At 64.6% G+C, this 115,062-nt stretch carries 103 protein-coding genes, 2 tRNA genes, 1 other RNA gene and 1 pseudogene (2 of these 107 only partly in view); 62 read left to right on the top strand and 45 right to left on the bottom strand.

Features of this window, described 5'->3' with window-relative positions; genetic code table 11:
• Both DOM56_RS01310 and trmB read left to right on the top strand, forming a co-directional pair.
• A protein-coding gene (locus DOM56_RS01310; RefSeq protein ID WP_110597795.1) for a thiazole synthase crosses the window boundary here: on the top strand, nt 1–316 show its end. It extends 482 nt beyond the left edge of the window; the window shows 316 of its 798 coding nt (coding positions 483–798); its start codon lies off the left edge, out of view; the stop codon is at nt 314–316.
• A gap of 77 nt (nt 317–393) precedes the next feature.
• Entirely contained in the window at nt 394–1,119 is a 726-nt protein-coding gene (gene trmB / locus DOM56_RS01305) for a tRNA (guanosine(46)-N7)-methyltransferase TrmB (RefSeq protein WP_110707150.1), read from the top strand.
• A gap of 27 nt (nt 1,120–1,146) precedes the next feature.
• Here trmB and DOM56_RS01300 read toward each other — a convergent pair whose 3' ends face one another.
• A complete protein-coding gene (locus DOM56_RS01300) occupies nt 1,147–2,055 on the bottom strand; it encodes a DMT family transporter (RefSeq protein WP_110707149.1) in 909 nt (302 codons plus the stop codon).
• A gap of 92 nt (nt 2,056–2,147) precedes the next feature.
• On the opposite strand from DOM56_RS01300, the gene DOM56_RS01295 reads away from it, so the two are divergent.
• The gene (locus tag DOM56_RS01295) at nt 2,148–3,077 is read left to right on the top strand and encodes a LysR family transcriptional regulator (protein ID WP_110707148.1); all 930 of its coding nucleotides are present in this window, start codon (nt 2,148–2,150) and stop codon (nt 3,075–3,077) included.
• Nucleotides 3,078–3,263: 186 nt separating this feature from the next.
• Here DOM56_RS01295 and DOM56_RS01290 read toward each other — a convergent pair whose 3' ends face one another.
• Nucleotides 3,264–4,184, bottom strand: coding sequence for an AEC family transporter (locus tag DOM56_RS01290; protein ID WP_110707147.1), 921 nt, complete (start codon nt 4,182–4,184; stop codon nt 3,264–3,266).
• Nucleotides 4,185–4,276: 92 nt separating this feature from the next.
• On the opposite strand from DOM56_RS01290, the gene DOM56_RS01285 reads away from it, so the two are divergent.
• The gene (locus tag DOM56_RS01285; RefSeq protein ID WP_157958132.1) at nt 4,277–4,813 is read left to right on the top strand and encodes a hypothetical protein; all 537 of its coding nucleotides are present in this window, start codon (nt 4,277–4,279) and stop codon (nt 4,811–4,813) included.
• A gap of 57 nt (nt 4,814–4,870) precedes the next feature.
• Here the strand turns inward: DOM56_RS01285 and DOM56_RS01280 are convergent, their stop codons facing one another.
• Entirely contained in the window at nt 4,871–5,620 is a 750-nt protein-coding gene (locus tag DOM56_RS01280; protein WP_110707145.1) for an FKBP-type peptidyl-prolyl cis-trans isomerase, read from the bottom strand.
• Between the two features lie 86 nt (nt 5,621–5,706).
• The gene (locus DOM56_RS01275; protein ID WP_157958131.1) at nt 5,707–6,219 is read right to left on the bottom strand and encodes a TIGR02444 family protein; all 513 of its coding nucleotides are present in this window, start codon (nt 6,217–6,219) and stop codon (nt 5,707–5,709) included.
• Nucleotides 6,220–6,286: 67 nt separating this feature from the next.
• Here DOM56_RS01275 and DOM56_RS01270 point away from each other — a divergent pair, with 67 nt between their 5' ends.
• Together DOM56_RS01270 and DOM56_RS01265 are read left to right on the top strand one after the other, a co-directional pair.
• Nucleotides 6,287–8,215 (top strand): ATP-binding cassette domain-containing protein, encoded by a 1,929-nt coding sequence (locus DOM56_RS01270; protein WP_110707144.1) that lies wholly within the window; start codon nt 6,287–6,289, stop codon nt 8,213–8,215.
• A gap of 66 nt (nt 8,216–8,281) precedes the next feature.
• A complete protein-coding gene (locus DOM56_RS01265; RefSeq protein ID WP_110707143.1) occupies nt 8,282–8,605 on the top strand; it encodes a ChaB family protein in 324 nt (107 codons plus the stop codon).
• Here DOM56_RS01265 and DOM56_RS01260 read toward each other — a convergent pair.
• Both DOM56_RS01260 and dtd read right to left on the bottom strand, forming a co-directional pair.
• Nucleotides 8,559–9,335 (bottom strand): SDR family oxidoreductase, encoded by a 777-nt coding sequence (locus DOM56_RS01260; RefSeq protein ID WP_110707142.1) that lies wholly within the window; start codon nt 9,333–9,335, stop codon nt 8,559–8,561. The two genes, DOM56_RS01265 and DOM56_RS01260, sit on opposite strands and share 47 nt — an antisense overlap.
• Nucleotides 9,336–9,442: 107 nt before the next feature.
• Entirely contained in the window at nt 9,443–9,880 is a 438-nt protein-coding gene (gene dtd, locus DOM56_RS01255) for a D-aminoacyl-tRNA deacylase (RefSeq protein ID WP_110707141.1), read from the bottom strand.
• A 489-nt stretch (nt 9,881–10,369) separates the two neighbouring features.
• Between dtd and ehuB the strand changes: the two genes are divergently transcribed.
• From ehuB to ehuA, 4 genes are all read left to right on the top strand, one after another.
• Entirely contained in the window at nt 10,370–11,239 is an 870-nt protein-coding gene (gene ehuB / locus DOM56_RS01250) for an ectoine/hydroxyectoine ABC transporter substrate-binding protein EhuB (RefSeq protein WP_110707140.1), read from the top strand.
• Nucleotides 11,240–11,369: 130 nt separating this feature from the next.
• Nucleotides 11,370–12,041 carry an ectoine/hydroxyectoine ABC transporter permease subunit EhuC gene (ehuC, locus tag DOM56_RS01245; protein ID WP_110597783.1) on the top strand — a complete coding sequence of 224 codons (672 nt, stop codon included), beginning with the start codon at nt 11,370–11,372 and terminating at the stop codon, nt 12,039–12,041.
• A 3-nt stretch (nt 12,042–12,044) separates the two neighbouring features.
• A complete protein-coding gene (ehuD, locus tag DOM56_RS01240; protein ID WP_110597782.1) occupies nt 12,045–12,737 on the top strand; it encodes an ectoine/hydroxyectoine ABC transporter permease subunit EhuD in 693 nt (230 codons plus the stop codon).
• Complete coding sequence (gene ehuA, locus DOM56_RS01235) at nt 12,734–13,531, top strand: ectoine/hydroxyectoine ABC transporter ATP-binding protein EhuA (RefSeq protein WP_110707139.1); 798 nt, start codon at nt 12,734–12,736, stop codon at nt 13,529–13,531. Before ehuD ends, ehuA begins: the two co-directional genes overlap by 4 nt.
• A gap of 124 nt (nt 13,532–13,655) precedes the next feature.
• On the opposite strand, the gene thiD is transcribed toward ehuA, so the two are convergent.
• Entirely contained in the window at nt 13,656–14,477 is an 822-nt protein-coding gene (thiD, locus tag DOM56_RS01230) for a bifunctional hydroxymethylpyrimidine kinase/phosphomethylpyrimidine kinase (RefSeq protein ID WP_110707138.1), read from the bottom strand.
• Nucleotides 14,478–14,739: 262 nt separating this feature from the next.
• On the opposite strand from thiD, the gene ndhC reads away from it, so the two are divergent.
• The 13 genes from ndhC to nuoN all read left to right on the top strand — a co-directional run bounded on the left by ndhC (nt 14,740) and on the right by nuoN (nt 30,063).
• Nucleotides 14,740–15,195 carry an NADH-quinone oxidoreductase subunit A gene (ndhC, locus tag DOM56_RS01225; RefSeq protein WP_110707137.1) on the top strand — a complete coding sequence of 152 codons (456 nt, stop codon included), beginning with the start codon at nt 14,740–14,742 and terminating at the stop codon, nt 15,193–15,195.
• A 140-nt stretch (nt 15,196–15,335) separates the two neighbouring features.
• Nucleotides 15,336–16,013, top strand: a complete 678-nt coding sequence (locus DOM56_RS01220; protein ID WP_110597778.1) for an NADH-quinone oxidoreductase subunit B — start codon at nt 15,336–15,338, stop codon at nt 16,011–16,013.
• Nucleotides 16,014–16,098: 85 nt separating this feature from the next.
• Nucleotides 16,099–17,901, top strand: coding sequence for an NADH-quinone oxidoreductase subunit C/D (gene nuoC, locus DOM56_RS01215; protein ID WP_110707136.1), 1,803 nt, complete (start codon nt 16,099–16,101; stop codon nt 17,899–17,901).
• Between the two features lie 10 nt (nt 17,902–17,911).
• Nucleotides 17,912–18,424 carry an NADH-quinone oxidoreductase subunit NuoE gene (nuoE, locus tag DOM56_RS01210; RefSeq protein WP_110707135.1) on the top strand — a complete coding sequence of 171 codons (513 nt, stop codon included), beginning with the start codon at nt 17,912–17,914 and terminating at the stop codon, nt 18,422–18,424.
• 31 nt (nt 18,425–18,455) lie between these two features.
• A complete protein-coding gene (gene nuoF / locus DOM56_RS01205) occupies nt 18,456–19,796 on the top strand; it encodes an NADH-quinone oxidoreductase subunit NuoF (RefSeq protein ID WP_110707134.1) in 1,341 nt (446 codons plus the stop codon).
• A 15-nt stretch (nt 19,797–19,811) separates the two neighbouring features.
• The gene (gene nuoG / locus DOM56_RS01200) at nt 19,812–22,586 is read left to right on the top strand and encodes an NADH-quinone oxidoreductase subunit NuoG (RefSeq protein ID WP_110707133.1); all 2,775 of its coding nucleotides are present in this window, start codon (nt 19,812–19,814) and stop codon (nt 22,584–22,586) included.
• Nucleotides 22,583–23,566 carry an NADH-quinone oxidoreductase subunit NuoH gene (gene nuoH, locus DOM56_RS01195; RefSeq protein ID WP_110707132.1) on the top strand — a complete coding sequence of 328 codons (984 nt, stop codon included), beginning with the start codon at nt 22,583–22,585 and terminating at the stop codon, nt 23,564–23,566. Before nuoG ends, nuoH begins: the two co-directional genes overlap by 4 nt.
• 12 nt (nt 23,567–23,578) lie before the next feature.
• Nucleotides 23,579–24,127 (top strand): NADH-quinone oxidoreductase subunit NuoI, encoded by a 549-nt coding sequence (nuoI, locus tag DOM56_RS01190; RefSeq protein ID WP_110707131.1) that lies wholly within the window; start codon nt 23,579–23,581, stop codon nt 24,125–24,127.
• Nucleotides 24,128–24,198: 71 nt separating this feature from the next.
• Nucleotides 24,199–24,810: an NADH-quinone oxidoreductase subunit J gene (gene nuoJ / locus DOM56_RS01185; protein ID WP_110707130.1), complete on the top strand. Its 612-nt coding sequence runs from the start codon at nt 24,199–24,201 to the stop codon at nt 24,808–24,810.
• Nucleotides 24,807–25,115 (top strand): NADH-quinone oxidoreductase subunit NuoK, encoded by a 309-nt coding sequence (gene nuoK, locus DOM56_RS01180; RefSeq protein WP_110597770.1) that lies wholly within the window; start codon nt 24,807–24,809, stop codon nt 25,113–25,115. The genes nuoJ and nuoK overlap by 4 nt, the downstream gene beginning before the upstream one ends.
• Nucleotides 25,112–26,977, top strand: a complete 1,866-nt coding sequence (gene nuoL, locus DOM56_RS01175) for an NADH-quinone oxidoreductase subunit L (RefSeq protein ID WP_110707129.1) — start codon at nt 25,112–25,114, stop codon at nt 26,975–26,977. Before nuoK ends, nuoL begins: the two co-directional genes overlap by 4 nt.
• A 93-nt stretch (nt 26,978–27,070) precedes the next feature.
• Nucleotides 27,071–28,597 carry an NADH-quinone oxidoreductase subunit M gene (nuoM, locus tag DOM56_RS01170; protein ID WP_110707128.1) on the top strand — a complete coding sequence of 509 codons (1,527 nt, stop codon included), beginning with the start codon at nt 27,071–27,073 and terminating at the stop codon, nt 28,595–28,597.
• Nucleotides 28,594–30,063 (top strand): NADH-quinone oxidoreductase subunit NuoN, encoded by a 1,470-nt coding sequence (gene nuoN / locus DOM56_RS01165; protein ID WP_110597767.1) that lies wholly within the window; start codon nt 28,594–28,596, stop codon nt 30,061–30,063. The genes nuoM and nuoN overlap by 4 nt, the downstream gene beginning before the upstream one ends.
• A gap of 75 nt (nt 30,064–30,138) precedes the next feature.
• Here the strand turns inward: nuoN and DOM56_RS01160 are convergent, their stop codons facing one another.
• Entirely contained in the window at nt 30,139–30,948 is an 810-nt protein-coding gene (locus DOM56_RS01160) for an endonuclease/exonuclease/phosphatase family protein (RefSeq protein ID WP_110597766.1), read from the bottom strand.
• A 4-nt stretch (nt 30,949–30,952) separates the two neighbouring features.
• Nucleotides 30,953–31,591 carry a thiol:disulfide interchange protein DsbA/DsbL gene (locus DOM56_RS01155; RefSeq protein ID WP_110597765.1) on the bottom strand — a complete coding sequence of 213 codons (639 nt, stop codon included), beginning with the start codon at nt 31,589–31,591 and terminating at the stop codon, nt 30,953–30,955.
• A gap of 318 nt (nt 31,592–31,909) precedes the next feature.
• Between DOM56_RS01155 and yihA the strand changes: the two genes are divergently transcribed.
• Nucleotides 31,910–32,530: a ribosome biogenesis GTP-binding protein YihA/YsxC gene (yihA, locus tag DOM56_RS01150; RefSeq protein ID WP_232822125.1), complete on the top strand. Its 621-nt coding sequence runs from the start codon at nt 31,910–31,912 to the stop codon at nt 32,528–32,530.
• Between the two features lie 367 nt (nt 32,531–32,897).
• Here the strand turns inward: yihA and DOM56_RS01145 are convergent, their stop codons facing one another.
• The 7 genes and pseudogenes from DOM56_RS01145 to argH all read right to left on the bottom strand — a co-directional run bounded on the left by DOM56_RS01145 (nt 32,898) and on the right by argH (nt 39,105).
• The gene (locus DOM56_RS01145) at nt 32,898–33,632 is read right to left on the bottom strand and encodes an HAD family hydrolase (protein ID WP_110707126.1); all 735 of its coding nucleotides are present in this window, start codon (nt 33,630–33,632) and stop codon (nt 32,898–32,900) included.
• A gap of 11 nt (nt 33,633–33,643) precedes the next feature.
• Entirely contained in the window at nt 33,644–34,558 is a 915-nt protein-coding gene (locus DOM56_RS01140; RefSeq protein WP_232822124.1) for a tyrosine recombinase XerC, read from the bottom strand.
• Nucleotides 34,542–35,282, bottom strand: coding sequence for a DUF484 family protein (locus tag DOM56_RS01135; RefSeq protein WP_110707124.1), 741 nt, complete (start codon nt 35,280–35,282; stop codon nt 34,542–34,544). Before DOM56_RS01135 ends, DOM56_RS01140 begins: the two co-directional genes overlap by 17 nt.
• A gap of 59 nt (nt 35,283–35,341) precedes the next feature.
• Nucleotides 35,342–36,175, bottom strand: coding sequence for a diaminopimelate epimerase (dapF, locus tag DOM56_RS01130; RefSeq protein WP_110707123.1), 834 nt, complete (start codon nt 36,173–36,175; stop codon nt 35,342–35,344).
• Nucleotides 36,175–37,437, bottom strand: a complete 1,263-nt coding sequence (gene lysA, locus DOM56_RS01125; protein WP_110707122.1) for a diaminopimelate decarboxylase — start codon at nt 37,435–37,437, stop codon at nt 36,175–36,177. The genes dapF and lysA overlap by 1 nt, the downstream gene beginning before the upstream one ends.
• A 155-nt stretch (nt 37,438–37,592) precedes the next feature.
• Nucleotides 37,593–37,703, bottom strand: a pseudogene (locus tag DOM56_RS20075) (lipoprotein); the annotation flags it as partial.
• The gene (gene argH / locus DOM56_RS01115; protein ID WP_110707120.1) at nt 37,693–39,105 is read right to left on the bottom strand and encodes an argininosuccinate lyase; all 1,413 of its coding nucleotides are present in this window, start codon (nt 39,103–39,105) and stop codon (nt 37,693–37,695) included. The gene argH and the pseudogene DOM56_RS20075, both read right to left, overlap by 11 nt.
• A 270-nt stretch (nt 39,106–39,375) precedes the next feature.
• Here argH and hemC point away from each other — a divergent pair, with 270 nt between their 5' ends.
• From hemC to DOM56_RS01090, 5 genes are all read left to right on the top strand, one after another.
• Nucleotides 39,376–40,326 (top strand): hydroxymethylbilane synthase, encoded by a 951-nt coding sequence (hemC, locus tag DOM56_RS01110; RefSeq protein WP_110707119.1) that lies wholly within the window; start codon nt 39,376–39,378, stop codon nt 40,324–40,326.
• On the top strand, nt 40,326–41,114 hold the full coding sequence (locus tag DOM56_RS01105) for a uroporphyrinogen-III synthase (protein ID WP_110707118.1): 789 nt from the start codon (nt 40,326–40,328) through the stop codon (nt 41,112–41,114). The genes hemC and DOM56_RS01105 overlap by 1 nt, the downstream gene beginning before the upstream one ends.
• Nucleotides 41,115–41,120: 6 nt before the next feature.
• Nucleotides 41,121–42,731: a uroporphyrinogen-III C-methyltransferase gene (locus DOM56_RS01100; protein ID WP_110707117.1), complete on the top strand. Its 1,611-nt coding sequence runs from the start codon at nt 41,121–41,123 to the stop codon at nt 42,729–42,731.
• Nucleotides 42,728–43,951 carry a heme biosynthesis HemY N-terminal domain-containing protein gene (locus DOM56_RS01095; RefSeq protein ID WP_110707116.1) on the top strand — a complete coding sequence of 408 codons (1,224 nt, stop codon included), beginning with the start codon at nt 42,728–42,730 and terminating at the stop codon, nt 43,949–43,951. The genes DOM56_RS01100 and DOM56_RS01095 overlap by 4 nt, the downstream gene beginning before the upstream one ends.
• Before the next feature lie 121 nt (nt 43,952–44,072).
• Complete coding sequence (locus DOM56_RS01090) at nt 44,073–45,005, top strand: ROK family protein (RefSeq protein WP_110707115.1); 933 nt, start codon at nt 44,073–44,075, stop codon at nt 45,003–45,005.
• Between the two features lie 46 nt (nt 45,006–45,051).
• Here the strand turns inward: DOM56_RS01090 and DOM56_RS01085 are convergent, their stop codons facing one another.
• Entirely contained in the window at nt 45,052–47,565 is a 2,514-nt protein-coding gene (locus DOM56_RS01085) for a mechanosensitive ion channel domain-containing protein (protein ID WP_110707114.1), read from the bottom strand.
• Nucleotides 47,566–48,011: 446 nt separating this feature from the next.
• Between DOM56_RS01085 and DOM56_RS01080 the strand changes: the two genes are divergently transcribed.
• Nucleotides 48,012–49,778: a tetratricopeptide repeat protein gene (locus DOM56_RS01080; RefSeq protein WP_110707113.1), complete on the top strand. Its 1,767-nt coding sequence runs from the start codon at nt 48,012–48,014 to the stop codon at nt 49,776–49,778.
• Nucleotides 49,779–49,859: 81 nt separating this feature from the next.
• Here the strand turns inward: DOM56_RS01080 and ssrA are convergent.
• Both ssrA and smpB read right to left on the bottom strand, forming a co-directional pair.
• Nucleotides 49,860–50,239: a transfer-messenger RNA gene (ssrA, locus tag DOM56_RS01075) on the bottom strand.
• A gap of 76 nt (nt 50,240–50,315) precedes the next feature.
• Nucleotides 50,316–50,795, bottom strand: a complete 480-nt coding sequence (smpB, locus tag DOM56_RS01070) for an SsrA-binding protein SmpB (protein WP_110597749.1) — start codon at nt 50,793–50,795, stop codon at nt 50,316–50,318.
• 224 nt (nt 50,796–51,019) lie between these two features.
• Between smpB and DOM56_RS01065 the strand changes: the two genes are divergently transcribed.
• Together DOM56_RS01065 and DOM56_RS01060 are read left to right on the top strand one after the other, a co-directional pair.
• Nucleotides 51,020–51,454 carry a type II toxin-antitoxin system RatA family toxin gene (locus DOM56_RS01065; RefSeq protein WP_110597748.1) on the top strand — a complete coding sequence of 145 codons (435 nt, stop codon included), beginning with the start codon at nt 51,020–51,022 and terminating at the stop codon, nt 51,452–51,454.
• A gap of 5 nt (nt 51,455–51,459) precedes the next feature.
• Entirely contained in the window at nt 51,460–51,759 is a 300-nt protein-coding gene (locus tag DOM56_RS01060) for an RnfH family protein (RefSeq protein WP_110707112.1), read from the top strand.
• 31 nt (nt 51,760–51,790) lie between these two features.
• On the opposite strand, the gene DOM56_RS01055 is transcribed toward DOM56_RS01060, so the two are convergent.
• Complete coding sequence (locus DOM56_RS01055) at nt 51,791–52,213, bottom strand: outer membrane protein assembly factor BamE (protein WP_110707111.1); 423 nt, start codon at nt 52,211–52,213, stop codon at nt 51,791–51,793.
• 72 nt (nt 52,214–52,285) lie between these two features.
• Here DOM56_RS01055 and fur point away from each other — a divergent pair, with 72 nt between their 5' ends.
• Nucleotides 52,286–52,735, top strand: a complete 450-nt coding sequence (gene fur, locus DOM56_RS01050) for a ferric iron uptake transcriptional regulator (RefSeq protein WP_110597745.1) — start codon at nt 52,286–52,288, stop codon at nt 52,733–52,735.
• An 82-nt stretch (nt 52,736–52,817) separates the two neighbouring features.
• On the opposite strand, the gene recN is transcribed toward fur, so the two are convergent.
• Nucleotides 52,818–54,491, bottom strand: a complete 1,674-nt coding sequence (recN, locus tag DOM56_RS01045) for a DNA repair protein RecN (protein WP_110707110.1) — start codon at nt 54,489–54,491, stop codon at nt 52,818–52,820.
• Between the two features lie 221 nt (nt 54,492–54,712).
• Between recN and grpE the strand changes: the two genes are divergently transcribed.
• The 3 genes from grpE (at nt 54,713) to dnaJ (ending at nt 58,683) form a co-directional block, all read left to right on the top strand.
• Nucleotides 54,713–55,345 carry a nucleotide exchange factor GrpE gene (grpE, locus tag DOM56_RS01040; RefSeq protein WP_110707109.1) on the top strand — a complete coding sequence of 211 codons (633 nt, stop codon included), beginning with the start codon at nt 54,713–54,715 and terminating at the stop codon, nt 55,343–55,345.
• 153 nt (nt 55,346–55,498) lie between these two features.
• Entirely contained in the window at nt 55,499–57,439 is a 1,941-nt protein-coding gene (gene dnaK / locus DOM56_RS01035; RefSeq protein WP_110707108.1) for a molecular chaperone DnaK, read from the top strand.
• Nucleotides 57,440–57,537: 98 nt separating this feature from the next.
• A complete protein-coding gene (gene dnaJ, locus DOM56_RS01030) occupies nt 57,538–58,683 on the top strand; it encodes a molecular chaperone DnaJ (RefSeq protein ID WP_110597741.1) in 1,146 nt (381 codons plus the stop codon).
• A gap of 146 nt (nt 58,684–58,829) precedes the next feature.
• On the opposite strand, the gene DOM56_RS01025 is transcribed toward dnaJ, so the two are convergent.
• From DOM56_RS01025 to DOM56_RS01010, 4 genes are read right to left on the bottom strand one after another with little or no spacing between them, the layout of a single operon-like run.
• On the bottom strand, nt 58,830–59,123 hold the full coding sequence (locus DOM56_RS01025; RefSeq protein WP_232822123.1) for a formate dehydrogenase subunit delta: 294 nt from the start codon (nt 59,121–59,123) through the stop codon (nt 58,830–58,832).
• Nucleotides 59,124–59,163: 40 nt separating this feature from the next.
• Entirely contained in the window at nt 59,164–62,043 is a 2,880-nt protein-coding gene (gene fdhF / locus DOM56_RS01020; protein ID WP_110707107.1) for a formate dehydrogenase subunit alpha, read from the bottom strand.
• Between the two features lie 2 nt (nt 62,044–62,045).
• On the bottom strand, nt 62,046–63,602 hold the full coding sequence (locus DOM56_RS01015) for a formate dehydrogenase beta subunit (protein ID WP_110707106.1): 1,557 nt from the start codon (nt 63,600–63,602) through the stop codon (nt 62,046–62,048).
• A complete protein-coding gene (locus DOM56_RS01010) occupies nt 63,602–64,108 on the bottom strand; it encodes a formate dehydrogenase subunit gamma (RefSeq protein WP_110707105.1) in 507 nt (168 codons plus the stop codon). Before DOM56_RS01010 ends, DOM56_RS01015 begins: the two co-directional genes overlap by 1 nt.
• Before the next feature lie 182 nt (nt 64,109–64,290).
• On the opposite strand from DOM56_RS01010, the gene DOM56_RS01005 reads away from it, so the two are divergent.
• Complete coding sequence (locus tag DOM56_RS01005) at nt 64,291–65,349, top strand: substrate-binding domain-containing protein (protein ID WP_232822122.1); 1,059 nt, start codon at nt 64,291–64,293, stop codon at nt 65,347–65,349.
• A 51-nt stretch (nt 65,350–65,400) separates the two neighbouring features.
• Here the strand turns inward: DOM56_RS01005 and DOM56_RS01000 are convergent, their stop codons facing one another.
• The 6 genes from DOM56_RS01000 to DOM56_RS00975 form a co-directional block, all read right to left on the bottom strand.
• Nucleotides 65,401–67,056: an OFA family MFS transporter gene (locus DOM56_RS01000; protein WP_110707103.1), complete on the bottom strand. Its 1,656-nt coding sequence runs from the start codon at nt 67,054–67,056 to the stop codon at nt 65,401–65,403.
• Nucleotides 67,057–67,360: 304 nt separating this feature from the next.
• On the bottom strand, nt 67,361–68,362 hold the full coding sequence (locus tag DOM56_RS00995) for an esterase-like activity of phytase family protein (protein WP_110707102.1): 1,002 nt from the start codon (nt 68,360–68,362) through the stop codon (nt 67,361–67,363).
• Between the two features lie 125 nt (nt 68,363–68,487).
• Nucleotides 68,488–70,353, bottom strand: coding sequence for a TRAP transporter large permease subunit (locus DOM56_RS00990; RefSeq protein ID WP_110707101.1), 1,866 nt, complete (start codon nt 70,351–70,353; stop codon nt 68,488–68,490).
• 75 nt (nt 70,354–70,428) lie between these two features.
• The gene (locus DOM56_RS00985; protein WP_110707100.1) at nt 70,429–71,430 is read right to left on the bottom strand and encodes a TRAP transporter substrate-binding protein; all 1,002 of its coding nucleotides are present in this window, start codon (nt 71,428–71,430) and stop codon (nt 70,429–70,431) included.
• 152 nt (nt 71,431–71,582) lie between these two features.
• A complete protein-coding gene (locus tag DOM56_RS00980) occupies nt 71,583–72,326 on the bottom strand; it encodes a GntR family transcriptional regulator (protein WP_110707099.1) in 744 nt (247 codons plus the stop codon).
• A gap of 85 nt (nt 72,327–72,411) precedes the next feature.
• Entirely contained in the window at nt 72,412–73,179 is a 768-nt protein-coding gene (locus DOM56_RS00975) for an SDR family oxidoreductase (RefSeq protein ID WP_110707098.1), read from the bottom strand.
• An 893-nt stretch (nt 73,180–74,072) separates the two neighbouring features.
• Between DOM56_RS00975 and DOM56_RS00970 the strand changes: the two genes are divergently transcribed.
• Nucleotides 74,073–74,984, top strand: coding sequence for a DMT family transporter (locus DOM56_RS00970; RefSeq protein WP_110707097.1), 912 nt, complete (start codon nt 74,073–74,075; stop codon nt 74,982–74,984).
• Between the two features lie 47 nt (nt 74,985–75,031).
• Here DOM56_RS00970 and DOM56_RS00965 read toward each other — a convergent pair whose 3' ends face one another.
• From DOM56_RS00965 to DOM56_RS00955, 3 genes are read right to left on the bottom strand one after another with little or no spacing between them, the layout of a single operon-like run.
• Nucleotides 75,032–75,781, bottom strand: a complete 750-nt coding sequence (locus DOM56_RS00965) for an ABC transporter ATP-binding protein (RefSeq protein WP_110707096.1) — start codon at nt 75,779–75,781, stop codon at nt 75,032–75,034.
• The gene (locus tag DOM56_RS00960) at nt 75,775–76,878 is read right to left on the bottom strand and encodes an iron ABC transporter permease (RefSeq protein ID WP_110707095.1); all 1,104 of its coding nucleotides are present in this window, start codon (nt 76,876–76,878) and stop codon (nt 75,775–75,777) included. Before DOM56_RS00960 ends, DOM56_RS00965 begins: the two co-directional genes overlap by 7 nt.
• Nucleotides 76,868–77,965, bottom strand: coding sequence for an ABC transporter substrate-binding protein (locus DOM56_RS00955; protein WP_110707562.1), 1,098 nt, complete (start codon nt 77,963–77,965; stop codon nt 76,868–76,870). The genes DOM56_RS00960 and DOM56_RS00955 overlap by 11 nt, the downstream gene beginning before the upstream one ends.
• Before the next feature lie 252 nt (nt 77,966–78,217).
• Here DOM56_RS00955 and dapB point away from each other — a divergent pair, with 252 nt between their 5' ends.
• From dapB to greA, 5 genes are all read left to right on the top strand, one after another.
• Complete coding sequence (gene dapB, locus DOM56_RS00950) at nt 78,218–79,039, top strand: 4-hydroxy-tetrahydrodipicolinate reductase (RefSeq protein ID WP_110707094.1); 822 nt, start codon at nt 78,218–78,220, stop codon at nt 79,037–79,039.
• Between the two features lie 16 nt (nt 79,040–79,055).
• Nucleotides 79,056–79,337 carry a hypothetical protein gene (locus tag DOM56_RS19625; RefSeq protein ID WP_157958130.1) on the top strand — a complete coding sequence of 94 codons (282 nt, stop codon included), beginning with the start codon at nt 79,056–79,058 and terminating at the stop codon, nt 79,335–79,337.
• Between the two features lie 13 nt (nt 79,338–79,350).
• Entirely contained in the window at nt 79,351–80,508 is a 1,158-nt protein-coding gene (carA, locus tag DOM56_RS00945) for a glutamine-hydrolyzing carbamoyl-phosphate synthase small subunit (protein ID WP_110707093.1), read from the top strand.
• A gap of 99 nt (nt 80,509–80,607) precedes the next feature.
• Complete coding sequence (gene carB, locus DOM56_RS00940) at nt 80,608–83,841, top strand: carbamoyl-phosphate synthase large subunit (protein ID WP_110707092.1); 3,234 nt, start codon at nt 80,608–80,610, stop codon at nt 83,839–83,841.
• Nucleotides 83,834–84,310 (top strand): transcription elongation factor GreA, encoded by a 477-nt coding sequence (greA, locus tag DOM56_RS00935; RefSeq protein ID WP_110707091.1) that lies wholly within the window; start codon nt 83,834–83,836, stop codon nt 84,308–84,310. Before carB ends, greA begins: the two co-directional genes overlap by 8 nt.
• 115 nt (nt 84,311–84,425) lie before the next feature.
• Here greA and DOM56_RS00930 read toward each other — a convergent pair whose 3' ends face one another.
• Nucleotides 84,426–84,752 (bottom strand): YhbY family RNA-binding protein, encoded by a 327-nt coding sequence (locus DOM56_RS00930; RefSeq protein WP_110707090.1) that lies wholly within the window; start codon nt 84,750–84,752, stop codon nt 84,426–84,428.
• Nucleotides 84,753–84,983: 231 nt separating this feature from the next.
• On the opposite strand from DOM56_RS00930, the gene rlmE reads away from it, so the two are divergent.
• The 17 genes from rlmE to eutC all read left to right on the top strand — a co-directional run bounded on the left by rlmE (nt 84,984) and on the right by eutC (nt 101,969).
• On the top strand, nt 84,984–85,649 hold the full coding sequence (gene rlmE, locus DOM56_RS00925) for a 23S rRNA (uridine(2552)-2'-O)-methyltransferase RlmE (protein ID WP_110597722.1): 666 nt from the start codon (nt 84,984–84,986) through the stop codon (nt 85,647–85,649).
• 90 nt (nt 85,650–85,739) lie between these two features.
• Entirely contained in the window at nt 85,740–87,707 is a 1,968-nt protein-coding gene (ftsH, locus tag DOM56_RS00920; protein ID WP_110597721.1) for an ATP-dependent zinc metalloprotease FtsH, read from the top strand.
• Between the two features lie 150 nt (nt 87,708–87,857).
• Entirely contained in the window at nt 87,858–88,727 is an 870-nt protein-coding gene (gene folP / locus DOM56_RS00915) for a dihydropteroate synthase (protein WP_232822121.1), read from the top strand.
• Nucleotides 88,720–90,105, top strand: coding sequence for a phosphoglucosamine mutase (gene glmM, locus DOM56_RS00910; RefSeq protein WP_110707089.1), 1,386 nt, complete (start codon nt 88,720–88,722; stop codon nt 90,103–90,105). The genes folP and glmM overlap by 8 nt, the downstream gene beginning before the upstream one ends.
• Before the next feature lie 79 nt (nt 90,106–90,184).
• Nucleotides 90,185–90,934 (top strand): triose-phosphate isomerase, encoded by a 750-nt coding sequence (gene tpiA, locus DOM56_RS00905; RefSeq protein WP_110707088.1) that lies wholly within the window; start codon nt 90,185–90,187, stop codon nt 90,932–90,934.
• 4 nt (nt 90,935–90,938) lie between these two features.
• Complete coding sequence (gene secG, locus DOM56_RS00900; protein WP_110707087.1) at nt 90,939–91,319, top strand: preprotein translocase subunit SecG; 381 nt, start codon at nt 90,939–90,941, stop codon at nt 91,317–91,319.
• An 84-nt stretch (nt 91,320–91,403) separates the two neighbouring features.
• A tRNA-Leu gene (locus DOM56_RS00895) sits at nt 91,404–91,490 on the top strand.
• A 134-nt stretch (nt 91,491–91,624) separates the two neighbouring features.
• Nucleotides 91,625–91,701 (top strand) — tRNA-Met (locus DOM56_RS00890).
• A gap of 167 nt (nt 91,702–91,868) precedes the next feature.
• A complete protein-coding gene (gene rimP, locus DOM56_RS00885) occupies nt 91,869–92,330 on the top strand; it encodes a ribosome maturation factor RimP (protein ID WP_110597717.1) in 462 nt (153 codons plus the stop codon).
• An 84-nt stretch (nt 92,331–92,414) separates the two neighbouring features.
• On the top strand, nt 92,415–93,908 hold the full coding sequence (gene nusA, locus DOM56_RS00880; RefSeq protein ID WP_110597716.1) for a transcription termination factor NusA: 1,494 nt from the start codon (nt 92,415–92,417) through the stop codon (nt 93,906–93,908).
• A 27-nt stretch (nt 93,909–93,935) separates the two neighbouring features.
• Nucleotides 93,936–96,464 carry a translation initiation factor IF-2 gene (infB, locus tag DOM56_RS00875; RefSeq protein ID WP_110707086.1) on the top strand — a complete coding sequence of 843 codons (2,529 nt, stop codon included), beginning with the start codon at nt 93,936–93,938 and terminating at the stop codon, nt 96,462–96,464.
• Between the two features lie 67 nt (nt 96,465–96,531).
• Complete coding sequence (rbfA, locus tag DOM56_RS00870) at nt 96,532–96,987, top strand: 30S ribosome-binding factor RbfA (RefSeq protein WP_110707085.1); 456 nt, start codon at nt 96,532–96,534, stop codon at nt 96,985–96,987.
• Complete coding sequence (gene truB / locus DOM56_RS00865) at nt 96,987–97,946, top strand: tRNA pseudouridine(55) synthase TruB (RefSeq protein ID WP_110707084.1); 960 nt, start codon at nt 96,987–96,989, stop codon at nt 97,944–97,946. Before rbfA ends, truB begins: the two co-directional genes overlap by 1 nt.
• Nucleotides 97,947–98,066: 120 nt before the next feature.
• On the top strand, nt 98,067–98,336 hold the full coding sequence (gene rpsO, locus DOM56_RS00860; RefSeq protein WP_071230933.1) for a 30S ribosomal protein S15: 270 nt from the start codon (nt 98,067–98,069) through the stop codon (nt 98,334–98,336).
• A 285-nt stretch (nt 98,337–98,621) separates the two neighbouring features.
• On the top strand, nt 98,622–99,632 hold the full coding sequence (gene yiaK / locus DOM56_RS00855) for a 3-dehydro-L-gulonate 2-dehydrogenase (protein WP_110707083.1): 1,011 nt from the start codon (nt 98,622–98,624) through the stop codon (nt 99,630–99,632).
• A gap of 109 nt (nt 99,633–99,741) precedes the next feature.
• Nucleotides 99,742–101,151 (top strand): ethanolamine ammonia-lyase subunit EutB, encoded by a 1,410-nt coding sequence (locus DOM56_RS00850; protein ID WP_110707082.1) that lies wholly within the window; start codon nt 99,742–99,744, stop codon nt 101,149–101,151.
• Nucleotides 101,148–101,969: an ethanolamine ammonia-lyase subunit EutC gene (eutC, locus tag DOM56_RS00845; protein ID WP_110707081.1), complete on the top strand. Its 822-nt coding sequence runs from the start codon at nt 101,148–101,150 to the stop codon at nt 101,967–101,969. Before DOM56_RS00850 ends, eutC begins: the two co-directional genes overlap by 4 nt.
• 29 nt (nt 101,970–101,998) lie before the next feature.
• Here eutC and DOM56_RS00840 read toward each other — a convergent pair whose 3' ends face one another.
• The 10 genes from DOM56_RS00840 to DOM56_RS00795 all read right to left on the bottom strand — a co-directional run bounded on the left by DOM56_RS00840 (nt 101,999) and on the right by DOM56_RS00795 (nt 112,484).
• Entirely contained in the window at nt 101,999–102,586 is a 588-nt protein-coding gene (locus tag DOM56_RS00840; protein WP_110707080.1) for an AraC family transcriptional regulator, read from the bottom strand.
• A 147-nt stretch (nt 102,587–102,733) separates the two neighbouring features.
• Nucleotides 102,734–103,369, bottom strand: a complete 636-nt coding sequence (locus DOM56_RS00835; protein ID WP_110707560.1) for a response regulator transcription factor — start codon at nt 103,367–103,369, stop codon at nt 102,734–102,736.
• 2 nt (nt 103,370–103,371) lie between these two features.
• On the bottom strand, nt 103,372–106,470 hold the full coding sequence (locus DOM56_RS00830) for a sensor histidine kinase (RefSeq protein ID WP_198655631.1): 3,099 nt from the start codon (nt 106,468–106,470) through the stop codon (nt 103,372–103,374).
• 98 nt (nt 106,471–106,568) lie between these two features.
• Entirely contained in the window at nt 106,569–107,246 is a 678-nt protein-coding gene (locus DOM56_RS00825; protein ID WP_110707078.1) for an alpha/beta fold hydrolase, read from the bottom strand.
• A gap of 125 nt (nt 107,247–107,371) precedes the next feature.
• Nucleotides 107,372–108,193: an alpha/beta hydrolase gene (locus tag DOM56_RS00820; protein ID WP_110707077.1), complete on the bottom strand. Its 822-nt coding sequence runs from the start codon at nt 108,191–108,193 to the stop codon at nt 107,372–107,374.
• 114 nt (nt 108,194–108,307) lie between these two features.
• Nucleotides 108,308–109,012, bottom strand: a complete 705-nt coding sequence (locus tag DOM56_RS00815; RefSeq protein ID WP_110597705.1) for a YoaK family protein — start codon at nt 109,010–109,012, stop codon at nt 108,308–108,310.
• On the bottom strand, nt 109,009–109,473 hold the full coding sequence (locus DOM56_RS00810; RefSeq protein WP_110707076.1) for a DoxX family protein: 465 nt from the start codon (nt 109,471–109,473) through the stop codon (nt 109,009–109,011). Before DOM56_RS00810 ends, DOM56_RS00815 begins: the two co-directional genes overlap by 4 nt.
• 1 nt (nt 109,474) lies before the next feature.
• Nucleotides 109,475–111,370 carry an amidohydrolase gene (locus tag DOM56_RS00805; protein WP_110707075.1) on the bottom strand — a complete coding sequence of 632 codons (1,896 nt, stop codon included), beginning with the start codon at nt 111,368–111,370 and terminating at the stop codon, nt 109,475–109,477.
• On the bottom strand, nt 111,367–111,693 hold the full coding sequence (locus DOM56_RS00800; protein ID WP_110707074.1) for a XapX domain-containing protein: 327 nt from the start codon (nt 111,691–111,693) through the stop codon (nt 111,367–111,369). The genes DOM56_RS00805 and DOM56_RS00800 overlap by 4 nt, the downstream gene beginning before the upstream one ends.
• A 110-nt stretch (nt 111,694–111,803) precedes the next feature.
• Nucleotides 111,804–112,484 carry a hydrolase gene (locus DOM56_RS00795; protein WP_198655630.1) on the bottom strand — a complete coding sequence of 227 codons (681 nt, stop codon included), beginning with the start codon at nt 112,482–112,484 and terminating at the stop codon, nt 111,804–111,806.
• A gap of 371 nt (nt 112,485–112,855) precedes the next feature.
• Here DOM56_RS00795 and betC point away from each other — a divergent pair, with 371 nt between their 5' ends.
• Together betC and DOM56_RS00785 are read left to right on the top strand one after the other, a co-directional pair.
• Nucleotides 112,856–114,370 (top strand): choline-sulfatase, encoded by a 1,515-nt coding sequence (betC, locus tag DOM56_RS00790; RefSeq protein WP_110707073.1) that lies wholly within the window; start codon nt 112,856–112,858, stop codon nt 114,368–114,370.
• A 180-nt stretch (nt 114,371–114,550) separates the two neighbouring features.
• Nucleotides 114,551–115,062, top strand: partial view of an ABC-F family ATPase gene (locus tag DOM56_RS00785; RefSeq protein WP_110707072.1) — the start only. It continues 1,078 nt past the right edge of the window; only the first 512 of its 1,590 coding nucleotides appear in the window; it begins with the start codon at nt 114,551–114,553; the stop codon falls past the right edge of the window.

Genomic DNA, 115,062 nt, shown 5'->3' with positions numbered 1-115,062 from the left:
GCTGGGGTCGCTGATCGGCTCCGGCAACGGCCTGCTCAATCCGGCGACATTGGCGCTCATCCTCGAGCACGCCGAGGTGCCGGTGCTGGTCGATGCGGGTATCGGTACGGCGTCCGATGCGGCGCTGGCGATGGAGATGGGCTGCGATGGCGTACTGATGAACTCCGCCATCGCCCACGCCAGGCATCCGGTGATGATGGCCCATGCCATGCGCAAGGCGGTCGAAGCCGGACGCGAGGCGTTTCTCGCCGAGCGCATGCCACGTCGCCAGAGCGCCAGCCCCTCTTCGCCGTTCGCCGGACGGATCAACGGCTGAGCCTTCCCGTCGACGCCCATGGGGCCGCCGCTCGATCGGCGGCCATTTCCCTTTCCCCTGCCTGTTGATTCCCCTGCATGACTGACAATACGACGCCCGACAACGAATCCGTCACCGACACGCCCGCGCGCCGGGGCATCAAGAGCTACGTGCTGCGGGCCGGCCGCATGACGGCGGCGCAAGAGCGCGGCCTGAAAGACGTATGGCCCAGGTGGGGGCTGACGCTGGCCGATGGTCGCCAGGATCTCGAGCAACTGTTCGGCCGCAAGGCACCCTGCGTGGTGGAGATCGGTTTCGGCATGGGCAAGTCGCTGGTCGAGCAGGCGGAGAGTCATCCCGAGACCGACTTCATCGGCATCGAGGTTCACGCGCCCGGCGTGGGCAAGCTGCTCGACGAGGCCGACAAGCGCGGGCTCACCAACCTGCGGGTCTATCGTGAGGATGCGCTGGCCGTACTGGCGGACTGCCTGCCGGAGGCGAGCATCGATACGCTGCAGCTCTTTTTCCCCGATCCTTGGCCCAAGAAGAAGCATCACAAGCGGCGCATCGTGCAGTTGCCGTTCGTCGAGCTGGTGCGTTCCCGCCTCGAGCCGGGCGGCAAGCTGCACATGGCGACCGACTGGCAGGCCTACGCCGAGTTCATGGCAGAGGTCATGGCCGAGGCGCCGGGGTTCGTCAACACCGCGCCGGCCGAGACCGCGCCCTTCGTCGAGCGTCCCGCTTTTCGGCCGCTGACCAAGTTCGAACAGCGCGGCGAGCGGCTGGGGCACGGCGTCTGGGATCTCATCTATCGCCGGGATTGATCATCCGGCGTCCCGCCTGGCAACGCTTCAATGCGCGCAGCCATCGAGCGGCCGCAAGCGGTGCTGGGCGATCAGCGCGACCGCCACGCCCAGCAGCGCCAGGGCCATCCCGCCGAGCTGGAGCGTCTCGACGCGCTCGCCGAACATCCCCGCACTCCACGCCAGGGTCACCGGCGGCGTCAGGTAGATGGCGCTGGAGACCGCATTGACGCCGAGACGTCGCAGACAGACGGTGAAGAAGCCGTAACCGCCGAAGCTCGACAGCAGCACCAGCCAGCCCAGCGTCTGCCAGGTCAGCAGCGCGTTGCCCGGCAGCGCCAGGCCGCCCGTGCTCGCCGCGGCCAGGCCGAAAATCAGGGCCGCCGCGCTCAATTGCGCAGTCAGCGAGGCCGCCAGCCCCAGCCCCGACGGACGCTGGGCGGCGAGCAGACTACCCGCGGTCACGCTGATCACCGCGAGAATCGGTAGCGCATAGGCCCAGCCGCCGGCGCTGCCCGCCCCCTGCCAGTCACCCGCGATGCAGAGCACCACGCCGCTGCCGGCCAAGCCGAGGCCGAGCCAGGCGACCGCCGGCAACTGCTCGCGCAGCCACAGCGTGGCGATCGCCGCCGCCAGTAGCGGTTGCTGGGCGGTGATCAGCGCGGTGACGCTGGCGCTGACACCCTCGCCGATGGCGAGCATCACGCACAGCAGATAGCCCCCCATGGTGAGGGCGCCGACAGCCATCTCGCGCAGCCAGCCTGACAGTGCCAGCGGGCGCCGGTCGTGAAGGCGCCACCAGAGCGCAGCCAGCACGGCGGCGATGACGAAGCGCCAGGCGAACAGGTCCAGTGCGTTCAGGGGGGCACGGCTGGCCAACTCGCTGCCGATGAAACCGGAACTCCAGCAGATGACGAATCCTGTCATCAACATCACGTTCAGCGATAGCTCGCGCATGTCAGGCCCCCTTGCCGGTCTGTTCGAAGTGGCTTGAGTCTGCGCGCGCTTGAGGATTCAATGAATCGAATAAAAATCTATTGGGGTTCAATATGATTGAAGTCAGCTCCACGCTCGATCTCGAACTGCTTCGAACCTTCCAGGTCGTCGCCCGGACGGGCTCACTGGCGGCGACGGCGGAGATCCGCCACCGCACGCTCAGTGCCATCAGCATGCAGATGAAGCGACTGGAGACCGAGCTGGACGTGCGGCTGCTCGAGCGCGGTTCGAGAGGCGTATCGCTGACCTCGAGTGGCGAGGTGCTGCTGCAGGAAGCCCGCGAACTGCTGCGCGTTCACGACACCCTGGTCAGCCGGTTCAGCGGCGAGCGCCTGAGTGGCCGCGTTCGACTGGGAATCCCCGAGGACTATGCCCGCGAGCTGCTCGACGATACCTTGCCCCAGTTCATGGCGCGCTACCCGGGCATTCTGCTGGACGTCAACACCGATACCAGTGGCCGGCTGGCGCGGGCACTCCGGAAGCGTCAGCTCGACCTGGGCATCGTGCTCGATCATGCCTCGGGACTGGAGGGCGGCGAAACGCTATGGCATCCCACGCCGGTATGGGCGGCACCGATTCAGGGTGCCATCCATCGGGAGGCGGTCGTGCCCCTGGCGGTGCATCCCGAGCAGTGCCCCTATCGTCATCTGGCGATCGAGGGGCTGGATTCGATCCGGCGACCGTGGCGGACCGTCTTCACCAGCACCAGCATCCACGCGGTGGAGAAGGCCATCGAGACCGGCATGGCGATCGGTGTGCTCGATCGCGAACGGGTTACCACAGCGATGCGGGCGCTGGACGAGAGCGACGGCCTGCCGCCGATCCGGCGGTGTGTTGCTCGGCTGCACTTCGCCCGGGGAATCGATGATGCATCTCAGCCCGCTGTCGAGGCGCTGGCCCAGCTGCTCCGGGAGCGACTGCGTGGTCGCGGGCCCTGGCAGCGGGATGCCTTGAGTGGACGCGATGGCGGACAGCGGCCCTGAGCATAAAAAAGCCGCCCCTGGCGGGGCGGCACTAAGGACCGTGACTAGCTTGATGAGGAGATAACCATGGCAGGAACCTGACATTCGCTGCTGTGGTCAGTGGCGTTTGGCGACGCCACGAGAGAAAGGTTAATCATTCTCATTTGTGATTGCAAGCGTAACGAGAATCTTTTTTATTTGCAGCCGTCAACTCACGCCGAAGGTGTGTAGCAGCAAGGGCAGGGTCGCCATCGCCAGTAGCGTCTGCCCGGTGATCACGGCGGCCATCAGCTCGGCGTCGCCGCCCAACTGACGAGCCAGAATGTAGGCAGAGGTGGCGGTCGGCAGCGCGGCGAACAGTAGTGCCACGTCGCGATCCGCGCCATGGAGACCGACGGCCCAGGCCAGTGCCGCCACGACCAGTGGCGTCACGATCAGCTTGAGCCCGCTCGACAGCCAGAATGCCTTGCCGCTGCGCCAGAGCGCTTGAGGCCGCAGGGCAACGCCTACCGCAACCAGCCCCAGCGGTAGTGCGGCATTGCCGAGAAGACCGATGGCCTCGGAGCTCCAGCCGGGCAGACCGATGCCGCCGAGGTTCAGGGCGATGCCCAGCAGGCAGGCGAGAATCAACGGATTGCGCAGCAACGCCATGGCGCTGCGGCCCAGGCTGGCGCTACCCAGCGTGCCGGAAGCGATGAACGCCAGTACGCAGAGGATGTTGGCCGCGGGAACCATCAGCGCGACCGCGACGGCCGCTACCGTGGTGCCGGCGGCGCCATGCAGGGCCGTGGCACCGGCGACGCCGACATAGGTGTTGAAGCGCACCACGCCCTGGAAGGCGGAGGTGAAGGCGGCAGGCGCCAGTTGGAGGCGATGCCGCATCAGCCACAGCCCCGCGCCCATCAGCGTCATCGTGCCGAGTAGCGTCACTCCGAGTCGAATGACCGGTACCTGGCTGACGTCGGCGGTGGCCAGCGTCGCCACCAGCATGGCCGGAAACAGCAGGTAGTAGATGAAGCGTTCGAGCCGTGGCCAGAAATCGCCGCCCGGAAAACGTGCCCATCCCAGCCCCGCACCGAGTAAAATCAACAGAAATAGCGGGCCCAGGGCGTTCGCGATGTCGCTCATGTGTCATCCTTGTCGAGCGCTTCGGTGATGTGTAGCGCCGGTGACGGCCAGTCTATCGACTAATGCCCAACGCTTGGAGTCTCTGAAAGTCCATGGCTGCCTACGAAGAGGAAACTGCCCGACCTCGCATGCTCAATCTGCTGATCGGGGTCACCCTGATGACGATCGTCATCGCGCTCTGGTATCTGCTCGATTATTACTATCTGCGGGAGTCTACCCGGGACGTGACCTGGTATCCGCCGGCACAGGGCTGCGTATTGCTGAAGGGCGGGTGTCACGCCAGCCTGGGGGTCGATTCGTCGGTGGCGTTCGCGCTGCAGGAAGCGCACGACGACAGCGGCACGCTGACGTTCGAGGCGCGTGTCCAGGGCCGGTCGCCGCAGTCGGTGACGGTCCAGTTCATCGGCCGCGACATGAACGTGCAGTCACGCCGTCTCACGTTGCAGTCGAAAGGGGATGGACTGTTCGTCGGAGAGGGTAATCTGGGGCTCTGCAGCGCGCATGTGGATGCCTGGCGGGCTCAGGTGGTCGTGCTCAGCGATCACGGCCTCAAAGGAAGCTGGTTCGATTTCGACAGCCAGCAGCCGGGGGGCGGGACGATGGGGCGGGAAGACCAGCGCTGCCTGTAAACACCGACGCCGGCCCGCAGGGGCCGGCGTCGATGAAGAAGACATACGGGGCAGCGTTTAGCTGTCGTCGTTGTCCCCGTCGTCGCTGCTGCCAGCGTCGGCGGTATCGTCGGGATTGACCGCGAGCAGTTCGACCTTGAACTGCAGCGCCTGGTTGGGGCCGATGGGGCCGCCGGTGCCGGCCGGGCCGTAGGCCAGGTCGGAGGGGACGGTGATTTCCCAGGTATCGCCGACGTGCATCATCGTCAGCGCTTCCTGCCAGCCCGGGATGACCTGGTCGACCTTGAACGAGATCGGCTCGCCGCGCTTGTAGGAGCTGTCGAAGACGGTGCCGTCGGGCAGGGTGCCCTCGTAGTTGACGCGCACGGTGTCGTCGGCGCTCGGAGATTCGCCGTCACCGGATTCGAGAACCTGGTACTGCAAGCCGGAATCGGTGGTCTTCACGCCATCCTTCTTGGCGTTCTCCGCGAGGAAGGCTTCGCTCTTCTTGCGATTCTCGTCGGCGACTTTCTTCTGCTCGGCCTTCTGTTCGGCCACTTTCTTCTGCTGATACTGGGTCAGGGTGGTGCTGATCTCGTCCTGGCTCATCTGCAGGTCGTCATCGCCATAGACATCCTTGATCGCTGCCGCGAACGCATCGACGTCGAGATCCTTGATGTCCTTGGACAGGCCCTGACCGAGTGTGGCGCCGATGCTGTAGCTGAGCTTCGCCTGATCGCTGTCGAGGTCGACCTTGTCCTGGGCGAGGGCCGTCAACGGCATGACCATGATGCTGCCGAGGGCGACGGCGGTTACCAAACGTTTCATGCAAACTCCTTGGGTCAGGAATGAAACCGATGCTGGCCAGTATGCGAAAGAAGCCTCAAACACCGGTGGATAGTCGTGATGTGACTCTAACAGGTGGCTTTTGGTTCCGCATCCGGGGCATCGATTATCCAACGCGCCAGCAGATGGCGTAACGGTGGGTAAGCCTCGGGGGGGATCTCGCGCAGCGTTCGGCAACTGTCCATTGCCTGTTCGAGGGCCGTGTCCGTGGTGGTGGCGAGTGCAGGCAGGGCGGCCAGTCGCGCCAGCATTTCTCGCTCGGCCTGCAGCTCCGCCTGCTTGAGGGTCTGGCGCAGTGGCTCCAGTCGGGGGTGGCGCGAAACCCCGGCCTTCAATTCCCGGCGGCGACTACGCAATGGCATGGTCATGGCGTGTTGCCAGTGTCTCGCCGCGGCCAGGGCCTGGCCGGCTGCGGGATCGGGGCGCAGCCGGCGCTCGCTCAGCCAGGCGACCCACAGCAGTTCGCAGATATCCCAGCCATGCTCATCCTGAAGCCTCAGGCATTCGGCTTCGACGCCGGGGCGGGCGTAGCGGTCCAGGGCGTAGGCCCAGAGCGAATCGGATAGATCGTCGACGGGCATGGCACTCCATACCGGTGGCGGATGGCTGGTAGAATGAGCGCCCATTCGACGCGCCCTGGAGCCCGGCATGATCGCATTTCGCCAACTCGCCCTGCAACGCGGCACCCGACGGCTGTTCGAGGGTGCCGACCTGGTGCTGCACGAAGGCCAGAAGGTCGGCATCGTCGGTGCCAACGGCGCCGGCAAATCGAGCCTGTTCGCGCTGATCCGGGGGGAACTGGGCGCGGATGCCGGCAGCGTCGAGATTGCCGGTGGCAAACGCATCGCCCATATGGCGCAGGAAGTCTCGGCGATCGAGCGGCCGCTGGTGGAGTTCGTGCTCGACGGCGACGTGACCCTGCGCGAGACGGAAGCGGCGCTGGCCGAGGCGCAGGCCAGTGGCGACGCGCAGCGCGAGGCGTCGCTGCATGGCCAGATCGAGGCGCTCGACGGCTATACCGCCCGGTCACGAGCCGAGCAGCTGCTGGCCGGCCTGGGGTTCGCGCAAACGGACCTCTATCGTCCGCTGGCGGCGTTCTCCGGTGGCTGGCGGATGCGCGTGGGGCTGGCCCGGACCCTGTTCACCCCCTCCGAGATCCTGCTGCTGGACGAGCCGACCAACCACCTGGACCTGGATGCACTGCTGTGGCTCGAGCAGTGGCTGACCCGTTATCCCGGCACACTGATGCTGATCTCCCACGACCGCGATTTTCTCGACGCGGTCTGCGATCACATCCTGCATATCGACCAGGCGCAACTGATGCTCTATCGCGGCCATTACAGCGCCTTCGAACGCGCCCGCGCCGAACGGCTGGCCCAGCAGCAGGCGGCATTCGAGAAACAGCAGGCCCGGCGCGCCGAGATCGAGGGCTTCGTCGAGCGCTTCCGGGCCAAGGCGACCAAGGCGCGCCAGGCCCAGAGCCGTCTGAAAATGCTCGAGCGGATGGAGAACATCGCTGCCGCCCGCGCCGACTCCCCGTTTCGCTTTCGACTGCCCTGTGCGGACAAGACCTCCACGCCACTGCTGTCGCTGGACCAGGCGGCGCTGGGCTATCCCGACCGCACGATCCTCGATGAGGTGAAGGTCTCGATCCTGCCCGGTGAGCGCATCGGTCTGCTGGGTCCCAATGGGGCGGGCAAGTCGACGCTGATCAAGACCCTGATCGGTGACCTGCCGCCGCTCGCCGGCTCGCGCGTGCCGGGTGACAACCTGGTGGTGGGCTACTACGCCCAGCATCAGCTCGAGCATCTGGATGTGACCGCCACGCCGTTCATGCATGTGCAGCGGCTGTCGCCGGCGGCCAGCGATCTCTCGATACGCAACTTCCTGGGTGGTTTCGGTTTCCGTGGCGATGACGTGTTCGGAGACGTCTCGCGCTTCTCCGGCGGGGAGAAGGCGCGGCTGGCGCTGTCGCTGGTGGCGTGGGAAAAGCCCAACCTGCTGCTGCTGGACGAGCCGACCAACCATCTCGACCTGGACATGCGCGAGGCGTTGGCCGAGGCGCTGGCGGAGTACGAAGGCGCGGTGATCATCGTCTCCCACGATCGTCATCTGCTGCGGGCCAGCGTCGATACCTTCTGGCGTGTGGTGGACGGTCGGGTCGACCCCTTCGACGGCGATCTCGACGATTACCATCAGTGGCTCAAGTCCCGCGAGACGGAGCGCCGACGCGATCTGAAGCAGGAGGCGCGTCAGGAGAAACGGCCGTCGGAGGGTGGCGATCGCAAGGCGGTGCGACGGGCGGCCGCCGAACGACGCGAACAGATGAAGCCGCTGCGCAAGCAGCGCGACGCGGCGGAGAAGCGGCTCGACAAGGCGCAGGCGGCGCTGTCGGCACTGGATGCGCGGCTGGCTGACCCGGACATCTACGACGCCGGGCGCAAGGAGGAGCTGGCAAAGCTGGTGCGTGAACAGGGCGAACGTCAGGCCGAGGTCGAGGCGCTCGAGAGCGAATGGATGGCGGCGGAAGAGGCGTTGGAAGCGCTGGAGGCGGAACTGATGCAGGCGGAATCCTGAGCCGTCCTCGACGTCTGTTCCGAGCGTCTACACTGAGCAGGAACGTCGTACTCAAGGAGAGAGTCCATGCCTTACGATTCCCGCGATGATATCCCTGACAGCGCGCGCAAGGTGCTGCCGCCGCACGCCCGCACGATCTACAAGGAGGCGTTCAACAACGCCTGGGAAGAGTACAAGAATCCCGAGGACCGGCGGGGCGACAGCTCCCGGGAAGAGGTCGCCCACGCCGTGGCCTGGAAGGCCGTCGAAGCGAAGTACGCGAAGGGCGACGACGGCAACTGGCANNAAGGGCCAGCGACTGACATCGCTGGCCCTTCTCGTAATGCCGTGTTGGCTTTCGCGGTTAGTCGGCGTAGATCATCTTCTTGGTCATCCCGCCATCGACGCTGATGTGCTGGCCGGTGATGAAGCCCGCCTTGTCGCTGGCGAGAAAAGCCACCGTGGCGGCGACATCGGCCGGTTCGCCGACGCGACCCACCGGATGCTGTTCGCGATCGATATCGCGGTGGTCCGCCTGCGTCTGGCGACCGCTTTTCTGCCACGGCCCGGTCTCGATCCAGCCCGGGCAGATCGCGTTGACGCGGATATCCGGGCCCAGGCTGACGGCCAATGCGTGGGTCATGGAGAGCAGCCCGCCCTTGGCGGCTGCGTAGGATTCGCAATGGGGCTCCGACTGCAGCGCTCGGGTCGAGGCGATATTGACGATGGCGCCATGGCGCTGGCGCAGGCCGGGGACGGCGGCGCGAGTGCACAGGAAGGCGCCGGTCAAATGGCTCTCCTGCCATAACCGCCAGTCCGCCAGCGACAGCGCTTCGATCGGCCCGCAGACCGGGTCGGCCAGCCCGGCATTGTTGACCAGCAGATCCACTCCCGTGGACTGGTCGTTCTCCTGCTGCCAATGGGTGAGGTGGTGAAACGCTTCCTTGACCTGCAGCTCGTCACCGACATCGACGACCATCGACAGAAGCGTCGACGCGGGATGTGCCTCGTCGAGTTCCGCCACGGCCTCGGCGTCGCGATCCAGGGCGGCGACCCGCCAGCCTTCGGTCAGCAGCAGTTCCACCGTGGCGCGTCCGATGCCCTGGGCGCCGCCGGTGATGATGGCAAGGGGAATGGTCATGGGTCAGGTTCCTTCCTTTCTCGCTTACGGCGTGTGCCGCGTTTCCCTGTCGTATGAGGCGGCGCCGAGTCTGGCGGTCGCCATGGTCAGCCGAATCGCCGAAGCCACTATGTCTCCAGCATGAATGTCACTGGGCCGTCGTTGATCAGCGCCACCTGCATCTCGGCGCCGAACCGGCCTGTCTCGACTCGCGGCCACGCCTGGAGGGCCTGGGCCACCAGGTAGTCGAACATCGCCTGCCCGTGTGCCGGCGGGGCGGCACTGGAGAAGCTCGGGCGCAGGCCCTTGTCGGTCGCCGCCACCAGCGTGAACTGGGACACCAACAGCAAGCCTCCGTCGATCTGCTGCAGGTTGCGGTTCATGCGGCCAGTGTCGTCGGCGAACACGCGATAGTGCAGCAGCTTGTGCAGCAGGCGGTCGGCTCGGGCTCGGTCATCGGTCGCCGTGACCCCGACGAGTGCCAGCAACCCCGTACCGATACCTCCCACGGTCTCGCCTTCGACGCTTACCGACGCCTGGCTGACCCGTTGAATCAGAGCTCGCATCGCAGCTTGGCATCCCTTTGAAAATCGGGGTGGAAAGTTGGACGAAAGGTTAGCACGCCGGAGCGACATTGGAATGATCGAGATCAATAGCAAGCAAAGCGTTATTGAAAACAGACGCTACTAGAACGTATGTTTATGTTACTGGCGTCTCGAGGAAGAGGTGATGGCCTGGAACGGGCGAAATCCGGTTCTCTGACCATTGCCGGTAGCGAAAAAACGGGGGCGAATCCCCGGTCCGGGAAGCTACTGGATCGCCATTGTCATGAGTCAATAAAGGCTTTGACGCCCGCCGCTGGGGTGGTGCTACTATCCAAGCGGACCAAACTTTTGCGAATTGTCCTGGTTTGTGGTTCGCAGATCATGACAATTATGCCAAGGCCACGTCGGCCTGGGCGTGATGACAAGCGATCAAGCGCCCATCATCGAGAACTCGAGTCGAGGGTGGCCCGCCAACGCGGGTCTGAATCTTGCAGACGGAGAATCTGAACGATGCGATACAACATCAATAAAGGCGTCACGACACTGATTGCCGGTTCCGTGCTTTCCTGCCTGGCCGTCGGGGTCGCGCAGGCCGCTTCACTCCAGGAGATCAAGGACTCCGGCTCGGTCAAGATCGCCGTGGCCAACGAAATTCCCTACGGCTACATGGACATGAGCGGGGAGGCCAAGGGCGCGGGGCCCGACGTCATCCGCCATATCATGAACGAGATGGGTGTCGACGACATCGAGTGGGTCACCACCAACTTCAGCTCGCTGATCCCTGGCCTGCAGGCCAATCGCTTCGACATCGCCGCGGCCGAGATGGCGGTGCTGCCGGATCGCTGCCAGCAGGTGATCTACTCCGAGCCGAACTCATCCTACGGGGAGGGGCTGCTGGTCAAGGAGGGCAATCCAAAGGATCTGCACGCCTTCAGCGACTTCGTCGACGGTGATGCCAAGGTCGCCATCATGGCGGGTGCCGACCAGCTCGACATGCTGCAGGCGCTCGGCGTGCCGCAGGACAACATGGTCACCATCTCCAGCAACGCCGATGCGATCTCGACCGTATCGACCGGCCGCGCGGATGCCTACGCCGCCACCAGCCTGACGGTCAGCGAGCTGGCCGACAAGAGCGGCGACGTCGAGTCCGCCGGTGATTTCAAGGATCCGGTCATCGATGGCGAAGAGGTGCGAAGCTGGGGCGCGTTCGCGTTCAACAGCGACAACACCGAGTTGCGCGACGCGGTCAACCAGGCGCTGGAGAAGTACAAGCAGACGGACGCATGGCGTGAAACCCTGATGGGCTACGGTTTCAGCCAGGCCGATGTCGATGGTTCGAGCCATCACACCACGGAAGAGCTCTGCACCGCGGATTCGTGAATTCAGCCCGTTTCTGAACGCGATATGACTGCGCATGTCCGCTGAGGTCGTCCTCGAGGGGGCATGCGTGCCGTGATTGATGGTCCCGGTTCGGCCGGGACCCTTCGTCAGCGACTGCGGGGTCTTCCCGATGGAATGGACGAGCTATCTCGCCCCCCTCTCCCAGGGCGCGTGGGTGACCGTACAGCTCACGGTCTACTCGACGATTCTGGGAGCTCTCTGTGCCTTCGTGTTCGGTCTCGGCAAGCTGTCCCACAACCCCCTGGTCAAGGGGATCAGCGTTGCCTACATCGAGATCTTCCGCGGCACATCCCTGTTGGTGCAACTGTTCTGGATCTACTTCGCGCTACCCATCATGGGGCAGGCGATCGGGCTCGACCTGCGCTTTCCGCCGGTGGTGGCGGGGGTCGTCGCGCTGGCGCTGAATATCGGCGCCTATGGTGCCGAAGTGGTTCGCGGCGCCGTGCAGGCGGTACCCAAGGAGCAGTACGAAGCGGCGACCGCGCTCAATTTCACCGGGCGCAAGCGACTGTGGCGCATCACCCTGCCGCAGGCGATTCCGGAGATGATGCCGACCTTCGGCAATCTCGCGGTCCAGAACCTCAAGGACACGGCGCTGGTGTCGCTTATCTCTCTGGGCGACATGGCCTTTCGGGCCGAGCAGATCCGTAATTTCACCCAGGACAGCGTGACCGTCTACACCCTGGTCCTGTTCATGTACTTCGGCATGGCGCTGGTGCTCACGGCCTGCATGAAGCTGCTGGAACGCTACGTTGGCCGCTGGCGCGCGGCGGGGAGATAACGCATGTTTTTCGGCATCGAATGGGATACCAGCAGCCAGTGGGCCTTTGCGGTCTCGATCTTCCCGATTCTGCTGCACGGTCTGGTGGTGACACTGCAGGCCACCGTGGTCGGCTTCTTCATCGCCCTGATCCTGGGCCTGGTGCTGGCGGCGCTGAAAAGCGCGCCGACCCGCTTCATCCGCTGGCCAGCCAAGCTGGTGACCGAGTTCATTCGGGATACCCCGCTGTTGATCCAGCTATTCTTCCTGTTCTACGTGCTACCCGAATTCGGGTTGACGCTGCCGGCATTTCTGACCGGTGCGCTGGCGCTGGGCGTGCAGTACAGCGCCTATACCTCCGAGGTCTACCGCGCCGGCCTGGAGGCGGTGGCCAAGGGGCAGCGCGAGGCGGCTCGCGCACTCAACCTGGCGTCCGCCAGGACCTTTACCCATATCATCCTGCCGCAGGCGATCCCGCGCATCATTCCCGCGCTGGGCAACTATCTGGTCTCGATCATGAAGGACGTGCCCGTGCTGTCGGTCGTGACCGTGCTGGAGATGCTCGGCGTGGCCAAGATCATCGGCGATCGCACCGGTGGCTACCTGATTCCGCTCTCCATGGTTGGCGGCCTCTATCTGGTGATGACGATCATTGCCTCCTTCGGCGTGCGCTACCTGGATACCCATCTGCCCAAGCGAGGCCTCTCTCTCAAATGAACGACGCCACCGACAATAGCGGCCCCATCATCAAATTCGACAAGGTCGTCAAGCGCTTTGGCGATCATGTGGTTCTCGACGAGCTCGATTTCGAGGTCCAGCGAGGCGAGAAAGTGACGATCATCGGCCCCTCCGGCTCGGGCAAGTCGACGGTGCTGCGCATCCTGATGACACTCGAGGAGATCAACGGCGGTGTCGTCTACGTCGGCGGCGAGCCGCTCTGGCATCAGCGCAAGGGCGAATCACTCGAACCGGCTGGCGAGCAGCACCTGCGCCAGATGCGAAGCCACCTGGGCATGGTATTCCAGCAGTTCAACCTGTTCCCGCACATGACGGTGCTGCGCAACTTGACCGAAGCGCCGGTCCAGGTGCTCGGCGTCAGCAAGGCCGAAGCGAAGCAGCGCGGCATGGAGCTGCTGGAGATGGTGGGACTGACCGACCAGGCCACCAAGTACCCCCACCAGCTCTCCGGTGGTCAGCAGCAGCGAGTGGGCATTGCCCGGGCACTGGCAATGCGGCCCAAGATCATGCTGTTCGACGAGCCGACCTCTGCGCTGGACCCGGAGCTGGTGGGGGAGGTGTTGAACGTCATCCGGACGCTGGCCGACGAGCACGACCTGACCATGCTGCTGGTGACCCACGAAATGCATTTCGCGCGCCAGGTCTCCGACCGTATCTGCTTCTTCGACAAGGGGCGGATCAAGGAGCAGGGCAAGCCGGAGGAGATCTTCACCGCCCCGAAGGAGGAGCGTACCAAGGCCTTCCTGAAAGCGGTTCTCGACCCGGACGATTGAGCCACGGGCTTCGGGCTTCGGGCGAGAAATGCCAGCGACGCTGGCATTTCTCGCTCAACGGCAACACCCTGATCTTCGCGGCTCGCGACTCGCGGCTCGCGGCTCGCGGCTCGCGGCTCGCTCTCTACCACCAGGCGTGGAAATGGTGTGGCGGCCCCTTGCCCTGGCCAACGGTGAGGCGATCGCTGGCCTCCAGGGCCTGGAGAAGCCACTGCTTGGCGCCGCCGATGGCCTGTTCGACGTCGGGGTGGGTGGGGGGCAGGTGCGCCAGGTGGGCCGCGATCGCCGATGAGAGCGCGCAGCCCGCGCCATGGAGGTTGCGTGTCCGCAGCCGTGGCGCATCCAGCCAGCGCGTGGCGTTCGGCACCCACAGCAGGTCCGGGCAGCGATCCAGCGGTAGATGGCCTCCCTTCAGCAGGCCGTGAGGGGCCCCCAATGCCGCGAGATCGCCTACCATCGCCTCCATGGCAGCGAGGTCTCGTGGCACCTCGGTCCCGAGCAGGGCCGCGGCCTCGGGGAGATTGGGCGTGATCACGTCGGCCAGCGGGACCAGGATGTCTCGCACGGCACGCAGCCCCTCGTCGTCCACCAGTCGGTCGCCGCTCTTGGCGACCATCACCGGGTCGAGCACGATCCAGCGCGGCCGGCGTCGCGCCAGCGCCGCGGCAATCGTTTGCGCCACCTCGCGGCTGGCAACCATGCCGATCTTGACCGTATCGATCTCGACGTCGTCGAGCAGGTTGTCCAGTTGGGTGCGGATCAGCCCCACCGGTACCGGCTCGACCGCCACCACGCCGCGCGTGTTCTGCGCGATTACGGCGGTAATCACGTTGGTGGCATAGACGCCGAGGGCCGAGAACGTCTTGATATCGGCCTGCAGTCCGGCGCCACCGGACGGGTCGGATCCGGCGATCGTCAAAGCATTGGGAATCGAGCGAGAAACCATGGGTGGACATTGCAAGCAGCGGGAAAGCGTCTAGCCTAAGACAAGATGCCGTCATTGCCCAACGGCAATAGGTGGATTGAAGGTCAGAGTGGCGAAGACGATGGTCCGGCAGCGGCCCGCCAGATTTACCGACAGGCTGCAATAGGACTAATTAGCAGACTTGTTACCCAGTCGTCATCGTGTAAACTCGTAAACTTACGAACCTGTCAGTTTGGTTCGATATCCATCATGTTCGGGTTCCATCACGTCTGCGAGGGAAGGCATGTCCGATCCGGTCTCCGCATGGATTGCCAGCTACTGGGCTACCGGCTTTTTCGTGGTGGCCGTGGTGGCGCTCTGTGGATTGATGATCGGCGCTGCCAGCCTGCTCGGTGGCAAGAGCCACGGACGCAGCAAGTCCCTGCCGTTCGAGTCCGGCATCGTGGGTGCCGGGTCCGCGCGCCAGCGGTTCTCGGTCAAGTTCTATCTCGTTGCCATGCTGTTCGTCATCTTCGATATCGAAGCCGTCTACCTGTTCGGCTGGGCCGTCTCCGTGCGCGAGGTGGGCTGGACGGGATTCGCCGGGGCGGCGGTATTCATCCTTATTCTACTGGCAGGCCTGGTCTACGATGCTCGCGTCGGCGCGCTCGACTGGGCGCCGCGCAAGCGCGGGCGCGAAGACGCGTCGCGTGCCCGCGAGCTGGCTGCCGTGCCAGGGGTCGAGCGTCGTGCACGCTGAAGCCGCCCGTTGCCTCGAGACGTAACGCGTAAAGCAGGATCGCGGTATCGATCGACAAGATTATAACGATGGGAGCCAGGCATCCGTGACTGATCTGCGCTTCCTCGACCGTTTTTCTATCAGGTTTGTTGAGGCCCACTATGCAGTACACCCTGACCCGTGCGGAGGGAGGCGATTCCTCGGCTGATCGTTACCCACTCGGCGAGCGCGAGATCGTCGATGATCCGATGAAACAGCAGGTTCATCGCAACGTCTTCATGGGCAAGCTCGAGGACGTGCTTCACTCGGCCGTCAACTGGGGGCGCAAGAACTCGCTGTGGCCCTACAATTTCGGGCTCTCGTGCTGCTATGTGGAGATGACCACGGCGTTCACCGCGCCCCACGACGTCGCCCGTTTCGGGGCCGAGGTCATCCGCGCCTCGCCACGCCAAGCCGATTTCATGGTCATTGCCGGCACCTGCTTCATCAAGATGGCGCCCGTCATCCAGCAGCTCTACGACCAGATGCTCGAGCCCAAGTGGGTCATCTCGATGGGTTCCTGCGCCAACTCCGGCGGCATGTACGACATCTATTCGGTGGTCCAGGGGGTCGACAAGTTCCTGCCCGTGGATGTCTACGTGCCCGGCTGCCCGCCGCGTCCCGAAGCGTTTCTCCAAGGTCTTCAGCTCCTGCAGGACTCGATTCAGGAAGAGCGTCGTCCGCTCTCCTGGGTGGTCGGGGACCAGGGCGTCTATCGTGCCGAGATGCCGTCGCAGCGTGAAAAGCATCGCGACAGACGCATTGCGGTCAAGGAGCTGCGCACCCCCGATGGCATCTAGCCCGGTCGTCCACGTCGATCGTTACTGCCATTGATCCTTGTGGTCGTTTTCGACCATTGATTCTGCACCCGGGGGCCGCCAGACCATGACCGCAGCCGATGATTCTCGAAACGAGAGCGCGACGACTTCCAGCGCCTCCCATGCCGCCGGTCAACCCGACGTCATGGCCGAACTGGCGCGCCAGTTCGGCGAGGCCGCCTTTACGCCGCAGGCGACGCTGACCGGCATGCCGGTCATCTGGGTCGCTCGCGAGCAACTCCGAGATGTGCTCGGCTTCCTGCGGCGCGTGACCGGTCCGTTCTCGATGCTCTTCGATCTGAGCGCCGTGGACGAGCGCCTGCGGACCCACCGCCGCGGCCTGCCGCCATCCGATTTCACCGTCTTCTACCAGTTGCTGTCGGTGGAGCGGAACGCTGACCTGATGATCAAGGTCGCGCTGCACGAGCGAGACCTGGCGCTGCCCTCGATCAGCGACATCTTCGTCAATGCCAACTGGTACGAGCGCGAGGTCTTCGATCTCTTCGGCATCCACTTCAGCGGTCATCCGCATCTGACCCGGATCATGATGCCGCCGACCTGGACCGGTCATCCGCTGCGCAAGGACTACTCCGCCCGCGCCACCGAATTCGACCCCTACACGCTGACGGTGAAGGGCCAGGAGGTGGAGCAGGAGGCGCTGCGTTTCGATCCCGCGGCCTGGGGCATGAAGCGCGAGGGCGAAGAGACCGAGTTCATGTTCCTGAACCTCGGGCCCAACCACCCCTCGGCCCATGGCGCCTTCCGCATCGTGCTGCAGCTCGACGGCGAGGAGGTGGTCGACTGCGTGCCGGACATCGGCTATCACCACCGCGGCGCCGAGAAGATGGCGGAGCGCCAGTCGTGGCACAGCTTCATCCCCTATACCGATCGTATCGACTACACCGGCGGGGTGATGAACAACCTGCCCTATGTGCTGGCGGTGGAGAAACTGGCCGGCATCACTGTCACCGACCGTGCCAAGACCATCCGGGTGATGATGGCGGAGATGTTCCGCATCAACAGCCACTTGCTGTTCCTGGGGACCTATCTACAGGATCTGGGCGCCATGACGCCGGTCTTCTTCACCTTCACCGACCGCCAGAAGGCCTACGAGGTGATCGAGGCGATCACCGGTTTCCGCATGCACCCGGCGTGGTATCGCATCGGCGGCACCGCCCATGATCTGCCCAAGGGCTGGGACAAGCTGGTGCAGGGCTTCGTCGACTGGATGCCCAAGCGTCTGGCCGAGTACGAGAAGGCGATGATGGACAACGCCATCGTGCGCGATCGCACCCGCTTCGTCGCCGCTTTCGATACCCGGCAGGCGCTGGAGTGGGGCGTCACCGGTCCCAACCTGCGCGCCACCGGGCTCGACTTCGACCTGCGCAAGAAGCGCCCCTATTCCGGCTACGAGAATTTCGATTTCGAGGTGCCCACCGCCGTCAACGGCGACGCCTTCGATCGCGGCATGATGCGGATCGAGGAGATGCGCCAGAGCGTGCGCATTCTCCAGCAGTGCATCGATCACATGCCGGCTGGCGACTACAAGGCTGACCATCCGCTGACCACGCCGCCGCCGCGGGAGAAGATGCTGCAGCACATCGAGACCCTGATCACCCACTTCCTGCAGGTCTCGTGGGGGCCGGTGCTGCCGGCCGCCGAGTCGATGCAGATGATCGAGGCGACCAAGGGCATCAACAGCTACTACCTGACCAGCGACGGCAGCACCATGAGCTACCGGACACGTATTCGCACGCCCAGCTTTCCGCATCTGCAGCAGATCCCCGCCGTCATGCGCGGCGGGTTCGTGCCGGATCTGATCGCGCACCTGGGCAGTATCGACTTCGTCATGGCCGACGTGGACCGATGAGGCAGCCATCATGACTACTACCGCGACCATTGGGACGACTATCGCCAGCGACGGTTTCGTCCTCGACCCCGCCGACCGCGCGGCGATTCTCGAGGAGCGGGCGCACTACCCCTATCCGCAGGCGGCGAGCATCGAGGCACTGAAGATCGTGCAGAAGCGCCACGGCCACGTGCCGGATGGCGCGATTCCGGCGATCGCCGAGACGCTGGGCATTCGCGTCGCCGACGTCGAGGGCGTGGCGACCTTCTACAGCCTGATCTTCCGGCAGCCGGTCGGCCGTCACGTGATCCTGATCTGCGACAGCAGCTCCTGTTTCCTGACCGATTACGAGGCCCTGCGCGACGCCTTCATCGATCATCTCGGTATCCAGATGGGCCAGACCACCGCAGATGGCCGCTTCACCCTGCTGCCGGTGTGCTGTCTCGGTGCCTGCGATCGCGGGCCCACGATTCTGATCGGCGAGGATCTGCACGGCCCGGTGACCCCGGACGAGATCCCCCGGCTGCTGGAGGCGTACGCATGACGATCAAGAACCTGATGCGGGAGGGCGAGTCGTGAGTCGCATTCTGCAATCCGCCGGCGAACGCCGCGCCGAGACCCATCCGCTGACCTGGCGCCTGCACGACGACCAGTCGCCGGTGCTGCTCGAGGAGTATCTCGACACCGGCGGCTATGCCGCGGTCACCAAGGCGCTGGAACAGTACACCTACGAGTCGCTGACCGAGGAGGTGAAGGGCGCCAATCTTCGCGGCCGTGGCGGCGCGGGTTTCTCCGCCGGCATGAAGTGGAGCCTGACCGCCAAGGGCGGCGATGCGCCGCGCGGCTATATCGTCTGCAACGCCGACGAGATGGAGCCGGGCACCTTCAAGGATCGCCTGCTGATGGAGCAGCAGCCGCACCTGCTGATCGAGGGCATGATCCTGGCCGGTTACGCCAACCGCTCGAAACAGGGCTATATCTTCCTGCGCGGCGAGTACCACCTGGCGGCCGCCTCGATCCAGCGTGCCCTGGCCGACGCCCGCGCCGATGGCTGGCTGGGTCCGGACGTGCGCGGCAGCGGCTGGGATTTCGATATCGCCCTGCACACCGGTGCCGGGCGCTATATCTGCGGGGAAGAGACCGCGCTGATCAACTCGCTCGAGGGCAAGCGTGCCAATCCGCGAGCCAAACCGCCGTTCCCCGGCCAGTCCGGCGCCTGGGGGCTGCCGACGGTGGTCAACAACGTCGAGACGCTGTGCAACGTGCCGGGCATCGTCAATCACGGCGCCGACTGGTTCCAGGCGCTCTCCGGCGATCTCAGCAGCGACGGCGGCACCAAGCTCTACGGGGTCTCCGGCAAGGTCAACAATCCCGGGCTGTGGGAGTTGCCCATGGGCACCACCGGCAACCGGATCCTCGAGCTCGCCGGCGGCATGCGTGACGGCCTGACCCTCAAGAGCTGGCTGCCCGGCGGTGGCAGTACCGGCTTCCTGCTGCCCGAACACCTGGAGCTGGCGCTCGATTTCGACACCATCGGCAAGACCGGCAGCCGCATGGGAACGGGGCTGCTGACCGTGGTCGCCGACAACCAGAGCATGGTCTCGCTGACCCGCAACCTTGAGGAGTTCTTCGCCCGCGAATCCTGCGGCTGGTGCACGCCGTGCCGCGACGGCCTGCCGTGGAGCGTCAAGCTGCTGCGGGCGCTGGAGGCTGGCGAGGGCCAGGCTGGCGATATCGAGCTGCTCGAGCAGATGGCCCGCGACCTGGGGCCGGGCAAGACCTTCTGCGCGCATGCGCCGGGGGCGGCGATGCCGCTGGCATCCGCGATCCACTATTTCCGTGACGAGTTCGAGCGCGGCATCACCCGACCCGAGGGTGAGGCGCACGCGGACCCGATCCCGGTCGGCAGCGTGTAGGAGGAGTTCGACGCCATGGCCACTATTCACGTCGACGGCAACGACTACGAAGTCGAAGACAGCGACAACCTGCTCCACGCCTGCCTTTCGCTGGGACTGGATATTCCCTATTTCTGCTGGCATCCGGCGATGGGCAGCGTCGGGGCGTGCCGCCAGTGCGCGGTGAAGCAGTACAAGGATGCTGACGACGACCGCGGCATGCTGGTGATGTCGTGCATGGCGCCGGTCAAGGACGATGCCTACATCTCCATCGCCGACGAGGAGGCCAAGGCCTTCCGCGAGACGGTGATCGAGTTCCTGATGGTTAACCACCCCCACGACTGCCCGGTCTGCGAGGAAGGGGGTCACTGCCATCTGCAGGACATGACGGTGATGACCGGCCATGACCGGCGTCGTTACCGCTTCCGCAAGCGCACCCATCGCAACCAGAACCTGGGGCCGTTCATCGCCCACGAGATGAACCGCTGTATCACCTGCTACCGCTGTACGCGCTTCTACCAGGACTACGCCGGTGGCGAAGACCTGGGGGCCTTCGGCGCCCACGACAACGTCTACTTCGGCCGCGTCACCGATGGCACGCTGGAGAGTGAGTTCTCCGGCAACCTCACCGAGGTCTGCCCGACCGGGGTGTTCACCGACCAGACCCACTCCGATCACTACACCCGCAAGTGGGATCTGCAGTTCGCACCGAGCATCTGCCACCAGTGCGCCAGCGGCTGCAATATCAGCCCCGGCGAGCGCTACGGCGACATTCGCCGGATCGAGAATCGCTACAACGGCGACGTCAACGGCTACTTTCTCTGCGACCGTGGCCGGTTCGGCTACGGTTACGTCAACCGCAAGGATCGGCCGACTCGCCCCGAGTGTCGGGAGAGCGGGGGTGACGCCCGGACGATGGAAGTCGACGAAGCGCTCGATCTCGCCGCGGATCGCCTGCGTGGCGCCAAGCGGGTCATCGGCATCGGCTCGCCCCGGGCCAGCCTGGAGAGCAACCATCGGCTGCGTCAGCTGGTCGGCGCGGCCAACTTCTCCACCGGTATCGAGGCCGGAGAGCTGGCGCGGATCCGGCGGATGGAAGCGCTCAACCGCGAGGCGGGGCTGGCCACGCCGAGCCTGCGCGAGATCGAGCGGTGCGATGCGATCCTGGTCCTCGGTGAAGACCTCATCCAGAGCGCCGCCCGCGTCGCGTTGTCGGTGCGCCAGGCGGTGCGCGGCAAGGGCGTCGAGCTGGGCGCCGAGCGCGGCATCCCCGAGTGGAACGCCGAAGCGGTCAAGACCATCGCCCAGGGTGCCGGCCATCCTCTGTTCCTGGCCACGCCGGACGCGACCAAGCTCGATGGCATCGCCACCCATGCCGGGCGACTCGCGCCCGATGATATCGCCCGGCTCGGGTTCGCCGTGGCGCACGCCCTCGATTCCACCGCGCCGGTCGTCGACGGTCTCGACGAAGAGACGTCGCAGCTGGCCGGGCGCATCGCCGATACCCTGCTGGCGGCGAAGAAGCCGCTGGTCATTGCCGGCGAGTCGTTGGGTTCGATGGCGATCCTGGAAGCGGCCGGCAACATCGCTCGGGCGCTCGGCCGGCGCCAGCGTTCGGATGCCGGCCTGACCCTCGTTCGCCGCGAGGCCAATAGCGTCGGGCTCGGGTTGCTGGGTGGCGAATCCCTCGACTGGGCGATGGCCCAGCTCGAGCAGGGCGACGCCGACGGCGTGGTGATCCTGGAGAACGACCTCTATGTCCGGTTGCCTACGTCACGCGTAGACAGCGCGCTCGGGCGGGCCACGGCGGTCGTCGTGGTCGACCACCAGCGGACGCCGACCTGGGAGCGCGCCGACGTCGGCTTGCCGGCGGGCACCTTCGCCGAGAGCGACGGCACCCTGGTCAGCCTGGAAGGCCGTGCCCAGCGGTTCTACCAGGTCTTCGACCCCAGCTACATGCGCCCGGACACCCGGATTCGCGAGAGCTGGCGCTGGCTGCACGCGCTTCACGCCACGCTGGAGCGCCAGCCGATGGAGACCATCCTGCTCGACGACCTGACCCAGGCCGTTGCCGAGGATGCTCCCGCCCTGGCGCCGCTGCACCAGAATACGCCGGAGGCGATGTTTCGCATCCACGGCCTGAAGCTGGCTCGCGAGCCCCACCGCTATAGTGGCCGTACTGCCATGCGTGCCAATCTCAACGTCAACGAGCCGCGGGCGCCGGTGGACCTCGATACGCCGTTCGCCTTTTCGATGGAGGGCTATGCCGGCTATCGCGAGCCGCGCCGGGAGGTCGCCTTCGCCTGGGCGCCGGGCTGGAACTCCCCGCAGGCCTGGAACAAGTTCCAGGACGAAGTCGGCGGCCACCTCCGCGCCGGCGACCCGGGCAAACGGCTGTTCACGGCCGCCGCCGTCGGTGGCGACTACTGCAGCGAGATCCCTGCCGCGTTCGAACCGCGCGAGGGCGAATGGCAGGTGATCGATCTGCCCCAGCTGTTCGGCGGTGACGACATGTCGCGCCGCGCCGAACCGATCCGCGAACGCATGGCGCCGCCCCAGGTCGCACTCAACCAGGCCGATGCCGCGGGGTTGGGTATCGGCGCCGGCGATGCGGTCTCGATCGCTGTCGATGGCACGCGCTTCAAGCTGCCGGCGAGACTCAGCGCCGGTCTGCCGCCAGGTGTCGTCGGCCTGCCCGCTGGTGCGATCCAGGAAGTCACCGGAGGTCTGACGCCAGGCGTCATGCGCTGGGGGCAGGTTGCGAAAGCGGAGCACGATAGCCAGGCGCCGGCCGGGGAGGCGCGCCCATGAGCTGGTGGACGCCGCAAGTCGAGGCGACGTTGATCGCCATGGTTCAGGCCGTGGTCATCCTGCTGGTCGTGGTCGTTTCCGGGGCGCTGCTGAGCATGATCGAGCGACGCCTGCTGGCGCTATGGCAGGATCGCTACGGCCCCAACCGGGTCGGGCCTTTCGGGCTTTTGCAGATCGCCGCCGACATGCTCAAGATCTTCTTCAAGGAGGACTGGATCCCGCCGTTCGCCGACCGTACCTTCTTCGTGCTGGCGCCGGCGATCGCCATGGCCTCGCTGCTGCTGTCGTTCATGGTGATCCCAATCACGCCCGGCTGGGGGGTGGCGGATCTCAACATCGGCATTCTGTTCTTCTTTGCCATGGCCGGCATCAACGTCTATGCGGTGCTGTTCGCCGGCTGGGCCAGCAGCAACAAGTATGCGCTGCTCGGCGCCCTGCGTGCCTCCGCCCAGACGCTCTCCTACGAGGTCTTCATGGGTCTGGCGGTCATGGGCATCGTCGCCATGACCGGCTCGTTCAACATGCGCGACATCGTCAACGCCCAGGAGAACGTCTGGTTCATCGTGCCGCAGTTCTTCGGCTTCTGTACCTTCGTCATCGCCGGTATCGCGGTGACTCACCGCCATCCGTTCGATCAGCCGGAGGCGGAGCAGGAGTTGGCCGACGGCTACCACATCGAATATTCCGGGATGAAATGGGGCATGTTCTTCGTCGGCGAGTACATCGGCATCGTGCTGATCTCGGCGCTGCTGGTGACGCTGTTCTTTGGCGGCTGGCATGGGCCGCTGCTGCCGCCGATCGTCTGGTTCCTGCTCAAGACGGTGTTCTTCGTCATCCTGTTCGTCCTGCTGCGGGCGGCGTTGCCGCGGCCGCGCTACGACAAGGTGATGAGCTTCGGCTGGAAGGTGTGTCTACCGCTGACACTCGTCAATCTATTGATCACCGGGGCGATGATTCTGCTCATCGACCCGGGCGTGTAAGGGAGAGCGACCATGCTGAGTCAGATCCGGAAGATCGTATCCGGCACCGGTACGCAACTGCGCACGCTGTGGATGGTGTTCTCGCACGCCTGGCGCAAGCGCGAGACGCTGCAGTATCCGGAGGAGCAGGTCTACCTGCCGCCGCGCTACCGCGGGCGAATCGTGCTCACCCGGGACCCGGACGGCGAGGAGCGCTGCGTGGCCTGCAACCTGTGTGCGGTGGCCTGTCCGGTGGCGTGCATCTCGTTGCAGAAGGGTGAGAAGGAGGATGGCCGCTGGTATCCGGAATTCTTTCGCATCAACTTCTCGCGCTGCATCTTCTGCGGGATGTGCGAGGAGGCGTGCCCGACCTCGGCGATCCAGTTGACGCCGGACTTCGAGATGAGCGAGTTCCGAAGACAGGAGCTCGTCTACGAGAAGCAGGACCTGCTGATCGATGGCCCGGGCAAGGACCACAACACCAACTTCTATCGCGTGGCCGGCCTGTCGATCGCCGGTAAGGACAAGGGCGAGGCGCAGAACGAGGCCGAACCCATCGACGTCAAGTCGCTGATGCCGTGAGTGGTATACGTCAGCCGGTATCGTCGAGAGATGGTAGCGGCCGGGAGCTGTTTGATGGGGGAGAGAGAAGCATGCAAATCGCGTTTTACTTGAGTGGCCTGGTCGCGATTCTCGCCACCCTCCGCGTGGTGACCGGCACCCATCCGGTCCATGCGCTGCTCTATCTGATCGTGTCGCTGATCGCGGTGGCGATGGTGTTCTTCGCCCTGGGCGCCCCCTTCGCCGGGGCGCTGGAGATCATCGTCTATGCCGGCGCGATCATGGTGCTGTTCGTGTTCGTGGTAATGATGCTCAACTTGGGCGAGTCGGCGGTGGAACAGGAGCGGGCCTGGCTCCAGCCCAGAGCGTGGATGGGCCCGGCGATCCTGACGGCGGTCCTGCTTGTCGTGATGGTGGTGACGCTGGCCAGCGGCGACTATGACGGCACCATCAGCGGCGAGACGCTGACGGCCAAGATGGTCGGCATATCGCTGTTCGGCCCCTATCTGGTGATCGTCGAACTGGCGGCAATGCTGTTGCTGGCGGCGCTGGTGGCGGCGTCTCACCTGGGGCGCAGTGAAGCGCACGATGAAGCCGACCTCGCCCGCGAGCGCCAGCGTGAGCTGAACGACCAGGCGTCGACCAGCGAGACATCGAACCCCACTCGCGAGGCGCGTCGCGATGCGCAGGAGGGCAAGGCATGACGGGCATTCCGGTAGAGCACGGCCTGTGGCTGGCGGCGATTCTGTTCGTGCTGGGGCTGGCAGGACTGATGACGCGGCGCAACATGCTGTTCGTGCTGATGAGCCTGGAGATCATGATGAACGCCGCCGGCCTGGCGTTCATTGTCGGTGGGACCCACTGGCAGCAGGCCGATGGTCAGGTCATGTTCCTGATGATCATCACCTTGGCGGCGGCAGAGGCGAGCGTGGGTCTGGCGCTGCTGATGCAGCTCTACCGGCGCTTCAAGACTCTCGATATCGATGCGGCTAGCAGGTTGCGCGGATGACCACTTTTCACGATGTCTTGCTGACACTCACGTTCGTCTTTCCTTTACTGGGATCGCTGATCCTGGCGCTGTCGTACGGGCGTCTCTCCGAGCGAGCCAGCGCGACCATCGGCGTCGCCTCCATCGGCCTGGCGGCACTGTGCACGCTGTGGGTCGGTATCGATTTCTACGACCAGGGCAAGTCGGCGCAGACGTTGACCCTGTGGCACTGGATCAGCGTGGGCGATTTCCAGCCGACCGTGGGGTTGATGCTGGATGGCCTGTCGTTGACCCTGCTCGGCGTGATTACCGGCGTCGGCTTCTTCATCCACCTGTTCGCGGCCTGGTACATGCGTGGCGAGGATGGCGTGACCCGCTTCTTCTGTCATATGAACCTGTTCGTGTTCAGCATGATCCTGCTGGTGCTGGGAGACAACCTGCTGCTGCTCTACTTCGGCTGGGAAGGGGTGGGGCTCTGCAGCTACCTGTTGATCGGCTACTACTACCGCACGCCGGCCAACGGCTGGGCGGCGTTCAAGGCTTTCGTCATCACCCGTACCGGCGATGTCTTCCTCGCCATCGGTATGTTCCTGCTCTACCTCGAGCTCGGCTCGCTCAACCTGCAGACGTTGCTGGCGCGGGCACCGGAGATCTGGACCGAGGGCGGTCTGATGCCACAGCTCGCGGCGCTGATGCTGCTCGGTGGCGCGGTGGGCAAGTCGGCACAGCTGCCGCTGCACACCTGGCTGGCGGACGCCATGGCGGGCCCGACGCCGGTGTCGGCATTGATCCACGCGGCGACCATGGTCACGGCGGGTGTCTATCTGATCGCGCGGATGAACGGCATCTTCCTGATGGCGCCGGACGTACTGCTGCTGGTCGGGGTGGTCGGCGCGCTGACCCTGCTGGTGGCAGGCTTCGCGGCGCTGGCGCAGACCGACATCAAGCGGGTGCTCGCCTACTCGACCATGAGCCAGATCGGCTACATGTTCCTGGCGCTGGGCGTCGGCGCGTTCGATGCGGCGATCTTCCATCTGATGATCCACGCCTTCTTCAAGGCGCTGCTGTTCCTCTCCGCCGGCTCGGTGATCATCTGCACCCATCACGAGCAGGACATGCGCCGTCTCGGTGGGCTGTGGCGCAAGCTGCCACTGACCTACGCCGGGTTCATCGTCGGCGGGGCGGCGCTGGCGGCCCTGCCGCTGGTGACGGCGGGCTTCTACAGCAAGGATGCCATCCTCGTCTCGGCACTCGGTTCCGGCCATGGCGTGCTGATGCTCGCCGGGCTGCTTGGCGCGCTGCTGACATCGATCTATACCGTGCGCCTGATCCTCGGCACCTTCCACGGCAAGCCCAAGAGCGACAACGCCCGCAGTGCCCACGCTGGCAAGGGGCTGGTGCATGGCATACCGCTGGTGGTGCTGATCGTGATGTCGACGGCCATCGGCGCGCAGCTGACCCCGCCGCTGGACGAAGTGCTGCCGCCCGGCCCGGTCGCCGAGGGCCTGGGAGTCCATATCCTCGAATTCACCGCCATGGTCGTGGCCGTCGGCGGCGTACTGTTCGCGGGCTGGCTGTTCAAGCGCCGGCGTGACCTGATTCGCCGTGGCATGGCGGACCCGCGCGGCGCCCGGCTGTGGACGTTCTGGCACAACGCCTGGGGCTTCGATGCGCTCTACGACTGGCTGTTCGTGCGTCCCTACCAGGGCGTGGTCCGGGTCAACCGGGGCGACTGGATCAACTCGCTGTGCAACATTCTGCCGTGGCTGGCCCGGGCTTCCCATCAGGGGCTGCGCACGACGCAGACGGGCCTGATGCGTCACTACGCCGTATCGATGGTGCTGGGAGCGACGCTGCTGCTCGTCTTCCTGCTGGTGGGCTGACGAGATGCGCGCAGACAGGTTACACGGCGTCGAGGCCCCGATGACCCCAGCTCGGGCGCCAACGGAATTCACTCTATCGCGGATGGCTGATTCATGACTCTGGTCTGGCTGATACTGATCCCCTTCATTGGCGGCCTGCTCTGTTGGCAGGCGGAACGCTTTGGCGACCAGGCGCCTCGCTGGATCGCACTGGGCACCATGCTGCTGGAATTGGTGATGGTGCTGGGGCTCTGGGTCAGCAGCGACTTTCAGCTGCCGGCGGAGGGCGCCGCCAGCGTCTGGACGCTGGAGTGGCAGGCGGACTGGATCCCGCGCTTCGGCATTCAATTGCATCTGGCGATCGACGGCCTGTCGCTGCTGATGATCGCGTTGACCGGCCTGCTCGGTGCCATGGCGGTGGTCTGCTCCTGGAAGGAGATCGTCCGTCGGGTCGGGTTCTTCCACCTCAACCTGCTGTGGATCCTGGGCGGGGTGGTCGGGGTCTTTCTCGCCATCGACCTGTTCCTGTTCTTCCTGTTCTGGGAAATGATGCTGGTGCCGATGTACTTCCTGATCGCGCTGTGGGGGCACAGCGGCTCCCAGGGCAGTTCGCGCATCGGCGCCGCGACCAAGTTCTTCATCTACACCCAGGCCAGTGGCCTGCTGATGCTGATCGCCATCCTGGGCCTGGTGTTCGCGCATCACGGGGCGACTGGCGAGTACACCTTCGCCTATGCGGATCTGTTGAACACGCCGCTATCGGAGACCACGGCCTGGTGGCTGATGCTCGGCTTCTTCGTCGCCTTCGCGGTCAAGTTGCCGGTGGTGCCGCTGCACGGCTGGCTGCCGGATGCCCACGCCCAGGCACCGACGGCCGGTAGTGTCGACCTCGCCGGCATTCTGCTCAAGACGGCGGCCTACGGGATGCTGCGTTTCGCGCTGCCGTTGTTTCCGGAGGCCTCCCAGGCGTTCGCGCCGGTGGCGATGACGCTGGGCCTGATCGGTATCTTCTACGGTGCGATCCTGGCCTGCGGCCAGCAGGATCTGAAACGCCTGATCGCCTACACCAGCATCTCCCACATGGGCTTCGTCCTGATCGGTATCTATGCCGGTACCGAACTGGCGCTGCAGGGCGTGGTGGCGCTGATGGTGGCGCACGCCTTCTCCGCCGCCGGGCTGTTCATTCTCTCCGGGCAGCTCTACGAGCGACTGCACACTCGCGACATGCGCCAGATGGGGGGGCTGTGGGGACGTATCCGCGGCCTGCCGGGGTTCGCGCTGGTGTTCGTGGCGGCGTCGCTGGGCCTGCCCGGCACCGCCAACTTCGTCGGTGAGTTCATGGTGATGTTCGGTGCCTTCGGCGTGGCACCCTGGGTGGTGGTCATCGCCAGCGCCGGCCTGATCCTGGCCGCCGTCTACTCGCTGTTCATCATGCAGCGGGTCTACTACGGGCCGCCGGTGGAGGAGACGCCGCTGGCCGGCCTCGACCGGCGCGAGACGATACTGCTGTTCGGCATCGTCGCGCTGGTGGTGTTCTTCGGTATCTATCCCCAGCCGCTGCTGGATACCTCGGCCGGGGCCATGCAGGTGGTACAGCAGAGCGTTCAGCAAGCCGCGGCGATGACGGGAGGTGCCCAATGAGCGATGTCGCCAATCATGGTGTCCTGACGACCCTGCTCGCCATTTCCCCGCTGATTCTGGTCTGCCTGACCGTGATCGTGGTGATGCTCTCGATCGCCTGGAAACGCAATCACGCCTTGAGCGCGATTCTCACCGCCGTCGGCCTCAATGCGGCACTGCTGGCGCTGCTGTTCGGCTGGACGCTGGGTTCGGTCGACGTCACTTCGGTCCTGGTGGTCGACGATCTTTCCCGCTTCGGCGGCGTGCTGGTGCTGATGTCGACGCTGGCCTGCGTCACTCTGGCCCACCACTACCTCGAAGGCTACGAAGGGCCGCGGGACGAGTTCTATCTGCTGCTGACGAGCGCCGCCGCCGGCGGCCTGGTGCTGGTCTCGGCGCGTCACATGACGACGCTGTTCTTCGGCATCGAGCTGCTGTCGATGCCGCTGTTCGGGATGCTCGCCTACACCTTCCGAGACCGTGGCGCGCTGGAGAGCGGCATCAAGTACATGGTGCTGTCGGCGGCGGCGACCGCGTTCCTGCTGTTCGGCATGGCGCTGCTCTATGCGGTGACGGGCACGCTGGACTTCGCCGAATTGGGCGCGGCGCTATCGGCTCGCGGCAGCGACCCCTGGCTGCTGGCCGGTGCCGGCCTGCTACTGGTGGGACTGGCGTTCAAGCTCTCCATCGTGCCCTTTCACCTGTGGACACCGGATGTCTACCAGGGTGGCCCCGGGCCGGCGACGACGTTTCTCGCGACCGCCAGCAAGGTGGCGGTGTTCCTGGTGCTGCTGCGACTGTTCCAGTCGACGCTGGCCTTCCACGAGAACTGGTGGCACGACCTGCTCGGCTTCATCGCCGTGATCACCATGCTGGTGGGCAATCTGCTGGCGCTGACTCAGAACGACCTCAAGCGCCTGCTGGGTTACTCGTCGATCGCCCATTTCGGCTATCTGCTGGTGGCGCTGGTGGTCAACCAGGGCCTGGCGGTCGAGACCGTCGGCATCTACCTGGTCACCTACGTTCTCACCACGCTCGGCGCGTTCGGCGTCGTCACCCTGGTGTCGAGCCCCTACATCGCCACCGGCGGCACGGCGGATGCCAGCCCGCTGCACCACTACCGTGGCCTGTTCTGGCGGCGGCCCTACCTCACGGCGGTGATGACGGTGTCGATGCTGTCGCTGGCGGGAATTCCGTTCACCGCCGGCTTCATCGGCAAGTTCTACATCATCGCGGTCGGGGTCGAGGCGCATCGCTGGTGGCTGGTCGGCAGCGTGGTGGTCGGCAGCGCCATCGGGCTCTACTACTACCTGCGGGTGATGGTGACCCTGTTCCTGCATGAGCCCGGCATGCAGCGCCGCGATGCGACCCACGACTGGGCCGAGCGCGCCGGCGGGATGGTGGTGCTGGGCGTCGCCACCCTGGTGATCCTGCTGGGGCTCTACCCGACACCGATGATCAATTGGGTCAACTGGGTCGCGGGGTGACGGTGACGATCGCCAGCCGTCGAGCGCCTCGCATCGACGCCCGAAAAAGCGCCCGCCACAGGGCGCTTTTTCGTGTCAGGCGCCGGTGGCGAGGCCGATGCTGCGGCGGCAGCCGGCCGGTAGATGGATGTCCACGGCGATGGGGAGATGATCCGAGAACATCGCTTCCAGCACGCGCGGTTGCTCGGCCTTCAGCGATGCGGAGAGCAGGATGTGGTCCAGCGCGCGGCGGGGTTGCCAGGCAGGATAGCTGAGCTGCGACTTGAGCGGATTGAGATCCAGGGCCTTGCAGAACCGTGGGTGTGCCAGTAACTGCTCCGGCGTGCAGTTGAGATCGCCCATGACCACCACATGTTGCAGCGGCTCGACGATCTCGCCGAGATAGTCCAACTGGCGCAAGCGACCACGCTGGCTGAGTGCCAGGTGAGCGACGAAGACGTGCAGCGCATCGGGCCCTTCGCCGTAGCGGGCGTGGATCGCACCGCGCCCGCGCATGCCGGGCAGGCGGTGCTCGTCCACCTGGCTGGGCGTCAGGCGCGAGAGCAGCCCGTTGCTGTGCTGGGCGACGCGACCGAGGTTGCGGTTGAGCTGCTGGAAGTGAAAATCGAACGCCGAGCGATGGGCGAGATACTCGACCTGGTTGACGTGACTGGAGCGGAAACTGCCGCCGTCGACCTCCTGCAGGCCGACGATATCGTAGGCCGACAGGGTACTGGCGACGATATCCAGTCGCGAGCTGCGTTTGGGATGGGGCAGCAGGTGCTGCCAGCTCCGCGTGAAATAGTGATGATAGGCCGAAGTGTGAATGCCGACCTGCAGGTTGCAGGTCAGCAGTTTCAACGTCGACGCGATCTCGCTGGCGGGTGTCGAGACGGCTAGAGACATGGCGTCACTCGCTCTCGGTGCGTTCCTCGCGGACTTTCTCGATCAAGGCGCTGGCAATCTTCGGCATGTTTTCCAGCGAGCCGGCTGAGTCGGGCGTGACCACATAGCGGCCGTCGACGATCAGGTCCGGCACGCCCATCAACTGGTAGCCACGCATCTTGGCCGACGCCTGCTGGATCTCGCTCTTGACGCCGAAGGAGTCGAGCGCCTTGAGGGCTTCCTCCTTGCTGACGCCATAATGGGTGAAGAATTCGGCGATGTCGTCCTTGTCGGTCAGCCGCTTGCCCTGCTTGTGGATGGCGTCCATGAAGTCCTGGCGCATCTCGTCCTCGATGCCGAGCTGACGGGCTGCGTAGAACGCGATGGCGTGCTGCTCCCAGACCCGACCCAGCGGCGCTGCCATGCGATCGAAGGTGACGTCGTCCGGCAGTTGGGCAACCCACTCGTTGAGCGGCTTCTCCAGCGCGTAGCAGTGCGGGCAGCCGTACCAGAACACTTCGGTGACTTCGATCTGGTCCGCCGGCACCTCGGTTTTCATCGGTTCGTCGACGACTTGATAGTCCTGCCCCTCGACGATGTCCGCCGCCATCACCGCGCCCGAGAACGTCAGCCCGGCCAATAGCGCCACGAAAGACTTGATCATGCGTTACTGCTCCTGAAGGTCGATAAGTTGTTGTGAAACAGGTTTCAAGGAAATCACTGCCAGGCGACGGGGCCTCGGCTCGGTTGATGACGCGCCACGGCTGTTGGAGCCTCAGAGGGCTGCGAGGTTCCCTAGCTAGCCTGCTACCGATCACTTTCCCATAGCCTGACAGAAATGGCCGGAAAAGCGTAGGGCATCCGATGCTCGACGCCGGGGGATGACGACAGCGGGCCCCGGGGCTGACGTTGGCGCTCAGTCGATGGCGAGTACGCGTGATACACTGCGCGGCGCCAACGCCTCAAGATGATCGAGCCCACCATGACCGCCACGCCCGAGCGCCGCAATTACCAGACCGCGACTTTCCTGATCAGCGCGCCGACGCTGGCCAAATGCCCGTCGGATCACGGGGTCGAGATCGCTTTCGCCGGCCGCTCCAACGCGGGCAAGTCCAGTGCGATCAATGCACTGACCCAACAGCGGGCGCTGGCACGGACCTCGAAGACGCCGGGGCGCACCCAGTTGATCAACTTCTTCACCCTGCAGAACGACGAACAGCTCAGGCTGGTCGACCTGCCGGGCTACGGTTACGCCAAGGTGCCGGAAGCGATGAAGAAGGAGTGGCAGGCCCATCTCGCCGATTATCTGCATCGCCGCCGCTCGCTGGCCGGCCTGATCCTGCTGATGGACGTGCGCCATCCGCTCAGCGATTTCGATATCCAGCTGCTGGAGATGGCGGACGACCGCGCGCTGCCGGTGCACATTCTGCTGACCAAGGCCGACAAGCTGAAACAGGGCCCGGCCAAGGCCTCGCTGCAGCAGGTCAGGCAGCGCCTGGCCGAGTGGGAGGACCTGGTCAGCGTGCAGCTGTTCTCTGCGCTCAAGCGCCAGGGGCTGGATCAGGCCTACGGTGTGATGGATCGGTGGATGACGGCCGAGTGAGAGACATCGGGTTCGGTCACTGATTGGCATCCTCTACTGAATCCACTTCCCACTGAATGTGCCACCCCGATGACACCTATTCAGGACGGCGCTGACGACGGGCTCGCTGAGCCGGGGTTGGCGACAGGGATGTCGCAAAAGGCGCGTTGGACAGGATGTCCTTTCGCGCCGACCCGAGCTCAGCGAGCCCAGAGGCAGTATTTCGCCGTTCTGGGCGTCAAAAAGGGGAGTGTGAGGGGCTTGCCCCTCACGATAACGAGCGGAACGGAGGGGAATGCTCGTTCAGTCGTGACCTGCTGGGACTCGGATCGATCTCCAAGCGATCACCCTCCCAGTCACCGCTCTCTCCAAGTGACATGTCGTGTCGCTATAACGACGCCTGATCCAGTTTCGCCACGATCCCCGGCAACTCCCGCACATGCGTCACGCGATAGACTCTCGGCGGCAGTTGGCGCTCGCCCTCGTCCTTGGCGTCGATCCAGACCGCATGCATGCCGAGGCGCTGGGCCGCCAGTACGTCCTCCTCCCAGTTGTCGCCCACATGCAGGGCGCGATAGGGCTGAGTGCCGAGGGAGGCCACGGCGGACAGGAAGGGGCGTGAGTCGGGCTTGGGAGCGTGCATCTCGCCAGCCAGAATGATCACGTCGAAATGGTGATCCAGCGCCAGTCGGCGCACGTCGACATTGCCATTGGTAATGATTCCGAGCCGATAGCGACGCGCCCAGGCGTCGAACATCGGTACGACCTCCGGGTAGAGCGAGACGTCGTGACGCAGCGTCATGAACTGCTCGAAACCCGCTCTCGCCCAGCGCTGCGCGTCCGCGGGTGGCAGACCGTGTTCGAGCAGCAGCTCGTACATGGCGCGTTCGCGAATCCAGCTATGGTCGCCACGGCTCATGGGATAGCGCTGCATGAGCGACGCGCGCAGGGACTGGTAGGCTTCAAGGGGGAAGGCTTCGGCCAGCGGTGTTGCGGTGGGGCCACGATGGGCGTCGATCTGTTCGGTGAACCATCGATAATGAGTCGGCTCGGCATGGGCCATGACCGGTCCGTTGTGCCACAGCGTGTCGTCGAGGTCGAAGGTGATGGCGTCCAGCGGCATGCGAGTGGTCCCTAGCGGTTGTCTGAACTCTCGTCCGAGGAAGCAGCCGGCCTGCGCCGGGCGCGGGGATGGGCCTTGTCGTAGACCTCGGCGAGCTGCTGCCAGTCCAGCCTGGTGTAGATCTGCGTGGTGGAGAGATTGGCGTGGCCGAGAAGCTCCTGTACCGCGCGCAGATCCTGACTCGACTCCAGCAGATGGCTGGCGAAGGAGTGGCGCAGCCGGTGCGGATGGAGGTGTTCCGGCAGACCACGCTTGCGGGCGGTGTCGGCCAGGCGGGCCTGGATCGAACGATGACCCAGGCGCCCCCCATGCTGGGCGACGAACAGCGCGGTCTCGCCTTCTCCCGCCAGTGCGCTGCGAAACCCGAGCCACGCCCGGATGGCGTCGCTCGCGCGCCTGCCCAGCGGGACCTGGCGCGGTTTGCCGCCCTTGCCGACGACCCGCACGTGACGCTCGTCGAGACTGGAGAGATCTAGCGCCGCCAGCTCGGCCAGGCGCAGCCCGCAGGAGTAGAACAGCTCCAGCATGGCCTGGTCGCGTACCTCGAGCGGATCGCCGCCGTGAGGCGTATCCAGAAACCGGCCGAGCAGGTCGATGTCCACCGGGCTCGGCAGGTGGCGCGGCTGCCGGGGCGCCTGGGTCAACTGTACCGGGTTGTGATCCAGCTCGCCTCGCCTGACCAGCTCATCGGCGAAGCGGGACAGCGCGGCGCGCCGCCTCGCCAGGGTTCTCGGCGCCATGCCTCGGGTGCGTTCGTGGGCCAGGTAGCGGCGCAGCAACGTCACGTCGAGCTCGTGCCAGGCGTGGACGTCCTGGGTTTCGAGATAACCGATCAGGCCGCCGATATCGCGGCGATAGGCATCCACCGTCGCCGGACTGGCGCGCTGCGCCAGCCGCTTCAGGAAGGCATCAAGTGCGGCCTGCACGGGGGACCTCGGCACGCCGCAGCAGTCGGCTGACCACTTCTCCCAGATACTCCGTGAACAGCGTGTCCAGGGTGGCCCGGAAGTGCTCGCCATCGTGGCTGGCCAGCAGCAGGAAGCCCAGCGACTCCCCCTGGGTCAGCCGGGTGATGGCGCAGGAGCCGGATTCCGGCGGGGCGGTGCAGTGCGGCAGCAGGGCCCCCCAGTCCTCCCGATCGAGCGTGGTGCAGCGGCTGGTCTGTTCATTGAGCAGCAGTTCCAGGCGCTGACGCGCGGCGTCGGTCAAGGCGAATCGGGGCGGCTGCCAGGCGTTGGTATCCCGGGGCGTGGCGTGGCAGGCTGGCGGCGCCTCCAGCCACAGCCCGATGCCCTGGGTACGGAAGCGCTCGGCCAGTTGCGTCGACAGCGCCTCGGCCAGGGCGTCGGCGCTCTCGGCCTCGATCAGGCCCAGCACCAGCTCGCGGGTCCGGCGATACTGCGCCTCGTTGTAGCGCGCCGACTCGAGCAGGTTCTCGAGCCGCCACTCCGCGTCCTCGGCTCGGTGGCGCAAATCGTGCACCAGCCGCTCCAGTAGTGATACGGCGCCTGGAATATGGGGGTGCGGCACCTTGAGTTGCTGTAGCAGTCCCTCTCGGCCGACGAAAAAATCGGTATGTTGCGCCAGCCATTCGGCAACCCGATCGGGATCCAGTGTCTGGCGAGGCTCGGGGACCTGGGCGCGTGACATGCGGTGGTTCTCCTGTGAATCCCTGACGAGACAGCAGCCTGTCCCGCCGTATCTTTTTATTAGTTCAAGGCGACGCGCCCTTCGAAGACGCGTTCGGCGGGGCCGGTCATGACGATGGGCGTTTCGCCGCCTTTCCACTCGAGCGTCAAGCGGCCGCCGCGAAGTTCCACGTCGACGGGGCTCTGCAGCACGCCTCGGCGAATACCGCAGGCCACCGCCGCGCAGGCACCGGTACCGCAGGCCAGCGTCTCGCCGACGCCGCGCTCGTAGACGCGCAGGCGGATGGCGTGAGGGGAGACGATCTGCATGAATCCGATATTGGCCTGGCGCGGAAAGCTGGGGTGGTGCTGCAGCTTCGGCCCCAGCTCACCGACCGGGGCGGCGTCGACGTCGTCGACCTGCAACACGGCATGCGGGTTGCCCATCGAGGCGACGCTGAACGTGACGCTCCGGCCGTCGATATCGAGATGGTGCGATGTTTCGTCGCGATCGGCGACGAACGGTATATCCGCCGGCGCGAAGCGGGGCGTGCCCATGTCGACCCGCACCCGGCCGTCGTCGTCGACCTTCAGCGACAACGGGCCGCCCAGGGTCTCGACCTGGAACTCGCGCTTGTGGGTCAGGCGCTGGTCGATGACGAAGCGGGCGAAGCAGCGGGCACCGTTACCGCAGTTCTCCACCTCGCCGCCGTCGGCGTTGAAGATCCGGTAGCGGAAATCCATGTCCGGCTTGCGCGGCGGCTCCACCAGCAGCAACTGGTCGAAACCGATGCCGAAGTGACGGTCGGCCAGTTGACGAATCTGGTCGTCCCGCAGGTAAGCCCGCTGGGTGATCAGGTCCACCACCATGAAGTCGTTGCCCAGGCCGTGCATCTTGGTGAAGTTCAGCAGCATCAGCTCTCCCCCGGCAGCCGCGACTCCAGCGCCCAGAGCGAGTCGAGGCTCTCGCGACGGCGTACCAGATGGCTTCGGTCGCCGTCGACGAGGATTTCGGCAGGGCGGCCGCGGCTGTTGTAGTTGGATGCCATGGCGAAGCCGTAGGCGCCGGCCGAGCGCACCGCCAGCAGATCCCCTTCGGCGATCGCCAGTTCGCGCTCCTGGCCGAGGAAGTCGCCGCTTTCGCAGATCGGGCCGACCACGTCGTAGACGGCGCTTGGCCGTGCAGGACGGGTATCGACGCGTTCGATGCGCTGCCACGCCTGGTACAGCGACGGCCGGATCAGATCGTTCATCCCGGCATCCACGATGGCGAAGTTCTTGGTCTCGCCGGGCTTGAGGTACTCGACTCGGGTCAACATCACGCCGGCGTTGGCGGCGATGGAGCGGCCCGGCTCGAGCAGCAAGCTCAGTTCACGGCCTCGCAGGCGTTCCCGCACCGCGTGGACGAAGTCGCCAGCTGCCGGCGGACGTTCATCCTGATAGGTGACGCCCAGGCCGCCACCGATATCCAGGTGCTCGATCACGATACCGTGATCGGCGAGCCGGTCGATCAACGCGAGCAGACGGTCCAGCGCATCGAGATAGGGCGAGAGTTCGGTCAACTGCGAGCCGATATGGCAATCGAGCCCCACGACCTTGAGGTTCGGCCGTTCGGCGGCCCAGGCGTAGAGGTCGAACACCTCTTCCGCGGCCACGCCGAACTTGTTGGCCTTGAGCCCGGTAGAAATGTAGGGATGGGTCTTGGCATCGACGTCCGGATTGACCCGGATCGAGATGTTGGCGACCTGGCCGCGCTCGGCGGCGACGCGATCGAGGCGCTCGAGTTCCGGCCGCGATTCGACGTTGAAGCACTTGATGCCGACTTCCAGGGCGCGTGCCATCTCGTCGGCCTGCTTGGCGACTCCGGAGAAGACCACCTTGGCCGGATCGCCACCGGCCGCCAGGACACGCTCCAGCTCGCCCACCGAGACGATGTCGAAGCCGGCACCGAGACGGGCGAGCACGTCGAGTACGGCAAGGTTGGAGTTGGCTTTGAGCGCGTAGCAGACCAGATGCGGCATGTCGCCCAGGGCGTCGCTGTAGGCCCGGAAGTGCCGGGTCAGGGCGGCGCGGGAGTAGACGTAGCACGGCGTGCCGTACTGCTCGGCCAGTTGATCCAGCGCAATACCCTCGGCATGCAGCACTCCGTCGCGGACGGGGAAGTTGTCAGAGGTCACGGCAGCTCCTCGGCGGTCGGTGAGGTGGCTGCCGGCGCCGGGCTTGCCTGGGGCGCTGCCGGCTGACGAGGCGCCGCGCCGGGGTTGCTCTCTGCCGGCATCTGTCTGGAGGAGGCTGGCTGAGACGGTTCGTAATCCCCCTGCGGGTCGTAGGTCTTCGAAGCCTCGCTGTCGCCGGGCAGGTAGAGCGGCCCTTTCTGGCCGCAACCGGCGAGCGCCAGCAGCATCGTGGCCAGGGCGATGGTGAGTGCGGCGTTACGCGACATGGCGGCTCTCCTGCAGCGTGGCGAGCGCATCGCGGGCGCGCTGGGCGGCGGCGCGAACCTGGTCGGGCGCGGTTCCACCGATATGGTTGCGGGCGGCGACCGACCCTTCCAGCGTCAGCACCTCGAAAACATCTTCGCCGATCACGTTGGAGAAGCGCTTGAGTTCCTCGAGCGACATCTCGGAGAGGTCCTTGCCCTGCTCGATGCCGTAGGCGACCGCCTTGCCGACGATCTCGTGGGCATCGCGAAACGCGACACCGGCCCTGACCAGATAGTCGGCGAGATCGGTGGCGGTGGAGAAACCGCGGCGCGCCGCCTCGAGCATGTTGTCCGGCTTGGCCACCAGCGCCGGCGCCATGTCGGCGAAGGCGCGCAGACACCCCTTGACCGTGTCGAGGGTGTCGAACAGCGGCTCCTTGTCCTCCTGATTGTCCTTGTTGTACGCCAGCGGTTGGGACTTCATCAGCGTCAACAGGCTCATCAGGTGGCCGTAGACCCGGCCGGTCTTGCCGCGTACCAGCTCCGGCACGTCGGGATTCTTCTTCTGCGGCATGATCGACGAGCCGGTGCAGAAGCGGTCCGGCAGATCGACGAAGTCGAACTGGGCGCTGGCCCACAGCACCATCTCCTCGCTCATCCGGGACAGGTGCATCAGCAGGATGCTGGCGAAGGCGGTGAACTCGATGGCGAAGTCGCGATCGCTCACCGCATCCAGCGAGTTCTCCGCCGGGCGGTCGAAGCCCAGCAGCTCGGCGGTGACGTGACGGTCGATGGGGTAGGTGGTGCCGGCCAGCGCCGCCGCGCCCAGCGGCAGCACGTTGACCCGCTTGCGACAGTCGAGCAGGCGCTCGTGATCCCGCGTCAGCATCTCCTGCCACGCCAGCAGGTGGTGGCCGAAGGTCACCGGCTGCGCCGTCTGCAGGTGGGTAAACCCGGGCATGATTGTATCCGCCTCGCGGTCGGCCAACTCGATCAGGCCACTGCGCAGGCGCGCGAGTTCGGCGGCCACGGCATCGATCTCGTCGCGCAGGTAGAGCCGGATATCGGTGGCGATCTGGTCGTTGCGCGAGCGTCCGGTATGCAGCTTCTTGCCGGTGATGCCGATCTTGTCGGTCAGTCGCGCTTCGATGTTCATGTGGATGTCTTCGAGGGCGATCGACCACTCGACGTCGCCGCGTTCGATCTCCGCCTCGATGGCGTTGAGGCCATCGACGATACGGTCCCGCTCGTCGTCGGTCAGGACGCCGACCCGGGCCAGCATGGTGGCGTGGGCGATCGAGCCGCGAATGTCGTGGTGATAGAGACGCTTGTCGAACGGGATCGAAGCGGTGAAGGCGGCGACGAATGCATCGGTGGGCTCGCTGAAACGTCCGCCCCAGGATTGGTTGGTTGCCTGCGTCATCGAAAATCGAGCTCTGCGTGGTCTACGGGTGAAAACTGCGAAACGATTGCCCGAGTGTATCAGAGACGGCGTCGGCATAGGACGCTGAAACTCGCGGTCGAAAAGCGGGATGCATGGTCTGTCGCGCGGCATCCGGTAGTCGTTTTTACTCGGTGGGTGACTGCTTTATCATGGGACAATGAGGTTCGCGCAGACGAACACCCACTTGATGACGAATCCCGAAGCGCCTGCCCAGGCGTTTCGGGGCGTCCATCCTACTCGGAGAATGGCGTGCTCGACGCTAACAGATTGAGAATCGCAACCCGCAAGAGCGCCCTGGCGCTATGGCAGGCCGAACACGTCAAGGTGCTGCTCGAACATCATCATCCGCACCTGACCATCGAACTGGTGCCGCTCTCCACCCGTGGCGACCAGATCCTCGATACGCCACTGGCCAAGGTCGGCGGCAAGGCGCTGTTCGTCAAGGAGCTCGAGGAGGCGATGCTCGACGGTCGGGCGGATCTGGCCGTTCACTCGATGAAAGACGTGCCGATGCAGTTCCCCGAGGGACTCGGGCTCTCGGTGATCCTGGAGAGCGGGGCACCCACCGACGCCTTCGTCTCCAACGCCTACGCCAGCGTCGATGCGCTGCCCGAGGGTGCGCGGGTGGGGACTTCCAGCCTGCGCCGCGGCCTGCAGGTCAGCGCGCGGCGGCCGGATCTCGAGGTGCTCTCGCTGCGGGGCAACGTCCAGACACGCCTGGGCAAGCTCGACGCCGGCGATTTCGAGGCGATCATCCTGGCCACGGCGGGTCTGGAACGGCTCCAGCTCGCCGACCGGATTACCGCGGAGCTCACGCCGGAGGAGAGCCTGCCAGCCTGCGGCCAGGGGGCGCTGGGTATCGAGTGCCGCCATGACGATGCCGAGCTGGTCTCTCTGCTGGCGCCGCTGGACCACACCGCGACGGCAACCCGGGTGCGTGCCGAGCGGGCGCTCAATACGCGCCTGGATGGCGGATGCCAGGTACCGATCGGCGGCTACGCCGTGCTCGAGAACGATGGCGATACGCTCTGGCTGCGTGGACTGGTGGGGCATCCGGACGGCTCGACCGTACTGCGCGCCGAGGGTCGAGGGTCGGCCATGGAGCCCGAGTCGCTGGGAATTCGGGTAGCGGAAGAGCTGCTGGCCCAGGGAGCCGGCGAGATCCTCGCCGAAGTCTACGGGGGCGCTGGCGGCGAGTGATGGCAGGCCGCGTACTGCTGACGCGCCCCGGCGAGCGCGGCGTGGCACTGGCGCGGACGCTAGAGCGAAGCGGCCTGGTGACGGCCGCGCTCGACATCCTGCGCCTGGAGCCCGTGGCGCTGTCGGACATCGGCCGGGCGGCACTGCTCGATCTCGACCAATTCCACGGCGTCATCGTGGTCAGCCCGCAGGCGGCGACGTGTCTTGCCGAGGCCATTGCGTCATACTGGCCGCAGTTGCCGCAGGGGCTGCGTTTCTACGCCGTCGGCGAAGCCACCGCGGAGCGGCTTTACATGGAGTTGGGCGTGCCGGCGGTCCTCCCCCCACGGGCGAGCGGCGAGCACAGTGAAGCGCTGCTGGAAGTGGCGTCGCTCAAGGCGGTGGCCGGCAAGCGCATGTTGCTGGCACGTGGCGAGTCGGGGCGGGAGCTGCTGCCGGAACGGCTGCGAGAGCGGGGTGCCGATGTCGAGGTCCTGGCGCTCTACCGGCGCCATTATCGAGCGCCTTCGCCGCCCGCCAAAGGGTGGCTCGAACAGGGCGATTTCGCCGCACTGGTGGTGACCAGCGGGGAAATATTGCAACATTTGGTCACGTGGTGTGGCCCGGTTGCGTTGAACCAACCGCTAATCGTCTCGAGTCCGCGGTTGGCTACACTGGCGGGGACATTGGGATTCGGCTCGCTTCACGTGGCGTCGGGCGCCTCTCCCGCGGCATTGAACGCAGAGATTCGCGCGGTGCTCGGTCCAAAGGGCGCCACCTTCGATCAGGGTGATCACGGAAAAGGCTAGCGATAGATGAGCAAGCAGAGCAAAGATCAGCAACCGCAGTCGGCTCCGGCCTCCGATGGCGAGAAGGCGCCGGACGGCCAGGCCAAGCCGACTGGGCAGGGGTCGAAGGCAACGGCGTCCGAGACGGTGAATACCGGCAATGACCGGGCGCCATCATCCGCCAGTTCCGCCGACAAGGCGGGGGCGACCGATCCGATCAAGCCCGATGTCGCCCAGCCGGTTGCCGCCGACGATGCGACCGGCAAGCCGGGAACCGCGAGCGATGTGACGAGCGCGTCCAGCGCCTCCACCGACGCAACCGACAAGCCCGCTCCCGCTACCGGCAGCAAGTCGAAATCGGCAGGCAAGTCCAAGGCAGGGGCTGGTCGAGGGGCCGGGACCACGACATCGAGCGCCCCCCCCTCGGCGACATCCGGTGCCGCCGCCCAATCCAAGCCCACCAGCAACTCCTCCAGCCCTGCCGGCAAGGCCGCTTCGGGCGGCGGCCAGCCACCCTCCGGCCGTGGCGCAAGCTCGGGTGGCGGCAGACGCGGCTCCGGCGGCAAACTGGGCCTGCTGGCCCTGATCCTGGTAATCCTGCTGGCGATCGTCGTGGCGTTCGTCGGCTACCGGGGGTGGCAGAAACTGCAGGCACAGCAGGCGCAGTTGAGCCAGATCGGTACCAATAGCACGACCCTCGATCAACTCGAATCGAAGGTCGGCGAGCTTGACCAGAACCGCCAGCAGAACCTGAAGATGATGCGTGGCGAGTTCGATCAGTATCGCCAGAGTCTCGACAATACGCTGGACAAGGTGCTCAAGGAGCTGGCGCAGCAGCAGCAGGCCGATCCGCGCGAATGGCTGCACGCCGAGGCCGAATATCTGCTCCGTCTCGCCAATCAGCGACTTCAGCTCGAGCGCGACGTCAAAGGTGCCAAGGCGCTGTTGAAGGCGGCGGACGATCGACTGCGTGAAGCCGACAACCCGGCTCTGGTGCCGGTTCGTCGCGCCATTCAGTCCGAGCTTGCCTCCCTCGACTCCGTGCCGGTGATCGACCGCACCGGTCTCTATCTCGCCTTGATGGCGCAGCAGGAGCAGCTGGCGCGGCTGCCGCTCAAGCAGGACATCGAGGAGATCGCCGCCGGCAAGGGCGACGCCAAGCCTACCGGAGGCTGGCGCCAGCAGCTGGCAACGCTGGGTAGCGAACTCAAGGATCTGGTGACCGTGCGGCGACACGATCAGCCGCTGGAAGCCCTGATCACGCCGGAACAGGAATCCTATTTGCGCCAGAACGTGCGGCTGCTACTGGAGCAGGCGCAACTGGCACTGCTGAAGTCCGAGCCCAAGCTCTATCAGGCCAGCCTCGACAAGGCGACGGAACTGGTCGAGGGCTACTACGCCACCGATAACGACGGCGTCGCCAAATCGATCGACAAGCTGAAAAGCCTGCGTGACCAGGATGTGCGTCCGGAGCTGCCGGACATCAGCGAATCTTCGCAGCTGCTCAAGCGTTTCATCGAGCAACGCTTCGGTAATGGCGGGGGGGCGCAGGGTGGCTCCCAGGGCAGTTCACAGGGCAGCGGCTCGCCAAGCGGTAGCGCGACGAACCAGGGATCGGCACAGGGAGAGGGCGCATGAGAAAGCTGATCCTGCTGATCGTCTTCGGTCTGGCGGTCGGCGCGCTATTCGGGCAGTTGATGCAGTCGCTGCCGGGCTACTGGTTCATTCGCGTTGGCGACACCTCGGTCCAGACCTCGTTCTGGTTCGGCTGTGTTCTGCTGCTGGCCTCCTTCCTGGTATTGCATTTCCTGCTGCGGGCGCTGATGCGCCTGCGTCGTCCGGTCAGCCGGCTCAAGGTGTGGAATAGCCGCACGCGTCACCGCACGGCGATGAAGCGCACCGTTCGTGGGCTGGTGGCGCTGGCGGAGGGGCGCTGGAAGCGGGCCGAGAAGTCACTGACCAAGGCGGCCGACGATTCCGGCACGCCGCTGGTCAACTATCTCTCCGCGGCACTGGCGGCCCATTACCAGGGGCGCTACGAGCAGGCCGACGTCCTGCTCAAGCGGGCGCATCACAGCACCGAGGGCGCCGACACCGCGGTCGGTCTGGTGCAGGCGCAGTTGATGCTGGATCGCCAGCAGTTCGAGGAGGCGCTGGCGACACTGACGCGCCTCGAACAGCAGCTGCCGGAGCACCCGCAGGTACTCAAGCTGCTCAAGCAGGCCTATCTCAGTGTCAATGACTGGGACGGCATGCGCCGGTTGCTGCCGCGCCTCGACAAGCATCGCCTGATCACCGAAGACGAGCGTCAGGCCCTCGATCAGCGCGTCTACCGGGAACTGCTGGTCCAGGCGGCGCAACAGGAGGGCAACCTGCCCCGTGTGCGCTCGCTATGGGCGGACATGCCGGATAACCTGCGCGGCGATGTCGAGCTGGTGGGGCTCTATGCCGAAGCGTTGATCAAGGGCGGCGAAGAGGGCGATGCCGAACGCCTGCTGCGCAACGCGCTCAAGGAGCACTGGGACACGCGGCTGGTGCTGCGTTACGGTCTGCTCAACGTCGATGCGGCGCGCCAGCTGGTCTACGCCGAGAAGTGGCTGCAGGAGCGACCCAACGACCCCGATCTGCTGCTGACGCTCGGTCGCCTGTCGCTGCGCAATGCCTATTGGGGCAAGGCGCAGGAGTACTTCGAAGCGAGCCAGCGCCAGCGCCCGAGTGGCGTCGTCTGCGCCGAGCTGGCCAGGCTCTACGCCAACCTCGGCGATCACAGCAAGAGCCAGCTCTATTATCGCCAGAGCGTGACGCTGCTGGACAAGTCGCTACCCGCGTTGCCGCAGCCCAGCGACATGACACGCTGACTTTCGGCCTTCGACCGATTGCTCTCCTCGGCGCCTGCGGGCGCCTTTTTTGTGGCCACGAGGCGGCGGGGTTTTTCCGTCCGGCCGAGCGAAACGGTATCTTCACCAGGAGCAAGATCCCATGCACTACGGTATCGATGTCGGTGGAACCAAGACCGAGATCGCGATCTATGACCGGGACTGGGCATGTCTCGAGCGCTGGCGTGAGCCGACGCCCTCCGATGACGCCGAGGCCTTTCTGTCGATGCTGGCCGCGATGGTGCGGGAGGCAGACCGCCGTTGTGCCGGCCGGGGGACGCTGGGGCTCGGGTTCCCGGGCGTGCTCGATGAGCGTGGCCACCTGATCACGGCGAATCTGCCGGGGCTGCGCCCGCTGGTGCTCGAGACGGCGCTTGCCGCAGTCCTCGACCGGGCCTTCGTGATCGAGAACGACAGCCGCTGTTTCATGGTGTCGGAAGTCGGTCCCGGCGGCGCGGCTGAAGGGGCGAGGCATGCCTTCGGCGCGATCCTGGGGACGGGCGCGGGGGGTGGCGCCATCGTCGACGGCCGACTTCTCAGCGGCGCAGGCCGGTTCGCCGGCGAATGGGGACATCTGCCCCTGTCCGCCGCCACGGCGAGACGTTACGACCTGCCGTGCATCACCTGCGGCTGCGGCTTGGCAGGTTGCCTGGAGACCTACATCGCCGGACCCGGCCTGGCGAGGTTGCATCGTCATTTCGGTGGTGCCTCGGCGTCCGCCGAAGCGTGGCACGCGGCCTGGAAGGCGGGCGAGGAAGCGGCGCAGCGGGCCCGGGCGTGTCACCTCGATCTGCTGGGTGGCGCCCTGGCCAACGTGGTCAAGCTGCTGTCGCCGCAGGTGATCGTGATGGGGGGCGGCCTGTCGACTGTGGAGGGACTGTTGACGGCGCTGCCGGCAGCGATATCGATGCACCTGTTCCCGGGGGTCGAGACGCCGGAAGTCGTCGGTTCCCGACTGGGCGCATCGAGTGGCGTGCGTGGCGCGGCGATGCTGGGTGCCGCCGCTTCGGGGGCCGTCGGGGACGAACGGAGATAAAAAAGGCCGCCCGTAGGCGGCCTGGAAAAGCGTGGACAGGACCGACTCAGCGAGGGTCTTCTGCCTCGTCACCGTCGACATCGTCGTCGGTGGGCTTGCGGTGCGTACGGTCCTTGGCCTCCTGGTCCGGCGTCTTCTTCGACTGGCTTTCACCCTCGATCGCTGCAGGCGCCCCTGTCTCGTGAGACTTGGGCTGGCCGGCGGGACTTCCGTCGATCGTGAAGTCTTCCTGCATGATACGCAGGTTGGCGGGCGGCGCCGAGCCGGTGCGATCCTGGCCGAAGTAGAGCGTGGTGTGCGGGAACGGGATTTCGATACCGGCCTTGTCGAAGTAGAGCTTGACCAGACGGTTGAAGGCTCGGCCGACGCCCCACTGGTCGCCCGGCGTAGTCTTGATGACCACGCGGATGTTGACCGAGCTGTCGGCGAGCGCAACGACACCGGCGACGGTCATCGGCGCCAGCAGCTTGTGGCCGTGCTCCTCGCTGGCCTGAAGGTCGTCGAAAGCGGCCTGCAACTGCTCGATGGCGTAATCGATGTTCTCGCGATAGGCGATACCGTACTCGCCGACGTGGTTACCGAATTCGCGCATATAGTTGGAGACCGTATCGACCGACGAGAACGGCACGATGTGGTAGGTGCCCGACAGATCGCGGATCGCCACCGAGCGGATGCTGACGCGCTCGGCGGTACCGGTGATCCCGCCCACGGTGACTACGTCGCCGGTGTTCATGGCATTCTCGAGCTGAATGAAGACGCCGGTGATGACATCCTGCACCAGCTTCTGAGCCCCGAAACCGATGGCCAGACCCAGTACCCCGGCGCCGGCGATGAGCGGCCCGATGTTGATACCGATCTGCGACAGCACGATCATCACGGTCATGATGATCAGGGTGATGGCCAGGGCATTGCGGAACAGGCTCATCAAGGTCTTGGCTCGCGCGGTGGGGGCGCCACCACCGGTGTCCGGATTGAGATAGTTCTCGATCAGGCTGGCAAGGCCAATCCAGACGATGGCGGCCATGATCAGGATCAAGATGACCTGAATCACCGTCGCGACGACGTGCGATCCCGAGTCGCTGGCGTACCAGGCGGCGAGATCGAACGCTTTCCAGGCATCGAACGTATACATCACCACGGCGATCAGGATGATGGCGCGGATGATCTTCAGCAGCGTCGGGATGTAGGAGTTGAGGCGAGTCTCGAGCAGGGGCAATCGGGCACGCATGTTCTCACCGACGTCGACACGTCGCCCGATGAGTTGGGTCAGCAGGCCGGATACCAGCATGCCGATGCCGATGTAGATGATCGTCTTGAGCGTTGCGATCAGCACGAATGGCAGCGCTGTTTCGGGATGCAGCAGGGTCACGGCGAACACCATGATGGCGTAGAGCAGCGCGAGAACGTGCCAGATTCGGGCGAACAGGCGCAGCGCCACGCGGGAGACTGACATCTGTGCAGCGTCGGCCTTGGCGATGATCATGTCGCGGACGCCGGTGCGATGCCTGAGGATCACGCCTATCGCCCAGATCAGCGCGATCAGCATGATCAACACGCTCACGGCCTTGCCGAACGCGAGCGAAAGATTGGTGTTCAGAATCGGCACGGCGACCAGCATGCCGTAGCCGATGAAACCGGCCAGCGTTGCCAGGAAACGGTTGCAGCGCTTGGCTTGAGCAGCCTCGATCGATACCAGACGCAGCCCCTCGTGATGCGACGAGAAAAGGACACGCAGCGCGCACTTGAACAGCTCGATCATGAGGAAGGCATTGAGGAACAGCGAGAACCGGGTATTGAGGCTGCCGCTCTCGCCGACGAGAAAGGTCGCGACCAGATTGCCAGCCACGTAGGCAAGCACGACGACGATGACATCGACGATGGCGGCCAGTACCACGGCGACGATGACCCGCGGTAGCTGGCTGCGACCGCCACCATGCATGGCCCACTGGCTGAACTTCGAGAACAACGGGCTCGCGATCCGGCGCAGAATCAGGAAGGCGGCCACGGTCGCGATGATGACCAGCGCGAGATCGATCGCTGCGCTGAGGAAGTCGTTCATGTTGAACGACGGGCCACTGCTGGCCGCCGCGTCGCCACTGGTGAAGAAGCCGCCGATCATGGCTGCCAGGCTGGTGAATTGTCCGCCGATGTCACCCGCGATATCGCTGGTCATCTGCGCCATTCTGCGGGGGAAGGAAGCCGTGGCGGGGGCGGCCTTTTCATTGTCGTTCGAGGCCGACGATTCCTGGCCGCTGCCAGAGGCTTCCGTGGTGCCGCCGCCAGAGTCATTCGCACCGGATTCCTGGCTGTCGCCGGACTCCTGTTGAGCGGCCAGTTGCCGCAACTGATCGATCAGCGCCTGCCGCGACTGCGAGTTCTCGAGCAAGTCCGCCATGGTGGAATAGGCCGGGCCTTCCTGAGCACTCTGCCCTCCGGAACCACTTTCCTGAGCATTCTGCCCTCCGGAACCACTTTCCTGAGCCAGTGTCGGGCCGGCGAATATCAAAAGTAATAGTAGCAGCCAGCAACTGAGCCAGCGATCGGGGCGAAGGACTGTCAAGCTCCTACCTCCTGTCTAGTGATCGAATCGTTCCTGGAGGATCGTCTTGGTATCGCTCGACGACCCTAACCATTTTTAGGGTAACATTTTATCGCGACCGACAAATCGGCGTGTCGGACGTGAATCCGGGTGCCCTGTGAGGCTAGCCGATCTAGACGTGTTTTCCAGAATCGCGGGCGTCGAACTCCGTTTTTCACACTGCATCGGGGGCGTGCCTGGTCGATTCTCGGCGCCAATCACCGGTGATTCTCCTCGAGACGACCTTGTGATCGATGACCTCGCCACGCTGACAAATTTCATGCTCGACGGGCGATGTCGGGTCAGGTTGGCGCTGGGATATAGTGACGGACGATCGGGAGCGCAGGGCGGCACACTGCGCTTCGTCGCGACGTTTCGAATGAAGCATTCTGCTCGCTATCTTCCGTTGCCAATTACCAGGGACTGCCATGAGTTCAACATCCTTCGCCGAGCGCATCGAGCAGATACCCGAGCTGGTTGTCCAAGCCGAAGAGCGGCTGGCACATCACGATTTCACTGGCGCCATTGCGCTGCTGGAGCCCGCATTTCGGGCCGGCATCGACAGTCTGGATCTCTCCTCTGCGCTGATGCAGGCCTACGAGGGCGCCGGAGATATCGCCAAGCAGGAAGCACTGATGGCGGTCGTGCTGCAAAAATCCCCTCAACCGCCGCTCAAGCTGAGTATCGCCTACGCCGAGGCGGCGATGAAACGTGGCGACTGGTCCAGCGCGGTACAGCGGTGGCAATCGATACTCGATCACCAGGCAAACTTTCCTCCTCAGGTCTATCTGCGCCAGGCGCGCGCCCTGCTGGCGGCGAAGCAGTTCACGGCAGCGCTCGGCGTGGTGGATCTGGCGCTGGAGGCACGCCCCGATGACCCGGTGCTGGTAGACCTCAAGAGCGTCATTGCCAGCCAGAAGGCCAAGAAGTATCAAGTGGTGGTCCAGCCGCTGCAGGCCGCGTCCGCGCTGCACTGGGAGATCGTCGATGGCCAGCGGCAGATCGCGGCTTTGGAAACCTTTCGGCGTTACCGGGTGAGAGGTCGGGTCGACGCGCCCCCGGATCAGCAGCCCGAGCTGATTGCCATCGGCCCCGAGGGTGAATCTCCTCTGCCTCTCGAGCGAGAACCGCAAGCGGGGATGGACGCCGGCGCCTGGCTGTTCGAGCACTCGTTGGATATCGCCACGGGAGTGACCCTTGGCGTGCGCAGCGGGAATGGCGAACTGCAGCAGTGCGTTAGGCTGTCGGTCGCGCCGGTGATGGAGGTGGTCGAGGGGCGGGAAGGATGGCTGTTCCTGGCCAACGATACCAACGCGAGCGTCGACCAGTTCACGGGCAGGAAGCGTCTGAGTGACGAGGAGAGGTCGCAGTGGCGGTTTTTCGCTGCCGGACTCGCACCATTACAACGGCAGCGTTCCCTGCTGTTCTTGATTGCCAACTCCAAGGAGATGGTCAGGCCGGAGCATTATCCGTACGCCAGAGCCGACGTTACCATCACCGAGCAGGTATCGACGATGCTGGAGGAGGGGGGGGTAGATTACTGCAACCCCGTTGCCGCGATGCAGGCGGAAGCCGATAGCTACTACCCAACGGACACGCACTGGAGCGGTCGCGGTGCCTACCTTGCCTTTGCCGCCTGCATGCGCCACTTCGGATACGACGATGACTTCGAATCGCAATACGTCTTCGAGAAACGGGAGGTAGTGGGCGACCTAGGATCGAAGAGGGAACCTCCAGCCAAATCCTCGTCGACCGTCGCCGTCTTCCGGGAAAAGAGCGGCGTATTCTGCCGCTTTTCCAACTATCTGCCGGGGACCGGCAACATCACGATCTTCGAGAACGCCCGGCCGATCCACGACCGAACCCTGGTCATCTTCGGGGGATCATCGGCGGGCGCGGGCGGCTTCGCGACGCTGTTTGCCAACGTCTTCCGGCGGGTCGTCGTGGTCAATCTACCGGGCAGTTACGTGCACGAGATCGTCGATCACGAAGCCGCGGATCATGTGATCCTGCAGACCAACGAGCGTTACCTGACAACACCCGGACGGATCGTGAAGACGCTGGCCGAGGCTGAGCTCGATCGAGTGACGCTGGCGATGCCGGCGGGCGGAAGGGCCAAGCTGATGGAGAGGATGAGCCGATTCGCCCCCTGCGAGCCCTATCACGGCTTCATGAAGGCCCTGCTGGCGGGGTGAGATCGTCGGTGTCGCGGACCGCGATGGGATAGCTGGCGTCAGGTCACAAAAAAAGCACCCGATCGGGTGCTTTTTCATGTTTGGTGGAGGCGGGGGGAATTGAACCCCCGTCCGCCGGCACTCGCCCATCAGCTCTACATGCTTAGTTCCGTCTTTTGATTTAACGCAGTGCACTCCGACGGGCAGGATGGCACCTTGCGATCTCTCTAAGGTTTAACGAATGTCAGGAGAGCGCTGACATCCGCGGTCCCATCAGCTTTAGCTCGTATCCCCGCCGCGATGAATGGGCACATCGCTTTGGGGCCAGACTAACAGCTAGCAGTTTTTACGCTGCCAGTGCGCCTTGAGCGTAGTTTTCGTCGTTTGCGACTATTCAATTGCAACGTTGGATTTACGAGATACGTTACACTCTCGGCATGCACCTCAGGGATTGTCACCGGCGTCGAAGCCATGTCGCCCCCTTACAACTCGTACAGTCTAACAGATGGCGACGAGCCCACGCCATATCAAGTGCCGTCTCAAGTATTTAGCGTCGTTTCAGGCGTGATCCCTCATGACCCGGGCCTTCTCGCGGTTCCAGTCGCGCTCTTTCTCGGTGGCGCGCTTGTCGTGCAATTGCTTGCCGCGCACCAGGGCCAGCTCGCACTTGACCAGATTCTGCTTCCAGTAGAGCTTGAGCGGCACGCAGGTGTGCCCCTTCTCCTGCGTTCTGGAGAAGATTCTGGCGATCTCCTTGCGATGCAAGAGCAGCTTGCGCGTCCGGGTCGGGTCCGCAAGCACGTGAGTGCTGGCGGTGTTGAGCGGCATGATGTGACTGCCCAGCAGCCACGCTTCGCCGTTCTTGACCAGGATATAGGTGTCGGTCAACTGGGCCTTGCCTGCGCGAAGGCTCTTCACCTCCCAGCCGGCCAGTGACAGGCCTGCCTCGAAGGTCTCGTCGATGTGATATTCGAACCGAGCCTTCTTGTTCTGGGCGATCGTGTTGCTGCTAGGCGCGTTGCCTTTTTTCTTACCCATGACACCTCTTTGCGGCGTTATCCGGTATGCCCCACTGCCAATGCATTCGATGACCTGCGGTCCGGCGCGCCGTGCGCTATGTTCATCACATCATGCGCCGTGGGGGTTCATGCGCAAAGCATCGTGTGAAGTCTAGTTATGAGGGCAGCCGTGATACCATTCAAGCCATTGAAAACAGTGCCCCATGATACGCATGTCGGGGCGATAAATCAGTGGAGACCCCTATGCCCAGCGTGAATCGGTCCGCATTCGTTCGGCATACACCGGAACAGATGTTTGAACTGGTCAATGATTTCGAGCGTTATCCCGACTTTCTGCCCGGATGCCGGCGGGCCAGCATCGTCGAGCAGGGAGACGGCTATCTGATCGGCCGAATGACATTGGCCAAGGGCGGCGTGGAGCAGAGCGTGACGACACGCAACGACCTCGAGCGGCCCCAGCGAATCGATCTGTCGCTCGTCGATGGCCCGTTCAAGCGGCTAAGCGGACAGTGGCATTTTCGAGCCATGGGAGAAGACGCCTGCAAGATCGAACTCGAGATGAACTTCGAGTTCAGCAATCGCCTGCTGGGCATGGCATTCGGTCGCCTGTTTCAACAGGTGGCAGGCCAACTGGTCGATGCCTTCACCCGGCGCGCCGATCAAGTCTACGGACGCTAGCGGGGATGCCGGTGGACCATATCGAAATCGCCTTCGCCACGCCCGAATGGCAGACGATCGTGCGCTTGACGCTCGAGCCCGGCATCAACGCCCGGCAGGCAGTGATGCTGGCGGACCTGCCGAGCCGACACCCGAGTTGGGCGGGGCTCGATTTCACGCAGGCGCCGCTGGGGATCTTCGGCGAGCGTCTGACGGCTCCGGAGACTTACCAGCCGGTGGCCGGCGATCGCATCGAAGTCTATCGGCCGCTGGAGCTCGATCCCAAGCAGGCCCGGCGTGAACGGGCGGCCAACGCCTCGCGTTGAACTGCCCGTTCAGCCGTGAGTCAGGCGGAATCTAGATGCCGCTGGGACCGATCTGCGGAACCGCAGTGCCCTCGCCGGAGCCTTCCACCGCCGGTCCGGGCCCGTCGTCCTGATTCAGCTCGACGTCCGAGTCCATGTCGCCGGATTTGGCGATGTCGACCAGCTGGTCGTTCTGGAAAGTCAGGGTCAGGCGCTTTTCCACCGTACCGCCGTAAGCTTTGTCGAGATAGAAGACGTAGTCCCACTGGTCCGACGAGAAGGGCGCTTCCATCAGCGGCGTGCCCATGATGTAGGCCACCTGCGAACGGCTCATGCCGGGGTGAAGCTGGGACACCATGTCCTGAGTGATGAGATTGCCTTGCGGGATGTCCCTTTTATAGACGCCAAAGTAGCTGCAGCCGGCGATGAGCGAGACTGCAATGAGGAGTACGACCGTTCTGATCAGATTTTGCATTTGAGTCCGTCTTTCACTATCGTTGCGTGGATTGATCATACCCGACACGAGACGCTACTGCGAAGAGCGACCATGGCCGACGAAAACCAAGAATTGCGTAAGGCGGGGCTGAAGGTCACTCTGCCGCGCGTCAAGATTCTGCAGATCCTCGAAGCGACTCGTATGGAAGAAGAGCTCCACATGAGTGCCGAGGACGTCTACAAGGCGCTGCTGGAGTCTGGAGAGGATGTCGGGTTGGCCACGGTCTATCGCGTCTTGACCCAGTTCGAGGCGGCGGGGCTCGTCGTCCGGCACAACTTCGACGGCGGGCACGCGGTCTTCGAGATGTCCCAGGAAGAGCACCATGACCACATGGTGGACCTCGAATCCGGCGAGATCGTCGAGTTCTATGACGAGGAGATCGAGCGTCGGCAGCGAGAGATCGTCGAAGAACACGGCTACGAGCTGGTCGAGCATGCGCTGGTGCTCTACGTGCGCCCCCGTGGCTCAAAGGCCACGCGCCAGGATGCCGTCAAGAAGTAATCCCCGCAGCGCTCGTTAGCGCGCGACAGAATATCGAAACGCCGACCCTTGGGTCGGCGTTTCTCGTTCAAAGGGCTTTCAATCAGTGCGCTGAACGCTGACTGGCCGCCAGCATCTCGCGCGCATGAGCCAGCGTGCGGTTGGAAAGCTTGACGCCTCCCAGCATCCGCGCCAGTTCGCGGACTCGCCCGGCTTCGTCCAGTTGAGACATCAGCGTGCGCGTCGCATCGTCGCTGGATTGCTTCTCGATATGCAGATGTTGATGCGCCTGCGCGGCCACCTGTGGCAGGTGGGTCACGGTCATGACCTGGGCATCGCTGCCCAGCCGGCGCAGCAGTTGCCCGACGATCTCGGCGGTAGCGCCGGAGATGCCGACGTCGACCTCGTCGAAGACCAGTGTCGCCAGAGTGCTGTGACTGGCGGCAACGACCTGAATCGCCAGGCTGACGCGAGAGAGTTCGCCGCCCGAGGCGACCTTGGCCAGCGGCCGGGTCGGTTGGCCCGGGTTGGCGCTGATCTGCAGGCTGACCCGATCCAGGCCGTGGGGTTGAGGGGTCTCCAGCGGTGAGACATCGACGGCGAAGCGCGCCTTGTCCATTCCCAGAAACGCCAGTTGCTCCTGAACCTGCCGGGCGAAAACCTTGGCGGCGCGCTGTCGCGTTTCGCTGATCTCCCTGGCGCTGTCGCGGTACTGCTGGCGTAGGTCGTCGAGCCTGGTTCGCAGCGTCTCGAGGTCGTTGTCACCGCCGTCGAGCGCCTCCAGCTCTTCCCGCAGCCGACGATGCAGCCCACTCAGCTCCTCCGGCATGACGTGATGCTTGCGCGCGATCCGGTGAATCTCGCCGAGTCGCTCTTCGACCCAAGCCAGCCGCTGCGGATCGAGCTCCGTCGACTCGACGAAATGGTGCAGTTCTCGGGCCGCTTCCTCGATCTGGATCTGGGCGTCGTTGAGCATACCCAGTGCCTCCGACAGTGCGCCGCGATCGCTGCCCGGCACCCGGGACAGCCGCTGGGTTGCCTGCGATAGCAGCGTCGATGCGCCGTGTTCGTCATGGTCGCAGCTGTCCGCCGCGAACTGCGCCTCGCGCAGGCTCTCCTCGAGGTGGGCCAGGGTCTCCTGCTCCTGCTCCAGACCGGCGAGTTCGTCCGCCTGGAGATCGAGCTGATCCAGCTCCTCGACCTGATAGCGCAGCAACTGGCGCTTGGCCTGGCGCTCTTCGTCGTTCTCGCTGCGTTGACGATACTGCCGGCGCAGCGCGTGCCATTGGCGATGGAGGTCGCCAAGCTCCGCGACCGCCTTGTGATGGCCGGCGGCATCGTCGAGCAGGCGGCGGTGGGTATCCTCGTTGAGCAGCGCCTGATGCGCATGCTGGCTGTGAACGTCGATCAGGCACTCGCCCAGTTCTCGCAGGTCGGCGATGGTGCAGGGCTGGCCGTTGATCCACGCCTTGGAGCGTCCGTTGGCGGTGACGACGCGGCGAAGCAGGCAGTCGTCCGTCGCCAGTTCGCGGGCGGCCAGCCACGCCCGGGCGTCTTCCCGCTCCGCAATGTCGAAGCGCGCGCTCAGATCGGCGCGGTCGGCGCCGTGGCGCACGCCGCCGGCGTCGGCCCGCTCTCCCAGGCAGAGGCCCAGCGCACCGAGCAGGATCGACTTGCCGGCCCCGGTCTCGCCAGTGATGGCGGTCATGCCGGCCTGAAACTCCAGGTCCAGCGTGTCGACGATAGCGAAGTCACGAATGGCGAGTTGGATCAGCATGCGGCCTCCTGCGGGGCAATGGCGGCGATACGGTCAGCGGGCGGTGGATGATCGTTCATTTGGGTTTCTGGTTGTTTATACAGTAGTCGAAAATGGCCTTCAACGGCTGTCGTGATGGTTTGGTGACGAAACGCTTGAGATCTGAATCGATAGCCCCATATAGGCAGACAACTTCCGACGCTTGTCGAATCGCTGTCATAACACCTTGCCAGGAGAGATTCATGGCTAGAGATCCGCAGAACCCCGTAGACGAAGAACTCGAGCGCGCCGAACGCGACGGCGAGCCCCAGCACCAGTCCACCAACGAGACGTTGGACGGCGATCTGGAGCAGTTCGCGGAGTCGCTCGAACACGAGGCGGATGACTTTGAGGGGAAGGCCAATCCCGAGGCCGAGGTTCTGGCCGCCCGAGTCGAGGAGCTCGAGCAGGCGCTGGCAGATGCCAAGGATCAGTCGATGCGCGCCGCTGCCGAAGCGCAGAACGCGCGTCGTCGTGCCGAGCAGGATGCCGACAAGGCGAAGAAGTTCGCGCTCGAGAAGTTCGTCAAGGAGCTGTTGCCGGTGGTCGACAGCCTGGAGAAGGGGCTGGAGAGCATGCAGGAGGTCGACGAGACCCACCGCGAGGGCGTCTCGATGACGCTCCGGATGCAGCTCGACGTACTGGGCAAGTTCGGTGTCGAGCAGCTCGATCCGCAGGGTGAGCCGTTCGATCCGCAGTTCCACGAAGCCATGACCATGGTTCCCAATCCGGAACTGGAACCCAATACCGTGATGGACGTCATGCAGAAGGGCTATACCCTCAACGGCCGGTTGATTCGGCCGGCGATGGTCGTGGTCAGCAAGGCGGCGGGGTAGAGGGCCGGGTGCCGCGGCCGGGCCGATACTGCAACTGAGTGTCGGCGGGGACTTGAAAGGCGCCGGCCAGCCCCCACATAGCAAGCAATCGCGCAGCAAGCGCCGTCATCCAAACGAATTGAGTCGTCAACGAATAGTTAGAGGTGAGGAATTATGGGACGCATCATTGGCATCGACCTGGGTACGACCAACTCCTGTGTCGCCGTACTCGATGGTGACAAGACTCGTGTGATCGAAAATGCCGAAGGTGGCCGCACGACGCCTTCCATCATCGCGTATACCGATGACGGCGAAACGCTGGTCGGTCAGGCGGCCAAGCGTCAGGCGGTCACCAACCCGACCAACACGCTCTACGCCATCAAGCGTCTGGTCGGCCGCAAGTTCAAGGACGATGTCGTCCAGAAAGACATCAAGATGGTGCCTTACGAGATCGTCGAAGCCGACAACGGCGACGCCTGGGTCAAGGTCAACGACAACAAGTTGGCACCGCCCCAGGTCAGCGCCGAAGTGCTGAAAAAGATGAAGAAGACCGCCGAGGACTATCTCGGTGAAGACGTGACCGAAGCGGTCATCACCGTGCCGGCCTACTTCAACGACTCTCAGCGCCAGGCGACCAAGGACGCCGGCCGCATCGCCGGTCTCGAAGTCAAGCGCATCATCAACGAGCCGACCGCAGCCGCGCTGGCCTACGGCATGGACCGCTCCACCGGCGACCGCACCATCGCGGTCTACGACCTGGGTGGCGGTACCTTCGACATCTCGATCATCGAAGTGGCCGACGTCGACGGCGAGAAGCAGTTCGAGGTGCTGGCGACCAACGGTGACACCTTCCTGGGTGGCGAGGACTTCGACCTCAAGCTGATCGACTATCTCGTCCAGCAGTTCAAGAGCGATTCCGGCATCGACCTGTCCGGCGACAGCCTCGCCATGCAGCGTCTGAAGGAAGCCGCCGAGAAGGCCAAGATCGAGCTTTCCTCCGCCCAGCAGACCGAAGTCAACCTGCCCTACATCACGGCGGACAACACCGGTCCCAAGCACCTGGCGATCAAGGTCACTCGCGCCAAGCTGGAATCACTGGTCGAGGATCTGGTCCAGCGTTCGCTCGGTCCGTGCAAGACCGCGATGGAAGACGCCGGTCTCTCCAACAGCGAGATTCACGACGTGATCCTGGTCGGTGGTCAGACCCGCATGCCGATGGTGCAGCAGAAGGTCGCCGAGTTCTTCGGCAAGGAAGCGCGCAAGGACGTCAACCCGGACGAAGCCGTGGCCATGGGCGCCGCGATCCAAGGTGGCGTGCTCGGCGGTGACGTCAAGGACGTGCTGCTGCTCGACGTCACGCCGCTGACGCTGGGCATCGAGACGCTGGGTGGCGTGATGACCCCGCTGATCGAGAAGAACACCACGATCCCGACCAAGAAGACCCAGACCTTCTCCACCGCGGAAGACAACCAGACGGCGGTGACCATTCACGCGCTGCAGGGTGAGCGCAAGCAGGCGGGCCAGAACAAGTCGCTGGGCCGTTTCGACCTGGCCGACATTCCGCCGGCGCCGCGCGGCGTGCCGCAGATCGAGGTTGCCTTCGATCTCGACGCCAACGGTATCCTCAACATCACGGCCAAGGACAAGGCGACCGGCAAGGAACAGTCGATCGTGATCAAGTCCTCCAGCGGTCTCTCCGACGAGGAGATCGACCAGATGGTCAAGGATGCCGAGGCCCACGAAGCCGAGGACAAGAAGTTCGAGGAGCTGGTCCAGCTGCGCAACCAGGCCGACGGCATGATCCACGCCTCGCGCAAGACGCTGGAAGAGGCTGGCGACAAGGTCGACGCCGACGAAAAGAGCAAGATCGAGACCGCCATCGGCGAACTCGAGGAAGCGCTCAAGGGCGACGACAAGGACGCCATCCAGGCCAAGCTCGACGCCCTGACCGAAGCGTCCGGCAACCTGGCGCAGAAGATGTATGCCGAGCAGGGTGAAGGTGCCGGCGCGCAGGCCGAGCAGCCGAGCGACGACACCCAGACCAGCGGCAAGAAAGAGGATGACGTGGTTGACGCCGAGTTCGAAGAAGTCAACGACGATCAGAAAAAGCAATAACCACGACGTCTGACGCCGTGTGATCGGCAGTAGCGCGGGAGCCAACACGACTCCCGCGTTGCTGTTTGCACGGCACCGACACGGAGGCGGACTCAGTAATGTCCCAACGTGACTACTACGAAGTATTGGGCGTCGACAAGGGCGCCGACGGCAAGGACATCAAGAAAGCCTATCGTCGGCTGGCGCAGAAATACCATCCGGATCGCAATCCGGAAGATCAGCAGGCGGCGGAGAAATTCCGAGAGGTCTCCGATGCCTATGAAGTGCTCTCCGACGATCAGAAGCGTGCGGCCTACGACCAGTTCGGTCATGCCGGCGTCGACGGCCAGGCCGGCGGATTCGGCGGCGGCGGTTTCGGCGGTGCCGGGGCGGGTGGCTTCAGCGATATCTTCGGCGATGTCTTCGGCGACATCTTCGGAGGCGGCGGCGGTCGCCGCAATCCCAATGCCCCGCAGCGTGGCAGCGACCTGCGTTACAACCTCGAGCTCGACCTCGAGAACGCGGTGTTCGGCACCACCGTCGACATCCGCGTGCCGCGTCACGTCGAGTGCGGGCACTGCGACGGCAGCGGCGCCGAACCGGGGTCGAGCAAGGAGACCTGCCCGACCTGCCACGGCCAGGGCCAGGTGCGGATGCAGCAGGGTTTCTTTGCCGTCCAGCAGACCTGCCCGACCTGCCACGGCAGCGGCCAGAGCATCAAGGTGCCTTGCCGCAAGTGTCATGGCGAGGGTCGCGTCCGCGAGACCCGTACGCTATCGGTGAAGATTCCGGCGGGTGTCGATACCGGCGACCGCATTCGGCTCAATGCCGAAGGCGAATCCGGGCTCAACGGCGGCCCTGCGGGGGACCTCTACGTCCAGGTCGAGATCAAGCCGCACCCGATCTTCGAGCGCGACGGTCGGCATCTGCACTGCGAAGTGCCGATCAACTTCGTCGACGCCGCCCTGGGTGGCGAACTCGAGGTGCCGACGCTGGAGGGCCGGGTCAAGCTCAAGATCCCGCCCGAGACCCAGACCGGCAAGCTGTTCCGGCTGCGTGGCAAGGGCGTCAAGCCCGTGCGCGGCGGCCCCGCCGGCGATCTGCTGTGCAAGGTGGTGACCGAAACCCCGGTCAATCTCAACGAAGAGCAGAAAGAGCTGCTGCGCAAGTTCCAGGACAGCCTGGGCAGTGCCAGTCGCCATTCGCCCAAGAAAGAGGGCTGGTTCGATGGCGTGAAGCGTTTCTTCGAGGATATGAAGCCGTAAGCGCTTATCGTCGCTGCAACGGAAAGGCCTCGTCCGAGAGATCGGACGAGGCCTTTTGCTTGTCTTTTGCCGAACCGGGGTTCGCGTCTTTCGAACCTTCACGGAGATCCGCGCCCCGGGGATCCAGCAGCCGCTCCATCGGCGTGTCATCCTGCGTCGGAAGTCTCTTCCCAGTCCTTGACGGTCGACGACATTGTCTTCAGCCGCGCGATCGCGAGACGCGAGACCGGGCTCAACTCGCTGCCATCCGTGTCGGCATAGTCGATGATCTGGCGTTTCATGGGGCGTGCCCAGAATTTCTTGAGGTGCGTGGCGACCAGCTCGGCCGCCTGGGTGTCGTCACCATGATGCAGGTTGTTGGCGCTGATCTGGTTGACCATCTTGATCAACGGCGCGGTGGGTCCGCCATGGCTCGCATCATTCATGTTCGAATCGCTCATCTCGCGCGCTCCCTGACATCGGAATAGTGGCCGGCGGCGCTCATTTGAGCGCCGCCTCTGCAGATTCCAGATAACGCTGCTGGCGTTCGTCGAAGCGCTGGAAATGCTGCTGCCAGGAAGAGGGCTGGGAGACCTTCTCCACCTGTACCGCCGTCACCTTGTACTCCGGGCAGTTGGTGGCCCAGTCCGAGTTGTCGGTGGTGATCACGTTGGCCCCGCTGCCGGGATGGTGGAAGGTGGTGTAGACCACCCCCGGCGCCATGCGCTCGCTGACCCGGCAGCGCAGCACCGTGCGTCCGACGCGGCTGCTGATACCGAGCCAGTCGCCATCGGCGATGCCGCGTACTTCGGCGTCGCTGGGGTGGATCTCGAGCACGTCCTCGGCGTGCCAGGCACTGTTGGCGGTACGCCGGGTCTGGGCGCCGACGTTGTACTGGCTGAGAATGCGCCCGGTGGTCAGCAGCAGCGGGTAGCGTCGACTGGCGCGCTCCTCGGTGGGGACGTACTCGGTGATCGCGAAGTTGCCCTTGCCGATGGGGAAGTCCAGCGCGTGCATGGTCGGGGTGCCATCGGGGAAGGCGTCGTTGCAGGGCCACTGGATACTGCCTCGCTCCTCGAGCTTGGCATAGCTGACGCCGGTGAAGGTCGGTGTCAGCTGGGCGATTTCATCCATGATCTCGGAAGGATGGGTGTAGTGCATCGGATAGCCCATCGCGTTGGCCAGGTCCTGGGTGACCTCCCAGTCCTCCTTGCCGGCCACCGGCGGCATCACCTTGCGCACGCGGTTGATGCGGCGTTCGGCGTTGGTGAAGGTGCCGTTCTTCTCGAGGAACGTGGAGCCGGGCAGCAGCACATGGGCGTACTTGGCGGTCTCGTTGAGGAAGATGTCCTGCACGATCAGGCAGTCCAGCGCGGTCAGCGCCGCCTCGACATGCTGGGTGTTGGGGTCGGACTGGGCGATATCCTCGCCCTGGACATAGAGCCCCTTGAAGGTACCGGCGATGGCGGCATCGAACATGTTGGGAATGCGCAGCCCCGGCTCGTCGTCGATCGTGGTGTGCCAGAGTGCCTCGAACTTCTCGCGCACCGCCGGATCGGCGACGTGCTGATAGCCGGGCAGCTCATGAGGGAAGGAGCCCATGTCGCAGGAGCCCTGGACGTTGTTCTGGCCGCGCAGCGGGTTGACCCCGACCCCCTCGCGGCCGATGTTGCCGGTCGCCATCGCCAGATTGGCGATGCCCATCACCATGGTCGAGCCCTGGCTGTGCTCGGTAACGCCGAGACCGTAATAGATCGCCCCGTTGCCGGCGTTGGCGTAGGCGCGGGCCGCTTCGCGGACCTGGACGGCAGGCACGCCGGTCACGCTCTCGAGGGCTTCCGGGGAGTTCTGGGGTTCCTGGATGAAGTCGCGCCATCGCTGGTAGGCGTCGATGTCGCAGCGTTTCGCGATGAAGTCGGCATCCTCCAGATCTTCGGTCACCACCACGTGGGCCAGCGAATTCACCAGCGCCACGTTGGTGCCCGGCTTGAGCGGCAGGTGCAGGCTCCTGCCGCCGTGAGGGGTCTTGAGCAGATCGATCCGCCGCGGGTCGGCGACGATCAGCGTCGCCCCCTGGCGCAGACGGCGTTTCATCTGCGAGGCGAACACCGGGTGGGCGTCGGTGGGGTTGGCGCCGATCACCAGGATGGTGTCGGCCTGCATCACCGAGTCGAAGGTCTGGGTACCGGCGGATTCCCCCAGGGTGGTCTTCAGCCCGTAGCCGGTGGGCGAGTGGCAGACCCGCGCGCAGGTATCGGTATTGTTGTTGCCGAAGGCGGCGCGGATCAGCTTCTGGACCAGATAGGTCTCCTCGTTGGTACAGCGCGAGGAGGTGATGCCGCCAATGCTCTCGCGCCCGTACTTCGTCTGGGTCTCCCTGAGGCGTCGGGCGGCGAACGCGATCGCCTCTTCCCAGGAGACGGCGCGCCACGGCTGATCGATCGCGTCGCGGATCATCGGCTCCTTGATGCGATCCTTGTGGGTGGCGTAGCCGAAGGCGAAGCGCCCCTTGACGCAGGAGTGGCCGTGGTTCGCGTCGCCGCCCTTGTAGGGCACCATGCGCACCAGCTGGTCGCCCTTCATCTGCGCCTCGAACGAGCAGCCCACGCCGCAGTAGGCGCAGGTGGTGACCACGCTGTGCTCCGGCACGCCCTGCTCGATCACGCTCTTCTCCATCAGCGTCGAGGTGGGGCAGGCCTGCACGCAGGCGCCGCAGGAGACGCACTCGGAGTCCATGAATGGCTCGTTCTGGCCGGCGGCGACCTTGGAGTCGAAGCCGCGCCCCTCGATGGTCAGGGCGAAGGTGCCCTGGACCTCGTTGCAGGCGCGCACGCAGCGCGAGCAGACGATGCACTTGCTGGGGTCGAAGCTGAAGTAGGGGTTGGAGTCGTCGGTTTCGGCGTCGAGGTGATTGGCGCCGTCGAAGCCGTAGCGCACCTCGCGCAGGCCCACTGCGCCGGCCATGTCCTGCAGCTCGCAGTCGCCGTTGGCGGGGCAGGTGAGACAGTCCAGCGGGTGATCGGAGATGTAGAGCTCCATCACGTTGCGGCGCAGCTTGGCCAGCCGGGCGTTCTGGGTGGTGACCGCCATGCCCTCGGTGACCGGCGTGGTGCAGGAGGCCGGCAGGCCGCGTCGGCCCTCGATCTCCACCGCGCACAGGCGGCACGAGCCGAACGCTTCGAGATTGTCCGAGGCGCACAGCTTGGGAATTGTGATGCCGGCCAGCGCCGCGGCGCGCAGCACCGAGGTGCCCTCCGGCACGCTGATGCTGTGGCCGTCGATGGTCAGTGCCACCTGGGTCTCGGAGAACCGTGCCGGGGTGCCCAGGTCGCGGGCGAACTGGGCGGCGTGGGATGCGTCGGGTTCGAAATATTGCAACATGCTTACCTCCCGCCTTCGGCCTGGGGCCGGGTCAGGTCATCGGGAAAGTGCTTCATCACGCTCTGCACCGGGAAGGGGGTCATGCCCCCCATGGCGCACAGCGAACCATCCACCATGGTCTCGCACAGGTCGGCGAGCAGCACCAGATTGTCGTCGGCAGCGTCGCCGGCGCGGATACGGTCGATCACCTCGACGCCGCGCACGGCGCCAATGCGGCACGGGGTGCACTTGCCGCAGGACTCCACCGCGCAGAACTCCATGGCGAAGCGCGCCTGGGCGCCCATGTCGACGCTGTCGTCGAACATCACCACGCCGCCGTGGCCGACCACGCCACCGAAGGCGGCGAAGGCTTCATAGTCGAGCGGGGTGTCCCACTGGCTCTCCGGCAGATAGGCGCCCAGCGGCCCGCCCACTTGCACCGCCTTGAGCGGGCGGCCGCTACGCGTGCCGCCACCGAAGCTCTCCATCAGCTCGCGCAGGGTGGTGCCGAAGGCCAGCTCGACCAGCCCGCCGCGGGCGACGTTGCCAGCCAGCTGCAGCGCCAGGGTGCCGCGGGACTTACCCATGCCGTAGTCGGCGTAGGCCTGGCCGCCCTGGTCGAGAATGAACGGTACCGCGGCCAGCGAGAGCACGTTGTTGACCACGGTAGGCTGACCGAACAGGCCCTCGATCGCCGGTAGCGGTGGCTTGGCGCGTACCAGCCCGCGCTTGCCCTCCAGGCTCTCCAGCAGCGAGGTCTCTTCGCCGCAGATATAGGCCCCGGCGCCCAGGCGCACTTCGAGGTGGAAGGCGTGGCCGCTGTCGAGGATGTTATCGCCCAGGTAGCCGGCCGCCTCGGCGCGGACGATCGCCTCGTCGAGCATCGCCTGGGCCAGCGGATACTCCGAGCGCAGATAGATATAGCCCTGGGTGGCACCCACGGCGAGCCCGGCGATGGTCATGCCCTCGATCAGCATGAAGGGGTCGCACTCCATCACCAGGCGGTCGGCGAAGGTGCCGGAGTCGCCCTCGTCGGCGTTGCAGACGATGTACTTCTGCGCCGCCGGGGTGTCGTGCACGGTCTGCCACTTGATGCCGGTGGGGAAGGCCGCGCCGCCACGCCCGCGCAGCCCCGAGGCCTTGACCTCGTCGACGATACCCTGGGGCGTCAGCGCCAGGGCCTGTTTCAGGCCGGCGAAGCCCTGCCGTGCGGTGTAATCCTCGAGCGACAGCGGGTCGGTCAGACCGATGCGCGAGAAGGTCAGCCGCTGCTGGCGTGCCAGATAGGGGTGCGCCTCGATGTCGCCGAGGGCCAGGTCGTGCTCCTGCCGGCCCTCGAACAGGCCGGCGTCGACTAGGGCGTCGACGTCGGTGGGCGCCACCGGGCCATAGGCCACCCGGCCCGCCGCGGTCTCGACCTCCACCAGCGGTTCCAGCCAGAACAGCCCGCGGGAGCCGTTGCGCTTGAGCTGGATCGCCACGCCCAGACGATCGGCGGCCCGTGTCAGGCGGGCCGCCACGGCGTCGGCGCCGAGGGAGCGGGCGGTAGTGTCGCAGGGCACATAGATCGTGGTCGTCATCACTTCACCTCCACCACGGTGGCGCTCAGCTGCGCCGTCAGGCGGTCGAAGCCGGCGGCGTCCATGCGCCCGTGGATCTCGTCGTCGACCCGCAGCGACGGCCCGCAGGCGCAGTTGCCGAGGCAGTAGACCGGCTCCAGGATGAATTCGCGATCCGCCGTGGTCTGATGGTAGTCGACCCCCAGCGCGGACTTGACGTGGGCTTCCAGCGCCCGCGCGCCCACCGCCTGGCACGCCTCGGCGCGGCACACCTGGATCACGTGGCGCCCCGGTGGCTGGGTGCGAAAGTGGTGATAGAAGCTGATGATGCCGTGCACCTCGGCGCGGGTGTGGCGCAGCGCCTCGGCGACGATCGGGATCGCCGCCTCGGGGATGTGACCGAAACGGTTCTGGAGCGCGTGGAGCGTCGGCAGCATGGCGCCCGGCAACGAGCGATACTCGTCCACCACTGCCTGGATCTGCGCCGACGTCCAGGTGTCGGCGGCCTGCGGACTAGCGTGTGACATGGCCTGGTCGTCTCATCAAGTTGCTGGTCTGTGCCCGACGGTGACTTCACGCATGTCGGGACTCGTCCAATCGTCTTATAGGAATCGTCGTTCTTAACTGGTTTAAGTCAGGGTCCCGCTATTCGCCAAACTAGCACTCCCTGGAGACACGAAAAATATGAACGAAGATGCTTAGAAAAAAGTTGAATATCACCCCGGCCTGGCTGTTTCGAAGTGACGATGGCGAGCTGCTCGACCCGGTGCTGTTTCGTCTGCTCGCCAATCTGCGCGAGTCCGGCAAGCTGACACGCGCTGCCGAAGCTGCCGGTGTCTCCTACCGTCACGCCTGGAATCTGCTCAATCGTGGCGAGGCGTTCTTCGGCATGGCACTGGTGGAGATGCGCAAGGGGCACGGCACTCGGCTCTCCCCCCTGGGGGAAAAGCTACTGTGGTCGGAGCAACGCGTGAAGGCGCGTCTGGGACCGCAGATCGACAGTATGGCCTCGGAACTCAACAACCAGTTGCAGCAGCTGCTGGCGGGCGCTCACCCGGTGTTGCGGCTGCACGCCACCCACGGCTACGCGGTGGCGCTGCTGCCGGGGAGCTGCAGCGAACTCGATCTGCGCTACTGCCATCCCGAGGAAGCGCTGAACGCCCTGGAGCGCGGCGAGTGCGACCTGGCCAGCTTTCATCTGCCTACCTGCCCGCGACTGGCGAGGCGGGTGATGCAGGTCTATCGGCGGCAGTTGGGGCGTCAGAAGCTGCGCGTGATCCGGTTCGTGACCCGGCGTCAGGGGTTGATCCTGCGCGCCGCGGATCGCGATCGCATCGGGGGGCTGAGCGACCTCACCCGGCCCGGGGTGCGCTTCATCAATCGCGACGAGCACTCCGGCACGCGGGTCCTGTTCAATCTGTTGCTGGAGGAGAAGGGGATCGAAGAGGCCCAGATCCAGGGCGCCGAACGGGAGGAGTTCACCCACACGGCGGTGGCGGCCTACGTCGCCTCGGGCATGGCCGATGTCGGGTTTGGTCTGGAAGCGGCGGCGGCGCAGTTCGGGCTCGATTTCGAGCCGCTCTCCACCGAGCACTACCTGCTGGTCTGCCCCGAGGATCGACTGCGGCAGCAGAACGTCCAGGATCTGCTGGCGTTCATGGGGTCCAAGGGATTTCTCGCCCAGCTCGAGTCACTGACCGGCTATGCGGCGGATCGGTGTGGCGAGGTGGAGACGTTCGAGGCGCTACTGGCGGGAGATCGCGGGTAGAGGGCCGGACACGTTCGTGTCCGGCCGTCGTTCAGGGACGGTGCGCCGGAATCAGAACAGCGCGGCCGCCTTGGCCAGAGCGATGTAGAGACCGATCAGGAATGGTACGCCCACGCCGAGCCAGGCCAGCACGCCGCCGATACCGAAGCTGCCGCGAGCCGCGGTCTCGGCATTGGAGGAGACGGTGTCTTCCTTCTGCAGCGAGCGCTCACGGGCCAGTTCCTCTTCGCTCATCTGCTGCTCCGGCTTGACCGGCTTGACCAGCGAGTTGCAGATCAGACCCAGGAACAGCAGCCCCGCCATGATGTAGAGCGTGCGGTCGTAGACCAGACTCGGCTCCACGCCGGCGTCGAGCTGGGCCTGGCGCAGAGCGGCGATGATCAGCGGGCCGACCAGACCGGCAGCGGTCCAGGCGGTGAGCAGGCGGCCGTGGATGGCGCCGACCATCTGGGTGCCGAAGATATCGGCGAGATAGGCCGGCACCGTGGCGAAGCCGCCGCCGTACATGCTCAGGATGACGCAGATCGAGATCACGAACAGCCCGGCCATGCCCAGGTGGCCCCACATCGGCAGCAGGCAGTACATGACGATGCCGATCGCGAAGAAGCAGTAGTAGGTGTTCTTGCGCCCGATCTTGTCCGACAGCGAGGCCCAGAACAGGCGTCCGACGCTGTTGAACAAGCTGATCAGGCCGACCAGGCCTGCAGCCGCGGCGACCACTGCCGCCTGCTGTGCCTCGCTCAATGCGGCGGAGCGGTCGGCGAGGCCGACCAGGGCGCCGCCGAAGACGTCCTGCAGCATCGGGCTGGCCATGGAGATCACGGCAATGCCGGCGGTCACGTTGAGGAACAGCACGCCCCAGATCAGCCAGAACTGCTTGGTCTTCCACGCCGTGTTCAGGTGCACGTGGCCCTGGGTGATCATGGTGTTGGCCTTGGCGTCCTTCGGTGCCGTCCAGCCCGCCGGTTTCCAGCCGTTGGGTGGCACTCGGAAGCCGATGGCGCCGCAGGCCATGACGATGGCGTAGATGACCCCCATGGTGATCAGCGTCATGGCGACCCCGGTCCCGCCGTCCGTGGAATAGTGGTTCATCAGCACTACCGCCAGCGGCGCGCCGACCATGGCGCCGCCGCCATAGCCCATGATGGCGAAGCCGGTGGCCATGCCGCGCCGGTCCGGGAACCACTTGATCAGGGTCGAGACCGGTGTGATGTAGCCCAGGCCCTGGCCGATACCGCCCAGCACGCCGCAGCCGAGATAGACCAGCCAAAGCTGATGCTGCATGACCCCGATGCCGCCGACGATCAGGCCGCCACCCCAGCACAGTGCCGCGATGCAGCCGGCCTTGCGCGGGCCGGCATGCTCGAGCCAGGCACCCCAGATGGCTGCCGAGACGCCCAGCATGGCGATGAAGATACCGAAGACATAGGTGACCTGGGCCACGCTCCAGTTACAGCTGGTGGTGGTCAGAGCCTGCAACAGGCCGAGATTGCTACAGCTGGCCGGGGCGTCGACGATCTGCTGGCTCATCGGCAGCCAGAACACCGAGAAGCCGTAGGCCATGCCGATACACAGGTGAATGGCCAGTGCCGCGGTCGGCACCAGCCAGCGGTTGAAGTTGGGTCCCGCTACCGTTCTCTCGCGGGAGAAAAATCCCGCCGATGTGTTGCCGCCGGTCTCCAGCGCGGCCTGATTGATCCCACTCATCCTGAACCCTCTTCTTGATTATCGTGTCGATGGCGCTGCCGGCGCTACCGGGAAGACACTGCGTGCTCTACATCGGCAGGAGCGCCCTTGGGCTTGAGCGAAGAATGTATGAACAGTTTTTCTTATTGTTGCCATGTTCATCAACGAGAGTCGGCAGGATCGAATCCGCGAGCGGAAATGACAACTAGCGGAAATCATTATGCTTGGGCGTGCATAGGTGAGGGCTGGCAGAGGGCTTAGGGGTCAGGAGAGTGGTTGGCGGGGAAGTCGGCACCCATCCTGAAAATGGTCGTGTGCGCCGGTGTCACGGCGTCGCCGTATCGGGTTCGTTAATGGCGAAGCAGGTCAGCAGAGTACGTTGTACCAGGCTGAAGTTGTCGTCACTGACCATCAGGTAGCGGTGATGACCGATACGCGCCAGGCCTTCGAAATTGTCCAGCGACCAGCCATCGCCATTGGACAGTCTGGCCAGTTCGGTGATTTCGACGCTGCCATCGTCGGCGAGATGGGCGCGGCGCAGCCGGATCACCAGCGAGGCTGGCGGCGTGTAGGCGCGCTCCAGCGCCAGCAAGTCGCCATCCAGCGTTTCGAGGGCGGTCAGGGCGCTGTTGGCATTGGCCGCCAGCGGGTAGCGCCACTCCCGGGAGCCGTCCAGGGTGAAAAGCCGTGTCATCTTCGCCGGCCAGCCTTCCGGCGGCTGCTCGATGCCGCCAATCAGGCCGTAGCCGGGCAGCATTGCAATCGATTCCAGGCCGCCGTTGGAATCGACATCCGAGAGGCCGGCCGGATGCCGTGCCGGTTCGCTGGCGATACCCGACGGTAGAAAGCGTTGCCAGCGGGCGTCGCTTCCCGGGGCTCCCTCGAAGCCGATGACCAGTTGGGTGTTGCCGCGCAGGCCGTCGTCGGCGTTCTCCAGCGTCAGCGCCTCGGCGTCACTGCTGGCATGCGCCAGAATGGCGCCATCCTCGCCCCGCAACGGATAGGTATCCAGCGGCTCGTAGTCGCGCAACTCGTCGCTGCCGCTGAACGTCAGCCGCGCCCGATGCAGCCAACCGCGATCCGAGATCAGAAACAGCAGCGACTCGTCCTCGTCCCAGCCCAGGTCGGAGAGTCCGCCCACCGGGGTCCCATCCTGCCACTCCGACGGCAGCGCCAGGGTGCCGCACCATTCGATGCTCGGTGTGCTCGCCAGCAGCTCCACCGGCGCGATGGCGGTGCGATGAGGTGTGGCGCTGCAGCCGGCGACCACCAGCGCAAGCCCCAGCCATCCGGTGAAGACGGCCAGTCGGTGAGGCAATCGTGACATGACCGTTTTCCCGTTCGGACGTGACTGAGATGCAGTATATCCACAATCTCCAATCTATCGATTTCGGCATTGGATGTGGGCATCCATCGGCAGGAATCGTCCTCGCGGCTTCATGGCTGCCCTGGCTATTCCAGCAGGTTCCATAACCCGATGGTCAGCGAGGGGAAAGCGCACAGCAGCACCACGACGCCCATTGTCGCGAAGATGAAAGGCATGACCGCGCGAAACACGGCAGAGGGGGCCACGTTGGCGATCTGGGACGTGATGAAGACCAGCAGGCCCACTGGTGGCGAGACGCCGCCCAGTTGCAGCGTGACTATCATGATGATCCCCAGTTGTACGGGATCGATGCCAGCGTCGATCATCATGGGCAGAAACAGAGGCGCGATGATCAGCATGGCCGGCGTCAGGTCCAGGAACATGCCTGCGGCGGCCAGCATGAGAATGAGGATCAGGAAGAGCCCCAGTGGCCCTTCCGCTGCCGCCCCGGCCCAGCCCACGATGGCCTGGGGTACCTGCTCGGCAATCAGCACCCAGGCGAAGGGCACCGATGCCGCGATGATGAACCCGATGAGCGCGGCATCCATGGCGCAGTCACTGAACGCACGGTAGAACGTTCGCCAGTCGTACTGCTTGAACACCACCTTCCCCAGGATGAAGGTCCAGACCAGGGCCACGACGCCTGCCTCCGTCGCCGTGATGACCCCGAAACGAATCCCGCCGAGAACGCCGACGGTAATGACCAGCACCGGAAGGGCGCGTAGGAAGCTGTGGCGCACGGTAGACCAGGGCGCGCGCTGGCTCGAGGACTGATAGTCGCGTCGAACCGAGATGGCGTAGGCAACCCCCATCAAGGCCAGTGCGATCAGAATGGCCGGCAGCACCCCCGCGGTGAACAGCCTGGCCACCGACACGTTGGCGACCGAGGCATAGACCAGCATGGCGATAGCCGGCGGCACGACATTGGGCAAGATGGCCGACGCCGCGCTGACGGCACAGGAAAACGCCGGGGAGTAGCCACGCTTGACCATCTCGGGGACGAGAATCTTGGTGCTGCTCGCGGCATCGGCGCTGGAAGAACCCGAGATGCCGCCGACCATCAGGCTGTTGAGGATATTGACGTGGGCCAGGCCGCCCCGGAAATGGCCGACGAGAGAGACGGCAAAGTCGATCAGTCGCGCCGACAGCCCACCGAGATTGAGCAGATAACCCGTCGACAGGAAAAAGGGGATGGCCAGCAGGATGAACTTGGTCGAACCGGTCACCATGTTCTGAACGACGGCGGGTGGCGGCAGGATGAAGGAGGCGGAGCTGGCGATGAAGACGCCGAGCACCAGGGCGAAAGCCACGGGAACGCCGATGGCGATAGCCAGAAAGAATGCCGCCACCATGACCAGGCTCGGTGAAAAGCTGGCCAGGAAAGCAAGGCCACCGGCGTCACTCCACTGAAACAGCAGCCAGGCGATGCCGACGCACAACAGATTGCGTAGACACCCCTTGAGAGAGTCGACACGGCGTACCAGCAAGAAGGCCAGGGAAATCATGGCTGACGCAGGAATCACGGCGTATTTGATCGAATTCGGCCATTGCAGGCTCGCACTGAGCCCTCCGACCATCTCGGTCAACTGCATGCCGCCGGCGTACATCATGATCAGGGTCAGCGCCAGCAAGGTGGTCGCCATCGGCTCGAGCAGCGCCTGCAGCCATGGTACCCGCGATGACGGCAGCAGGTCCGCCACGACATGGCGGCTGCGGCGCACCCCCAGTGCGGCGCCGAGAAAGATCAGCCAGGTGAAGCACCAGATGGCGAACTCCTCGGTCCAGGAGAAGGAGCTGTTGAATACGTAGCGGGCAACGACTCCCGCCAGGACCGCCAGGGACATCGCCACCAGGATGGAGAAAACGGAAAGCCGGACGAGGCTTTCCAGGCGTACCGCCGATCGATCGAGCAGCGACAGGGTAGCGGAGAGAGCGGGTTGATCGGCAGCCATGGTGCCACCTCCAGAAAGGGATCGATCGTCAATGACTGACGCCTCGCCCAGGCAGGTCCCGAGCGAGGCGAAAACTTACTTGGCGTTGCGAATCAGCTCGACCAGTTCGGCCCCGTCGGGAATCTGATCGATGTACTTTTCGCGCACCGGGGCCATCGCCTCCATCCAAGGCGTCTTGTCTTCGATGTCGATGATGGTTGCCCCGTCCGCCACGGTCTCGGCGAGAGCCGCTTCGTCATCCTTCTGGCGCATTTCCGGTACCCGGGATTGAACCTCCAGCGCCGCTTCGGTGATGGCCTGTTGGTAGTCCTCGGGCAGCCGCTTCCACCAGTTCTGCGCCACGACCCAGGTACCCATCGCGTAGATATGGTCGGTCTTCACGTAGTAGGGCGCGACTTCATAGAAACGATTCGTCAGGTAGTTGGTTGCCGTGTTGTCGAAGAAATCGATGACTCCCGTCTGCATGGAGTTGTAGATCTCGGGCGCGGGTACCGGCGTCGGGTTGGCGCCCGCCGCGCGCCAGGCGTCCACATGCAGCGGGCTCTGGATGACCCGCATCTTCTTGCCCTGGATATCGTCGATGGAGTGAATCGGGAAGCTGCTCATCAGCTCTCGGACGCCATTGACGGTAAACCCGAGCAGGTGGAAGCCTTGATCCTCGAAACTGGAAGAGAGGGCCTCGGTAAGCGGCTCGCTCAGTGCAGAAGCATTGGCTTCATCGGTAATGACATAGGGGAGGTCCAGGACCTGGACTTCGGGTACCCACGAGGAGAGTACGGAGCTCGTGATGATGCCCATCTGGACGGATCCCAGCCGGATCCCTTCCGCGGATTCGGTTTCTCCTCCCAGCACACTGTTTGGGAACAGCTGGATGTCGACATTGTCGTCCGTGCGTTCACGGACGAGGTCGGCGAACTGCTGAGCCGCTTCGTATTTGGTGTTGCCCTCGGGCACGTCCAGTGAAAGCTTGGCGTTGAACTGGGCGGCAGGCGCCGAGAGGCTGCCGAGTGCCATGGCGACACCGGCAGCTACGGCGGCAAGACGAGGTGCGTGAGTCAAGAGGGAAGCTGTTGTCATGTCGTATTCCTCGGGTGGTAACGCCGTCTGGCGTTCGTTATTGCCGGGTCGTGATGAGTGAGTTCAGGGCCCGGGATTGGGGGCGTTCGATCGACACCCTCTTCTCGACGAGACCGTGTCTCCTGTCGAATCTGGACACGGTCATCGCTGCTTCAATCGATGCTTGGATCGAGCTCCACATTCAGCAAAATCGGATCGGTATCCCGCTCGATGACGCGCAGGGTTTCCCCCATGAAATCCATCAGATTGTCCGATGCCTTTGCCGCAGCCTGAGCATCCTGAGAGAGAATGGCCCGCAGGACGCCAAGATGGCCTTCGATAGTCCCCGAAAGATCCTGATTGGGCTTGGCGTTCGTGTGGTAGATCCAACCGATCCTGCGGAACATGGTGTGCAGTGGTCGCAACGAATATTCCAGGAAAGGCTCGTCACATATCTTCAGTATCTGGGCATCGATCTGAAGATCGAAACGGTTGAACGTCGATAGCGACATTACCGCCGCTTGGTCCTCCATGGTCCGTGCCAGTTTTTCCAGCATCCTTCGTTGTAATGGCGAGGCTTTCTCGCACGCTAGCGTGACGACGAATCGCTCCATGTCCCGACGTAAATGCAACAGCGTTGCCGTTCTTGCCAGGTCGACAGGGGTCACCTGGACGCCTTGTCGCGGCCTTATGGTGACCAGCGTATCCGACGCCAGGCGAGTGACTGCCTGATAAACCGGCATACGGCTATAACCGGTAATATCCTGCAGGTCGCGAATTCGCAGATAACTCCCCGGACCCAATCGACAGGTGACGATCAGCTCCTCGATTTCCCTATAGGCATGTTCGAGCAGGCTCTTATTATCGCGGCCTTTATCCTGAACCGTCGGCGGCGTCATATCCGGCGCATTTGGCATGATGTCGGATCCGGTGGGTCGTGAAGCAGGTCTGCCGATACAGGCTGCCTGCGCCTGGAGATTGCCAGGAATCGTGGTGATGCGGTCAGAGCACCGAAATCATGCCGCCATCGGCGTAGATGATCTGACCATTGATGTAGTCGGAGGCCTGCGATGCGAGGTACACCATGGTCCCGATCAGCTCTTCCGGCTTGCCCCATCGGCCCGCAGGCGTTCTGCCCTTGACCCAGGCATCGAATTCGGCATTGGAGGTCAAAGCCTCGTTCATGTCGGTCAGCATGTAGCCAGGACCGATGGCATTGGCCTGGATGCCCAGGCCGCCCCATTCCGCTGCCATGGCCTTGGTCAACATCTTTATCCCCCCTTTGGCCACGGTGTATGGGGCGACTGTAGCGCGGGCCAGCTCGCTGGTGAGGGAGCCGATATTGATGATCTTGCCCTGACCGCGTTCGACCATTCGTCTGGCCGCTTCGCGCCCGACGACGAACGCCGACGTGAGATTGGTATCGAGCACCCGTTGCCAGTCGGCGGTCTCGAGTTCCAGCATGGGTTTGCGAAACTGAATGCCGGCATTGTTGACCAGGATGTCGATCGTGACGCCGTCTTCATCGAACCGGGAAAAGGCCTCCTTGACGGCGTCGTCGTCGGTAACGTCGAAGGCGGCGGTCTGGACTCTATGGCCCGCTTCAGACATCTCGTGGGCGGCGGTGATCAGTCGTTGCTCGTTGATGCCGTTGAGAATCACCTCGGCACCGGCAGCGGCCAAGCCTTCCGCGAAAGCACGACCCAATCCCCTGGATGAGCCTGTCACCAGGGCCGTTTTTCCGGTCAGGTCGAATAGTTGAATCGACATCGATATTCCCTTCTCTGGGCCAGCGCGTTGCGTGGGTTGATCACGACGTTTGCCAGATGCCCTCTCCAGCAGAGAGCCGGCCGGGTCCAACTCGCCATGAGCATCGGATGACAGCCCCGATGCTGGTTTTCGGATATGCGTCGCTTTTTAACTCTTGGCAAATAAATGGCGCATGGCCATCGGGCGCGCCTCAATTTATTGCCAGGATCTGAAGCGGTTCGAGATTTATCTGGTCGTGATATTTTGTGATATATCAGGAATAACAGCACCTTCAATTGGCGTCAATCGGGTTAGGGGCGATTACCTTATACCCTATTTTTCTGTCTCTTGTTTATTTTTTAATGCACTGATTTTAAATGAAAAATTTCTTATTGACCTTTGGTTTATGAGTCTAAAGTCTAGCCTTGTTTGATTGAAAAAAGAGCTGGGTCTGGCGGGGTCGAAAAACTCATTTAGTGTTGACTGATTTTAGTGCGCTAATGTTTCAATCGTTAATTTTAACGATGCTTTTATTGTCGGCACGGTGTCGAGCTTGGCCGCGCATGAAGTTTCGGTGGTCGCATCCTGCGGGTCGCGGATTGTCGGCTTCAAGGCGCGGAGGTTCATGGCATGGCGTGCGGATGTAAATTTCATTCAGGTCAGGTCAGGTCAGGTCAGGTCAGGGCTGGCGTGGTCTTGACATACTGTCGCCATCTAACAGTGATCGGCGTGGCAGGGTTGCACCCATGAGAAAGTCAGGGAGAGGGGGTATGACGCGGATTGCGGTCAGGGGACTTTCTTACTCTAGCCCAAGACAATGCGGATAGTTGCCCCCGGCGAGGCGAGGCTCGCCCGGGTATAATGTCGCCCGCTCGCTGAAGCCGAATCATCCCGCCCCGAGGAGGCGCCTTTCCATGCACGACACCACGGACCGGCCGCTGGCCGGCATTCTGCTGCGGCTGCTATCGGGGCTGCTGTTCGCTGGCATGCTGGTCTGCATCAAAGCGGTCAGCGATGAGGTGCCGCTGGGGCAGACCGTGTTCTTTCGCTCCGCCTTCGCGCTGTTACCGATCGTCGTTTTCATGCTGTGGCGGCGTGAATTCCCGCGCGCCCTGGCCACCCAGCGGCCGCTCGGCCATCTGCTGCGCTCGGGGTTGGGGGCGGCGGCGATGTTCGCCTCCTTCGCCGCGGTGGCGCGCCTGCCGGTGGCAGAGGCGACCCTGCTGGCCCAACTGGCGCCGGTGGCCTTGGCGCTGGGCGGGATCCTGCTGCTGGGCGAACGCCTCACCCGCCACCGCCTGGCGGCGCTGACGCTGGTACTCATCGGGGTAGGAGTGCTGATCCTGCCCGAGCTGCGCGGCGGCCCGACCCCCGCGCGGATCACCGGTTACGCTCTAGGCATCGCCGCCGCCCTGCTCACGGCGGGGGCGCTGCTCACGGTGCGGCGCATCTCGCGCACCGAGACGCCTGCCGCGATCGCATTCTACTTCGTGCTGGTGACCACGCTGGCGGGGCTGGCGACCGCCGCCCTGGGCTGGGTCTCGGTAGCCTGGCCGACACTGCTGTTGCTGGTGCTGGCGGGGCTGTTCGGCGGCGCGGCGCATATCTGCATGACGCTGGCGCTGCGCATGACCGAGGTATCCAAGCTGGCGCCGTTCGAGTATGTGGCACTGATCTGGCCGCTGCTGGCGGATCTGTGGCTGTTCGGGCAGCCGCTATCCAGCGGCTTCGTGCTGGCCCTGCCGCTGGTGCTGGGGGGCGCCATGCTGGCGGCGCTGGAGGGGCGCCGGTTGAGATGGCGGCGGCGGCTCGGCACCAGTGACTAGCGCGCCGGGTGCAGGGATGTTGGTGCTCTGCAGTGGTCAGGGCATCGCTAGATGGCGGCTTCGACGATCAGCTGGGGTCTCCCCTGAGAGCAGGGCTCGATGCGCGCTTCGACCTGGAAGGTGCGGCGCAGCATCTGCGGTGTCACCACCTGTTCGCAGGGGCCGCAGTCGACCAGCCGCCCGCTCTCGATCACCAGCGCCTGATCGGCGAAGCGCATAGCGTGGCCGAGATCGTGGAGCGCGGCGATGATCAGCATGTTCCGCTCCTGTGCCAGCCGGCGCAGGATGCTGAGCAGGCTGATCTGGCGGTGAAGATCGAGCGCCGAGGTGGGCTCGTCCAGCAGCAGGATGTCGGGGGACTGCACCAGCGCCTGAGCCGCGCCCACCAGCTGCCGCTGGCCGCCGCTCAGATTGCCGATGTCGCGCCCGGCCAGGGTATCGATGCCGAGCGCCGCCAGCGCCTTGTCGACCTCGCCGAGATCGGCATCCGCCACCTTGAGACGACGTCCCTGCATGCGCGCCAGCAGCACCGCTTCGTAGACCGTCAGCACTGCGGTGGCGCCGTTGTCCTGGGGCATGTAGGCGACCGGACGCTCACTGCTGGTGCCGGTGATGCGCACCTCGCCATCTCCCTCGAGCAGCCCCAGGATGCGCCGGAACAGGGTCGACTTGCCCGCCGCATTGGGGCCGAGCAGCGCCACCACCTGGCCGCCGTGCAGCGGCGGCGTGGAGATATCGGCGAGGATCTGGCGGCGGCCGTAGCGCGCCGAGAGGCGGTCGAGCGTCAGCGTTACCATGCGTTCTTCTTGTGGTTGAGGATCAAGAACAGGAAAAACGGAATCCCCACCAGCGAGGTGATGATGCCGATCGGAATGATGGTGCCGGGGATGATCACCTTCGACAGCACCGAGCCCACCGACAGCATCAGTGCCCCGCACAGCGCCGAACCGGGCAGGAAGAAGCGCTGATCCTCACCCAGCAGCAGACGCGCGATGTGCGGCCCGACCAGCCCGACGAAGCCGATGGTGCCGACGAAGGAGACGGCGATCGCGGCCAGCAGCGAGACCATGATCAATACCTCCAGGCGCAGCGCCCGCGGCTTGACGCCCAGGCTCTCGGCCTTGGCATCGCCCAGGCGCATGGCGGTCAGTGCCCAGCCGTGGCGGGCCAGCAGCGGTACCACCACCGCGAGCACGGCGAAGGCGATGCCGAGCTTGGGCCAGGTCGCCTTGGTCAGGCTGCCCATGGTCCAGAATACCACCGCGGAGACCGCCTGCTGGCTGGCGAAGAACTGGATCAGCGCCATCAGCGAGTTGAAGATGAACACCATGGCGATGCCCAGCAGCACGATGGTCTCGATCGTCACCCCGCGGCGCATGCTCAGGAAGTGGATCGCCAGTGCGGTCAGCATCGCCATGATGAAGGCGTTGAGCGGGATCGCGTAGTCGACCAGCGCCGGCACCAGGGTCACCCCGAAGGCCAGCGCCAGCGCGGCGCCGAAGCTGGCCCCGGCGGAGATGCCGAGGGTGAAGGGGCTGGCCAACGGGTTGCTGAGGATGGTCTGCATCTGGGCGCCGGCGATCGACAGGCTTGCGCCCACCACCAGCGCCATCAGCGCCACCGGCATGCGGATCTGCCACAGGATCACCCGCAGCGACTCTTCGACCGAGCCCGGGGTGAAGAGCGCCGCGATCACCTGGTCGAGACCGAAGCGCGCCGGCCCCAGGGCGAGGTCGACGCACAGGCTGGCGAACAGCGCCAGGGCCAGCGCGGCCAGGATCAGCTGGCGCCGCAGCACCAGCCGACGATAGAGATTGGCGTCATCGGCCGCGGCCGGGGTGAAGGCAGCCGGGCGCGACGGTGCGGCGGCCACGCGGGAACTCTCAGTCGTCATGCAGGGATACCCAGTAACCGGGATCGTAATCCACCGGCAGGAAGCGCTGATGCAGCTCGCGCAGGGTGGCCTCGGGGTCGAGATCGGCGAATAGCTCCGGGTGGAACCACTTGGCCAGCTGCTGCACCGCCACGAAGTAATAAGGGCTGTTGTAGAACTGGTGCCAGATGGCGTGGACCTGGCCGGTCTTTACCGCCTCGATGCCGGTCATGGCAGTGCGGTGGGTCAACTGCTCGAGCTTGGCCCGGGCCTGCTGCATGTCCGCCCCCGGCCCCACGCCGACCCAATTGCCCCCGGGGACGTAGGCACCCCAGTTGCCGCCGGTGACCACCACCTGATCGGGGTCGGCGGCGATGATCTGCTCCGGATTGAGGGTGCCGAAGGTCGCGGGGATGATGCCATCGGCGATGTTGTGGCCGCCGGCGAGCTCGACGTACTCGCCGAAGTTACCGGGACCGAAGCTCATGCAGCAGTCGTCGGAGTAGCCGCCGGCGCGATCGATGAACACCTTGGGCCGCGCCGGATCGGCGGCGGCGATCTTGTCGGTGACCCGGGCCAGCTGCGCCTCGGCGAAGTCGATGAAGGCATCGGCGCGCTGGGTGTCGCCGAGCAGACGCCCCATCAGACGCATAGAGGGGATGGTGTGCTCGAGCGGCTTCTCGCGGAAATCGACATAGACGATCGGGATGCCCAGCGCGGCCAGCTTGGTGTCGTAGCCGGCATCCTCGGTGGCGGCCTTGGCCTCGAGATTCATCAGCACCACGTCGGGGTGCAGGCTGGCGGCCTGCTCGACGTCGAAAGTGCCATCCTTGAAGCCGCCGAAGGTGGGGATCTGCTTCATCTCGGGAAACTTGGCGGCGTAGGCGGCGTAGTTGTCCGGGTCGGCCTCGGCGAGGTCGTGACGCCAGCCCACCACGTGAGCGAACGGGTTGTCGGGCTCGAGCGCGGCGAGCAGATAGATCTGGCGACCCTCGCCGAGGATGACGCGCTGCACTGGGGCCTCGACGGTGACCTGGCGGCCGGCGATATCGGTCACCGTGATCGGGCCGGCCCAGGCGCTGGTGGCGCCGCCGAGGGCTAAGGTGATGACGGCGAGACGGACGAGCCTCGCGGCGTATCCGGCGAAGAGTGAGCGTGGCTGAGTCACGGCGAGATCCGGCAGAGAGTCGAATGGATTAGTTACGCATGATTCTTATTTGCGATGGGGCGCTAGTATGTCGCAGGGGTGGCGGGGCGTCCAGAGCCGTGCTTAGGCTTGCGGGGCTACCGACGGGCGTCGCGCGGGCCCCGGCGGCAGTTGTTATACTGCCGCGACGCTTACCCTACCGCTGGAGATCGCATGCCTTCTCACGCCCCCCGTATCGCCATCGTCGGTGCTGCCGGCCGCATGGGCCGCAACCTGATTAGTGCCGTGCAGCAGGATGACGGGGCCAGCCTGGCCGGCGGCAGCGTTTCCGCCGGCAGCTCGCTGGTTGGCGCCGACCTGGGCGAACTCGCCGGCATCGGGCGCCTGGGCGTGGCCGCCACCGACGACCTGGCCGCTATCGCCGACGACTTCGATGTGCTGATCGACTTCACCTCGCCCGCCACCACCCTGGCCAATCTCGCCTTCTGCGCCGACCACGGCAAGGCGATCGTGATCGGCACCACCGGCCTCGACGAGGCCCAGCTGGCCGAGCTCGACGGCTATCGCGAGCGCGTGGCGATGGTCTTCGCGCCCAACATGAGCGTCGGTGTCAACCTGACCCTCAATCTGCTCGCCACCGCCGCCCGCGCCCTGGGCGACGAGGGCTACGACATCGAGGTGATCGAGGCGCACCACCGCCACAAGGTCGACGCGCCATCGGGTACCGCGCTGAAGATGGGCGAGGTGATGGCCGATGCCCTGGCGCGTCCGCTCAAGGAGTACGGCGTGTTCGAGCGGGTTGGCCAGTGCGGGCCGCGCACCGACAAGGAGATCGGCTTCGCCACCGTGCGGGCGGGCGATATCGTCGGCGAGCACACGGTGATGTTCGCCACCGAGGGCGAGCGCATCGAGATCACCCACAAGGCCTCCAGCCGCATGACCTTCGCCAAGGGCGCGGTACGCGCGGCGCGCTGGCTCGCCGCGCGCGATGCCGGGCGCTACGACATGCAGGACGTGCTGGGCCTGAAGGATTGACGCTCGGTCGGAGCGGATGTTCGACGTCGGCGGAACACCGGGTGGAGTGTCATGGGATCGAATCGCGATCGGTACTGGAGCCGGTCGCCGCTTTCCGGTATCATTTCGCCAATTTGGCCGGGCCAGCGCCGCAGGCAGTAGAGATTCGCCGCAGATGATGCAGCAACAGGACAATGAGCGGGATGAAACCGGTTTTCCGGATTTCGTCCCGCTTTTTTACGACCTTGCGGCGGCTGCCGGTCAGTGCATGAAGGGGCGTGATGCTACACCTCTACGCAATTTGTTGATGACCAGTTAAGGAGGATGTTGCCTTGAACAGACCCGCGATACTGGCTCTCGAAGACGGCAGTGTATTTCACGGCGTCGCGATCGGAGCCGATGGGCAGACCAGCGGGGAGGTGGTCTTCAATACCGCCATGACCGGTTATCAGGAAATTCTCACCGACCCCTCCTATACCCGCCAGATCGTGACCCTGACCTACCCCCACATCGGCAATACTGGCATCAACGTCGAGGACGTCGAGTCGCATCGAATCTGCGCCGCCGGCCTGGTCATTCGTGATTTGCCGCTGATCGCCAGCAATTTTCGCAGCACGGCCACGCTCTCCGAGTACCTGGCTTCGCAGAACGTCATCGGCATCGCTGACATCGACACGCGTCGCCTGACGCGCATCCTGCGCAGCAAGGGGTCGCTGAACGGAGCCATCCTGGCCGGCGACGCTGCCCGGGGCGATGATGCCGTCGAGCGGGCGCTGGCGGAAGCCCAGGCCTTCCCGGGCCTCAAGGGGATGGATCTGGCCAGGGAAGTCTCCTGTGAGTCGATCCACGAGTGGACCGAGGGCGAGTGGACGCTGGGCCAGGGCTACGCCGACACCGCCCGGGGCGAGCGCCCGTACCACGTGGTCGCCTACGACTACGGGATCAAGCACAACATCCTGCGCATGCTCGCCTCGCGCGGCTGCCGCCTGACCGTGGTGCCGGCGCAGACGCCGGCCAGCGAGGTGCTGGCGATGAACCCGGACGGCGTGTTCCTGGCCAACGGGCCGGGCGATCCCGAGCCCTGCGACTACGCCATCAGTGCGATCCGCGAGGTGCTCGAGACGGATGTCCCGGTCTTCGGCATCTGCCTGGGTCACCAGCTGCTGGCGCTGGCCGCCGGCGCCAGAACGGTGAAGATGAACCATGGTCACCACGGCGCCAACCACCCGGTCCAGGATCTCGACAGCGGGCAGGTGATGATCACCAGCCAGAACCACGGCTTCGCGGTGGACGAGTCGAGCCTGCCGGACAACGTGCGCGCGATTCATCGCTCGCTGTTCGATGGCACCTTGCAGGGCATCGAGCTGACCGACCGGCCGGCGTTCAGCTTCCAGGGGCACCCCGAGGCGAGCCCGGGGCCGCAGGACGTCTCGCCGCTGTTCGATCGCTTCGTGACGATGATGCAGGCCCGCCAGCGAGATGCGGTATAAGCCGTCAGCGAAACGCAGCACGGCCTCGGCCGTTTGGAATTCAGTCTTCTTGGGTCGGCGCCAGCCGCCGACACCACCATTTTCGACGAGTGTTAGCGCATGCCAAAACGTACGGATCTCGACAGCATTCTGATCATCGGCGCCGGCCCCATCGTCATCGGGCAGGCGTGCGAATTCGACTACTCCGGGGCCCAGGCCTGCAAGGCACTGCGCGAAGAGGGCTACCGCGTCATTCTGGTCAACTCCAACCCGGCGACCATCATGACCGACCCGGTGATGGCGGACGCCACCTATATCGAGCCGATCACCTGGCAGGCGGTGGAGCAGATCATCGAGCGTGAGCGCCCGTCGGCGATCCTGCCGACCATGGGCGGCCAGACCGCGCTCAACTGCGCGCTGGATCTCGACAAGCATGGCGTGCTCGAGAAGTACGGGGTCGAGATGATCGGTGCCAACGCCGATGCCATCAACAAGGCCGAAGATCGCGATCTGTTCGACAAGGCGATGAAGAACATCGGTCTGGAGTGCCCCAAGGCGAAAGTGGCGCACACCATGGACGAGGCGTGGGAGATCCAGGCTACGCTCGGGTTCCCGGTGATCATCCGGCCTTCCTACACCATGGGCGGCTCCGGCGGCGGCGTGGCCTACAACAAGGAGGAGTTCGAGGAGATCTGCGATCGCGGTTTCGAACTCTCCAACAACCACGAGCTGCTGATCGACGAGTCCCTTCTCGGCTGGAAGGAGTACGAGATGGAGGTCGTTCGTGACAAGAACGACAACTGCATCATCGTCTGCGCGATCGAGAACTTCGACCCCATGGGCGTGCACACCGGCGACTCCATCACCGTCGCGCCAGCGCAGACGCTGACCGACAAGGAGTACCAGATCATGCGCAACGCATCGCTTGCGGTGCTGCGCGAGATCGGCGTCGAGACCGGCGGCTCCAACGTCCAGTTCGGCGTCGATCCCGACACCGGGCGCATGGTGGTGATCGAGATGAACCCGCGGGTGTCGCGCTCCTCGGCGCTGGCTTCCAAGGCGACCGGCTTCCCGATCGCCAAGATCGCCGCCAAGCTGGCGGTGGGCTACACCCTGGACGAGCTGCAGAACGACATCACCGGTGGTGCCACGCCGGCCTCGTTCGAGCCGTCGATCGACTATGTCGTGACCAAGATCCCGCGCTTCACGTTCGAGAAGTTCCCCCAGGCCAACGACCGTCTGACCACCCAGATGAAGTCGGTCGGCGAGGTGATGGCGATCGGTCGCACCTTCCAGGAGTCGATGCACAAGGCGCTGCGCGGGCTCGAGATCGGTGTCGACGGGCTCGACCCCAAGGTGACCGACTTCGGTCCGGAGAACATGGCGCTGATCAAGGGCGAGCTGCAGGCCGCCGGTGCCGACCGCATCTTCTACATCGCCGATGCCATGCGCAGCGGCATGAGCGTGGACGAGGTGTTCACGCTGACCAATATCGATCGCTGGTTCCTGGTTCAGCTCGAGGACCTGATCCTGAGCGAGGCGGCGATCACCGAACGCTCGCTGCACGATTTCAGCGCCGACGAACTATATCGTCTCAAGCGCAAGGGCTTCTCCGATGCCCGGCTGGCGTCGCTGCTCGGCGTCTCGGAGGGTGAGTTCCGCAGCCGCCGTCAGCAGCTCGACATTCGCCCGGTCTACAAGCGGGTCGACACCTGTGCCGCCGAATTCGCTTCCGACACCGCCTACATGTACTCGACCTATGAAGAGGAGTGCGAGGCCGACGTCAGCGATCGCCAGAAGATCATGGTGCTGGGCGGCGGACCCAACCGGATCGGCCAGGGTATCGAGTTCGACTACTGCTGCGTGCATGCGGCTCTGGCGATGCGCGAAGACGGTTACGAGACCATCATGGTCAACTGCAATCCGGAGACCGTCTCCACCGACTACGACACCAGCGATCGGCTCTATTTCGAGCCGGTGACCCTGGAGGACGTGCTCGAGATCGCCGACAAGGAGAAGCCGGTCGGCGTGATCGTCCAGTTCGGCGGTCAAACCCCGCTGAAGCTGGCGCGGGCGCTGGAAGCCGCCGGCGTACCGATCATCGGCACCACCCCGGATGCGATCGATCGGGCCGAGGATCGCGAGCGCTTCCAGAAGATGATCGACAAGCTGGGCCTCAAGCAGCCGCCCAACGCTACCGCGCGCAGCTTCGAGGACGCCTTCGCCAAGGCCGAGAAGATCGGCTATCCGCTGGTGGTACGGCCGAGCTACGTGCTTGGCGGCCGCGCCATGGAGATCGTCTACACCGCCGAGGAGCTGGAGCGCTACATGACCCACGCGGTCAAGGTCTCCAACGACTCGCCGGTGCTGCTCGACCATTTCCTCAACGCGGCGATCGAGATCGATATCGATGCGGTCAGCGACGGCGAGCAGGTGGTGATCGGCGGCATCATGCAGCATATCGAGCAGGCCGGCGTGCACTCCGGTGATTCCGCCTGCTCGTTGCCGCCGTACTCGCTGCCGGCGGAGGTGCAGGACGCGATGCGCGACCAGGTCAAGAAGATGGCGGTCGAGCTCAACGTGGTCGGGCTGATGAACGTGCAGCTGGCTTGGCAGGATGGCGAGATCTACGTCATCGAGGTCAATCCGCGCGCCTCGCGCACCGTGCCGTTCGTCTCCAAGTGCATCGGCACGTCGCTGGCGCAGGTGGCGGCGCGCTGCATGGCCGGAACGACCTTGGCCGAGCAGCAGTTCACCCGCGAGATCATTCCGGGCTACTACAGCGTCAAGGAAGCGGTGTTCCCGTTCAACAAGTTCCCGGGGGTCGATCCGATCCTGTCGCCGGAGATGAAGTCCACCGGTGAGGTGATGGGGAGCGGCGCGACCTTTGCCGAAGCCTTCTACAAGGCGCAGTTGGGCGCCGGCGAAGCGATTCCGAGATTGACCGGGGAGCGCAAGGCGTTCCTCTCCGTGCGCGAGCCGGACAAGCAAGGTGTTATCGAGGTGGCCCAATCTCTGCTAGCCTTGGGTTTCAGTTTAGTGGCAACGCGGGGTACGGCCAGGGCTCTGGAAGGGGCCGGTCTGTCCGTTGCCGTCGTCAACAAGGTTTTTGAAGGCCGTCCGCATATCGTCGATCTGCTCAAGAACGACGAGATCGCCTATATCGTGAATACCACGGAAGGCCGTCAGGCGATCAATGACTCCTCGGTCATCCGGCGCACCGCGCTGGCGCGCAAGGTCCCCTATGCCACCACGCTGGCCGGGGCGCGCGCTGTCTGCATGGCGCTGGAGTACGGTAACGAGATCACGGTGCGGCGGCTGCAGGAACAGCATGCAGGAGTAGTCCATGAATAAAGTCCCGATGACCGTCCACGGCGAACAGGCCTTGCGTCAGGAGCTGGAGCAGTTGAAAGGCGTGGAGCGCCCGCGAGTCATCAACGACATTGCGGTCGCACGCGAGCACGGCGACCTCAAGGAGAACGCCGAATATCACGCCGCCCGCGAGCAGCAGGGCTTCATCGAGGGGCGTATCCAGGAGATCGAGGGCAAGCTGTCGGCGGCGCAGGTCATCGACGTGACCAAGATGCCGAAGAGCGGCAAGGTGATCTTCGGCGTGACGGTCGAGCTGCTCAATCTCGAGACCGACGACGAGGTGCGCTACCGGATCGTCGGCGAGGACGAGGCGGACATCAAGGCCGGCAAGATCTCGGTGACCTCGCCGATCGCCCGTGCGCTGATCGGCAAGAGCGAAGGCGACGTGGTCAACGTGCGTACGCCGGGTGGGGACGTGGAGTACGAGATATCCGGCGTCGAGCATATTTGATCGCGCGCAGCTGCGCGTCGGTCAAGCGGCGTTGAAAGCGAAAGAAGCCGCGACACTGTCGCGGCTTCTTTTCATTCTGGAGCATTCTGATTTTTGCGGCTCGCGGCCTTCGTGCTCAGTGCCGTCCGTGATGCTCCTCGGCACGTTGAACGTTGGAGAGCTTGGGGTTGGCTTTCGGGTTGTGGCGGTAGAGTAGCGCCGTCTTGCCCAGCGACTGCACCAGCTCCGCGCCGGAGAGTTCGATCAGCTCTTCGATCATGGCCTGGCGCTCTTCCCGTTCGGGAATCGCCAGCTTGATCTTGATCAGTTCGTGATCGCGCAGGGCGCGTTCGAGCTCCTGCTGAGCGCCCTCGCTCAAGCCGTTTTCACTCACCGTGACGATCGGCTGCAGGTGATGGCCGATGCTGCGAAAGGCTTTCTTTTGTGCGGATGATAGGCTCATGATAGTCTGACCGTTGGACTTCGCGATATTTTACAGCGGTGCTGCAATCGGTCTCACCACCGCACTGTCGAAACGCGACATGGTACGGGTTTCGGTCGCCGCGGGAAAGATGTCGTTGGTGTGTAGTCCCCGGAGCGGTGATGGCGATCCTCTACCGGCACCATACTCTCCGCATCCGATCTTAAGTCCGCATCTCCACCCTTTCTTCGAGCTTTTTTCAGGTGATCACCAGTGGCGCGCTCCTCCAGGCCCAGTCCCGACAACGCCGGTTCCTCGACGCGCCAGAGCAAGAGCAGCGCGGGCTGGCTGAAAGAGCATTTCGACGACCGCTACGTCCAGCAGTCCTGGAAGGATGGTTATCGTTCGCGTGCAAGCTATAAGTTGCTGGAACTCGACGAGCGTGACAAGTTACTCCGGTCCGGAATGTCGGTGATCGACCTGGGGGCCGCACCGGGAGGCTGGAGTCAGGTCGCCGCCGAGAAGGTCGGTAGCGATGGGGTGGTGATCGCGTCGGACATCCTCGAGATGGATGCGTTGGCCGGCGTCGACTTCATTCAGGGCGATTTCACCGAAGAGTCGGTGCTGGAGGCGATTCTGGCTGCGCTGGGGGATCGCTCCGTCGACCTGGTGTTGTCCGACATGGCCCCGAACATGAGCGGCATGGCGGCGATAGACCAGCCCCAGGCGATGTATCTGGTCGAGCTGGCGCTCGACCTGGCGCGGCAGACCCTGGCACCCGGCGGCCATTTTCTGGCCAAGGTGTTTCAGGGCGAAGGATTCGACGACTACCTGCGGGAGTTGCGCGGCAGCTTCCGCAAGGTGGTCACGCGCAAGCCGGAAGCTTCCCGGGCCCGATCCCGAGAAGTCTACCTGCTGGCGCAGGGATTTCATGGCTAGGCTTGCAAGCGTGGTTGAACGCCCCCATCTGGTGTAGTGTCAGACCACGGCAAGCGCAGGCAGCAAGATTCGTACTACGAGGGTGGTGTCTTGAACGACATGGCGAAGAATCTAATTCTCTGGTTGGTCATCGCAGCCGTGCTGCTGACGGTGTTCAACAACTTCAGCGTCGATAGCTCGCCGCACACGACGAGCTATTCGCAGTTCGTGCAGCAGGTCCAGAACGACCAGGTGCGCAGCGTGACCATCGACGGCTACACCATCAATGGTGAGCGAAAGGATGGCACGCAATTCCAGACCATTCGCCCTGCCGCCCAGGATCCCAAACTGATGGACGATCTGTTGGCGCATGACGTCACGGTCGTCGGCCAGAAGCCCGAGGAACAGAGCCTGTGGACGCGCTTGCTGATCGCCAGCTTCCCGATCCTGTTGATTCTGGGCATCTTCATCTTCTTCATGCGGCAGATGCAGGGTGGCGGCAGTGGCCGGGGTGGCCCGATGAGCTTCGGCAAGTCGAAGGCGAAGCTGCTGAGCCAGGATCAGATCAAATCCACCTTTGCCGACGTCGCGGGCTGTGACGAGGCCAAGGAGGAGGTGGTCGAGCTGGTCGACTTCCTCAAGGATCCTTCGAAGTTTCAGCGCCTGGGCGGCCAGATACCCCGCGGCGTGCTGATGGTGGGCCCCCCGGGGACCGGCAAGACGCTGCTGGCGAAGGCAATCGCCGGCGAGGCCAAGGTGCCGTTCTTCAGCATCTCCGGGTCCGACTTCGTCGAGATGTTCGTCGGCGTGGGTGCTTCCCGCGTCCGTGACATGTTCGAGCAGGCCAAGAAGCAGGCGCCGTGCATCATCTTCATCGACGAGATCGATGCCGTCGGTCGCCATCGTGGCTCCGGCATGGGCGGCGGTCACGACGAGCGCGAGCAGACCCTGAACCAGCTGCTGGTCGAGATGGATGGCTTCGAGGCCAACGACGGCATCATCGTCATTGCCGCCACCAACCGTCCCGACGTGCTGGATCCGGCGCTGCTGCGTCCGGGCCGCTTCGACCGTCAGGTCACCGTGCCGCTGCCCGATATTCGGGGTCGCGAGCATATTCTCAACGTACATCTGCGCAAGGTGCCGATGGCCGACGGTGTCCAGGCCAGCATCATCGCCCGTGGCACGCCCGGCTTCTCGGGCGCCGACCTGGCCAACCTGGTCAACGAGGCGGCGCTGTTCGCGGCGCGACGCAATCGACGCACCGTGGGTATGGAAGAGCTGGAGCTGGCCAAGGACAAGATCATGATGGGCGCCGAGCGTCGGTCCATGGTCATGTCCGAGAAGGACAAGCTCAACACGGCCTACCATGAGGCCGGCCATGCCATCATCGGCCTGGTGATGCCCGAGCACGATCCGGTCTACAAGGTCACCATCATCCCGCGCGGTCGTGCGCTTGGCGTGACCATGTTCCTCCCCGAAGAAGACCGCTACAGCTATTCCCGTCAGCAGATCATCAGCCAGCTCTGCTCGCTGTTCGGTGGCCGGATCGCCGAAGAGATGACGCTTGGGCCGAATGGGGTCACCACCGGTGCCTCCAACGACATCAAGCGGGCCACCGAACTTGCGCACAGCATGGTGGCCAAGTGGGGTCTCTCCGAGGAGATGGGGCCGCTGATGTACGACGAGGACGAATCGCATCAGTTCCTCGGTGGTCCCGGTCAGGGTGGCGGCAAACTGAGTTCTGGTGAGACTTCGACCCGCCTCGACAAGGAGGTGCGTCGCATCATCGACGAATGCTATGCCATGGCGCGCAAGATTCTCGAGGACAATCGCGACAAGCTCGACCTGATGGCCGAAGCGCTGATGCAGTACGAGACCATCGACGCTGCCCAGCTCAAGGACATCATGGAAGGTCGCCCGCCGCGTCCGCCGAAGGATTGGGGTGACGATGGTCCGAGCTCGGGTTCTGGTCGGCCGGTCAGCGATCCTGAGCCACAGCCAGGCGATGAAGGCACGTCGGATGACGAGCCCGGCAACCGCCGCCCCTCGGATCCTCTGGGCGGGCCGTCAGGGCTTTGAGGTGATCCGGCGGTCCACAGCCAATCCGGGTTCGAACGACTCGGCATCAATCAGCAGGGCGTCAGATATGGCGCCCTGCTGCGTTGTGAGACGGTTGCGAAACCGTACCGGCCTACCTAGAGTGGGCGCTTTTGCCAGCGACGACCTTCCATGACTGATTCTTTCTCCATCGGCGTCCGATTGCGCTGCGGCCATCACGATCTCGATCTTTCGCGCCCGCGCGTCATGGGCATCTTGAACGTGACCCCCGACTCCTTCTCCGATGGCAACCGGCATCGCGAGCTGGACGATGCGCGCCGTCACGCCGAACGGCTGCTGCGGGAGGGGGCCGACATCATCGATGTGGGCGGGGAATCGACGCGCCCCGGCGCCGAACCGGTGCCACTGGAGGAGGAGCGTGACCGGGTACTGCCGGTGGTCGAGACGCTGGTGCGGGAGTTCGATGCGCTGGTCTCGGTCGACACCAGCACCCCGGAACTGATTCGCGGAGCCGCCGCGGCCGGGGCGGGGATGCTTAACGACGTGCGCTCGCTGACGCGACCCGGGGCGTTGGCGGCGGCGGCGGGCACCGAGTTGCCCGTCTGTCTCATGCACATGCGCGGAGAGCCGGGGACGATGCAGCAGGCGCCGTACTACGCCGAGCCGATCGAGATGGCGGTGATCGAGTTCCTGCGCCAGCGCGTCACCGCCTGCGCGCAGGCAGGTATTCCGCGGGAGCGACTGCTGATCGACCCGGGTTTCGGCTTTGCCAAGACGCTGGAACACAATCTTCGACTGCTCAATCGTCTGAGTGCGCTCGAAGCGCTCGATCTGCCGCTGCTGGTCGGGATGTCGCGAAAGAGCATGATCGGCCAGGCGCTGTGCCGGCCTGTCGATCAGCGCCTGCCTGGAGGTCTCGCGTTGAGCGTGATGGCGGTCGAGCGTGGCGCTAGAATAGTCAGAGTGCACGATGTGGCAGCCACGGTCGACGCGATCGACATGGCCTGGGCCGTGCTTCAGGAACGGAGCGATCATGAGTAGACGTTATTTTGGTACCGACGGTATTCGCGGCACCGTCGGCGAGTATCCGATCACCGCTGACTTCATGCTCAAGCTGGGGTGGGCGATGGGGCGCGTGCTGTCTCGCAAGCTATCCTCTCATCAGACCCGGCAGCGATCCTCCCAGTCGCCGCGACCCAAGGTGATCATCGGCAAGGACACCCGCATCTCGGGTTACATGTTCGAGTCTGCGCTGGAGGCGGGGCTATCGGCCGCAGGGGCCGACGTCTCCCTGCTGGGACCGATGCCGACCCCGGGTATCGCCTACCTGACCCGAACCTTTCGTGCCGACGCTGGTATCGTGATCTCGGCTTCGCACAATCCCTACCAGGACAACGGCATCAAGTTCTTCTCGGCGGAAGGGCTGAAGCTGGCCGACGAGGTCGAGGCGGAGATCGAGGATGAACTCGAGAAGCCGCTGGAGACCATGGCGCCGAACCAGCTCGGCAAGGCGGTGCGAATCGGCGACGCCGCCGGGCGCTACATCGAGTTCTGCAAGTCCACGGTCCACAATCGCCTCGAGCTGCATGGCCTGAGGATCGTCCTGGATTGCGCGCATGGCGCGACCTACCATATCGCGCCCAATGTCTTTCGGGAGCTCGGCGCCGATGTCAGCGTGATCGGCGGGGAGCCGGATGGCCTCAATATCAACCGCGACGTGGGGTCGACCCACACCGAGCGTTTGCGCGAGGCTGTCCTGTCGTGTCAGGCCGACCTGGGCATCGCGTTCGATGGCGACGGCGATCGCGTACTGATGATCGACCGTCGGGGCGAGGCGGTGGACGGCGACGAGATCCTCTACATCATCGCGCGGGACCTCCACGCGCGAGGCAAGCTCAATGGCGGGGTCGTGGGCACGCTGATGACCAACTTCGGGCTGGCCGCGGCGTTCGAGAAGCAGGGGATTCCTTTCGAGCGGGCCAAGGTGGGAGACCGCTACGTCGTCGAGCGGCTGCTGGCCAACGACTGGCTGCTGGGCGGGGAGGCCTCGGGACATATCGTCTGTCGCAACGTGCAGACCACCGGCGATGGCATCGTCTCCGCGCTGCAGGTGCTGGCGGTCATGGTGCGAGAGGGGGCGCCTCTGGGCCAGTTGCTCGAAGGGTTCGAGAAGGCGCCGCAGGCCCTGGTCAACGTTCGCCTGCCCCCGGGTTCCGATGCCCGGGCGCTATTGGAGAGCCAGGCGTTGTGCCGAAGCGTCGCGTCGGTGGAAGAGGAGCTGGGCGGCGGTGGTCGGGTTCTGCTGCGGCCCTCGGGTACCGAACCGCTGATCAGGGTCATGGTCGAAGGCCGACCGAGATTCGATGTCCAGGCGCTGGCGCGGCGGATCGCCGATAGTGTCGAAACCTTGATCGCCTGAGCTGATCGGATCGCCGACAGCAATTGTTGTCTTGTTGTCAAGGCTCTTATACCATGTCGCTCCACCGATGGGAGGTAGCATGCGCAAGCCGCTGATCGCAGGTAACTGGAAGATGAACGGCTCGGCAGAATTGATCGAGACGTTCGGTCGAACGTTTGCCGGGATTGAGTTGTCGTCGCCGGTCGATGTGGTGATCCATCCCCCGTTTCCCTATCTCGATGCTGCGCGCAGCGCTTTTGCGGGCACGCCTCTCGCGCTGGGCGCGCAGACGCTGAACCCGCTGCCCTCCGGGGCCCGCACCGGCGAGGTGAGTGGCGAAATGCTCGCCGAGTTCGGCGTCGAGTATGTGCTGGCCGGCCACTCCGAGCGTCGCCAGCTCTATCACGAAAGTGACGAACAGGTTTACGAGCGGGTCATCGCTGCGCTCACCGTGGGGCTCAAGCCGATTCTCTGCGTGGGAGAGACCCTCGAGGAGCGCGACGCCGGCCAGTCCGAGGATGTCGTGCTGCGTCAGGTCGGTCATGTCATGGCCCGGCTCGAGCCCGGGCAGCGTCGAATGATGACGATTGCCTACGAGCCGGTCTGGGCGATCGGTACCGGGCGCACGGCCTCGCCGGAGCAAGCCCAGCAGATGATGGCCGCGATTCGCGGCTATCAGGCAAGCTTCGACTCGGCGTTGGCCGATGCGCTACGCCTGCTGTATGGCGGTAGCATGAACGCGAGCAACGCACGGGAGTTGCTCGCCCAGGAAGATATCGACGGCGGCCTGATCGGCGGAGCTTCGCTCAAGGTCGACGATTTCAAAGCGATTTGTCAGTCAGCAGGTTGATTTCATGCAGATAGCAGTTTTGTTGTTACACGTCCTCGCCGCCATTGCGCTGGTGGTTCTGGTCCTGCTTCAGCAGGGCAAGGGCGCCGAAGCAGGCGCTGCATTCGGTGGAGGCTCCTCGCAGACGGTGTTCGGCTCTCGCGGCAGTGGCGGCTTCATGTCGAAGCTGACGGGCGGCCTGGCGGCGCTTTTCTTCGTGACCTCACTGGGTCTGGCGTACTTCGCCGCCAATGCCGGCAGTGCGCCGCAGAGCGGTATCCCGGATGCTCAGGTGATCGAGCAGCAACATAATGGTGCGCCAACGCTTGACGATGGTGCCCAAAGCGGGAATAATGCTGCGCCAGCACTCGAGGAAGATGGCGGGCAGGAATCGTCAAATCCTTGAGTGGAAAGGAAAATTCGCTGCCTTCGATGAAAGCTCCGAATGCAGCGAATTGAGTGTGGCGCCCAGGCGCTACACACCCCTGATGCCGAAGTGGTGGAATTGGTAGACACGCTATCTTGAGGGGGTAGTGACCTTACGGTCGTGCGGGTTCAAGTCCCGCCTTCGGCACCATCGTCAAGTTTTTCCGGTCTTTTCGACTTGAACCTCTGGGCGGTACTGATGAATTCTTGTTGCTGAGAATTCGGCGATATCGCGGCCTTCCTTGACCCATCTCGAGGCCGTTCCTATAATCGCCAACCTGATGTTGCGGGGTGGAGCAGTCTGGTAGCTCGTCGGGCTCATAACCCGAAGGTCGTCGGTTCAAATCCGGCCCCCGCTACCAAGTTTTTTGAAAGGCCCCTTCCTGAGAAGGGGCTTTTTGTTAGCAGCCTTGTCGATGTCGTCGCCGTCGACGGCGTTGCCGACGTCAATGCCAGTCAGCCACCTAGCACCTTGCATTTCTCTCAACTCCCGGTCAGGTGCCTGATGCAACTGCTGTAGGAGTCGTTTGTGGTCACCAAGGACGCAGCACTGTATGCGATCATCGAACCTGTGGTCACCGCCATGGGTTTCGAATTGTGGGGCCTCGACTATCTGGCTCAGGGCAAGCATTCCAAGCTGATGATCTACATCGACAGCCCCGATGGAATCTCGGTCGATGATTGCGCGAGTGTCAGCCGTCAGGTCAGCGGCGTGCTGGATGTCGAAGATCCGATCTCGAGCAACTACAGCCTGGAAGTTTCCTCTCCAGGTCTCGATCGCCCGCTCTATACGCTCGATCATTTTTCGCGCTTCAGCGGTCATGTGGTGCAGCTCAAGCTACGCACCGCCTTCGATGGGCGTCGCAAGTTCCAGGGGCGCCTGGCCGGCATCGATGGCGACGAGGTGCTGCTGCACATCGATGGGGAAGAGTACTGCTTTCCCATCGAAAGCATCGATCAGGCTCGCGTCGTCCCGCAGTTCGACGACTGAATTCCATCACCTGTTGTTCGATGACTCAGTAATTCGAGACCAAGAATTCGAAACCAAGAACCGGTTTTTCGGCGAGGCATAGGCATGAGCAAAGAGATACTGCTGGTCGTTGACGCCATCTCCAACGAGAAGAGCGTGCCCCGAGACGTCATTTTCGAGGCTGTCGAGGCGGCACTGGCCAGCGCATCGCGCAAGCGCTTCGAGGGGCAGGACGTCAGCGTCCGCGTCCAGATTGATCGCCGCACCGGCGAGTACGATACTTTCCGTCGCTGGGTGGTGGTCGAAGACGAAGACTATCTCAGCGAAGATCGCGAGATTCCGCTCTCCGAAGCGGAAACGCGCGAGCCTCCCTTGGCCGTCGGCGATGTGGTCGAAGAGCAGGTGGAGTCGGTGGCCTTCGGCCGTATCGCCGCGCAGACCGCCAAACAGGTGATCGTGCAGAAGGTGCGCGAGGCCGAACGTGCCCAGATCGTCAAGCAGTACTCCGAACGGGAAGGCGAACTGGTCGCGGGCATCGTCAAGAAAACGACACGCGACGGGCTGATCATCGATCTCGGCGAGAACGCCGAGGGCTTCCTGCCCCGTGGCGAGATGATCCCCGGCGAGCGCTACCGCATGAACGAGCGTGTGCGCGCGCTGCTGTGGAAAGTCGATGCGGAGGCGCGTGGCTCCCAGCTGATCCTGTCGCGGACCAAGCCGGGCATGCTGGTCGAGCTGTTCAAGATCGAAGTGCCGGAGATTGCCGAGCAGCTGATCGAGATCAAGGGTGCTGCTCGCGATCCCGGCGCGCGGGCCAAGATCGCGGTCAAGACCAACGACAGGCGAATCGATCCGGTCGGTGCCTGTGTCGGCATGCGCGGATCGCGCGTGCAGGCGGTATCCAACGAGCTGCGTAACGAGCGCGTGGATATCATTTTATGGGACGACAACCCCGCGCAACTGGTGATCAACGCCATGGCGCCGGCGGAAGTCGCCTCCATCCTCGTTGACGAGGACGCCCATTCGATGGACGTCGCCGTCGGCGAGGACAACCTCGCTCAGGCCATTGGTCGTAGCGGTCAGAACGTGAGGCTCGCCAGCGAGCTGACGGGCTGGACGCTCAACGTCATGACCATCGATGAAGCCGAGGGCAAACGCGAGCAGGAAGTCGACAGCCTGGTCGAATATTTCATCAACCATCTTGAGATCGACGAAGACGTCGCCCGCATCCTGGTCGAGGAAGGGTTCACGACGATCGAGGAACTGGCCTACGTGCCGGTCGAAGAGATGCTGGAGATCGAAGAGTTCGATGAGGATCTGGTCGAGGAACTTCGTGCAAGGGCCAAGGATGAGCTTCTCAACCTGGCCATCGCGTCGGAAGAGCAACTGGATGGCGCTCAGCCCGCCGAAGACCTTCTCACGATGGACGGCATGGACCGCCACCTGGCTTTCATTCTTGCCAGCCGTGGCATCGTCACCATGGAGGACCTCGCAGAACAGTCCATCGAGGATCTGAAGGATATCGACGACGTGGACGAGGAGCGCGCAGCGGCACTGATCATGACTGCCCGTGCGCCTTGGTTTCAGAGCGAAGAGTAACGTGGTCACGGGTTCAGGAGGGTCGTAATGTCAGACATGACCGTAAAAGAGTTTGCCGGCAAGGTGGGACGCGATGTGTCCCGCCTGCTTGAACAGATGAAGGATGCGGGTCTCCCGCATCAGAAGGAAAGCGACGCGGTCTCCGAAGAGGACAAGCAACGTCTCCTCGATCACCTGACCAAGAGTCATGGTGGTGGCCGCGGCCCGCGTAATCGCATCACCTTGACACGCAATACCCGCAGCAAGATCCGTTCGGGCGAGCGTGGCAAGACCATCGAGGTGCAGGTGCGCAAGAAGCGCACCTACGTCAAGCGTGATGCGGAGCCGGTCGAGGAAGCGCCGGCCGAGGAAGCGGGTCCGCGTCAGCTCGTCGGCGACATGGCCGATCAGGCGCAGCAGCAGTCCGAGCAGGCTGCGGCGGCGGAAGCGGCCAGCGAGCCGACGGCGGATCTGACCGCCGGCCAGGAGAGCTCCAACAAGGCAGCGGCCCCCGCGCCCGAGCCTCAGGCACCGGGGGATGACATTCCCCAGGAGCCTCAGGTGGAAGACGAGGAGCCAACGTCCAACAGCCAGCCGTTCGTCGAGCCGCCGCCCAAGGAGCCGCGGACGGAGAACCGTCGCGCCCACCCGAAGAAGGACAAGGAGCGCGATCAGGGCCGTCGTGGCCGTCGTGACGACGATGACGACCGTTCCGAGCGTCGTCGCGGTGGTGGTGCCAAGAAGGTCAAGCGGGCCGAGCGTCGGGGTAGCCGTCGCGGTCGCGGCGACAACCAGCACGGGTTCCAGAAGCCGACCCAGCCGATCGTGCGTGAAGTCGCGCTGCCGGAGTCGATCAGCGTCGCGGAATTGGCGGACAAGATGTCGGTCAAGGCCAACGAAGTGATCAAGGCCATGTTCAACATGGGCGCGGCGGTGACCATCAACCAGACCATCGATCAGGACACTGCCGCGATCGTGGTCGAGGAGATGGGCCACAAGCCGAAGCTGGTCAAGGAAGATGCGCTCGAGACCGAAGTGCTCGAAGGCATCTCCTATGAAGGCGACGAGATCACCCGTTCGCCGGTCGTCACCGTCATGGGACACGTCGACCACGGCAAGACCTCGCTGCTCGACTTCATTCGTCGCACCAAGGTCGCGACCGGTGAGGCCGGCGGTATCACCCAGCACATCGGTGCCTACCACGTCGAAGGCGAACATGGTGGGGTCACCTTCCTGGATACGCCTGGCCACGCGGCCTTTACCGCCATGCGTGCTCGTGGCGCCCAGGCTACCGACGTCGTCATCCTGGTGGTTGCCGCCGACGACGGTGTCATGCCGCAGACGGTCGAGGCGGTAGAACACGCCAAGGCCGCCGGTGTGCAGCTGGTCGTGGCGATCAACAAGATCGACAAGGAAGGTGCCGATCTCGATCGGATTCGCAACGAGCTCTCTCAGCACGGTGTGATCTCCGAGGAGTGGGGCGGCGATACCCAGTTCGTCTCGGTCTCCGCGAAGACCGGCGAAGGTATCGACCAACTGCTGGAATCGGTGCTGCTGGTTTCCGAAGTGCTCGAGCTCAAGGCCGTGCCGGAAGCACCGGGCAAAGGCGTCGTGGTCGAGTCTCGCCTCGACAAGGGCCGTGGCCCGGTGGCGACCGTGCTGGTCCAGAACGGCACGCTCAAGCGTGGCGACATCGTCCTCGCTGGCCTGCACTACGGCCGCGTGCGTGCGCTGACCAACGAACTCGGCAAGCAGGTCGAGTCGGTGGGTCCGTCGATGCCGGTGGAGATCCAGGGGCTCGACGGCACGCCGGAAGCCGGTGAAGACTTCATGGTGCTGACCGATGAGAAGAAGGCGCGTGAAATCGCCAACTTCCGTCAGGGCAAATACCGCGAAGTGCGTCTGGCGCGCCAGCAGAAGGCCAAGCTGGAGAACATGTTCAGCCAGATGGGGCAGGACGAGGTGGCCAAGGTCAACGTCGTGCTCAAGGCCGACGTCCAGGGCTCGCTGGAAGCGATCCGTGGCGCACTGGAAGAGCTCTCCACCGATGAAGTGCAGGTGGCGGTGGTCTCCTCCGGGGTCGGCGGCATCACCGGTACCGATGCCAACCTGGCACTGGCCAGTGAAGCGATTCTGGTCGGCTTCAACGTCCGTGCCGACGCTTCCGCGCGGGAAATCGTCGAGCGTGAAGGGCTGGATCTGCGCTACTACAGCGTCATCTACCAGCTGATCGACGAGGTCAAGCAGGCCATGAGCGGCATGCTGGCACCGGAGTGGAAGGAAGAGATCGTCGGTATCGCCGAGGTGCGCGACGTGTTCAAGGCGCCGAAGATCGGGGCGATCGCTGGCTGCATGGTCATCGAGGGCTCCGTTCACCGCAACAAGAAGATCCGTGTCCTGCGCGAAAACGTGGTCATCTACGAAGGCGAGCTGGAATCCCTGCGTCGCTTCAAGGATGACGTCAACGAAGTGCGCAACGGCATGGAGTGCGGTATCGGCGTCAAGAACTACAACGACGTTCAGGTCGGCGACAAGATCGAGGTCTTCGACCAGGTCAAGGTCGAGCGTACCCTGTAAGTGACAGGATCCCGTCGGTGCCCAGGTTTTTACGAACCAGGCGCCTGCGGAATCTCGAGAGGCAACGATGCGCGAATTCAAACGAACCGACCGGGTCGCAGACCAGCTGCAGCAGGAGCTGGCCGTGCTGATCCAGCGCGAGATCAAGGATCCGCGCCTGGGAATGGTCACGGTCAGCTCGGTCAAGGTCAGTCGGGATCTCGGTTACGCCGACATCTACGTGACGTTGCTGGGCGAGAACGATCCGGCTCGGGTCAAGGAAAACCTGGCTGTGCTCAAGCGGGCCGCCGGTTTCCTGCGCTCGCAGATCGCGCGCCGCATCAAGCTTCGCCATGTACCCGAGCTGCGCTTTCACTATGACGAGAGTGTCGTGCGCGGGCACAAGCTGTCGGCGCTGATCGACGAGGCCGTTGCCAGCAACCGCCCGCAGGAAAGTGACGATGCGGCGGCTGCGGATGGTGCGGGCCAGGACGACGAATCCCGGCAGGGCGATATGCGGCACGGAGATGGAGAGTCCCGCTGATGGCACGGCGTCGCAAGGGGCTGCCCATCAACGGTGTGCTGCTGCTCGACAAGCCTAAGGGGGTGTCGAGCAATCATGCGCTGCAGCGCGCCCGGCGGTTGTTCCAGGCACGCAAGGCGGGTCATACCGGGACGCTGGACCCGATGGCGACCGGGTTGTTGCCGGTCTGCCTGGGCGAGGCGACCAAGTTCTCCGCGCACCTGCTTGAGGCCGACAAGGTCTATCGGACCCGCATCCAGTTCGGAGCCGTGACCGACACCGGGGACGCCGAAGGCGAGGTGATCGCGCGCCAGGCACTGCCCGCCACGCTGGATCGTGACGTCGTCGAAGCTGCGCTCGAGCGTTTCCGCGGTGAGATCGAACAGGTCCCACCGATGTATTCGGCGCTCAAGCATCAGGGGCGCAAGCTTTACGAGCTGGCGCGTCAGGGTGAGACGGTAGCGCGTGCGCCGCGCCGCGTAACGATATATGATATGCGCCCGCTCGAATGGGAGCCCGATGGCGTCTGGCTGCAGGTCCGTTGCAGCAAGGGCACCTACATTCGGACCCTGGCCGAGGATATCGGCGCCGCGGTTGGGTTTGGTGCCCACATCACGGCGTTGGAACGTCTGGAAACCGGGCCTTTCGACAGCAGAAGGCGTTTATCCTTCGAGACGCTCGAGGCGATGAGCGGCGAGGAACGGCTGGCGCAACTGCTCCCGGTCGATGTCATGCTCGAGCATCTGCCGACGCTCAGCGTGACGGAAACCGTGGCTCGGCGACTGCTGCTGGGGCAACGGGCGGCGGTGTCGGACACCGAGCTGGCGCCAGGTGCGACGGCAAGACTGTATCGCGACGAATCCTTTCTGGGATTGGTCGAATTGACCGCGCCGGGGGAAATCGCTCCCCGGCGTCTGGTCGACACGACAGCATTGGACTCGGATCCTGTCGAGTCGAGACAAGTCTCGACAGACGCCTGAGCTCAAACTGGCGGCATCGATTCGATGCACCCGTCCCCGTGACGGTCAAACGGGAGGCTGCAAATATGCGTGGTCTCCGATATTCATCATTCAGGCATATTGCTTGCTGGAGAGTTTTTCATGGCATTAACCGCTGAAAAGAAAGCCGAGATCGTCAAAGAGTTCGGTCAGGGCGAGAGCGACACCGGATCCCCGGAAGTCCAGGTCGCGCTGCTGAGCGCCAACATCGACGGCCTGCAGAGCCACTTCAAGGATCACAAGCAGGATCACCACTCTCGTCGTGGTCTGATCCGCATGGTCAACCAGCGCCGTAAGCTGCTGGACTACCTGAAGGGCAAGGACTTCGATCGCTATCAGTCGCTGATCAAGAAGCTCGGCCTGCGTCGCTGAGTCGCCCGGTCGCCGGCAACGGCGGCCCTGGTATTGGCGAAAGGCGGCGACGCCCCGTCATCGTCGAGAAAGCCCTGTCGATCCATCGGCAGGGCTTTTTTCATGTTTTCGACGCGGGTGATCCCGTGTTTCTTCGCATTCCGGTGCCATGGCTCGTCGCGCAGGCGATCGCTATTACTGGAATACCGGCGATGGTCCATCCCCCACTAAAGGCGAATACGCAGGAGTGATCCCGGCCGTTATGGTCCCTGGATAAATGTATGATGTATTACTAAAGGGTGTCCAATGGCGACGGTCGATTTCGCAACACTGCAAGCCACGCTGCACCGGGTCCTGCTCGAGGCGGGGCTGGGCCCCGACGACGCTGCGCTCTGTGCGCGTATTCATGCCGAGAGCACACGGGACGGGGTGCACTCTCATGGTATTGGACGCATTCCCCGCTTCGTCGACTACGTTCGCCGGGGTTGGGTCGACGTCGATGCCTCGCTGGACCCCGTACAGCAACTCGGCGCCATCGAGGTGCTCGACGGCCACTTCGGCATCGGCATTCGTAATGCGATCCAGGCCACCGAACGGGGCATGGTCCTGGCACGCGAGCACGGCATGGGGCTGGTCGCGCTACGCGACACGACCCACTGGATGCGGGGAGGCAGCTACGGTTGGCACGCAGCCGAACAGGGCTTTGCGGCGATCATGTGGACCAACACGGAGTCGTGCATGCCGGCCTGGGGTGCCACCACCCAGTCGATCGGCAACAATCCGCTGGTCATGGCCGTTCCCCATCGCGACGGGCCGCTGGTGCTGGACATGGCGATGTCCCAATTCTCCTATGGCAAGCTGCAGACCATGCGGCGCAAAGGCGAGCAGCTTCCCATCGACGGTGGCTTCGGTGCGGACGGCGAACTGACGCGGGATCCGGCGGCGATCGAGGCGACGCGTCGCCTTCTTCCGACCGGTTACTGGAAAGGGTCGGGACTGGCGATCCTGCTCGACGCCCTGGCCGCGCTGCTGGCACAGGGCCGGCCGAGCCACGACATCGATCGGGTCGAACGCGGCAGCGGTGGAGGGAGCTGCCAGATATTCATGCTGTTCGACCCCGAACAGCTCGGCGGGCGAGCCGCCTGCGACGCCATCGTCGAGGGCATCCAGCACCACCTGGCGACCGTCACGCCCGATGAGTCCGGCCGGGCGGTGCGCTGGCCAGGGGCGTCGACCTGGCGCCAGCGTCGCAGCCAGGCGCCGCTGACGCTGGACGACGGCCTCTGGCAGGAGGTTCTGGCGCTGGCTAAGAGCTAGGCGCACGTACCGCGAAGGCGACGACATGCCGCTCGCAGGCGCTACGGCGTTTATGGCATAAACTGAAGGTCACTCCTTGTACGCGAACAATGACAACAGGTGTGATGCCATGAGTGAGCATGTTATCGATGTCGACGGCCGGCGGTATCGGTTCGACGGTCTTGGCACGCTGCTGGCTGCCGCCACGCCACACCGCTCCGGAGATGCCCTGGCCGGAATTGCGGCTGCCAGTGCCGAGGAGCGAGCCGTCGCCCAGATGGCGCTGGCGGAGCTGCCGCTCGCCACGTTCCTGGAAGAGCCGCTGATCCCCTACGAGGAGGACGAGATCACACGGCTGATCCTCGATCGTCATGACCGTGCCGCGTTCGCGCCGGTCGCCTCGTTGAGCGTCGGCGAATTCCGCAACTGGTTGCTCTCCGAACGCGCCGATGGCGAGTCGCTCGCACGGCTGGCCCCCGGCCTGACGCCGGAAATGGTCGCGGCGGTCTCCAAGCTGATGCGGGTGCAGGATCTGGTGCTGGTGGGGCGCAAGTGCGAGGTCGTCACGCGCTTTCGAAATACCATCGGCCTGCCGGGCCGGCTGTCGACGCGGCTGCAGCCCAACCATCCCACCGACGACGCTTCCGGCATCGCGGCCAGCATTCTCGATGGCCTGCTCTACGCCAGTGGTGACGCCGTGATCGGCATCAATCCCGCCACCGACAACACCGCCACGGTGGTGACGCTGTTGAAGATGCTCGACGAGGTCATCTCCCGCTACGAAATCCCCACCCAGAGCTGCGTATTGACCCATGTCACCACCGCGATCGAGGCGATCGAGCGCGGCGCACCGACGGACCTGGTGTTCCAGTCGATCGCCGGCACCGAGGCGGCCAATCGCGGGTTCGGCATCGACCTGGCCCTGCTGCGGGAAGGGCGCGAAGCAGCACTGTCGTTGAAGCGCGGCCCCCTCGGCAACAACGTGATGTACTTCGAGACCGGTCAGGGCAGCGCGCTTTCCGCCAATGCCCATCACGGGCTCGACCAGCAGACGCTGGAAGCGCGCGCCTACGCGGTCGCGCGGGAGTTCGAGCCGCTGCTGGTCAACACCGTGGTCGGCTTCATCGGCCCCGAGTATCTGTTCGACGGCAAGCAGATCATCCGCGCCGGGCTGGAGGATCACTTCTGCGGCAAACTGCTCGGCGTGCCGATGGGCTGCGATGTCTGCTACACCAATCACGCCGAGGCCGACCAGGACGACATGGACATGCTGCTGACGCTGCTGGGTGCGGCGGGATGCCACTACATCATGGGCATTCCCGGCTCCGACGACATCATGCTCAACTACCAGACCACGTCGTTCCACGACGCGCTCTACCTGCGCCAGGTGCTGGGACTGCGTCCGGCGCCGGAGTTCGAGCAGTGGCTGGAGCGCAGCGGCATCTACCGCCACGGTCAGGGCATCGCCTTTGACCGCGAGTTGCCGCCGCGTTTCCAGCATGTACTGGGATCGAGGGGCACTACGGAGCTGCCGTCATGAAGGAGGGACAATCGTCCGCGGCCGGTGAAGCGCTCACCGTCACCAACCCCTGGCAGCGACTGCGCGAGCTCACCGATGCCAGAATTGGCCTGGGGCGCGTCGGCGGGAGCCTGCCGACGTCGGCCCAACTAGCCTTTCAACTCGACCATGCCCGGGCCCGGGATGCCGTACACATGGCGCTGGATACCGAGCGCCTGATGCCGGAACTGGACAGTCGCTTTCCGCTGGCGCTGCGCCTGCACAGCCAAGCAGCCAACCGCGACGAATATCTGCGCCGGCCGGATCTCGGGCGGCGGCTGTCGGAGCAAGCCGAGCAGGAGCTTGCCGCCATCACGTCCAAACCCTGCGATGTCTCGATCTGCGTGGTCGACGGCCTTTCCGCGCGGGCGATTCATGAACAGGCCATCCCGTTTCTCGACGCCGCGCTGCCGGAGATCGAACGGCTGGGACTGTCGCTGGGGCCGGTGGCGCTGGTGGAGCAGGGCCGGGTCGCGATCGGCGACCCCATCGGCGAGGCGCTCAAGGCGCGCATGAGCATCGTCATGATCGGTGAACGGCCCGGACTCAGTTCGCCGGACAGCCTGGGGCTCTATTTTACCTGGGCGCCCCGGACAGGCCGGCGCGACAGCGAACGCAACTGCATCTCCAACATCCGCCCGCGAGGACTGAAGTATGCCAACGCCGCCAGGCTGCTGGCCTACCTGATGCGCGAGGCGCAGGCGCTGGGCGCCTCCGGGGTCGCACTCAAGGACGACAGCGAAGGGGACTCCCAGCTCGGTGACGGTCGGGAGGGTAATTTCCTGCTGCTGCCTGAGTGACGCGGGCGGTCGAGTCCGGTCGACCTCGTTCAGGGAAAAAGGGCATCGCAGACTGCCGAGGCTGGCGGCGTCGATGCCGGTGGCTGTACCGGGCCGTTGCCGAAGCGGCGTCGCCACTCACTGGGGCTGATACCGGTGACTCGACGAAACAGACGGGTGAAGTGAGGCTGATCGCAGAAGCCGCAGGCCAACGCGATCTCGGCCAGCGGAAGCTCTCGACGCTGCATCAGCGTTTGCGCCCGTTGGATGCGCAGGCGATGGACGTAGTGGCATGGCGTTTCGCCGAAAGTCATTTTGAACGCATGTGTGAAGTGACCGACGCTCAGCCGAACGATGGCGGCCAGGTCGGCAGCACGTATCGTATCGTGGAGATGGGTCTCGATGTGGAGGGTCAAGCGTTGGGTCTGCCAGCCCGCGAGCTTGGCTGGCGCGGTGTTGTCCGGGAGTCGTTCTCTCAGCAGCGTCACGACCCGAGAAAGCCCCAGTTGCTCGGAGAGCGATTCGTCGTCAAGGGTATAAGTTGCCTGGGTCAGGAGAGACAGCGCGATGACCATCCTGTCCGTCCGCAGTTCATGATGGGGCGGGTAAGCGGCCGATCCTTGGCGAGGGTCTGCCATGTTCGAGCTCCTCTGCTGCGACGTCAGAGCACCGATGATCGGTCACGGTCGTCGACACTATAAGCCCCTTTGGTAGGGGAGATGCCTCCCTTGAAAGAGGTAGTGGCAGCGTCTTTCCACCCACTCGTTATCCAGGCCATCCTTTCCCTATGCCATATCGATGATGCCGCGCCGCAGAGCAATAGCGACGGCGTGCGTGCGGTTGCTGGCATCGAGTTTGGCGATCAGATTCTTGACATGGGCCTTGATCGTTTCCTCGGTGAGCCCGAGCTGGCGTGCGATCGCCTTGTTGGATTGCCCTTGCGCGATGCAGCGCAAGACCTCGACCTCGCGCCGGCTGAGCGGCTCGGCGCCGAGATGGCATGCCAGGTCGGCGGCGATCTCGGCGGGGAAATGGGGCTTGCCCTCCGCGAGCGTTCTGATGGTCTCGACGAGCGACTTACGCAGCGTGCTTTTCAACAGATAGCCAGTGGCGCCGGCCTGAATGGCGTGCAGAACGCGGACATCGCCCTGATAGGTGGTCAGAATGGCGATGCGCGCCGCGGGGAATTCGTCGCGAATGGCGCGAATGGCGGCGATGCCGTCCAGTTCGGGCATTTGCAGATCCATCAGCGTGACGTCGGGCTGTAGATGACGATAGCGATCGACGGCCTCGACCCCATTGCTGGCTTCCGCGATCAGCTCGATATCCGGTTGCCCTGCGATCACGGCAGCGATGCCTTCCCTCAACAGCGGATGATCGTCGGCGATCAGTACCCGAATGGGCCCATGGCGCTGTTGCATGTTCAGGCTCTCCCCAATCGCCACCGGCGCCATGACCGGGTTTGGCTTCGATAGGCCTCCGCTGCCGGCACCGACAAGCGGACCGTGGTCCCGACGCCAGCCCGGCTATCGATCGTCAGCCTCCCTCGGAGCTGTCGGGCGCGTTCCTGCATGCCGGCCAGTCCCCAGTGTTCAGGGCGGCCCGAAGACGTCAGGTAATGGCCGGGAATCCCCATGCCGTCGTCGCTGACAGACAAGCGTAAGCCCTCTTTCTCATAGCTGAGCGTTGTGGTGACTTGCGTGGCCCCGGCATGGCGAAGCGCGTTGCTCAGCGCCTGATGGCCGATCCAGTACACTTCGTTGTCGACCTGGGCATGCAAGCGCCTGGGGTAGCCCCGGGTGACGACCCGGCAAGTGACGCTGTGGGCGGAGGGCCACTCCAGCGGTACCCGTGACAAGCGCGCGACGAGACTGTCGCGGGTCGAGGCGCTGCGCAGAGAGATCACGCGTTCACGACCTTCGTCGATGACTTCGTCGGCGCGCTCGAGGGCCCGGGTCATTGCCTGACGAGCCGGATCCTCGGCGGGCATCCTGTCGGCAGCGGCCTGAAAATGCAGCACCAGCGCCTGGATGCTCTGCAATAGCGTGTCATGCAGTTCGCGGGCGATACGGTCGCGTTCGGCGTGGCGCGCCTCGAGCCGAGCGCGCAGATAAAACGCCGCCTGGCGCATCCGATAACGATAGAAGGCCCACAGCGCGGTGACCATCGTCAGCAGGCACAGCCCGCGGAAGAGCCAGGTTTGATAAAAGGCGGGGGCGACGTGCAGCGTCACGCTCGCAAACTGGGGATGCCAGATGCCGTTGCTGCTCGCGGCCGCGACGTCGAAGCGGTAATCGCCGGCGCCCAGCTGGGTGTAGATGGCCTGACGACGACTGCCGACATCCTGCCAATCGGCATCATAGCCGTTCAGGCGAAACCGGAAGTGGACACTGTCGGGACGGGCCAGGTCGATCGCGGTGTAGTCGATCACGACACGCCTGGGTCGACTGGAGAGCGAAATCCGGGCAGCCGGGGGGTAGGTGCTGGCATCTGCCGAGACCGCCGTGATCCGGGGCTCGGGCGGTGGCGATCGATCCTGGCTCCGATGCGGGTCGATCGAGACCACGCCGGTGATGGTGGCGAACCATAGACGACCGTCCAGACCCCGGATGGCGCTGGGCACCGGATGGATACGAAAAGCATCGTTGGGAAGATCGCCATCCCCTTCGTAGCGGTCAAAGCGAACACGATAGCCAGGATCGTCGAGCACTCGAGCGACTTCCGCCGCCGGAACCCGCAGGATGCCGGATTGCGTGTGTAGCCATAGATCCCCCGGTACGAAAGGGGCCAGTGGCGGCAGCGCGGTGCGATGTTCGCTCGCGTTATCCGGTCGGGTTTCGATGATCGCATGAATGCCGGTGAACGGCTCCCCCCTGGCGATGGCATGGAACCGTTCGCCATCGAACAGGGCAACGCCGTTGGTGCCCGCGACCCACAGAGATTGGGATGACGGGGCGAGCGCCGTCACATTGCCGACATCCAGACCCTCCGGCGGCCCCCATTGTCGAACACCATCTTCGCCTCGTCTGACCAGTAGGTCGTCTCGGTAGCCGAACCAGACCCGGCCCCGGGCATCGCTGGCAGCGCTGACCGGCATGGTTTGACTCGGGCGATTCGTCGGCGGGCGCGTGGGCTGCCAGGTTCCGTCTTGCCACCGGAACAGCCCCAGCCGGTTGATCGAGACCCACAGAGCACCACTTCCATCTCGGGCCATGGCGCGCACGCTCGCTTCAGCATGGGCGGCCGGCGGCAATGCGGTGAGATGGCTCAGCACACCTCGATGCGCTCGCCACAGACCGTTCGGACCGCCCAGCCAAACGTCGCCCCCGGCATCGCTGAAAGCGCTGGTGATGGGCGGCGGTACGTCAGTCGCCAGCCACTCTCCTGTCGATTGGCGCATGACCGGGCGATTGCTGGAGCCTGCCCACAACGTGCCGGACGCATCCGTGGCCAAAGCGACATTGCGGGTGCCGTCGGGCAGTGTCGCCGGTGTTAGGGTCGCCACTCGAAAGCGGTCCAGGCCTGCGCTGGTGCCGACCCAGATATTGCCCGCGCCGTCCTCGAAGACGGGCTCGACATCGTCGGCGCTAAGACCATCGAGATGGACATAGCGTTGAAGCGCATCGCCAGGCGGATCGGCGTCGGTCGACGAGACGTCGTGCGCGGGCAATCGCAGCAGGCCATCGCCCTGGCTACCGATCCACAGGTTGCCGTCGCGATCCGCGGCCAGGCCCAGAGAAACGACATCGATGGGTGGCGAAGCCTTGCCATCAGGCAGAACGGGGCGCACGCGGCCGGGATAGAGTTCGGCGATCCACAGGGTGCCGTCGCGGGTCTGGGTCATCTGACTGATCCAGCCCACCGGCTGGTCGACAGCGAGGAATCGACGATGACCGCGGGGCAGGTAGAAAAGCCGGTTTTCGCTGGCGGCCCAGAGCGTGCCGTCCCGGTCGACGAAGACCGAGCGAGCGTTGTTGCCGGGGAAGCCCTGGTCGGCCGAGACGGTATGCCAGCGATTGCCGTCGAAGCGCGCCAGACCATCGTTGGCGGCAGCCCAGACGTTGCCGTCGTGATCCTGCGCCAGCCCATAGACGGCGCCACTGGGGAACTCCGCGCCTGGCGCATAGTCGGTGAGCTCGCCGTTGCGAATCAGGCTGATCCCCCCACGTCGAAGACCTACCCAGAGTCCGCCATCGGGAAGCGCCAGCAGGGACGACACGGTCCCCACGGTTTTTCCCGCCAGCGAGACATAACGCTCGAAGGTATTGCCGTCGAATCGAAACAGCGAGTAGTGCGTGCCCAGCCACAGGTAGCCATCCGGAGTTTGGGCGATAGCACCGACCTGGCCAGGCCCGCCCGCATCGGCGGTCCCGCTCCAGCTGCGGTGGTGAAGCTGCTGGAGCGCGAGGTTCGGATCCAGGGCCAGCGCCTTGGGCGGCATCAGCAGCCAGACCCACCATAGCCAGAGAAGGATCGACCGACGGCGCGGCGCGTGCAGCCAGAGCGGTGACGTAGGTTTCATGCCGACCTTCCTACGGCGATGCGCCGGCGTCGTATTCGCCGGTCGAGTTGGAGGGACACCCGGGTGTCCGATACTACACCCAGCCTCCGTCTTTGGCGTCATTCGGGGTCTAGCACCCAGTCGAGCGTGGCGTCGGCGACGGCTTCCCAGCCGGGTTCGACGATCAGCCAGTCACCGTGATGGGGGAACGCCCGCAGCGCGGTGATGGCCATCGAGCGGCGATGGCGTCGGTAGCAGGCGGCGACGCTGGCACTCGATACCCGGCGACTCTTCCCCGCGCTGATCAGCAGCAGTGGTCCCCGCTCGTCGTTGGCGTAGTCGATGGCGGTGCCGATGCCCAGCGTGACGTCGAGCAGCAGCCGGCGTGGCATCACGGTCGACGGCGGGGGCACGTCGCCCGCCCCCAGCGTTGGCGCAGGGGGCGGCAATGGGAACAGCGACTTCCAGTGGCCCCGGCGCGGTATCGGGCACAGCGCGATACCGGCAGCGCCCAGGCCGCGATCCAGCAGCAGCTGGATGACAAGACCGCCGAAACCGTGGCCGACCAGCAGGGGGGGAAACGACATCGACCCGATCCAGTCGGCGTAGTGATCGACGACGCTCTTGATCGACGGTCCGGACCCTGGGGTCGAGGATACGGTCACGGGCGTCGTTGCAAGCCATGGCCAGGCGGGTGCCTGACAAAGATAGTCACAGGCGCCGTAGCGGCTGACGAAGGGGTTCCAGCAGGCGGGCGTCTGGCCAATATCGTGGATGAAAACGACGGTCCGCTTCACGTCGGAATCGCCCGGTGACTGCGCATGATGCGAGGCTTCGCCCCTCGTTTTGGTCGGTCGCGCCGAGAGTGATCATCGGTGCCAGTGGGGAGTCGAGTCCGGCGCCTGGCGGCGCCGGCCAGTTGTCAGGAGCGGGCGAACGCGAGCAGATCGGCGTTGAGCTGGTCCTTGTGGGTGTCCGCCAGCGCGTGACTGCCACCCTCGTAGACCGTCAATCGGGCGTCGGGGACCAGTTCCACGCTCAGGCGAGCCGCGCCCGCGATGGGCACGATCTGATCGTCGTCGCCGTGAATGATCAGCGTCGGAATGTCGAAGGTTCTCAGATCGTCGGTGAAGTCGGTCTCCGAGAACGCCTTGATGCAGTCGTACTCGTTCTTCAGGCCGCCCATCATGCCCTGCTGCCAGAAGGCATCGCGCATGCCCTGGCTGACCTCGGCCCCGTCGCGGTTTGCGCCGAAGAACGGTGTGGTCAGGTCCTGGAAGAACTGCGAACGGTCCTTGGCCACGCCCTCGCGGATGCCGTCGAAGACCGCCATCGGCAGACCGTTGGGGTTGTTGGGGCTTTCCACCATGATGGGGGGCACCGCGCCCACCAGCACTGCCTTGGCGAGGCGCCGGGTCCCGTGGCGTCCGATGTAGCGCGCGACTTCGCCGCCGCCGGTGGAGTGGCCGATCAGAATCGCATCCTGCAGATCCAGCGATTCGATCAGTTCGGCCAGATCGTCGGCGTAGGTATCCATCTCGTTGCCGTGCCACGGTTGGCTGGAACGACCGTGGCCACGACGGTCGTGGGCGATACAGCGAAAGCCCTGTTCGGCCAGGAACATCATCTGACTCTCCCAGGCATCGGCGCACAACGGCCAGCCGTGGCTGAAGACGATAGGCTGACCGCTCCCCCAATCCTTGTAGTAGATGGCGGTGCCATCGCGGGTCGTGATCGTTGTCATCGGAAGCACTCCTCTTACAGTGTCGGGTTGTCGTAACGTCGGACTGGAACTTCCAGTCCGGTGGTGCCCGGTGGCCTTGCCACCGGGAAGGGAGTGACATGGGAGCGTATCGCGCTAGCGTTCAACGCCCGCCCCGGCGGATTCGTCTCGCGCCAATGGACGTCGACGCCAGGCGATCAGCGTCATCGCGGCGAGCAGCGCCACGGGCAGTAGCAGCGCGATGAACAGCATCTCGCGATAGGCCACGGCACCGGCGATGGCGCCGAGCCCGAATGCCGCCACTGCCGGCAGGGTCCTGGACAGGCGCCCCCTGGCCGCCTGCCGGACTTCCTGGGAGCAGCGCCGTCCGATCAGTTCGATGATATCGAGCACGGCCTGGGTCACGTTTCCGGTCATCACGGTGTTGGGAACGCCGACTCGCACGATCAGACGACTGTGGGCATTCTGTATCCCCATCGCCATGGCGCCGGTCATGCCGCAGAGGATCACGCTGATATTTTCGGGGTCGACCACCGGTGAGAGGCGAATGCCCGTCAGACAGAAGGCGAGCAGCAATACCGTCTGAGTACCATATAGCACACTGGGCGCCAGAGGCCGCGGTAGCCACCTGACCAGGAAGCTGCTCAGCACGACGCCGATCACGAAGGCAGGAAACGCCATCAGCTTGATGAGCGCACCCTCGGCGAAGCCACCGGCCTGTGCCCCGATCAGCACGAAGTTGCCGGTCACGTGGGCGGTGAAAAGCCCGAAGAGGGCAACGAAGCCCAGCGTATCGACGTAGCCCGCGATGCCGGCGAGTACGGTGTCTTCATGCTTCATGATGTTTCCCTCGACGACTTCTCCGGCAGTGGCGCGTCGACGAATGGCGTGTCGCAGAGCCGCGTCACGAGAATGAGCGCGGAGATCAGCCCGAGATGCTCGAAGAAACCGTTCATCGCCACGAAGCGGGCTTGGCCGGCAAGGTTCCAGAAATCGTTGGCGACCAGCATTGCCACCAGCGTCAGACAGCCGAGCGCACCGGCACCGAGCCATGTCCAGCGATTGAGGATGAGGCTCAGCGAACCTGTCAGTTCGATGACGACCGCTAGCGTTGCCCACAGCCCGGCGGGGTGAAGGCCGAAATGGGCCTGTTCCTGTATGGCAGCCTCGAAGTGCCAGAGTTTATCGAGACCGCCGAGCAGGTAGGCAGAAGCCAGTCCGGTCCGAGCCAGCCTCAGGATGCCGGGCTGACTCACCAGGGCCGCGACCCAGCGCGGGTTACGCGTGCTGCTCAGGTTCACCTCACACCGCCCAGCAGGCGCAGCCGAGCGCGCCCCAGAAGGCCTTCAGGTCCGAGGCCGGGGCCTGACTGGCCCAGGCGCGCGCATGATCGTGACCGTGCACGGCGCAACCCGTACCGCATCCACAGGTGGAGGCGGAGACACGCATCATCGGGGGCGGGTTGGTGGCCATCTCGGCCTCTCTCCAGCCGCCGTAGCCACCGTAACGATTCACTGGCGACCAGTCCGGCATGGCCGGCGGTGGCGCGTCGTCCAATCCTGCGAAATCGGCGGCAGCATAGACCACGCGTCCCCCGACCACCGTGAGATGCGAGCTGGTATGGGCGATCTCGTCTTCGGCGCAGGCAAAGAAATCCCGATTCGGAACGATCAGGTCGGCCAGCTGACCCTCGACGATCCGGCCCTTGTTGCCCTCCTCGTTGGAGAACCAGGCGACGTTCTCGGTCCACATCCGCAACGCGGTATCGCGATCCAGACAGTGGTGTCGCGGATAGAGGCGCAGGCCGCCGACGGTCTTGCCGGTTACCAGCCAGGCCAGCGATACCCAAGGGTTGTAGGAGGCGACCCGTGTGGCGTCGGTACCGGCAGAGATGCGCACGCCCATCTCGAGCATCCTGGCGATCGGCGGTGTCGCCTCGGCGGCCTTGGCGCCGTAGCGTTCGACGAAGTATTCGCCCTGGTACGCCATGCGGTGTTGCACGGCGACGCCGCCGCCCAGCGCCGCGATCCGTTCCATGGAACGCTCGGAGATGGTTTCGGCGTGATCGAAGAACCAGTGAATGCCCTCCAGCGGTGTCTCCTCGTTGACCTTCTCGAAGGCGTCCAGGGCACGGCTGATGGTCTCGTCGTAGGTGGCGTGCAGGCGCCATGGCCAGCGGTTCTGGACGAGGACCCGGATCACTTCCTCCAGCTCGCCTTCCATCTCCGCCGGCATCTCGGGGCGCGGCTGGCGAAAATTCTCGAAGTCGGCGGCGGAATAGACCAGCATCTCGCCGGCGCCGTTGTGGCGGAAGTAGTCGTCGCCCTGCTTGTAGCGCGTCGAGCTTGTCCAGTTCAGGAAGTCCTGCTTCTCCTCCTTGGGCTTCTGCGTGAACAGGTTGTACGCCAGGCGTATCGTCAACTGACCGTCGTCTGCCAGCTTCTGAATCACGGCGTAGTCGTCGGGGTAGTTCTGGAAGCCGCCACCGGCATCGATCACGCTGGTCACCCCGAGCCGATTCAGGTCGCGCATGAAGTGGCGTGTCGAATTGAGCTGGTAGTCGAACGGCAGCTTGGGACCCTTGGCCAGCGTCGCGTAGAGAATGGTGGCGTTGGGCTTCGCCAGCAGCAGACCGGTGGGGTTGCCGCTGGCGTCGCGCTGGATCTCGCCACCCGGAGGATTGGGCGTCTCCCGGGTATAGCCGACGGCACGTAGTGCGGCGGCATTGAGCAGGGCGCGATCGTAGAGATGCAGGATGAATACCGGGGTATCCGGTGCCACCGCGTTGAGCTCCTCCAGCGTGGGCAGGCGCTTCTCGACGAACTGGTTTTCGGTGAAGCCGCCGACGACGCGGACCCACTGCGGCGGTGGCGTGATCGCGACCTGCTGCTTGAGCATCCGCATGGCATCAAACAGGGACGGCACGCCGTCCCAGCGCAACTCCATGTTGAAGTTCAAGCCGCCGCGGATGACGTGGATATGGTTGTCGATCAGCCCGGGGAGTACCGGTTTGCCACCGAGATCGATGACCTGCGTACTGGCGTCCGCCAGGGCCATGACGTCGCTGACGGAACCCACCTTCGAAAACCGGCCGCTCTGGATGGCGACGGCTTCCGCCCGTGGCTGCGAGGGGTTGAGCGTGGTGAACCGGCCATTGACCAGGATCAGATCCGGCGATGCGTTGACGGTGCGATTCATGAGCGGGGATCCTCGGGATCGAGCGGGCGAGTGGCCGGGTCGCTGGGAGTGCGGCAGTCGGGGGACGGATTCGAAGAGGCCCCGTTGTTCCGCCCCGGCAGCACGCCAAGAATGTGATTGCTGCAATCGGCCCTGTGCCAGGCCGATGTCAGCGAGGTGCCGCCCAGGACGTGCTTGGCGACCGGAATCACCTGCTCGCCGCAGAGCATTCCCAGCAGGCCCAGAAGCGCCACCAGCGGTGGCGCCGGTGAACGTACCTGGAGCAGGCTGTAGAGGATGCCGACCAGCACGCCGGCACCGATGGAGAGCAGGTAGAGCTTCATGGCTGCGTGCGCCTTTCAGGACGATGGGCGGAGATGGGCCGAACGCGTCGGCCGCGCTCCCGACGTCGCCGTGGGGATGACGGTCGCGAGCGGCCCTCGGGTATCGAGCGTCAGCGCGCGGGAACCGGTTCCTGTGTCGGGCCGTGTTTCACGCGCTCTTCGGCGCCGTGCACCATGGTGTAGGCGTAGTCGACACCCATGCCGTAAGCGCCGGAATGCTCCTTGACCAGTGCCATGACGGCGTCATAGGTATCGCGGCGCGCCCAGTCGCGCTGCCATTCGAGCAGTACCTGCTGCCACGTCATCGGTACCACGCCGGCCTGAATCATGCGCTGCATGGCGTAATCGTGAGCATCCTTCGAGGTGCCACCCGACGCATCGGCGACCATGTAGATCTCGTAGTCCGCGTCATGCATGGCGGAAAGCGCGAAGGTGTTGTTGCACACTTCCGTCCACAGGCCGGCGACGACGACCTTGTTGCGGCCATTTGTGGCCAAGGCGTCGCGCACTTTCTGGTCGTCCCAGGAGTTCATGGACGTACGTTCGAGAATCGGAAGATTCGGGAAGACGGCGAGCAGTTCGGGAAAGGTATGCCCGGAGAAACTGAGCGTTTCCACCGTGGTGATCGTCGTGGGGATGCCGAAGATGCTGGCGGCCTTGGCCAGCCCCACCACATTGTTCTTCAGCACCTGCCGGTCGATGGACTGCACGCCAAAAGCCATCTGCGGCTGCTGGTCGATGAAAATGATCTGGCAGTTGTCTGGCGTCAAGACTTCCAGTTTCGGTGACATGATCAGCCCTTCTCGATGTGTGATAGCGGAAAGTCGCAGTCGAATCGAGCGGGTCAGGGCCTTGTCGCGCACCTTTGCGGCGGCCGTGGACGTCTCGACTCGTGGCTACCAGGCTACCGAAGGGCGGTCGATGAAAATTGAAGGAAACGGCGTCCTTTGGGACGAGACAACGGCGATGCGTGAAGGACGCCATCGCCTCGACGCCGTCCGGCAAGCTGCGGGAAAGGTGCCGACGACGGAGCCTGGCGGCGTATCGCCTAGCCCAAGCCCCACTTGGCCTCAGGCGTCGAATTGATCGTTTGCGCCGATCCTTCCGCAAAGCGCAAGCTGGCGGTAATTCGAACGCCAAGACAACGACGCAGGGGGAATGCATGACGCGACCGAATATTCTGGTGCTGATGGCCGATCAGGTGAATGGCACGCTGTTCGAGAACGGGCCGGCGGATTTCCTGCACGCGCCGAACCTGAAGAAGCTGGCCAGGCGCGCGGTCAACTTCAACAACGCCTACACCCCGAGCTACCTGTGCGCGCCGGGTCGCGCCGCTTTCATGTCCGGACAGCTGCCGTCGCGCACCGGGGTCTACGACAATGCCGCGGAATTTCGCTCCGCCGTGCCGACCTGGGCGCATCACCTGCGCCGGGCCGGCTATTCGACCTGCCTCTCCGGCAAGATGCACTTCGTGGGGCCGGACCAGTTGCACGGCTTCGAAACCCGGCTGACCACCGATGTCTATCCCGCCGATTTCGGCTGGACGCCGGATTACCGCAAGCCCGGCGAGCGAATCGACTGGTGGTATCACAACCTGGGCTCGGTCACCGGCGCCGGCGTGGCCGAGATCTCCAACCAGATGGAGTACGACGACGAGGTCGCCTTCCACGCCGAGCAGAAGCTGTTCGATCTCTCCCGCGGGCACGACTCGCGGCCCTGGGCGCTGTGCGTGAGCTTTACCCATCCCCACGACCCCTATGTCGCCCGTCGCCGGTTCTGGGACCTCTACGAGGATTGCGAGCACCTCGATCCCGAGCAGGCTGTGGTGCCCTTCGACGAGCTCGACCCGCACAGTCGGCGGATCTTCGAGGCCAACGACTACACCCAGTTCGATATCCAGCCCGAGCACGTGCGCCGGGCACGCCGCGGCTATTTCGCCAATATCTCCTATATCGACGACAAGGTCGGTTCGATTCTGGACGTGCTGGAGCGGACCCGGATGCTCGACAACACCATCATCGTGGTCTGCTCCGATCACGGCGACATGCTCGGCGAGAAAGGGCTGTGGTTCAAAATGAGCCCGTTCGAGGGCTCCTCGAGAGTCCCGTTGATGATCGCCGCGCCGGGACTGGCGCCGCGTTCGGTGGAGACGCCGGTGTCGACCATCGACGTCAACGCCACCCTGGCCGACCTGGTGGGGATCGATCTCTCCGAGGTGGCCCCCTGGACCGATGGCCAGTCGCTGCTGCCGCTGGCCCGGGGCGGCACCCGCGAGGCGCCGGTCTACATGGAGTACGCCGCCGAGGGCACCCAGGCCCCGCTGGTCACGATTCGCGAAGGGCGCTGGAAGTTCAACCACTGCGAGATCGACCCGCCGCAGCTGTTCGACCTCGAGGCCGATCCGCACGAGACCCGCAACCTGGCCGACGACCCGGCGCACGCCGAGACGCTGGCGACGTTCCAGGCCAAGGTCCGCGAGCGCTGGGACATGCAGCGCTTCGACGCCGAAGTCCGCGAAAGTCAGGCCCAGCGGCTGATCGTCTATGAAGCGCTGCGCAACGGCCACTACTACCCGTGGGATCATCAGCCGCTGCAGGACGCCTCCCAGCGCTACATGCGCAACCACATGGATCTCAACATCGTCGAGGAGTCCCAGCGCTTCCCCCGCGGCGAGTGAAAGCCCGAACACGGGGGCTCTGCGCAATCTATCGCCATGTGGCGTATGAGTGGGCGCCGCATGCGCGTACAATCCGCATGAGACGAACGTCCAAGACGACAGTCGAGCCTGCCTCGGCTGTCGTCGTTTCGTTCCCTCTGTCGTCGTTTCATTCACGCCGTTTCCGCGAGATTCCCCGCTGTGCTCTCTACTGCCAATATCACCATGCAGTTTGGCCCCAAGCCGCTGTTCGAGAATGTTTCCGTCAAGTTCGGCGGTGGCCATCGCTACGGCCTGATCGGCGCCAACGGCTGCGGCAAGTCCACCTTCATGAAGATCCTGGGTGGTGATCTGGAGCCGACCGGCGGCCAGGTGATGAAGGACGTCACCACGCGGCTGGGCAAGCTGCGCCAGGACCAGTTCGCGTTCGAGGACGAGCGGGTGATCGACACCGTGATCATGGGTCACGAGGAGCTGTGGGAAGTCACCGCGGAGCGTGAGCGTATCTACTCCCAGACGGAGATGAGCGACGAGGACGGCATGAAGGTCGCCGACCTGGAGGTGCGCTTCGCCGAACTCGAGGGCTATACCGCCGAGGCCCGCGCCGGCGAGCTGCTGCTGGGACTGGGCATTCCTCTCGAACAGCACACCCAGCCGATGAGCGTGGTCGCCCCGGGCTGGAAGCTGCGCGTGCTGCTGGCCCAGGCGCTGTT

It is taken from the genome of Salinicola sp. CR57 (assembly GCF_003206585.1).
Taxonomy (GTDB): Bacteria; Pseudomonadota; Gammaproteobacteria; order Pseudomonadales; family Halomonadaceae; genus Salinicola; species Salinicola lusitanus.
Note: the sequence above shows the minus strand (reverse complement) of the source record. Positions and strands in the feature narration are given on the sequence as shown.

Coding starts and splice junctions, on each gene's coding strand:
- trmB (WP_110707150.1), top strand. CDS start 394: ATGACTGACAATACGACGCCCGACAACGAATCCGTCACCGACACGCCC.
- DOM56_RS01300 (WP_110707149.1), bottom strand. CDS start 2,055: ATGCGCGAGCTATCGCTGAACGTGATGTTGATGACAGGATTCGTCATC.
- DOM56_RS01295 (WP_110707148.1), top strand. CDS start 2,148: ATGATTGAAGTCAGCTCCACGCTCGATCTCGAACTGCTTCGAACCTTC.
- DOM56_RS01290 (WP_110707147.1), bottom strand. CDS start 4,184: ATGAGCGACATCGCGAACGCCCTGGGCCCGCTATTTCTGTTGATTTTA.
- DOM56_RS01285 (WP_157958132.1), top strand. CDS start 4,277: ATGGCTGCCTACGAAGAGGAAACTGCCCGACCTCGCATGCTCAATCTG.
- DOM56_RS01280 (WP_110707145.1), bottom strand. CDS start 5,620: ATGAAACGTTTGGTAACCGCCGTCGCCCTCGGCAGCATCATGGTCATG.
- DOM56_RS01275 (WP_157958131.1), bottom strand. CDS start 6,219: ATGCCCGTCGACGATCTATCCGATTCGCTCTGGGCCTACGCCCTGGAC.
- DOM56_RS01270 (WP_110707144.1), top strand. CDS start 6,287: ATGATCGCATTTCGCCAACTCGCCCTGCAACGCGGCACCCGACGGCTG.
- DOM56_RS01260 (WP_110707142.1), bottom strand. CDS start 9,335: ATGACCATTCCCCTTGCCATCATCACCGGCGGCGCCCAGGGCATCGGA.
- dtd (WP_110707141.1), bottom strand. CDS start 9,880: ATGCGAGCTCTGATTCAACGGGTCAGCCAGGCGTCGGTAAGCGTCGAA.
- ehuB (WP_110707140.1), top strand. CDS start 10,370: ATGCGATACAACATCAATAAAGGCGTCACGACACTGATTGCCGGTTCC.
- ehuC (WP_110597783.1), top strand. CDS start 11,370: ATGGAATGGACGAGCTATCTCGCCCCCCTCTCCCAGGGCGCGTGGGTG.
- ehuD (WP_110597782.1), top strand. CDS start 12,045: ATGTTTTTCGGCATCGAATGGGATACCAGCAGCCAGTGGGCCTTTGCG.
- ehuA (WP_110707139.1), top strand. CDS start 12,734: ATGAACGACGCCACCGACAATAGCGGCCCCATCATCAAATTCGACAAG.
- thiD (WP_110707138.1), bottom strand. CDS start 14,477: ATGGTTTCTCGCTCGATTCCCAATGCTTTGACGATCGCCGGATCCGAC.
- ndhC (WP_110707137.1), top strand. CDS start 14,740: ATGTCCGATCCGGTCTCCGCATGGATTGCCAGCTACTGGGCTACCGGC.
- DOM56_RS01220 (WP_110597778.1), top strand. CDS start 15,336: ATGCAGTACACCCTGACCCGTGCGGAGGGAGGCGATTCCTCGGCTGAT.
- nuoC (WP_110707136.1), top strand. CDS start 16,099: ATGACCGCAGCCGATGATTCTCGAAACGAGAGCGCGACGACTTCCAGC.
- nuoE (WP_110707135.1), top strand. CDS start 17,912: ATGACTACTACCGCGACCATTGGGACGACTATCGCCAGCGACGGTTTC.
- nuoG (WP_110707133.1), top strand. CDS start 19,812: ATGGCCACTATTCACGTCGACGGCAACGACTACGAAGTCGAAGACAGC.
- nuoH (WP_110707132.1), top strand. CDS start 22,583: ATGAGCTGGTGGACGCCGCAAGTCGAGGCGACGTTGATCGCCATGGTT.
- nuoI (WP_110707131.1), top strand. CDS start 23,579: ATGCTGAGTCAGATCCGGAAGATCGTATCCGGCACCGGTACGCAACTG.
- nuoJ (WP_110707130.1), top strand. CDS start 24,199: ATGCAAATCGCGTTTTACTTGAGTGGCCTGGTCGCGATTCTCGCCACC.
- nuoK (WP_110597770.1), top strand. CDS start 24,807: ATGACGGGCATTCCGGTAGAGCACGGCCTGTGGCTGGCGGCGATTCTG.
- nuoL (WP_110707129.1), top strand. CDS start 25,112: ATGACCACTTTTCACGATGTCTTGCTGACACTCACGTTCGTCTTTCCT.
- nuoM (WP_110707128.1), top strand. CDS start 27,071: ATGACTCTGGTCTGGCTGATACTGATCCCCTTCATTGGCGGCCTGCTC.
- nuoN (WP_110597767.1), top strand. CDS start 28,594: ATGAGCGATGTCGCCAATCATGGTGTCCTGACGACCCTGCTCGCCATT.
- DOM56_RS01160 (WP_110597766.1), bottom strand. CDS start 30,948: ATGTCTCTAGCCGTCTCGACACCCGCCAGCGAGATCGCGTCGACGTTG.
- DOM56_RS01155 (WP_110597765.1), bottom strand. CDS start 31,591: ATGATCAAGTCTTTCGTGGCGCTATTGGCCGGGCTGACGTTCTCGGGC.
- yihA (WP_232822125.1), top strand. CDS start 31,910: ATGACCGCCACGCCCGAGCGCCGCAATTACCAGACCGCGACTTTCCTG.
- DOM56_RS01145 (WP_110707126.1), bottom strand. CDS start 33,632: ATGCCGCTGGACGCCATCACCTTCGACCTCGACGACACGCTGTGGCAC.
- DOM56_RS01135 (WP_110707124.1), bottom strand. CDS start 35,282: ATGTCACGCGCCCAGGTCCCCGAGCCTCGCCAGACACTGGATCCCGAT.
- dapF (WP_110707123.1), bottom strand. CDS start 36,175: ATGCTGCTGAACTTCACCAAGATGCACGGCCTGGGCAACGACTTCATG.
- argH (WP_110707120.1), bottom strand. CDS start 39,105: ATGACGCAGGCAACCAACCAATCCTGGGGCGGACGTTTCAGCGAGCCC.
- DOM56_RS01105 (WP_110707118.1), top strand. CDS start 40,326: ATGGCAGGCCGCGTACTGCTGACGCGCCCCGGCGAGCGCGGCGTGGCA.
- DOM56_RS01100 (WP_110707117.1), top strand. CDS start 41,121: ATGAGCAAGCAGAGCAAAGATCAGCAACCGCAGTCGGCTCCGGCCTCC.
- DOM56_RS01095 (WP_110707116.1), top strand. CDS start 42,728: ATGAGAAAGCTGATCCTGCTGATCGTCTTCGGTCTGGCGGTCGGCGCG.
- DOM56_RS01090 (WP_110707115.1), top strand. CDS start 44,073: ATGCACTACGGTATCGATGTCGGTGGAACCAAGACCGAGATCGCGATC.
- DOM56_RS01080 (WP_110707113.1), top strand. CDS start 48,012: ATGAGTTCAACATCCTTCGCCGAGCGCATCGAGCAGATACCCGAGCTG.
- smpB (WP_110597749.1), bottom strand. CDS start 50,795: ATGGGTAAGAAAAAAGGCAACGCGCCTAGCAGCAACACGATCGCCCAG.
- DOM56_RS01065 (WP_110597748.1), top strand. CDS start 51,020: ATGCCCAGCGTGAATCGGTCCGCATTCGTTCGGCATACACCGGAACAG.
- DOM56_RS01060 (WP_110707112.1), top strand. CDS start 51,460: ATGCCGGTGGACCATATCGAAATCGCCTTCGCCACGCCCGAATGGCAG.
- DOM56_RS01055 (WP_110707111.1), bottom strand. CDS start 52,213: ATGCAAAATCTGATCAGAACGGTCGTACTCCTCATTGCAGTCTCGCTC.
- fur (WP_110597745.1), top strand. CDS start 52,286: ATGGCCGACGAAAACCAAGAATTGCGTAAGGCGGGGCTGAAGGTCACT.
- recN (WP_110707110.1), bottom strand. CDS start 54,491: ATGCTGATCCAACTCGCCATTCGTGACTTCGCTATCGTCGACACGCTG.
- grpE (WP_110707109.1), top strand. CDS start 54,713: ATGGCTAGAGATCCGCAGAACCCCGTAGACGAAGAACTCGAGCGCGCC.
- dnaK (WP_110707108.1), top strand. CDS start 55,499: ATGGGACGCATCATTGGCATCGACCTGGGTACGACCAACTCCTGTGTC.
- dnaJ (WP_110597741.1), top strand. CDS start 57,538: ATGTCCCAACGTGACTACTACGAAGTATTGGGCGTCGACAAGGGCGCC.
- DOM56_RS01025 (WP_232822123.1), bottom strand. CDS start 59,123: ATGAGCGATTCGAACATGAATGATGCGAGCCATGGCGGACCCACCGCG.
- fdhF (WP_110707107.1), bottom strand. CDS start 62,043: ATGTTGCAATATTTCGAACCCGACGCATCCCACGCCGCCCAGTTCGCC.
- DOM56_RS01015 (WP_110707106.1), bottom strand. CDS start 63,602: ATGACGACCACGATCTATGTGCCCTGCGACACTACCGCCCGCTCCCTC.
- DOM56_RS01010 (WP_110707105.1), bottom strand. CDS start 64,108: ATGTCACACGCTAGTCCGCAGGCCGCCGACACCTGGACGTCGGCGCAG.
- DOM56_RS01000 (WP_110707103.1), bottom strand. CDS start 67,056: ATGAGTGGGATCAATCAGGCCGCGCTGGAGACCGGCGGCAACACATCG.
- DOM56_RS00995 (WP_110707102.1), bottom strand. CDS start 68,362: ATGTCACGATTGCCTCACCGACTGGCCGTCTTCACCGGATGGCTGGGG.
- DOM56_RS00990 (WP_110707101.1), bottom strand. CDS start 70,353: ATGGCTGCCGATCAACCCGCTCTCTCCGCTACCCTGTCGCTGCTCGAT.
- DOM56_RS00985 (WP_110707100.1), bottom strand. CDS start 71,430: ATGACAACAGCTTCCCTCTTGACTCACGCACCTCGTCTTGCCGCCGTA.
- DOM56_RS00980 (WP_110707099.1), bottom strand. CDS start 72,326: ATGCCAAATGCGCCGGATATGACGCCGCCGACGGTTCAGGATAAAGGC.
- DOM56_RS00975 (WP_110707098.1), bottom strand. CDS start 73,179: ATGTCGATTCAACTATTCGACCTGACCGGAAAAACGGCCCTGGTGACA.
- DOM56_RS00970 (WP_110707097.1), top strand. CDS start 74,073: ATGCACGACACCACGGACCGGCCGCTGGCCGGCATTCTGCTGCGGCTG.
- DOM56_RS00965 (WP_110707096.1), bottom strand. CDS start 75,781: ATGGTAACGCTGACGCTCGACCGCCTCTCGGCGCGCTACGGCCGCCGC.
- DOM56_RS00960 (WP_110707095.1), bottom strand. CDS start 76,878: ATGACGACTGAGAGTTCCCGCGTGGCCGCCGCACCGTCGCGCCCGGCT.
- dapB (WP_110707094.1), top strand. CDS start 78,218: ATGCCTTCTCACGCCCCCCGTATCGCCATCGTCGGTGCTGCCGGCCGC.
- DOM56_RS19625 (WP_157958130.1), top strand. CDS start 79,056: ATGTTCGACGTCGGCGGAACACCGGGTGGAGTGTCATGGGATCGAATC.
- carB (WP_110707092.1), top strand. CDS start 80,608: ATGCCAAAACGTACGGATCTCGACAGCATTCTGATCATCGGCGCCGGC.
- greA (WP_110707091.1), top strand. CDS start 83,834: ATGAATAAAGTCCCGATGACCGTCCACGGCGAACAGGCCTTGCGTCAG.
- DOM56_RS00930 (WP_110707090.1), bottom strand. CDS start 84,752: ATGAGCCTATCATCCGCACAAAAGAAAGCCTTTCGCAGCATCGGCCAT.
- folP (WP_232822121.1), top strand. CDS start 87,858: ATGACTGATTCTTTCTCCATCGGCGTCCGATTGCGCTGCGGCCATCAC.
- glmM (WP_110707089.1), top strand. CDS start 88,720: ATGAGTAGACGTTATTTTGGTACCGACGGTATTCGCGGCACCGTCGGC.
- tpiA (WP_110707088.1), top strand. CDS start 90,185: ATGCGCAAGCCGCTGATCGCAGGTAACTGGAAGATGAACGGCTCGGCA.
- secG (WP_110707087.1), top strand. CDS start 90,939: ATGCAGATAGCAGTTTTGTTGTTACACGTCCTCGCCGCCATTGCGCTG.
- nusA (WP_110597716.1), top strand. CDS start 92,415: ATGAGCAAAGAGATACTGCTGGTCGTTGACGCCATCTCCAACGAGAAG.
- infB (WP_110707086.1), top strand. CDS start 93,936: ATGTCAGACATGACCGTAAAAGAGTTTGCCGGCAAGGTGGGACGCGAT.
- rbfA (WP_110707085.1), top strand. CDS start 96,532: ATGCGCGAATTCAAACGAACCGACCGGGTCGCAGACCAGCTGCAGCAG.
- truB (WP_110707084.1), top strand. CDS start 96,987: ATGGCACGGCGTCGCAAGGGGCTGCCCATCAACGGTGTGCTGCTGCTC.
- rpsO (WP_071230933.1), top strand. CDS start 98,067: ATGGCATTAACCGCTGAAAAGAAAGCCGAGATCGTCAAAGAGTTCGGT.
- yiaK (WP_110707083.1), top strand. CDS start 98,622: ATGGCGACGGTCGATTTCGCAACACTGCAAGCCACGCTGCACCGGGTC.
- DOM56_RS00850 (WP_110707082.1), top strand. CDS start 99,742: ATGAGTGAGCATGTTATCGATGTCGACGGCCGGCGGTATCGGTTCGAC.
- eutC (WP_110707081.1), top strand. CDS start 101,148: ATGAAGGAGGGACAATCGTCCGCGGCCGGTGAAGCGCTCACCGTCACC.
- DOM56_RS00840 (WP_110707080.1), bottom strand. CDS start 102,586: ATGGCAGACCCTCGCCAAGGATCGGCCGCTTACCCGCCCCATCATGAA.
- DOM56_RS00835 (WP_110707560.1), bottom strand. CDS start 103,369: ATGCAACAGCGCCATGGGCCCATTCGGGTACTGATCGCCGACGATCAT.
- DOM56_RS00830 (WP_198655631.1), bottom strand. CDS start 106,470: ATGAAACCTACGTCACCGCTCTGGCTGCACGCGCCGCGCCGTCGGTCG.
- DOM56_RS00820 (WP_110707077.1), bottom strand. CDS start 108,193: ATGACAACGATCACGACCCGCGATGGCACCGCCATCTACTACAAGGAT.
- DOM56_RS00815 (WP_110597705.1), bottom strand. CDS start 109,012: ATGAAGCATGAAGACACCGTACTCGCCGGCATCGCGGGCTACGTCGAT.
- DOM56_RS00805 (WP_110707075.1), bottom strand. CDS start 111,370: ATGAATCGCACCGTCAACGCATCGCCGGATCTGATCCTGGTCAATGGC.
- DOM56_RS00800 (WP_110707074.1), bottom strand. CDS start 111,693: ATGAAGCTCTACCTGCTCTCCATCGGTGCCGGCGTGCTGGTCGGCATC.
- DOM56_RS00795 (WP_198655630.1), bottom strand. CDS start 112,484: ATGTCACCGAAACTGGAAGTCTTGACGCCAGACAACTGCCAGATCATT.
- betC (WP_110707073.1), top strand. CDS start 112,856: ATGACGCGACCGAATATTCTGGTGCTGATGGCCGATCAGGTGAATGGC.